Source organism: Solimonas marina, assembly GCF_012241385.1.
Classification (GTDB): Bacteria; Pseudomonadota; Gammaproteobacteria; order Nevskiales; family Nevskiaceae; genus Solimonas; species Solimonas marina.
The window spans coordinates 56424-170976 of the sequence record NZ_JAAVXB010000008.1; the positions used below are offsets into that span (position 1 = coordinate 56424).

Below are 114553 nucleotides of genomic sequence, written 5' to 3' on the forward strand. Positions count from 1 at the left end.
CGGCATCCTCGCGGCCAAGCGCACCGACGAATTGATCCCGCTTTGTCATCCGCTGCCGATCCACCGCGCCGAGGTGACGTACGAGCTCGGCGACGATCGCGTGCGCATCATCGCCGAGGTTGAAACCATCGGTCCGACCGGCGTCGAAATGGAGGCACTAGCGGCGGCCAGCCTCGCGGCGCTGACGATTTACGACATGCTCAAGCCCTACTGCGAACCGGCCGAGATGAGCATCCGTGACTGTCGCCTCGACGAGAAGCGTGGCGGCAAGTCACAGTACAAGCGCAAGCTGCCGGCGCCCGCGGCGGCGGCGGTGCTGGTGCTGTCCGATACCGTGGCGGCCGGGCGCAAGCCCGACACCGCCGGTCGCGCCGTCGAATCCGAGCTGACGGCTGCCGGCTTCGCGCCGATTTACTACGCCGTGTTACCGGATGAACCCGCGGCGCTGCTCGATGCGATCGGTGAACTGCGCGATCGCTATGCGCTGATCATGACGGTCGGCGGCACCGGTATCGGCAAGCGCGACATCACCGTCGACACGCTCAAGCCCCTGATCACACGCGAGCTGCCGGGTTTGATGGAAGCGGCGCGGGCGTTCGGTCAGCGGCGCACGCCGTATGCGGCGATGTCGCGCGGCATCGCTGGCTTCGTCGGCGATTCGGTGCTGGTGACGCTGCCGGGCAGTCGCGGCGGGGCCACGGAATCGCTGACGGCGATCCTGCCGTCGCTGGTCCATATCTTCGAGGTCTGCCGGGATCTGCCGCACCCCGGCGGCTATCAGTGAGCGCCGACGTGGCGGCGGCCGACGACTGCGGTCACCACGGCAGGCTGCTGCCGCTCGACGACGCGCTGGCCTCTTATGGTCGAGAGGTGCGGGTGCTGGCCACCGAAACCGTAGCGCTGACGCAAGCCCTGCATCGCGTGCTCGCGGAACCGGTCACGGCGGCGGTCGATCTGCCGATGTTCACGCAAAGCGCGGTCGACGGCTACGCGCTGCGCGCCGCCGATCTGGCGGCGGCGACGGATGCCGCGCCGCAGCGCCTGCCGCTGAGCGGCGAGGTGCGCGCCGGCGTGGCGCCGACCGCAGCGCTGCCGGCCGGCCAGACCTGGCGCATCTTTACCGGCGGCCGTTTGCCCGACGGCGCCGATACGGTCGCGCGCCAGGAGATTGTCGAGCGCGACGGCGATATCGCGATCCTGCGCGACGCGTTGCCGTGCGGCACCGACGTGCGCGATCGTGGCGAGGAACTGCGCGCCGGCAGTACGCTGGCGACGCCCGGGCAGCGCGTGCATTCCGGCCTGCTCGCGGCGCTGGCGATGGCCGGCGTGGCGTCGGTCGCGGTACGCCGTGCGCCGCGCATTCGCGTGCTGGTGACCGGCGACGAGGTCGCGACGTCCGGCGCGCCCGGCGAGGCCGGCGTGTTCGACGCCAACGGCCCGCTGACACGTGCGTGGTTCAGCGAGCACGGTTATGCGGCGCCGCGCATCGATTACGTCGTCGACGATCGCGCGGCGCTGGAGGCGGCGATGCGTGACGCCCTGGCCGACAGCGACCTGCTGCTGACGACCGGCGGCGTCTCGGTCGGCGATCACGACCTGATTCGCCCGGTTGCCACCGACCTTGGCGTGCGCGAGGTGTTCTGGCAGGTGGCACAGAAGCCCGGCAAACCGCTGTATTTCGGCGTGCGTGACGACGGCGCGCAGCGTCGCCTGCTCATCGGTCTGCCCGGCAACCCCGGCGCGGTGTTGATGGGGCTGCATCTGCATGTCGCGGCGATTCTGTCGCAGCTGCAGGGCGAGGCCGAGCCGGCGCCGCACTGGCGCGACGGTCGTCTGGCCGCTGCGGTACGCGCCGATGCCCGTGAGCAGCTGCTGCGTATGACGCTGCGCATCGATAGCGACGGCCAGGTCTGGCTCGAGCGCCTCGGTCGTCAGGCCTCGCACATGCTGAGCAATCTTTCGGCGGCGACGGCGTTGGTCCGCATCCCCGCGGGCACCGCACTCGATACCGGTGCCCACGTGCGCTGGCTGGGGCTTTGACGATGGTTGGCAAGCGCAAGCCGCCGGCGCTGGCGTTGCGCGCCGACCTGGGCCTGACGTCGTCGTCGGGACTGGCGGCCAGCGCAGCGCGCATTGCGTTGCTCGAACAGGTCGAGCAGACCGGCTCGATCACTGCTGCGGCCAAGGCGGTCGGGCTCAGCTACAAGGCCGCCTGGGATGCGATCGCGGCGATGAACAATCTTGCCGATCAGCCGTTGGTCGAAGGCAGTGTCGGCGGCAAGCACGGCGGCGGCACGCGCCTGACTGCGCGGGGCCGGGAGTTGATCACCAGCTTTCGCGTGCTCGAAGCCGAGCACCGGCGCTTTCTGGAGTCGTTGAATACCGCTTACGCGCAGGCCGGTGGTGATCTGCCGGTTCTCAGGAGGATGGCGATGCGAACCAGTGCCCGTAATCAGTTCAGCGGTCGCATCACGCGCTTGACGCGCGGTGCGGTCAATGACGAGGTCGAGATGCAGCTGTCTGGTGGTGACACGCTGGTGGCGACCGTAACGCATGGCAGCAGCGAATCGCTGCAGCTGGTGGAAGGCGGCGAAGTCGTGGCGCTGATCAAGGCGTCGGCGATCATCGTCGCGGTCGACGACGGTGCGCCGCTGCGCCTGTCGGCGCGCAATCAGCTGCGCGGCACTGTGACCGCCGTACAGCCGGGCGCGGTCAACAGCGAGATCGTCATTGCGCTCGGCGGCGGCAACGTGGTCGTCGCCATCATCACCAACGGCAGCGCAGAAGCCCTGGCGCTGCGCGAGGCTTGCGCGGTATACGCGCTGTTCAAGGCGTCGGCGGTGATCCTGGCGACACCGGCCTGATCAGCGTGCGCGCAACACGCCGTCGTCGATATCGAGGCTGACGCCGCCGAGCGCGTCGATCTCTTCGGGGGCATGCGTGACGTAGATCATCGGAATGCGGGTTTCGTCGCGCACGCGGCGCAGGAACGGCAGGATCTGTGCCTTGAGCCGGCGGTCGAGCGACGATAGTGGCTCGTCGAACAGCAGCAGCCGCGGGGAATAGAGCAGGGCGCGGCCGATCGCCACGCGTTGCCGCTCGCCGCCCGACAGCTGCGACGGCCGACGGTCGAGTAGCTGTCCGATCTCCAGCAAGTCCAGCACCGTTTGCAGCTCGAAGCGGCGCTCCTCGGGGCGCAGGCGCCGTTGACCGTAAACGAGATTGGCGTGCACCGACAGGTGTGGAAACAGCTGTCCGTCCTGAAAGACCAAGCCGAAATGGCGCCGCCAGGCCGGTACAAAGGCGCCGTTTGCGGCATCGAACAAGGGTTCGCCATCGAACGCGATGGTGCCGGTGGACGGCTGCAGCAGGCCGGCGATCAACGATAGCAGCGTGCTCTTGCCGGCACCGGACGGCCCACAGATGCCGGTCACCGGCGCCGTGATCTCGGCCTGCGCGATGAGCTCGAAGCCGTGTCGACGAAAGCGGCAGTCAAGCGTCAGCACGTGCGCGTACTCCGAGTTTGCGTTCACTGCGCCGCGTCAGCACGTGACTCAACAGCATGGCGGCGAATGCCAGGGTGATCGACAAGGCGGCGAGCCGCGCCACGGCATGCTCGCCGCCCGGCTGATTCAGCGCCGAATACATTGCCAGCGGGACGGTGCGCGTCTCGCCGGGAATGTTGCCGACGAAGGCCATGGTCGCGCCGAATTCCCCGAGTGCTCTCGAAAAGCAGAGGATGGAACCGGCGACGATGCCGGGAATCGCCAAGGGCAGGCTGATCGTCACGAATACCCGCCACGGGCTCGCGCCCAAGGTTGCCGCCGCGTGTTCGAGGCGCCGGTCGATCATGCGAAACGCCAGTCGCATTGATTGCACCATCAACGGAAAGGCCATCGTCGCGGCGGCCAATACCGCGCCTTTCCAGTTGAACGCCAGCTGCAGGCCCAGATAGCGGTGCAGCACGCTACCGAAAGGCCCGTTATTGCCGAACAGCACCAGCAGCAGATAACCGGGAACGACCGGCGGCAGCACCATCGGCAGCTGGACGACGGCCTCGACCAGCAGCTTGCCGCGGAATTCGAAGCGCGCCAGCCACCAGGCCACGGCAATACCGGCCGGCAGACAGACCAGCATGCAGCACAGCGCGATCTTGGCCGACAGCCAGAGCGCCGTCAGTTCATTGGGTGTCAGCGACACGGAATTTCGTCGTTCAAGCGGTGGGCGACGGCAGGAGAAAGCCACCGTCGGTCGGTGCCGTCAGGGCATATGACGACGATATGTAGCCTTGTACATAACGAAAGCACTGTCAACGGCTTGCATTCACGGATTGGCTTGAATACTGAGCTATTGCTCAGTACTGTATTTATGAACAGATCATTTCACCGAGGGCCGTGCGCCATGTCGCTGACGATTCGACAGCTGCAGATTCTTGGCTTCATCGAAGACCGTATTCGCGAATCGGGCGATCCGCCGTCAGCTGAGGAACTGGCCCGCCATTTCGGCTATGCGGATGCGATGGCGCGCGACCAGCTGCAGCGCCTCGCGCGCAAGGGGCGACTGGAATTGCCGACGGCGGCGGCGCGCGGCATGCGGTTGCTCGGTGAGGTCGATGGGCCGCGGCAGTTCGAGCTGCCGATGTTCGGCCAGCCGCCGCACTGACGTGCGGCCCGTCACACACCTGCGCTGAAACAAGAAGACCCGCACGAGGCGGGTCTTCGATGCCATCGGCTGTTCGGCTTCAGCGGTCGCGGAACTGCGCTTCGACGCGCTCGTCCTGACCCTTGATGTCGACGCAGACCGTCGCGGTCGGACGCGCCAGCAGGCGCGGAATGCCGATCGGATCGCCGGTCTTCTCGCAATAGCCGTAATCCTTGCCTTCGATGCGACGCAGCGCGTCGTCGATCTTCTTCAGCAGCAACGATTCGCGCTCGCGCAGGCGCAGGTCGAGCCAGTGCTCTTCCTCTGCCGTCGCACGATCGGCGGGGTCGGCGAACACCTCACGCTCGTGCAGGCGCTCCTTGACCTCGAGTTCGCGCTGCAGCACTTCTTCGCGCATTTGCAGCAGGCGCGTGCGGAAAAACTCCAGCTGCGCGTCGTTCATGTAATCGTCTTCCGACATCTCGCGCAGATCGTCCTCCGTCAGCAGCGCGCCGGGCGCGCGGGTCACCTGCTTGACCTTCGAAGCGGCACGCGCGGCCTTGGTCTTGGTGGTCGGAGTGTTCGAAGCTGCTGCGGCCGCCTTCTTCGGCGACTTTCCTTTTTCTTGCACTGTGACGTTTCCCGAGGACTTTTTGACTGTTGGCTGGGTGGAAGACCGAGTGGTCGTCTTGGCTGCTGTTAAGGCGGCGTTGCCGGCCGGTACACGCTGCAGCTTGTCGTGGGTCTGACCGCTATTCGGGGGCGTCGGTTTCTTCGCGGCGGTGTTTTTTTTCACCGCGGTCGATGGTGCTGCCGTCTTCGGCTTCACGCCCTTTTTCGCTGAAGCTGTGCTCGCTTTCATCGTTCCCGATCTGCAACGATCCGACGCAAGGTGGGGCGTTATACACTGGTGCCTGCATGGGGTCAATGTGCCGAAGGCGCGCTGCTGGCGGCAGCTTACAAGCGGTGTCGGGGCGCTTCCGGATGGCGGATGATGCGTGATTTGGACCGGTTGGGTCCTCGAATCCACCACAGACGCGTCAATAAAAAAAGACCGCGCCCGGCAGGGACGCGGTCTAGGGGCGAATGCGCTCAGGCAATGAGCGCGGGCGGTGTCGGGTGACGGCTGAAGAAGACGTCGGCGCGAGCGAGCAATCCTTTGTGCGCTTGCTGCAACGCCGCATTACGGGTCGCGGCCGGCGCGCCGGACCGTTCCTCTTCAGCGAGGAGGGCTTCCAGATGCAGCTTGAGTTCGGCACCGCGCGCGCGATACAGCTTGCTCGCGGGGTCCGTCATCTCGATGGACTCGATCAGGTCGAACAAACGTGCGCGGCGCCGGCGGCCGTTGCCGTCGAGTGCCCGGTCATGCAGCTGCGCATGCGTATCGAACAGGTCGATAGCCAGGCGCAAAGCATCACGCCGGGTGGCTGGCGTCGTGGCCTGTTCGAAATGACGCAGCAGGCGACGCAGGCAGACGAGGTCGCGCTCGGCGGCTGCCTGACGCATGGCAGGGTTTTCAGCGAGCCGAGGAGACATCCAGCATATCCTCCATGGCGTTGAGCAAGCGCTCCTGCGCCGCACAGACCTGGCGAAACTGGGGATTCGAGAGCCCGCGGGCGCCAACCCATTCGAGCTTGTCCCGCTGCAGCAATATCGTTTCGAGGTGCTCGGCAATCAGGCGGCTGCGGTGAACGAACTGGTCGATGGTCACGAACTCTCTCCTGGGCGGATCGGGATGCTGACGTGATCAGCGGCGAACCGGCAGCGGATCGCGCGACGTCACGAACAGAAACGCACTGACGAGCAGGAAGCCGACCCCGAATGTCATCAGCAGGTCGGCGAACCAGCGCCGCGTCGGCGCACTCATGGCTTGAGTAGCATTGATCGCGCCATCATCAGCGGTAACCGCCCGCAGTGGCAGCCCGGACCTGACCAATTGCGGGGTCGAGGTGTTGTCCATGACGGCCGGCTTGGCCGTGGCGCCACTGTGATCTCCGAACGAGATGATGGTGGCGTCATCACAGACCGCGATGCCGCGCGCGCCCTCGGCGTGTACGACGCAGTGGGTGCGGGCGCCGGCAGCCTGAAAGCCGGAGTAGCCCCTCGACGATCCGGAAGCCGCAAATCCGTTTGCGGCATGCTCTGCTGCGGCGGTAGCGACCTGGTAGGCGACTTCCTGGTACGCCGGGTACGCATCGATGGCATAGAACATGTTGAATTCCTTTTCGTTGAAACGGACGTCTAAAGGTTCTGGCTTACAGGCTGCCGGCGCTGCACGCGGCTATGGGCGACGGCGGCCCAAAACGAAAGACACGACTGCGAGTACGAGGCCGGCGATAAACAACACCCACGCGATCTGCTGGGAGAGACCCGCGACACCACCGAGGCCGAACACGGCTGAGACGATGGCAATGACGAGAAACACGGCCGCCCAATAAAACATTCCAATCTCCTAAGGCTTCGTACTGCTTGCCATCTGTAGAGCAGCGCCTGTGCCAGCCCTGCCAGCTTTTGCTGGAATTTATATTTATTTAATAAATTCAATATCTTGATTTGATAATTTCGAAGCCGGCATTTGCGGTTCAGGCTAGGGCCATGTAAAAAGTTCGTGTAATTTTTACCGAGTAGCCGGTCATCATTTCCGGTTCAGGAATGCCATGCTGGATTTGCCGACAGACGCGCTGAGCGTGCTCTGGGTCGACGACGACCACGAACTGACCGATGGCCTGACGGACTATCTGCGCGGCGAGGGCTACGCCGTGGAGTGCGTGCTCGATCTCGCCAGTGCGGCGGCCTGCTTGAAGGCCCGGGCTTACGACTTGGTCCTGGTCGATCTGTCGCTGCCGGATGGCAGCGGCCTGACGCTGATTCGCGATACGCCGCGTGAGCAGGCACGCGAATTCGTGGTGCTGACCGGGCATGGCGACGTGAAGACGGTGCTGCAGGCCCTGCGCCATCAGGTCTTCGATTACCTGATGAAGCCGCTGGAGCTCAGTGAGCTGCGCAATACGCTGGCGCGCGTGCGCAAGGCGCGTGACAGCAGCCGTCCGGCGGCCGCGGTGGAGCCGGCGCCGGCCAGCCGCCCGGCGTCACGTGCCGAGGCGCCCGCCAGCACGGCGGCGACGATGATGGTCGGCCGTTCGCCGGCGATGCAGCGCGCGCAGGGGCTGCTCGATCGTGTTGCCGGCAGCGAAATCACGGTACTGGTGCAGGGCGAAAGCGGTACCGGCAAGGAAGTGGCCGCGCGTTATCTGCACGAGCACTCGGCACGCGCGGCGGCGCCGTTCGTGGCGCTGAACTGCGCGACGGTGTCGCCGAACCTGATTGCCAGCGAGTTGTTCGGGCACGAGAAGGGCAGCTTCACCGGTGCGCACCGCCAGCATCGCGGCATCTTCGAGCGCGCCGAGAACGGCACACTGTTCCTTGATGAAATCACCGAAATGCCGCTTGATCTGCAGGCGACGCTGTTGCGCGCGCTCGAGACCGGCACCATCGTGCGTGTCGGTGGCGATCGCGAGATTCCGGTCAATGCCCGGGTCATCGCTGCGACCAATCGCGATCCCCTGCGTGCGGTGGAAAGCGGCCGCTTCCGCCTGGATCTGTATTACCGTCTGCAAGTGTTCCCGGTCGTGCTGCCGTCGCTGCGCGAGCGCAGCACCGATTTGTTGCTCCTGGCCGAATATTTCCTGGAGACCTTCAGCGGTGGCGCCGCGCCACGTAGCCTGTCGGCCGACGCGCTGGGGGCTTTGCTGCGCCACGACTGGCCGGGCAATGTGCGCGAGTTGCGCAATGTCATCGAGCGCGCCTGTCTGCTCAGCACCGACGTCATCGAGCCCGAACACCTGCTGCTGCCGGAGGCGGGGCCGCAGCAGATCGAGCTGCCGCGGCCGGGGCCCGGCGTCGTGCCGGTGATCGACGATGCGGCGCCAATCGTCCGGCTGCGTGACGCGGAACGGGATCTGATCACGCGCACGCTGGCACGCCACAGTGGCAACAAGACACGCGCCGCCGCCGACCTTGGCATCAGCGTCAAGACGCTTTACAACAAACTCAAGCGTTTTGAAGAGGAGCGTGCATGAATACGACGGCGACACCCTTGTCGCCATGGCCGGCCGGTGGGGCCGCGCCGCTGTCGCACTGGACGCGTGTGGCGATGCCCGGTGCGCCGGTGTACCGCTTCGATGCCGGGGCTCTGTCGCCCTGCGATGACGGTGAAACCCTGGAGCTGGATGCGGCGCTGCAGGCACAACTGACCGCGGCGCCTGACGCCGCGCTGTTGATGGCGATGCGCGGCGACGTGCCGTGGCGCTTGCGGCGCTGTCGTCGCGAGCGCTCGTTGTGGTTCGCACAGCCCTTGGCCGATAGCCGTCAGGCACTGCTGTCGGCGACGCGCAGCTATCTGGCGTCACGGCTGAGTGCGCAGCTATTGCACGATCTGCGCAATCCGATGAATGCGCTATCGCTGCACACCGACCTGATGTCGCGCCTGGTCGCCAGTGCCGAAACCGCCGGCCGCGCGAGCGGGAGCCTGCAGGTCGTGCGTGAGCGGCTCAACGATCTGTCGGCGCGACAGAACGCGATGGTCGAGTTATGGCTGGCGCCGGTCGCCGACGATGTTCGCGCGCCGGGACTGCAGATTCTGATCGAGCGCGTTCTGCGCATGATCCGTAGCCACTATGCCCTGCATGAAATTCGCGGGCGCGCGGCGGGGCTGGAACGGCTGGCGGCATGCGAGGCGGTGACCCTCGACGCCCGCCTCGAAATCGTCCTGATCGGCCTGTTGCTGCTGGCCTGCGACAACCTCGTCATGCTTGGAAGCGGGGTCGGCGAAATTGTCATCGAAGCCCTCGATGCGGCCGATGGCGCGGCAATGCCCGATTTATGGATACGTGCGCCGATGGCGAAAACCACCGCGACGGCCGGCTTTGGCGGCGCGTCGGCGCAGACCGTCGCCGACGTTGTCGACGGCTTCGCGCTGCTGCTCGATGGTTCCGGTGTCAGCCTGCAGCTGGCCAATGACGGCCAGGCGCTGCGCTTCGTCTTCGCGGCCTGAGGGGCTGGACGCCCAGTACGCCCAGTACGCTTAGCTTCTTTCGAGTGGCTGGTCTGGCGCCGCAGCGCAGGCACGGATCACCGCAATCAGCCGCTCGACATCGACCGGCTTGCCGATATGCGCGTCGAAGCCGCTGTCGATCGCACGGCGCTCGTCCTCGGCGCGCGAGAACGCGGTGAGCGCAATCATCGGCGTATCGGCCGGCGATGCGCTTTCGCCCAGACTCAGGGCGCGCACTGCGCGGGCGAGGGCGTAGCCGTCAACGTCCGGCATGCCGACATCGGACAGCACGATGTCGATGCGGCTGCCACGCAGCGCATCGAGCGCTTCGGCGGCGGACGCTGCCGCACGCACCTGGGCGCCTTCGACAGCCAGCAGCATCTCCAGCACCGCGCGGACATCGGCATCGTCGTCGACCACCAGCATGCGCAAGCCATGCAGGCGTTCCAACTGAGCGGCTGGCGACGGCTCGGTGTTGAGCGGCTGCGACAGTTCCGTCGGCGCTACGGGTGGCGGCGCGGTGTCGGCTGCCGGTGACTGCGTCGGCAGACGCACGACGAACTGCGCGCCGTGGCCGAGGCCGGCACTGCTGGCCTCGATCTGCCCGCCGTGCATCTCGACCAGATGCTTGACGATGGCCAGGCCCAGGCCGAGCCCGCCATGCTGGCGTGTGGTCGGCTCACTACCTTGCACATAGCGTTGGAAGACCAGCGGCAGCAGATCTCGGCGGATGCCGATGCCGGTGTCGCCGACACTGAATTCGAGTTGCGCATCGGCTCTGCCGGCGCGAACCGTGACCTGACCGCCGCTGGGTGTGAACTTGACGGCATTGCCGACCAGATTGATGACGATCTGCCGCAGGCGCTGTGCATCGCCGATCAGCGGCAGCGGCTGCGGGCCGATCAGCAGATCGAGACCGACGCGTTTGGCGCGTGCCGCGGGCTGCATCAAATCGATGGCCGCGCGCAGGATTTCGCCGAGATCGACGGCGTCGGCCTGCAGTTCGATGCGGCCACTGAGCGCCAGCGAGGCATCGAGCAGGCCGTCGACCATCGAGCTGAGCTGACGGGCATTGCGTTCGACCGAAATCAGCGCCGAATCGAGTGACGCCGCCGGCGTATCGTCGCCGCTGGCGGAAACGCGACGCATGAACTGTGACCAGCCGAGGATCGCCTGCAGGGGCGTGCGCAACTCATGTGAGACGGCGGCAACGAAATCGTCGCGGGCCTGACTGGCGGCCTCGGCTTCGGCGCGCGCGCGGCGTTCCTGTTCGAGCAGCCGCCGACGTTCGCGATTGAGGATTTCCTTCTGGCGCAGATCGCGCACCGCCAGTGTCCACAACAAGCCCGCCATCAGAATCGAAATGACGCTGGGGACGACGATCGCGATCAGCGTATCGCGGCGCGATTGCTGCAAGGTCTGCTCGAGCCCGAGGTTGATCTTCGACTGCAGCTCCCGCAGCGCCACCGCGTTGTTGCGCAGTTGTTCGATGCGCTGCGTCTCCAAGGCCAGTTGCGGTTCGATCTGCCGAACCGAAGGGTTATTGCCCATCGCCGAGCGCGCGGTGATCGCGGTTTGCGTCTGGTCGATCAACGCATAGATCGAGCGATACAGTGCCCGCGCACTGTTGGCGTTGTCCGGAAAGCGCTGCAGCTCGTTGGCGAGCAGCGACATTTCAGTGTTCAGGCGCGTTGCCGCCTCACGATAGGGCTGCAGGTATTCGACACTGCCACTGAGCAGATAGCCGCGCGTGCTGTTGTCGATGTCCTTGGCCAGCGACTGCACGGTATTGATTCGCGCCTCGACGCGCAGACCGAAGCGCGACTGTGCCTGCTGATCGAAGAGCCGATGCGCCGAGAGGATGGCGAGCCAGGCGTTGAACGTCAGTACCGCAACCAAGGTCAGGCCCAGTACCGACCAGCGATACGAAGCCGGAATGCGACGCAGTGTGCGTTGCAGCTTGCGGACGATCCGATTCACGCGTGTTGCGCCCCCAAGCCGCACAGCCGCGGTGCACCGCTGTCTGGGTGGAACTCGAAGGTGAATGGCTTGTGCGCCGGTCGTAACCGCGTCATACGTCCCGCTCTGGTCGATGGGCGCATTTTTCGCCGCCTCAGCCAGCCGGCGGCTGAATATCGACGGTGCGAGCTCATGGCGTGGCGGCCATCGGCAGCTCGACGGTGAACACCACCTGCTCGTCGCGATGCGCGTAGCGAATCTGGCCGCCATGTCCGCGGACGATTTCGGCGGCGATGTACAGGCCCAGGCCGAGACCGATGCGGTTGCGCACCGCATCGGCGCCGCTGCCCTTGAACGGCTGGAACAGACTGGCGGCCGCGCCTGCGGGGATCGGCGGCGCCTGGTTGCCAACTTCGAGCTGTACCCGCTGCGGCCCGGCGGTGCTGAGGCGGATGCTGATCGGACGGCCGAGTGTGCCGTGATGGCGGGCGTTCGACAGCAGATTGGAGATGACCTGGGCAATGCGGTCAGCATCGAGCAGGACGGTGCCGACCGGGGCGATCTGCGTGCGGATGTCCTGACCGGGAAAGGCGGCGCGCGTTTCGACGACGAGCTGCAGCAGCAACTCGGCCAGATCGACGGGACGCGGCTGCAGTCCGAGACCCAAACCACGCTGCAGGCGGCTCAGATCGAGCAGGTCGTCGACCAGACGCTGAATGCGGTGGCTGGACGACGCAATGCGCTTGCCGATCATGGCCGAAGACTGGCCGTCGTCGCGCGACAACAGCTGCGCCGACATCGAGATCGCGTTCAGCGGGTTACGCAGATCGTGCCCGAGCGTGGCGATGAACAGCTCGCGGGCACGCTCGATGTCGGTGATCTTGCCGAGCATGATTTCCTGCAGGTCGCGGCGCAGGCGGGCCGCCACTTCGAGTTCGCCGCTGCTCCACGGCACGGCCTGACCGCGGACGGTCTGCCGCCACTCGGCGAACGAGCCGCGCGGCGTCAGGCGTGGCCCGTTCGGGCCGATCGAATAGTGTTTCTGCGGATTGCCGGCCCAGCGCGCCGTTTCCACTTCTTCGCCACGGAACCACAACAGATAGCCGTCCTGCTCACGGTAGTAGCGGATCGCCAGCATGCCGCAGACGCCGGGCAGCATGGCCGCCAGGGCCGGCGGCAAGGATTCGCTGAGCCGGTGGCTGACGAAGAGATCGTCGGGGCGATCGTGCAGCCAGCCGACCAGTGCCGCCACGGCCTCGCGCGGCGGCGCATCGCCGAGGGTTTGCACGCGGCGTTCGAGCGTGACCGCGGCACTGTCGCCGGCCAGTAGATCGACAACGCTGGATTCGTGGTCGCAGAGCGCGCGCAGGATGTCGTCGGCGCCGCGGCAGTGCTCGACCAGCCGATGCTGAAGCTCGGTTGCGTGGGCGATGATGCGCTGCATCTCGCCGGCGTCGGCACGCTCGACGAGCACGCTGACCACCTGCGACAGCAGCTGGCAGGCCATGCGCACCGCGTGCGGAACATGCCGCGCCGACATGTGGTGGCAGGCGAACAACCCCCAGAGCCGCTCACCGACGATGATCGAAATGCTCATCGACGCGGCGACGCCCATGTTGCACAGGTACTCGACATGAATCGGCGAAACGCTGCGCAGCACGCTGTGGCTGAGATCGATCGGTACCGAGTCGACCATCGCCGGTGCGATCGGCACCGGCACATAGCGCAGGTCGGCGATCAGCCGCAGTGGATTGATCGTGTACAGGCGCCGCGCCTGCGCCGGGATGTCGCTGGCCGGGTAGCGCATGCCGAGAAACGGTTCGAGATCGTCGCGCCGCGCTTCGGCCACGACGTCGCCGGCATCATCGTGGCGGAAGCGGTAGGCCATGACCCGATCGAAACCGGTCAGGGTGCGGATTTCCTGTACGGCCGTGGCCAGCAGCGCGTCCAGGCCGCGTTGTCGCTGCAGACGTTGCAAGGCTTGTTGCGCCTTGACCGCGAAGCGCTCCAGGGCCGGCGCGTCGTCGCAGCGCGGCTCGAACTCGGCGATCGTCAGCGCGCCGGCACGGTGCAGGATCAGATCGACGCCGCTGCCGTTCAGGCTCAGCTCGATCGCCTCCGGGGACGGGTCGACGGTCGCGACCGCGGCGCTGATCATCGTTCGCGCCAGCTCGTCCAGATGTGCCGTCGTCAGAACGGCGCCAACCGCCGGCAGTGCGCCGAGCAACTGCTCGGCATTCTGGCTGCACGCTGCGAGACGTCCGTCATCAGTAAATGCGAGCAGCGCACCGTGCGGCTGAATCGCGCCGGGGATGTGGATCGGTTCGCGGTCGCAGTTGCTGAGGTCGATCGGCGGCGTCGCCGGTACGCTGTCGCTCATGCGATGCCCCGTGCCGCAAACCAGCTGGAGAGCGTGTCGAAGGCCAGGCAGGCACCATGCGCTGCCGCTTCGATTTGCAATGGAGTGCTGACGTCGCGCTGTAGATGTTCGAGAAACGCGCGCCAGTTAGCGCCGGTGGCGTCGCCATACCCGCGCAGCCAGCGCATCGGCCACGGTGCGAGCCGCGATTCGAGCCGCCGCGCCAGCACCGAGCCGCCGAGCTGCGCGCCTTCGATGACGTAGGCGACCCCGTAGCGATGAGCGACGGTATCGAGCGGCAGCGTCGACTGCCAGCGCGGCAGGTCGGCGGGATCAAGGCCAGCCGCCTGCAGGTCGGCTTCGAGCCAGCACCGCTTGCCGTCACGTGCCGTCGCGTCGATCGTCGCCGGCCAGTCCTGCTGCCAGAGGTGCTGCTCGAACCCCGACAGCCAGCCCCACATCGCTGCGACATACGGTGCGTATTCGGCCTTGCCCGCATCTTCGGCGGCGATCGGCAGCGTCGCATCGAGCGCGGCGTGGCGCTGACGGGTTGCGGCACGCAGAGCCTGCAGCGCCGGGGAGTGGTGAGCAGTGTTCACGAATGGATCAATGGCAACCGGCGCCGGGCATCCAATTGCGGTGCCGGCCCGGCGTTCGTCGGGATGTGGCCGGCACTATACGGCTTCGCGGGGCCGCGAGGTGGGCAAGGTATCGATCGTCGTGGTGGCGACCAGCAGGGGCCAGCTCTGCAGCGCCTGCGAGAGGTCGAGCCCGGTCGTTGCATCGAGCGCTTTGCCGTCGAGCACGCTACGCCAGCGGCGGCGCAGCGCCTGTGGCAATTCGATGCGCGTACCGCGTTGCTCGCTGGCGACCGTGCGTAGCGATGAGCGGCCTGCGTAGAGGGTGTATGGATGCAAAGGGACGACGACCAGTACCGCGGTGTCCTGCCACTCGCGCGAAAACGCGAGCAGTTGCCCGGCGTGGCGGCCACGCAGCATCAACGGCCGATAACGGCCGGTGGCGAAGCAGTCGGCATATTGCTGGCGGGCGCCGAGCAGGCGGGCGATCAGGCGCTGCTTGATGTGGCCATCGCGCCAGTCGTCCAGCAGGTCGTCGTCGCTGCGCGGATCGTCCAGCGCCCGCTGACGCGCGCTGTAGTCGACCGCACGGCGGTTGTCCGGGTCGACGAGGCTGAAGTCCCAGAAATCGCAGCCCTGATAGGTGTCCGGCACGCCCGGTGTCGTCAGTCGCAAGGCGGTCTGCACCAGGCCGTTGACGGCCCCCGCGCCGGCAATGCGGTCGACGAAGCCGGCCAGTTCGGCGACGAACACGGTGTCGGCGCACAACGCTTCGAGGAATCGCCGGCAGGCCGTCTCGTAGTCGAGATTGGGCTCGACCCAGGCCGAGTGTCGTTTGGCTTCGCGTACGGCCTTTTCCTGCCAGGCTGACAGTCGCCCGCAGTAGTCGGCCAGACCGTCGCGGTCGGTGGCGCGCAAACCTGGCGGCCAGGCGCCGACCAGCATTTGATAGAGGATGTATTCGTCGGTCGCATCGGGCCCCGTCATGCCGTCGCGCGTCGCTTTGAGCGCGGCGTTGCGTTGCCGCCAGTGCAGGACCTGCTGCTGCCATTGTTCGGGCATCTCGCTGAGCACTGCCAGTCGCGCGCGCACGTCTTCGCCTCGCTTGTGGTCGTGCGTGGCGGTTGCCAGCATTGTTTTCGGGTATCGCTGTGCGCGGTGCAGGCACTGACGGTGAAAGGTGGCGACGTCGATCGCGAATTGCGCCGGGTCGGCGCCGACCTCATTACGCGACACGAGCACGCCGTAGCGGTAGAACGCGGTGTCTTCGATCGACTTGGCGGCGACCGGTGAGGTCAGCTGCTGGAAGCGGGCAATCGCGCGCAGGCGCAGTGCGCGTGCGCTGCCGCTGGCCAGCGACTGCGGCGCCTCACAGCCCAGCCAGCGGTCGAGTTGATCGACCAGTGCCTGCTCGCCGCGCGGGACGCTGCGGCGCGCCGCTTCGCACACCGTCTGCATGACGGCGGCGTCGGCGGCCGAGCGGCCGCGGGCATCGGCGTAGGTGCGGTAAAGCGGGAAGTGCACAAGCAGTTCGGTGAGCACGCGGCGGATCGCCGCCAGCGACCAGTCGCGCTGTCGTGGATCGGCACGGGCGATACGGTGCAGGGTGCGCGCGCAGGCCTCGAAGTCGGCCGTGAACAAGGCCTGTGGAATGCGCCGCCGGGCGGCCATCGCTTCGCGCTCGAAATCGCCGCTGTGGCCGCTGAGGCGGGTCCACAGGGCCGACAGCGCCGGCGTTCCGCTGGCCGCATGCAGGACGGCGCCGACGTCGTTCATGAAGTCATAGCCCGAGCTGCCGTCGCAGCGCCAGTCGCGTGGCAGGGTTTCGTCGGGCGCCAGGATCTTTTCGACAACCAGATAAGCCGGATCGCGCGGCAGCTCCGGCGGTCGCTGCGATGCGAGCTTGAGCAGACGTGTGCGCAATTTGCGGCAGTACGCGCGTGGGTCGGCGAGGCCATCGACATGATCGATGCGCACGCCATCGATCAGACCTTGCGCATAGAGGCGGAAGATCAAGGCGTGGGTCGCCTCGAAGACCGCAGGCTCTTCGGCGCGCAGGCCGGCGAGCTCGATCACGTCGAAGAAGCGCCGCCAATTGATTTCGTCAGCGGCTGTCCGCCACCACGCCAGCCGCCAGTGCTGTCGTTCGAGCAAGGCATGCAAGAGCCGCCGATCGCCCTGGTTGTAGTGGCCCAGCAGGGCCTTGATGGCGTCGTGCTGCGGAGCCGACGTGCGCAGAGCTTCGGCAAGCTCACGCCTGGCGGTCTCAAACCCATGCCAGCGCGCGCCGCGGCTGCGGGTCGCCAGGGCATCGGTGAAGCGTTGAGCGTGCGCGGCCAACGCGTCGCCGGCGCTGCGCAGCAAGGCGGCATAGGACGTCGGCGCCAGTGGGAAACAATGCTCGTAGTAGCGCACGCTCAGCCGGCCATCGTCCTCGAGGTTGAGGCGAAGCTCGCCGTCGGCCAGCGCGTCGCCGTAGGGCTTGCCGAGAAACGGCGCATCGACACGGCCGCGCAGCGCGAGGTCGGGGACATCCCAGTCGATGTCGAAGAAGCGCGCGTAGCGGCTGTCCGGCCCCCATTCGAGGACATCGAGCCACCATGCGTTGTCGTCGCGACCGACCGCCATGTGGTTGGGCACGATGTCGACGATCACGCCCATCCCACGCGCCCGCAGTCGTGCCACCAGATTGCGCAGGCCGTCTTCGCCGCCCAGCTCCGGATTGATGACGGTCGGGTCGACGACGTCATAGCCATGCATCGAGCCCGAGCGGGCGCCGAGAATGGGCGAGAGGTAGAAGTGGCTGATGCCGAGGCGAGCGGCATAGTCGATTTGTGCCGCGGCATCGGCGAAGCCGAAGTCGCGATGCAGTTGCAGGCGCATCGTGGCGCGAATCGCGACGGCTTCCGCTGGCATGGACGCCCCTTGGCGTGTGGTTGAGCCCCGAGGCGTGGTCTCGTGGCAGGACCGCGTGTCGCCACGCAGCAGCGTGATTCTTGAAGGCGCCATCTGAAGAGTGGATGAACCGCGACGTCGCCGGGTGCGCCGCTGCCGTCCGTGCCGCGATCCTCGGCCTGCCTGAGCGCCAGATGAACGGAATTGACGCAGGTCTATGATTCAGCTTGGGATTTGCCCTTGAGCTTTGGGTTTTGCTTGCGGCATAGTGCAGGTGGGGCGGCGCTGCAGCTTGCGTGGACGGAGGGTTCCGGTCGGGCGGCATGCATCAGGTGGTAACGGGGGTTCGAGCAGCCAGGGCGTGCGTCAGGAGACCCGATCATGGATTCGCAGGAGCCGCCGCTGGCGGACGACGCGGACACACAGCGTTCAGTTCAGCGTGGAGGCCGTGCCGGCACCGCGTCCAACCGCCTGCCGTTTCGCTTGATTACCGGGGGGCTGCTGCTGCTGTTGGCTGCCGCCGCGTTGTTCTCATACGAGCATGCCAAGCGTCTTGATGCCCGCATCGCGCAGTTCGATGCGACGCGCGGTGCAGTCGAGCGCGGCCGCGCGCTGCTGGCAACCGCGCGCGAGATCGAATGGCGGCGCGGCATCCTCAGCGTCGACACAGCGCGCGACGATCTCAAGGCGTATGCGCAAACCCTCGACGATCTGCGCCCACAGGTTGCCGGCCTGCGCGGTAGTGGCGATGACGACGCACTGCTGACCGAGCTGGGGGCAATTCTCGACCAGCAACAGACCGGTATTGCCGACGTACTCGATGGGTCGGCGTCGCGTAGCGCGATGCCGGTGGTGCTGCCGCGTGCGCCAACCACGGCGTTGCGCCGCGATGCCGAGCAGCTGGTGCGCCGCCTGAGCGAGGTCAACGACGCCCAGCGCGTGGCGATGACGACCATGATTCACGAACGCACGGTCGCAACCTATGTGACGCTGGCGCTGCTCGGTTCGCTGTGTGTGCTGGCCATGGTCCTGGGCTCGCGGCATTTCGATGCGCTGCGCCTGCACGAGGCCTTGCGCACCGAGGTTCGCGAGACGCGTCGCGAGCGCGACGAGAAGAGTTCGTTCCTGGCGCTCGTCAGTCACGAGATTCGCACGCCGATGAATGCGATCTTCGGCTTCGCCGGGTTGCTGCGCGACCGCCTGCGTGACCCGGCTGACCGCCGCTACGTCGATGCCATTACCGATGGTGCCCGCGCGCTGCTGACCCTGATCAACGATTTGCTCGACCTGTCGCGCATCGAAGCCGGCCAGCTCAAGCTGCAGGCGGCGCCGACGCAGCTGGGCGACGTGGTCGACAGTGTCGTGGCGCTGTTCACGCGGCAGGCGCAGGACAAGCAGTTGCCGTTGGTGGCGGAAGTCCCGGCGCAGCTGCCGATGCTGCAGGTCGATGCCGACCGCGTACGGCAGATGTTGATCAATCTGCTCAGCAATGCCCTGAAGCACACGCAGCGCGGTGAAGTGCGGATCGTGCTCGCGCTGCGCCGCAGTGACGGCGACGCGCGCGCGCGTGATGTGCAGCTGTCGGTGACCGACACCGGCGTCGGCATTGCCGCGGATGAATTGCGGACGATTTTCGAGCCGTTCGTGCAAGGCCAGCGCAGCGCCGCCGGGCGTCGTGCCGGCGGTAGCGGCCTGGGTCTGTCGATCACACGTCAATTGGCGCAGATGATGGGCGGCGACATCAGCGTTCGCAGCGAGCCTGGTGTCGGCTCGTGCTTCACCATCGATCTACCGGCGCTGGCGCTCGCCGGCCAGGACGGCGAGCGTGCGCTGCGCGCGGTCGACGATGCGGCAATCGCCGTGCCGCCGTCGGATCGCGCGTCTGCCGGCGAAGACGAAGACACGCCGCCACGCAGTGTCCCGGCAGGCTTGCTTGCCGAGCTGGAGCTGCTGCAGCGCGAGCAATGGCCGGCGCTCAATGAGACGCTGACGATGAGTGAGGTTCGCGCGTTTGCCGCCGAGCTGGAGCGGCTGGCTGCGCAGGGGGCTTGGCCATCGCTGGCGCGTTATGCCACCGACCTCGGTCGCGGCGCTGCGGACTTCGATGTGGCTGCGGTCGAGACGCTGCTGGCCGACTTCCCGGTCCGCATTGCGGCACTGCGCCGCGGTGCGGGATCGCTTGCGCGGGGAGAATTGATCCATGTCGCTTGACCGCCGCGGCGGGGGTGAACCACCGCTGGTTCTGGTGGCCGACGATCAACCCGCCAACATCCAGCTGATCGGCCAGGTGCTCGATCAGGCCGGCTATGGCGTGATGCCGGCACGTTCCGGTGAGCAGGCACTGGCGCGTGCCCGCGCGCGGCGGCCGGACTTGGTGCTGCTCGACATGCTGATGCCGGGCATGGACGGCAGCGCGACCTGTCGTGCCTTGCGCGAGGCGGGCTTTGCCGATGTGCCGGTGATCTTCGTCACCGGCGCCGCCGATCGTGACTCCCTGGTCACCGCGTTCGCTGCCGGCGCCGTCGATTACATCACCAAGCCGTTCGTCGTCGAGGAACTGCTGGCACGCGTGCGCACGCATCTGGAGTTGAAGATCGCGCGCGACCGCTTGTCCGACATGCTGCGCGAGCGTGACGACGTGATGCACGTTGTTGCGCACGATCTCAAGAATCCGCTCAGCGCCAGCCTGTTCGCGGCACGCATGCTGCGTCGCGCGCCGGAAGCGGAGCGCGATGAACTGCTCGATGACATCGTGCGCGGCTGCGAAGAAGCGCTGCAGTTCATTCAGCGCTTTCTGGCGCGTGGCGCCGAAGGGCAGCGTCTTCGGCAGTTTCGCGCCGAGTCGCTGGAGTTGCGCGAGGTTGTCATGCGCGCGGTCAGGGCGCAGCGTCCGGCCGCGCAGGCGCGGCAAATGGAGATGCGCGTGCGGGGTGGCGCGCGCGCGTTCGCTGACCCGGTGGTGATCCGCAACGTCGTGCAGAACCTGCTGTCGAATGCGATTCGTTACGCCCCGGAGGGCTCGTCGATCGATATCGAGATCGGCGATTCGCGGACCGGCCACGCGCTGCTGCTGGTGATGGATCGCGGCCCTGGTATTCCCGAGTCACTGCGCGGTCAGTTGTTCCGCAGCTACGCGCGGCTGGCCAGCGCCCGCGACGGCGCGGCACAGCAGGCTTATTCGAGCGGCCTGGGCCTGGCGATCGCCAAGCATGACGTCACGCAAATGGGCGGCCATCTCTGGTACGAGCCGCGCAATGGCGGCGGCTCGGTGTTCGGGGTGGAGCTGCCGCAGCAGCGCGACCAGTCCGGCGCGCTGGAAGTCGTTGCCTGAGCGCACTGTCGGCGCGGTCTGCAATGTGCATGAGTTCGATCTTTTTGATCGTGCCAAATGCACGAAATACGTCGCCAATCAAATTCCCTTGGGCTGGCGTTCAGCTGGGTTTTCGCATGATTTCATAGGCTTCCAGCGGCATCCTCAGATGGCATGAGGCGTGCCTCGAAGCGTGAAAAAACCATGAAGCGGCGGAGCGAATATTGGCTATGGCAGATGGCATCAGCGAGCGGCACGAAATCTCATCCCGAATTCCGGCGGACGCGCAGGCGCGCAGCCAGGTCCTGCTGGTCGACGACGATCCCGCCATCCTGCGGCTATTCCGACGCTGCCTGGAAATGGAGGGCTATGCGGTGACCGCCGCGCCGTCGGTGCGCGATGCCGAGGTGGCGCTGACGCGTGGCGTCTACGACGTTTGCGTACTCGACCTCGACCTCGGCGGTGGCGATTCCGGCCTGGAGCTGTTGCCGCGCCTGCGTGAGCGCGCGCCGTGGCTGCGCGTGCTGATGGCCACGGCGACCGACGATGTCGGTACCGCGCTGCAGTCCATCCGTGCCGGCGCCAATGATTATCTGGTCAAGCCCTGCGATCCCGAGCAGTTGGTGCACGCGGTTGGCCAGCAGGCCGAAGCGCGTCGGCTGGAACGACGGATCGAGGCGCTGGAAGATCGCGAGGAGGGCGAGCGCCCCGACTTGCAGACCGAGAACCCGGCGCTGCAGGGCGTGCTTGAACTGGCGCGGCGTGTCGCCACGACCGATGCGACGATGCTGATCCTCGGCGAGAACGGCACCGGCAAGACCATGCTCGCCCGTGCGATCCACGAGTGGAGCCGCCGCGCGCGGGCGCCGTTCGCGACGGTCAGCTGTCCGTCGCTGTCGCCGGAGCTGCTCAACAGCGAATTGTTCGGCCATGTGCGCGGCGCGTTCACTGGCGCGACCGACAACCGGCCGGGACGCATCCAGGTGGCCGAGGGCGGTACCCTGTTTCTCGATGAGATCGGCGATCTGCCGATGAGCCTGCAGCCCAAGCTGCTGCGCTTCCTGCAGGATCGCGAGTACGAGCGGGTCGGCGATCCGCATACGCGCACGGCGAATGTGCGCGTGATCGCCGCGACCAATCAGAATCTTCAGCAGATGGTTGCCGACGGCAAGTTCCGCGAAGACCTGTACTACCGCCTCAACGTCGTCGGCGTGACCTTGCCGCCGCTGCGCGAACGGCGCGAGGACATCCCGCGCCTGGCGGAGAATCTGGCGCTGCAGCTGGCGCACCGCTACGACCGACCCGCACGGCAATTCTCGGCCGACGCACGCGCGCAGCTGGCCACGCATGGTTGGTCCGGCAACCTGCGCGAACTGCGCAATGCGATCGAGCGTGCCGTGATCATCTGTGAAGGCGAGACGATACGCTCGGAGCATTTGCCGTTCGTGACGTCGACGCCGCTGTCCGGTGGACCGCGTGCCGGCGATCCGATCAGTCTCGAAGAGCTCGAGCGCGCGCACATTGAGGCCATCGTCGCCAGCGCGCCGTCGCTTGAAGCGGCCGCCCGCCAGCTGAAGATCGACAGCTCCACGCTCTATCGCAAGCGCCGTCTTTACAACGGTCGCTGATCCCGCGTCACTCCTTAGGCGCCGGCCTCGTGCCGGCGTTTTTTTTTTGCGTGGCTTCACGCTTTTGAAGCGCGCTCGCGTGACTGGCACGACCGTTGCCCCTTATCAGGAATGGACCCGTCCGGGTGGGGGCGGGAAACGGTCGATTCGAGCCGGAGTCACGACAATGAGCAATGTGCTGTTTTCCCTTACCACTCAAGCGTCGATCGGCCTTTCGCCGCGTTTGCAGCACGCCATCCAGCTGCTGCAACTGTCGTCGATCGAGTTTGAACAGGCGCTGCAGAATGCACTGACCAGCAATCCGTTTCTGGAGGAAAGCGAGGCCGATGAGGCCGATGAGGGCGAGGCGGCGCTGCCGACCGATGCGAACGATGCGACCTGCTCGTATGAAGCCCCGTATCCCGATCGTGACGGTCGCGTGATCGAACGCGGCACGCGCGACATCGCCGACTGGCTCGCCGAGCCCGAGGATTTTCGCGCTCATCTGCACGCGCAGCTTGATGCCGCGCCATTGCACCCGCGCGATCGTGCGATCGCCGGGCTCGTCATCGAAACGCTCGATGACGACGGCTATTTGCGTGACGACGTGATGGCGGTCGCGCAGCAGCTGCATTTCGACCCGCCGCTGGACGCAGCCGAACTCGACGTGGCGATCGCGCTTGTACAGAAGCTCGATCCGGTCGGCGTCGGCGCGCGGGACGTTTGCGAATGCCTGCAGTTGCAGTTGCGTGTCAGCGACGCACCGACTTCAGACCGTGAACTGGCCTCGACGATACTGGACCATTATCTGGAATTGCTCGGGCGTCGCGACTTTGCGGCGATCGGGCGACGTACCGATCGCGACGAGTTCGCCGTCGCCCGTGCCTGCAAGCTGTTGCGTCGCCTCGACCCGCGGCCAGGCCACCGGCATTCCGCAGCGACGGCGCAGTACGTGGTGCCTGATGTGATCGTCGTCAATCGCGACGGACGCCTGCAGGCGCTGAGCAATCCCGCGCTGCGGCCTCGCGCGCAGCTCAATCGGCATTACATCGAGTTGTTTCGCGGGCAACGGCGCAGTGCGCGGCACCCGGCGATGACGCAGCAACTCCAGGAGGCGCGCTGGCTGCTGAAGAACGCCGAGCAACGCTTCGCCACGATCGAACGAGTTGCCAACGAAGTGCTGCGTCGGCAGGCGGCGTTTTTTGTGCACGGTGATCTGGCCATGCGGCCGATGACCTTGCGTGAGATTGCCGACGAATTGTCGCTGCACGAATCGACGATCTCGCGGGCGACGTCGAACAAATACATCGCCACGCCGGCGGGCTTGTTCGAACTGAAGTATTTCTTCTCGCGCGAGCTGCCGTCACGCAGCGGCAGCTGTTCGCCGGCGTCCATCCGCGCCGTGCTGCGCGAAATCATCGACGCCGAGGACCAGACGCAGCCTCTCTCCGATGTGCGCCTGGCGGATCTGTTGCGTCAGCAGGGCATTCGCGTCGCGCGTCGCACGGTGTCGAAGTACCGCAGCATGATGCGGGTGCCGCCGGCCGATCTGCGTCGCGCGCAGTAGCGTGCAAGGGGAGGGGACGAGTTCAGTAGGCGTCGCCGGCGCGCATCAACGCGCGCGCCGCGCGCAGCAGCAGGTCGACGCGGGCTTCGACCCATGGATGCGGGCGCGTGGCAAAGAAGCCGGTGGCCGGAACCGCATAACCGTCGACGATCAGGCTGGGCGTCTGCACCGTCGCGGCGATGCGCGTGGCGCCCGGACCATCGCTGATCAGCAGACGCGCGCGCGAGACGAGGTCGGTCAGCGTGCCGAGCGATGTGCGGCCAACGAAATCGGCGAGCAGGATGCCGGCCTCGACGCGCAGTTGCGTGCGAAATTCTGCCGCGAACGCGAGCTGGCCGGCGGGCCCGGTCAGCGCGACGGCGATACCGTCGTCGAGCAGACGCTGCACGAGGCCGCGGAAGCACGCTAGCCGTGCGCTGGGCGCCAGCGTCAGCACACCGGTGTGGACGCAGACGTAGCCGCGATCCTGAAGGCCGGCCTGTGACAGCAGCAAGGCGCTGGTCCCCGGTGGGGCGACGTTGCGACTGGCAGCAACGGCGGTGCCCCGCGTTTCATAAAGCTCGTTCATGTGCGCGCTCCGATCTGAGTCTGAGCAAAGCGGCGCAAGCGCCGTTCCCGACACCTGGCGGTCGGTGCGCTAGTTGGGGCCCCAGAGTTTGCGATCCGATGAGAAGGCCGGCGGGTCGCTGGCATCCATCGATTCGGCGGACGCTTCGTCGATACGATCGGATGTGGTCTGCTGCTGAGAGTGACGCAGCAGCGTTTCAGCCTGACGGCCGCTGCGTGCGGAATCCGGCCGCACGATACGGTCGCGGCGCGGGGGAGCTGGATGTTGCGGATGTGGACTGGACATGTGCGGCCTCCGTCTGAAGCAGTGACTCGATGCTTGACGGTAAAGCCGTGGCGCTGACGTCGCTCTGAACGGGGCGTTGTGGTGCGGGTTGGCGCCGGCGTCGCGCGTCGTCGTCAGCGCGGGACGAGTAATTGCACGCTGAAGCGCTGCTGCGCGTCGGTCCAGATGCGCTGGACATGCAGACCCGCCTGCGCCGCCAGATGAGCGAAGCCGGGCGGCGAATACTTGTAGCTGTACTCGACGAGCATCGCCTCGTCGGCGTCGAAGTGAATGAACGTATCGGCGACGCGTATGCGCTGCTGCCGGTGGCTGACGATGTGGGTTTCGATACGCCCCAGCGCGACGTTGTAACGCGCGCGATGCGCAAAGTGGGCGAGTTCGAAGTCCGCCTGCAGTTCGCGGTTGAAGCGGGCCAGCATATTCAATGTGAAAGCCGCGGTGACGCCGGCCGCGTCGTTGTAGGCAGACTCGATCGTCGCCTTGTCCTTGCGCAGGTCGATGCCGATCAGCGCCGCCCCATTCGCGCCGATCTGTCGCCGCATCTGCTTGAGCAGCGCGACCGCGTCGGCGGTTTCGAAATTGCCGAGCGTCGATCCGGGGAAGTAGACGACGCGACGTGCATGTGCCGGCAAATCGTGCGATTCGAGCTGAAAGCTCGTGAAGTCGGCACAGATCGGCGCGACATCCAGTGCCGGGAACAGCGCCCGCAGATCGTCGACACTCTGGTCCAGCGCCGTCGCGGAAATCTCGACCGGCACATAGCGCGCCTCGCCCTGCATCGCCTCGATCAGTCGTGCGGTTTTGCGCGCGCTGCCGCTGCCGTACTCGATCAGCAGCACGTCTTCGCCGAGCGCGGCGGCGATGTCGTCGGCGTGTGCATCGAGCAGTTCGAGTTCGGCACGTGTCAGGTAGTACTCGGGTTGATCGCAGATCTGCTCGAACAGCGCCGAGCCGCGCGCGTCGTAGAAGAACTTCGGTGACAGCCGTTTCGGCGAGCGGCGCAGACCCCCAAGAACCTCGTCGCGCAGCGTCGGCATCGCCGCGTCCTGTGCGAGTCGCTGTTCCAGCCACGATGTTCTTGCATTCATGCGTCTTGCCCCAGGCGAAAGCCCGCGAACTGCCAACGATCCGCGGGATAGAAGAAATTGCGGTAGCTGGCGCGAACGTGAGCGGCCGGCGTGATGCAAGCGCCGCCGCGCAGGACCAACTGTCCGCTCATGAACTTGCCGTTGTATTCACCGATGGCGCCGTCATCCGGCCGGTAGCCCGGATACGCGCTGTAGGCACTGCTGGTCCACTCCCAGGCATCGCCATACATCTGTTGCGGCAGGTCGCTGGTGCCGATGTCGGCGGCGAGTGGACGCAAGGCCCCGGACTCGACGAAATTGCCATGGCGATCAGGCAGGCGTGCCGCCATGTCTTCCCACTCGGCCTCGGTCGGCAGTCGTGCGCCCGCCCAGCGTGCGTAGGCGTCGGCTTCGAAGTAACTGATCGGACAGACCGGGGCGGCGGGGTCGAGGGCGACTCGGCCCGCCAGCGTGAATTCGCTGTCGAGATCATCCGACCAATACGGCGGGTGCTGCCAGGCTTCGGCGCATGCCTTGGCCCAGCCGTCAGACAGCCACAGCGTCGGACGTCGATATCCGCCATCGCGAATGAACTCGCGAAACTCGCCGTTGGTGACCATGCGGTTGGCGATGCGGTGCGGCTGCAGCAGGACACGATGGCGTGGGCTTTCGTTGTCGAACGCGAAGCCTTCACCGTCGTGGCCGATCATGACGATGCCTTCACGGCCACGATGCCAGCCGGGTGTGCGAGCCGGCTGCGGTGTGCGCGCGGTGGCCGGGCGATATGCCGGCTCCAGTGGGTTGAGCGAAAACAGGTGCAGCAGGTCCATCAGCATCAGTTCCTGATGCTGTTGTTCGTGCTCGAGTCCGAGCCGCACGAGTGCGGCAAGCTCGACACTGACGCCACGTTCGAGCCGCTCACGCATCGCCGCGTCGACATCGCGGCGATAGTCGAGTACGTCAGCCACGGTCGGCCGTGACAGCAAGCCGCGCGCCGCTCGCGCGTGCATCGGCCCGACGCTCTGGTAATACGAATTGAACAGAAAATTCCAGCCGTCACGCAGCGGACGATGCTGCGCGTCTGTCGCCAGAATGAAGTTTTCGAAGAACCAGCTGGTATGCGCCAGATGCCATTTGAGCGGGCTGGCGCTGGGCATCGACTGCAACACCATGTCCTCCGGCGCCAGTCCATCGCAAAGCGCAAGGCTGGCCTGCCGGATGCGCGCGTAAGCCCCGGCGAGTGATGATGTTGGAGCGAGTTGCGATGCGAGCGCCGACGACGTGACGCTCATGAGCCATTCGCCGGCAGCTTGCGCCGTCGCCCGGACTGCTTCGTCGCGGTCTTCTTGAGCGCCTTCTTCGCAGCACGTGGTGTGGTCTGCCGTTTGCGCTGTGGCGTCGCCGTGTGCTGTGTTGCAGGCGGTTTTTCACCCGGCATGGGGCGGCCGGTGGCCGCGGCTTCCAGGCGTTCGAGGCGTTGTTCGAGTTCGGCGACGATATGGGTGATGCCGTCGAGCGCGACGTGCAATTCGCGGACCGCCTGACGCAGAAAACGCCATCCTTCGGCGGGACGCTTGGATGCCTCGGCAACAGCGGAAAGCACTTTCTTGAACGACGGCATTCTGGTTTCTCCCAATTTGAAGACCATCACGTTCCGGCACTGAACTGTGTGTGAATGTCGTTTTGATGAAAGCCGGTGCCGGTCCACCGGCTGCGGATGGCAATACGTTCAGATCAGCGCCAGCCGCCATCGGCAGTATGAACCGCTTCGTCGTGCCGGTGCGCGGCGATGACAACCGGAGCGATGGTCGTTCATGAGTGCAGGACGAAGCCGCGACGCGGCATCGAAAAAGGTGATCTATGTCGCGCTGGCCGGCAATCTGGCCATTGCGATTACCAAGTTCGTGGCCGCTTCGCTCAGTGGCAGTGCCGCGATGCTCAGCGAAGGCGTGCATTCGCTGGTCGATACCGGCAACGAGGTCCTGCTGCTCTACGGCATGCACCGCGCGCGCCTGCCGCCGACCGCGCAACACCCGCTCGGACATGCGCGCGAGCTGTACTTCTGGACGTTCATCGTCGCGCTTCTGGTCTTCGCGGTCGGCGCCGGCGTGTCGTGCTACGAAGGCGTGTCGCACCTGCTGCATCCCGAACCGCTGGTCGATGCGCGCGTTGCGTATGTCGTGCTCGGGGTCTCAGCGATATTCGAAGGGATTTCCTGGCGCCTGGCGCTCAAGGAATTCCGCGGGACCAAGGGACGGCGCAGCTATCTGCGCGCGGCCGAGGAGAGCAAGGACCCGCGTACGTTCACGGTGCTGTTCGAGGACAGTGCGGCCCTGCTCGGGCTGATCATCGCATTCCTCGGCGTGTTTCTCGCGCACCGCTACGACATGCCGGCGCTCGACGGTATCGCATCCTTGTGTATCGGGGTGCTGCTGGCGGTCGCCGCCGCGTTTCTGGCGCGCGAGAGCAAGGCATTGCTGGTCGGCGAGGGTGCGCATCCGCAGGTCGAGCGCCGCGTCGCCACGTTGGCGGCGGCGGCGCCGGAGATTCGTCGTGTCAACCGGGTTCTGACCACGCAGCTCGGCCCCGAGCAGGTCGTTGTCGCGATCAGTGCGGAATTCGAGGACGAGCTGCGCACTCCGCAGATCGAAGCTTGCGTCGAGCGCCTCGAATCCGATATCCGCCGCCGCGATCCGCAGGTGATGCTGTTATTCATCAAGCCGCAGTCGCCGGACGTCTGGCAGCGACGTCACGGTCGGCGCAATGACGATCCGCTCGGTGTGCCGCCCGTCGACCGCGCCGAGCATTGACACATCATCGGTTCGTGCGGTGCTGCCCGGCTTCAGCGCGACGGCACGTGACTGGTGGTGACGTCGGCGATCAACCGCTCATCGGCGCCGCTGACGGTGGTGCGCACCACGGTCAGCTGACGCCCGCGTTTGACGAAGGTCGAACGCGCGCGGAACACGCCGTCCTTCTGGTTGCCGAGCAGCGCGGCGTTGAGGCTGATGGCCAGCGGGAAGCCGCTGGCGCCGGGCGTGAACTCGGTATCGCCAAAGGCCAGTACGGTGGCGCAGACATCGGCGAACCACAGAATGGCCCCGGCATGCGCAACGCCGAACGGGTTGAGGATGCCGCTCTGCACCGGCATCTCGCCGATCACCGTGTCGGTACTGCGCTCGACGATTTCGAATTCGATCTTGCCGCTGACCTGCATGTCGGGCACTCCTTTCGGGTCTGGTCGGCATTATGGCCGCACAAAGAAAAACGGCGCGGGCAGAGCGCCCGCGCCGTTGTTCATCCACAACGGATCAGCTGATGTGCTTGCTGACCAGCTTGGTCATTTCGAACATGTTGACCACGCCTTTGCCACCGAACAGCTTCTTGAGCTTGTCGTCGGCGTTGATCTGACGCTTGTTGGTCTTGTCCTGCAGGCCATGCTTCTTGATGTACGCCCAGAGATTCTTCGTGATCTGACCGCGCGGCTGAGCCTTGGCGCCGACGACTTCGGCGAGCACGGGGCTCGGCGTCATCGGTTTCATCAGCGCAGCGCTCGGCTTACGGGCGCTCTTCTTCTTGACGGCCTTCTTGGCCACAGCCTTCTTTACCGGAGCGGCCTTCTTGGCCACAGCCTTCTTTGCCGGAGCGGCCTTCTTGGCCACAGCCTTCTTTGCAGGCGCCTTCTTGGCAGCCTTTTTTGCACTCGCCTTCGCCATTAAACGATCTCCACACTGAACGCCCAAGCTGGGCGGGCTAATCGTAGCGACATATCCAGCCCGTTTGCCAACACTTTTTGCAAAAAATCCTCCCTAGGGACTCCCTAGGGAGCGCAATTGGTCAAAAAACGCTCAAAACGGGCGGAAAACCCCCAATTTCCCGGGGTCGGCCGCTTCATCCGTTCGGATGAACGAGCGTTTCAGGCGAAGCGATCGGGGCGGAAGGTCTCGAGCAGGTCGACGCGGATCCCGTCGAGCACCTCCATCGCCACCAGTTCGCCGACCAGGGGCGCCAGCGTCATGCCGCTGTGCATGGCCGCTACATAGGCGTTCGGTACAGTCTTCGACGCACCGATGATCGGGTAGCCATCGGCCGGCATCACGCGGTAGCCGAGCGTGATGTTGTCGAGCGGCACGCCGGCCAGGGCGGGCAGATAGCGTTGTGCATTGCGCAACAGCGACTCGCCGATCTCGCGCGTCGCCTCGACGCCGGGCGTGCCACCGAAGCTGGCGCCGGTGACGATGCTGCCGTCCGGGTTCTGCTTGATGTTGGCGCCAGGACCGAAGGCCAGGCGTTCGAGCACGATCGGCCGCGGCGCGGTGTGTGCGAGCAGGCCCGGCGAGTTCTTCAGTGCCACGGTCAGGCCCAGCGGTCTGGCCAGTTCCGGGCTGGCGTTGCCGGCGGCGATGACGATGCTGTCGGCGTCGATCGCCCCGCCGTTGGTGCGCACCTTGGTGACGCGAGACTTCGACAGCTCGAAGCCTTCGACCTCGACCGGAAACTCGACTTGCGCACCGAGCCGCTGTGCCCCCTGCAACAGTGCATTGGCGGCAACGCTGGGGTTGACCGTGCCTTCGATGTCATTGAATGCGGCGCCCCGCATCGTACCCGGCGTGACATCGGGCAGCAGCCGCGGCACGCGTGCCGGATCGATCATCTGTGACGGATAGCCCCAAGACTCGTGCTGACGCACCGCATCACGGACGCGGGCGACGCTCTGATCGTCGTCGAACCACTGCACGCAGCCGCCCCACTGCAGCGGCAGCATGCCGTCGCTCAGCTCCTGTTGGACGCGATGCCAGCCGGCGATGCCGCGGTGATTCATCTCGTAGTACGGATGCGGCTTCTTCGAGAACGCATTCAACCAGGCGAATGATTTTTCGGTGGTGCCGGCGGCCGGGCGTATCTTTTCGAGCACGGTGACCGACGCGCCGCGCTTGGCGAGGTGGTAGGCGATCGATGCGCCGATGATGCCGGCCCCGATGACGACGACTTTGCGCGATTCGGCGGCGCGCGCGGCGGGTAGAGCGAGGCTGTAGAGAGCGGCGGCGCTGGCCGCGAGGAAGGTTCGTCTTTGCATCGTGGGTCCTGAGGCGTTGGCCGGCCAGCGTCAGGCTCCCGCAGCACCACACGCCGCAACCGAAGGGAACGCCGTTTATATCGGCAATTCCCGGGTTATGGTCGATGCTGTCAAAAAAGATATCGCCCCGGGGCCACAACTGCGGCCCCGGGGCCCGGCATCACCGGCTTCAGAAGCGATAGCCGACGTTCAGCCCGTAACCGAACGGATCGATCTCGACCGTGCCGATCGAGCTGCCGTCGACCTTGGCCTTGGTGTCGATGTCGAACCAGCGTACGTCGGCGCCGATCTGCCAGTGATCGCTGAGGTCGAAGGCGATGCCACCGACCGCGGCGAAGCCGAAGGAGTCGTCGAGCGACAGCTTGGTGCCGGCCAGCGCGCCCTTGGTTTTTTCGTCGAAGAAGGTCGTGTAGTTGAGGCCAGCGCCGATGTACGGATGCACGGTGGTCGAGACGTTCGGATACCAGACCAGCGACAGCGTCGGCGGCAGATCGCGGGTGCTGGCGACCTTGTCGCCGCCGTCGGCGAGCTTGATGTCGTGCTTGAAAGGCACCGCCAGCAACACGTCGACGGCGAACTGCGGCGCGACGAAGTATTCGATGCTGCCGGTCAGGCCGAAGGCGCCGTCGACGTCGACGATGTCGCTGTTGTTGCTCTTCGGGTCGACATAGTGCGAGCCGCCGCGGACGATCCAGTCGCCGGTCTGATAGGCCGGAGCGGCGGCGGCGTAGGTGAGGGCGGTGGCGGCTGCCAGGGCGAGGAGGGTCTTGTTCATGGTGTGCGCTCCGGTCTTGTGGTTAGGGCGGAGCGCAGTGTTGGGCGTGACCGACCGTCGAACATTGATGACAGTCAGTGCATTTCGCCGCGGCTGTCAGGCCGCACATGTGGCCATGACCGGCGTCAAGGTCTTGGCACCGGCCGATCCCGAGAATCTGCATGCCCTCCATTGCCCGGGACGCGCAGATGAACGATGAGCCGATCCTCGATGCCGATCTGATTCGCCGCTACGGCGGCTCGGTGCCGCGCTACACCTCGTACCCGACCGCGCTGCAGTTCACGCCGCACTTCGGTCATGACGCGCTCTTGACGGCGCTGGCACGCTGCAACGAAGTGGCGGCACCGTCGCTCTATCTGCACGTACCGTTCTGCGCCAATCCGTGTTTCTACTGCGCGTGCACACGCATCATCACGCGCCAAGCGGCGGTCATCGAGTGCTATGTCGACCACTTGCTGGCCGAGATCGCCCTGTGGGCCAGCCACTGGCGCGGTGCACGCGGCGTACGCCAGCTGCATTTCGGCGGCGGTACGCCGACCACACTCGACGACACGCAGTTCGGTGCACTGATGACCGCGCTCGATCAGGGCTTCGGCTTCATCGATGATCCGGCGCGTGAATATTCGCTGGAAATCGATCCACGCACCGTCGATGCGGCGCGACTGAAGACGCTGGCGGCGCTCGGGTTCAATCGTGTCAGCTTCGGCGTCCAGGACCTCGATCCGGCGGTACAGCAAGCGGTCAATCGCGAGCAGTCGAAGGATCTGGTGGTGGCGGCCATCGATGGTGCGCGCGCCGCCGGTTTTCGTTCAGTCGCCGTCGATCTGATCTACGGCTTGCCGCGGCAGACCCCCGAGTCGTTTGCCGAAACGCTGCGCCAGGTTGCGGCGCTGCGCCCGGACCGTGTCGCCGTCTATGCCTATGCGCACATGCCCCAGCAGTTCGCCGCGCAACGGCAGATTCGTCTCGACGAGTTGCCGGACGGCGCGACCCGGCTGCAACTGCTGGAGCGGGCGCGCGCCACCTACGCCGCCGCCGGCTATCGCATGATCGGCATGGACCATTTCGCATTGCCGGAAGACGATCTGGCGCGTGCGCTCGACGCCGGCACCCTGCAGCGCAATTTCCAGGGCTATTCGACGCAGGCCGGTACCGACCTGATCGGCATCGGCGTCAGTGCCATCTCGCGCATTGCCGACTGCTATGCGCAAAACAGCAAGACGCTGGCGCTGCACGCCGCGGCGCTCGACGCCGGTCGCCTGCCGGTCGAACGCGGGCTGCACCTCGACGCCGACGACCTGCTGCGCCGCGAGCTGATCGAATCGGTGATGTGCCGAGGCGAGATCGACTACGACGCGCTCAGCGAGCGCTACGGCATCGACGTCGCCGACTACTTCGGTCACTGTGCCACGGCGTTGCAGGCGCTGGCCGACGACGGCCTGGTCGAGCTGTCTGCCGACCGCCTGCGGGTAACCCGTCGTGGCCGGCCGCTGGTGCGCAACGTGGCGCGCATCTTCGACCGCTACGCCGATCAGGCGCTCACGGGCCGCCACTCGTCGGCGATCTAGGCCGACCATGACGGTTATCAATGCTGCGGCCGCAGGCGCTCATCACAATGGCGCCCGACAGCCGGCCCGCCGGCGCAGGAAGGAGAAGGCGATGAAGCACGAAGCATCGGCCCGTTTCGGGCTCGAAATCCTGATGGTGGTCGTGGTGCCGCTGGTCGTCCTGATCGGCGGTGCGTTGGCGGCATCGTCGATGTACCGCGCCAATGCGGCGCTGTTGCCGTCCGTCCATACGCTCGCGCCGTCGCACTGAAACGTCGGGTGTGCGCGTCGTCATGCTCTCATGCACCCATGCGCCGGATGCGGCAGCGTCAAGGCCGGATGTCCCGGGACCGATCATGCCCAAAGCCCTCGATAATGGCTGCTGCGCGCGCTGTGGCGCCGCGCTGCCCGGCGGCGCGTTCGATTGCCTGCAGTGCGGCGCATCGTCGCAACGCCTGCCGCGCGAGCTGGACGTCGATGCGTTTCACGCTGTGCGCATGTCGGGCGAGCGGCCGCTGGTCGTGCATTTCCGGGCGCAGAGTTGCGCGCCCTGCCTGACACTCGATCCGGTTTTCGCGCAGGCGGCGCTGCTGCGCGCCGGCCTGTGCTTCGCGTCCTGTGACATCGATACCTATCCGTCGCTGCGGCAGGACTGCAACGTTCGCAATGCGCCGACGCTGGCGATCTATCTCGCAGGGCGGGAGCTGGGGCGCATCAGCGGCACGATGCGCTTGCAGACCCTGCTGGACTGGATCGACCGCCTGATACAAAGTGCTGCCTCGGGGGGCGCTTCGAAGCCGTAGTTTCACGGAGCTACGCGCAACGCGCCGAGGAGGCTAAGATTGCCGCACTCTCGCTGCCGTTTCCGCGTCGCCATGCCCGACAGCAAGCCCTTTGCCGTTGCCCACGATCCGCTGCGAGCGCTGCTCGAGGCGGCCGTCGACGCCATCGTACTGATCGACGCCGACGGGCGCATCGCCGCGTTCAGCCGCTCGGCCGAGGCGCTGTTCGGTTATCGCGCCGCACAGGTGCTTGGCGAAAACGTCTCGATGCTGATGCCGGAGCCGTATCGCGGCGAGCACGATCACTACATCGGCAACTACAAGGACACGGGCCGGCGCCGCATCATCGGCATCGGTCGTGAAGTCGTTGCCCGCCGTCGTGACGGTTCGACGTTTCCGATCGATCTGTCGGTCGGCGAGTACGCCGACGGCGAGGTGCGAGGCTTCGTTGGCATTCTGCGCGACATTTCCGAGCGCAAGCGCCAGGAGGCGCAGTTGCAGCGCAGCGCCGAGGAGCTGCGCCGTATCTTTGAATTCGCGCCGACGGCGATGACCACGACCGACCTGAGCGGAGGTATCGTGCGCGTCAACCGCGAATTTGCCGATCTGCTCGGTCGCGAGGTGCAAGGGCTGCTGAATGTCGGTCTTGCCGAACTGCTGCATCCGGCCGATCGCGTCGCGGCCATCGAGGTGCTGCAGGCGCTGGCCCGAGATGGTGGCGAGCGGCGCCTGGAACTGCGCTATCTGCGTGGCGACGGCTCGGAAATGACGGCGCTGCATTACAGTGCCGCGGTCACCGATGCTGAGGGGCGGCCGCAGATGATCATCACCGAGCTGGTCGACCGCAGTGCGATGCTGGAAATCACCCGCGAGGCCGACCAGCTGCGCGAACGTCTGATGCATGCCAGCCGTCTTGGCCAGTTGGGCGAGATGGTCAGCGGTATCGCCCACGAGGTGAACCAGCCGCTGACGGCGATCGCCAACTATGCGAGCGCCTGTCGCCGACTCCTGCAGAGCGGTGCGGCCAAGGCGGAAGACTTGATCGGTCCGCTCGACAAGATCGCCACGCAGGCCGAGCGCGCCGGCCAGGTGATTCGCGGCCTGCGCACGCTGGCCAGGCGCCAGGAAAGTCAGCGCCGCGAGCTGGCGGTCAACGATCTGGTGCGTGAGGTCCTGCCGCTGGTCGAGTTCGACGCGCGGCAGTCCGGCGTTCGCCTGCGCACGCTGTTTGCCGAAGGTCTGCCGACGGTGCGTGCCGACGGCGTACAGATTCAGCAGGTGCTGTTGAATCTGATCCGCAATGCCGTGGAGGCGGTGGCCGGCAGCGAGCACGGCGATGTCGTCGATGTGGTCACCAGCCTCGTCGACCCGACGCGGGTCGAAATCCACGTCGCCGATCGCGGACCGGGCATTCCGGCCGAGGCAGCGGCGCGCCTGTTCGAGCCGTTTTATACGACCAAGCCGCACGGCATGGGCCTGGGCCTGTCGATCTGCGAATCGATTGCGTCCGCCCACGGCGGTGAGTTGAGCTATTACCGCAACGAATACGGCGGCGCGACCTTCGCCCTGCGCCTGCCATGCCAGGCTTGTGCGCAGGAGGCGCCATGAGCATGCGACACGGTGCTTTGCGCGCAGCGCAAACGGGTGCGGGAGCCTGCTCTCTCATGCGAGTTGCGGCACTTGAGGCCAGCGAGAGGGGCTGCGCATGAACGAACCGCTGGTTTATATCGTCGACGACGAGCAGGCGATCTGCGACAGCATCGATCTGCTGTTGCGCAGCGTGCGGCTGCAGTCCCGCAGCTTTCATGATCCCGGCGAGTTTCTCGCCGCCTGGCGTCCGGAGTGGCGCGGTTGCGTGCTGCTCGACGTTCGCATGCCGCGCATGAGTGGGCTTGAGGTGCATCGCGTGCTCAACGACCGCGGCAGCCGTTTGCCCGTGGTGTTCATGACCGGCCATGGCGATGTGCCGATGGCGGTCGAGGCGATGCGCGCCGGCGCGCAGGACTTTCTGCAGAAGCCGTTCAACGACGACGACATGATCTCGCGCGTACAGCGTGCGCTGGCCGCCGACGCCGTGCACGCCGATGCCGCGCGCGAGCGCGCCGAAATCGAGCGCCGCTATGCGAGCCTGACGCCGCGTGAGCGCGAGATTGCGCAATGCCTGATCGACGGTGCGGCGAACAAGGCCATTGCCATCGATCTCGGCCTTTCCGAACGCACGGTCGAACTGCATCGTTCGCACATCATGCAGAAGATGGACGTGCGCGGCCTGGCGCAGCTGGTGCAGGCCTTGATGAGCGTTCAGGCCGCTCGCCGCTGACGTCAGGCCGCCTGCGGCAGGGCGCCGTTCAGCTCGCTCTGGGAGCGGCGTTGCAGGGCCGCGTCGTCGCGAATCTCGATCCGGTTGCCGTCACAGGCGATGACACCGTCGGCCTGCAGGCGGGTAAACATGCGCGACACCGTCTCAGTGGCCAGGCCGAGGAAGCGGCCGAGGTCGACGCGCGTCATCGGCAGCGTGAAGTGGTCGATCTGCGCACCGAACATGCGGCGGCGGCGCTGCAGCTGCGACAGCAGGAACGCGGCGATACGGGCCTGTGCCGGCAAACGGTCGTTCTGCAGGCGGTCCTGCAGCAGTTCGATTTCGCCGCCCAGGTCGGCGAGCAGAGCGTCGGCGACCGGCGCGCTCTCATGCATTTCGCGGCGCAAGGTGTCGAGCGGCACGCGGCAGACGCGGGTCGTGCAAAGCGCCACCGCTTCGGTGCCGTGGCGGCTGGCCTTGATCGCATCGAGGCCGGCAGTGTCGCCGGGCAGGCGGAACGCGACGATTTCCTCGTCACCCTGAACGGACGTGCGTCGCGACTTCAGTGCGCCGCTTTGCACCACGTAGACCGCATTGACCGCATCGCCGTTGCGATACAGGGTCTGCCCACGCTGCAGCTGCGTGACGGTGACGCAGCTGCCCTCGTCATCACGCACCGCATTCTGCACGCTGGCGCCGAGGCATTGGCCGTGGCGCAGACAGTTGCTGCAGGGGTCCTGGGATTGCGGGGCGGCGGGGGTGTGCAGGTTCAACATGGTCGGCTCCTTCTGACGTGCCGCCACTGTAGGCCGACGCCGCGTCGCGACCCATTCGGGATTTCGCGTAGTCGGGCTGCGGAAAGTACGTATTGCGTTGCACCCGCCGGCGTGTGGTCGCTACCCTGCGCGGCGCCGGACACGTGTTTGACGCCGGTCATTGGCCGCTCTCATCGAAACTGCCAAGCTGCACATACGGCGCACCGCTAGAATCGATCACATGCTGAATTGGCGCAAACCCAAGCCCGTCGCATTGCCGAATGTCTGGATCTCGCACGCCAGCAGCCGCCGGCATCGCATGGAAGACGGCCATCCGGAGTGTCCGGAGCGGCTCGCCGTCGTCGAGGACCGCCTGGTGTCGAGCGGGCTGGAGCTGTTTCTCGAGCGCCGCGAGGCCCCGGCGGCGCCACTCGAAGCGCTGCTGCGCGTGCACGAGGCTGACCACGTCGAGTCGGTGCTGCGCACGCATCCGGAACAAGGGCTGGTGCACATCGATCCCGATACGTCGATGAATGCGTATACCGCTGACGCCGCCTTGCATGCCGCCGGTGCCGGTGTACTCGGCGTCGAGCTGGCGATGAACAAACACGCCGGCTTCGTCTTCTGCGGCGTCCGCCCTCCGGGCCATCACGCCGAACGCCATCGTGCGATGGGTTTCTGCTTCTTCAACAATGTCGCGGTTGCCGCCGCCGAAGCGTTGGCGCGCGGTCTGCGGCGTGTCGCGATCCTCGATTTCGACGTGCATTACGGCAACGGTACGGCCGACATCTTTCGTGACGATCCGCGCGTGCTGCTGTGCTCGACCTATCAATATCCGCTCTATCCGGATTGGCACGGCGAGCCGGACGCGCCGGGGCGGGTCGATGTGCCGCTGTCGCCCGGCGACGGTAGCGACTGCTACCGCACGGCCGTACAGCAGCGCTGGCTGCCGGCGCTGGAGAAGTTCGCGCCGGAGATGCTGTTGGTGTCGGCCGGCTTCGATGCGCACGTTCGCGATCCGCTCAGCGATCTGCGCCTGGTCGAAGACGATTTCTACTGGACCGGTACGCAGATCCGGGACTTCGCCGCCAAGCGCTGTGAGGGACGGGTGGTCGCCACGCTCGAGGGCGGCTACGACCCGTATGCACTGGCCGTCTGTGTCGAATCGTTCGTGCGTCCGTTCATTGGTGCCTGAGTCCGGCGATGAGTGCGCAGAATCTCGAACGCCTGCTGCTCAGTCGCCATGCGCTGGTGATCGGCGCACCCTCGACGCCGCTCGACGAGGCCTTGCTGTCGGCACTCGGCACGCCGACACATCACGTGCACAGCGCTCGGCAGCTGGGCGCGGCGCTCGCGGAGCAGGCCGCCGCTGACGCCGTGGCGATCGTTTTCGATGCGTCGCTCGTCAATCCATCCGTGGTCGAAGCGCTGGTGGCGCAGCAATGTCGCGGCGTGGTCTGGGTTTGCGCCGAGCCGATCGATGAGCGCGTCCTGCAGGCGGCGCGACCGGGGCGCCTGCGCTTTCTCGGTCCGCGGACCGCCGGCTTCTGGCATCGCAATGGACTGGCGGCCGGGGCCTTCGCGGGCGAGCTGGTGCAAACACCGTCGCGCGGCATCGCCCTGATCGCGCAATCCGGCTCGATTGCCTCGGCGGCGATCGACTGGGCGGCGGGGCGCCGCATCGGCTTTTCGTGGGCAGTGACGACCGGCGCCGAGGACGATGCCGACGTTGCCGACTTTCTCGATGTCGCCGCGCTGGATCCGTCGACTCGCGGCGTCATCCTGCAGCTGGGCAGCATTCGTGGCGGGCGCAAGTTCATGTCGGCGGCGCGCGCCTGTGCGCGCGTCAAACCGGTCGTCGTCCTGCAAAGCCGCGCCAGTAGCGAGGAAGGCCGGACCACCGCCGATCCGGTTCGCAGTGCCGCCTTTGCGCGCGCCGGCCTGGTCGAGAGCGAGACCTTGGATGGCGTGTTCGACGCGCTGTCGGCACTGGCGCGAATACCGGCGCGCAGCCAGACCCGGGTGTTGGCGCTCGGCAATGGCGCCGGCGTCTGCGCGCTGGGCCTCGACGCCGTGCTGCGCTATGGCTTGACGCCGTCATCGTGCAGTGACGAAAGCCTGGCCTATGTGCAGACGCAGGCGCCGCGCGCGCGCCGCCTCGACCGCGCACTCGACCTCGGTCCGACCGAACCGCAGGCCTTGGCGCGTATCTGTCAGCGGCTGCTGGATGACGACAGCATCGACTACCTGTTGCTGGTTCACAGCCCGTCGGTCGATTCGCCGCACGAGCCCTGTGTCGCAGCGCTGCGCGATGCGCACCTCGACCCACGCCTGGTGACCGTCTGGCTGGGGCTGAAGACCGCATCGACCGCACGCACGCAATCCGTGGAGGCGGGGCTGTCGACCTTCGTCACTGCCGGCCAGGCGGCGCGCGCGCTGCGCTATCGCTGGCTGCACGGCCGCACCCGCGAGTTGCTGATGCAGACGCCGCCGACGCGGGCGCAAAGTGCCCGCGACCGCAATGCCGCGCACCGCATCGTTGCCGCGGCGATCGCCGCCGGTCATGTGCAACTCGATGGCGAAACGGCGCAGCGTTTCGTCGCCTGCTATGGCATGCGCGCATCGTCGGCCGCGGGCGCTGGCGACGCCTTCGATCTGGAGCTTTGCCGACACCCGGAGCTTGGCGAACACCTGACGATCACCGCGGTCGGCGGCGTGCTGCGATCGACGACGGCACGCGGTTTCGCACCGCTCGATGTCTTGCTGGCGCGACGCATGATCGAAGACATGCAGCTGACTCTCGATGGCGCGCAGCTTGGTGCACTGGCAACGCGTTTGCACGGCGCCTTGCTGAATCTGTCGGATATCGCGCTCGAGCATCCGTCGGTGCGGACGCTGCGTGTGCGCTGCACGATCAGCGCCGAGATGCCGGCACCCGTCTACGGTGATGCCACCGTGGACCTCGATCCGGTCTCACAGGACGAACGCCGGCGGCTGGTGCTGGCGCCGTATCCGGAGGTGCTGTCGCGAACACTGACGACGCGCGACGAACGTCGCTACCACATGCGAGCCGTGCGTCCCGAGGATGAGCCGGCGTTGATCCAGCTGCTCGAGCGGATGCGCCCCGAGGATGTTCGCCTGCGTTTTTTTGCGACCATTCGGCGCTTCTCGCACGAAATGGTCGCGCGCATGACGCAGGTCGATTACGACCGCGAGCTGGTGCTGGTCACCGAGCCCGAAGGGATGCCCGGCGCCCTATGCTCGGTCGCGCAGCTGATCCTCGATCCCTACGGCGAGGCCGGCGAGTTCTCGATTCTTGTCGAACACGCGCACGCTGGGCGGGGGCTGGGCCGCATGTTGATGGAGGAACTGCTGGCGCACGGGCGGCGCTGCGCATTGACGCTGATCTACGGCGACATCCTGCGGCAGAACACGCCGATGCTGACGTTGGCCGAGCACCTGGGGTTTGAATTCCGGCCGCACGAAGACCCGGATTGCCGGCGCGTCGAGTTGGCGCTGCCTCCGCGTGACGAGGCGGCCCCGGTCGATCGCCGCCACCGCTGGGTCTGGTCGCGCAGCGGGTCCTGATCCCGCTGTTGTTTGCTGCGCCGCCCCAGCGCCAGGCGCTAGCTCTGTAGCGCGAGCTGCTGCAAGGCGCTGGCCGGCATCAGCCCCGGCTGCTGGCGTATCAGCTGGCCGCTGCGGAACACGGCAAAGTTCGGAATGCTGCGCACGGCGTAACGCGCCGACAGCGCCGGCTGCGCTTCGGTGTCGACCTTCAGCACGATGGCGCGACCGGCCAATGCCTGCGCGGCGCGTGCCACCTCCGGTGCCGCGCGCTTGCACGGACCACACCATTCGGCCCAGAAGTCGACGAGTACCGGCACCGTCGCCTGCGCGACGATGGCGTCGAACTGTGCGGCGTCGACATTGACCGGTACGGCCAGCGGCGGCAACTCGGCCTTGCAGGCGCCGCAGCGTCCGCTGTCGGCCAGGTGGGCAGCGGGAACGCGGTTGCCGCGACCGCACGCGGGACATTGTCGAATCAGACTCATCTCGAACTCCGGGCGCCCAAGGTGGCGCCTCCTGCAGATGGGGACGCGCCCGTGCCAATCAATAGTTGCCGCCGACCTTGATGCCCGTCATGTCGCGATCGCGCGGATAGCACGACGCTAGCGCCCTCAGACCTTTATCAGGAGATTCGACATGAGCGATTCCGAAAAGCTGGCGCTGAACGATGAGCTGGCCGCGCTGCGCGCCACCCGCGACGAGCTCAAGCTGCAGGCACATCTGCTGCGGGCCGAGGTGCGCGATCGCTGGAATGAACTCGAAGCGCACCTCGATGCCCTGAACGAGCATCTGGGGCGCGCCGAGGTCGCAGCGCAGACGGCGCGCGGCGAGGTCGATGTCGCGGCACAGCTGATGCTCGATGTGCTGAAGAACGGCTACGCGCAGATACGCGGTGCGCTGCGCGGCTGAACGTGGCACGCACAACGCATGGCGTGCAAGCCGCCGCCATGCGCGATGCAGGGCCGAAGCGGACGCTCGCCATGACTTGAGCCGGGCACGCCGCTTGCGCGCCACCTCAACAGAGTCCGGTCATCCCCCCTGGCCGGATCCTCTATCGACTCGCGCCATAACCCCCCGTGGCGCGACCGTGCGCAGCGGTCCGCCGGCAACGGTGCGGCGCTGCGGTTGAACCGGTGGCCAGGAGGCCGCTGATTCGATGAGGACTGCGGCGGATGTCGGCGTCCGCCGCAGCTCTTTTTATGTTTGGTTAGACCGGCATGCACTCGCTCAACTAGTCGGTCGCCGTGAACCGCTTGAGTTCTGCAACAGCCTGTTCCGGGCTTGTCGCCGCTGGTGCGGTGGCGAGTTCCAACTGCGCGCGCAGACATCGGTCGGATGCGGTCCACAAGGCGAGATACAGATTCCGGCACAGTTCATAGGCCTGCTGGCCAGCCCAGTCGGCGTCGAGCATCGCCAGTGGCAGGCGCGGGTCGTGCAGGCTGGCGCGCCGGAAGTGATGAATCAGCAGGGTTCTGGCGATGAAGGCCTGCTCATCGCTCAGCTTCAGCGCCGGCAGTACATTTTTCGCGAGCGCAGTGAAGTCGGCGATAAAAGCGCGATAGCGCGCGGCGATCTGCTCCAGAGGCCACGCTTGCCGAGCCAGTGGCGTCAGTGAGGTGCCGACGACGCCGGGCAAATCGGTTGCACTCAGCAGCAACAGCGAATCGCCGAGGTCCAGACGTTCGATCAGCGTACGCAAGGCTTGGCGATCGGCATTCGGGTGCACGTAAAGGCCGTTGGCAAGTGCGGCAAAGCCCTCCCATTCGAGTTCGCGGCGCAGCTCGCTGCGATCGGTCCCGTCGCCGCCGCGCAGCGGCAGCGCCAGCGTCCACTGGCCGCCCCAGTCCTTGGGCGCCGGCGCGTAGATGCGGTGGTCGGCCTGTGCGATGCGCGCGAGACCTGTGCGGGTGATGGCATAGCGGCTGCGCCGGCCATCACGCTCCGCTTCGAGCCAGCCTTCGTCGGTGAGGCGGAAAATCGTGGTCCGTACCAGGCGCTCGTTGAGTCCGAACGGCGCGGCGAGGGTGATCAGCTCGCCGAGCCAGAAATCGCTTTGCAGCGGTGCCAGCGCATCGCCAAGCAGCGTCACGAGCAGCGACTTTCCCTTGGGCGCGTCTTTGGTCAGCAGCGATTGCAGCCAGGCGTTGAATTTCATGCGATGCGGCGCGCAGTGGTGTCGATAGGCTGCGCACGATAACGGACGGCGAGGCTCAGCTCAAAACGATACATAAAATAAAAGTGATACATAAAAAATGTAGACAATAAAAAGTTAGTGTCATATAGTCCTCTTATCAAGCGGCGTGAAGCGCGCCACAGAAACGGAGGACGAGCATGTATGCGCAGCTAGTGGAAACCGGCGCCCAGCGCGTTCGCGGCACCGATGAACTTGAGGGCCAGGAACGGGTCTTCCAGGAGCGCATCGATGCCGGCGTGAAGATCGAGCCGAAAGACTGGATGCCGGAGGGCTATCGCAAAACGCTGGTTCGACAGATCAGCCAGCACGCGCACTCCGAGATCGTCGGTCAGTTGCCGGAAGGCAACTGGATCACGCGCGCGCCGACGCTCAAGCGCAAGGCCATCCTGCTCGCCAAAGTCCAGGACGAGGCCGGTCACGGCCTGTACCTATACAGCGCGGCAGAGACGCTGGGTGTTTCGCGTGATGCTCTGATCGCGCAACTGCACGCCGGCAAGGCCAAGTATTCGAGCATCTTCAACTATCCGACGCTGACCTGGGCCGACATTGGTGCGATCGGCTGGCTGGTCGACGGGTCGGCGATCATCAACCAGATTCCGCTGTGTCGGTGTTCGTACGGTCCTTATGCACGGGCCATGGTGCGCGTCTGTAAGGAGGAGTCGTTCCATCAGCGGCAGGGCTACGACCTGTTGTTGGCATTGTGCAACGGCACGCCCGAGCAAAAGGCGATGGCCCAGGATGCGCTGAATCGCTGGTGGTGGCCGGCGCTGATGATGTTCGGCCCCAGCGATGCCGATTCGGTCAACAGCGCGCAGTCGACACAATGGGGCATCAAGCTGTTCAGCAACGACGCGCTGCGTCAGAAGATGGTCGACCAGACCGTGCCGCAGGCCGAGTACCTGGGCCTGACGATCCCCGACCCCGATCTGAAATGGAACGAGGAGCGCGGCCATTACGATTTCGGCGCCATCGACTGGGACGAGTTTTTCAACGTCATCAAGGGCAACGGTCCGTGCAATCGCGAGCGCCTGGCGACGCGCGTGCAGGCGTACGAGGACGGCGAGTGGTTCCGTGAGGGCCTGAACGCTCACGCCGACAAGCAGGCGGCGCGTGGCGCCGCTGCCGCCTGATCGTCAAGCCGCTTTCGAGGAGAGCGAAATGAAAAAAGAATGGCCATTGTGGGAAATCTTCATCCGCAGTCAGCACGGCCTGGCGCACAAGCACGTCGGCAGCCTGCATGCGCCCGACGCGGAGATGGCGGTCAACAATGCGCGCGACGTCTACACGCGACGCAATGAGGGCGTGAGCATCTGGGTTGTGCGTTCGGCCGACATTGTCGCCAGCAGCCCGGACGACAAGGAGCCGTTGTTCGAGCCGTCGAACAGCAAGGTCTATCGGCATCCGACGTTCTTCCCGATGCCGGAAGCCGTCAAGCACATCTAGTCGCTCGCGACGCGGCGGCCCAGGCGGCCGCCGATCCCAGGAGATTTCACATGTCGCAGACCGATGCTGCGCAAAAGCTGGCGTATGCGCTGCGTTTTGGCGATACCGCTCTGGTTCTCAGCCATCGCCTGTCCGAGTGGTGCGGCAAAGGCCCTGCGCTCGAAGAGGACATGGCGCTGGCCAATACCGCCCTCGACCTGCTTGGGCAGGCGCGGCACTGGTTGACGTATGCCGGTGAGCTCGAAGCTCAGGGGCGCGACGAGGATGCGCTGGCGTATCACCGTAACGACCGCGAATTCTTCAATCTGTTATTGGTCGAACAGCCGAACGGCAACTATGCCGATTCGATGGTGCGGCAATTCTATTTCGATGCCTGGCATGCGCTGGCGCTGCGCCGCCTGCTGGCGTCGAACGACGCGCAGATGGCAGCGATCGCCGAAAAGGCGCTCAAGGAAGTCAGTTATCACTTGCGCCGCAGCAGCGATCTGGTGGTCCGTCTTGGCGACGGCAGCGAGCGCAGCCACGCGATGATGCAGGCCGCCGCCGACGCGTTGTGGGCGTATACCGGCGAGATGTTCATGGGCGACGCGGTCGACGCCGATGCCGCGGCGCAGGGCTACGGGTTCGATCCGGCGTCGCTGCGCGCGCCGTGGCTGGACTATGTACGCGAGGTGTTCGACGAGGCGACGCTGACGTTGCCGAATCCGGATGCGTGGATGCATCAGGGCGGCAAGCAGGGCCGTCACGGTGAGGCGCTGAGCTATTTGCTCGGCGAAATGCAGGTGCTGCAGCGCAGCTATCCCGGGGCGCAGTGGTAAGACCGTGAACACCGTTGCCGCCACACAGATCGACACCACCCGTATATGGGACTGGCTGACAGCCGTTCCGGACCCGGAGATTCCGGTGATATCGATCGTCGATCTGGGCATTGTCCGCGACCTGCGCTGGAATGCGCAGGCACAGACCTGTCACGTCACGGTGACGCCGACGTATTCCGGCTGCCCGGCCACCGAGGTCATCAATCGCGACATTCGCAGTGCGCTGCAGGCGCAAGGCATCGAGCGGGTCGAGATCGAGATCCGCCTGTCGCCGGCGTGGACCACCGACTGGCTGGCCCCGGCGGCGCGCGAAAAGCTGCGCGCCTACGGTATCGCGCCGCCGGTTGGGCGCAGCACCGACGGTCGAACCGAGCACGTCGTCGACCTGCGCCAGCTGCGGCGGGCGCCGCCGGCACCGGACGTCGTTTGTCCGCATTGCGGTTCCCCCCACACCGAAATCACCAGTGTGTTCGGCTCGACGCCGTGCAAGTCGCTGTATCGTTGCCGCGACTGCCGCGAGCCGTTCGACTACTTCAAGTGCCACTGAACGGCACGAGGTTAGAATCGATGAGCAAATTCCACGGACTGCGGGTTGCCAGCCTGACGCCGGAAACGCGTGACGCGGTGGTCGTGACCTTCGACGTGCCGGACACCGCACGCGAGGCATTCCGCTTCACGCAAGGTCAGCATCTGACGCTGCGCGGCCAGTTCGACGGCGAGGAAGTGCGCCGCTCGTATTCGATCTGCGCGGCACCGGACGAGGGCGCGCTGCGCATCGCCATCAAACGTGTGCAGGACGGCTTGTTCTCGACCTGGGCGAATCGCGAGCTGCAGCCGGGGCACGTCATCGAGTGCATGGAGCCATCCGGGCATTTCCACGTGCCGCTCGAACCGGCGCTGGAGCGCCATCACGTCGCCTTCGCGTCCGGCAGCGGCATCACCCCGGTGCTGTCGATCATCAAGACCACGCTGGCCGCCGAGCCGCAAAGCCGCTTCACGCTGTTCTACGGCAATCGGGGCTCATCGTCGGTCATCTTCAAGGAAGAGCTTGAAAACCTGAAGGACCGCTACCTGACGCGGTTCAACCTCGTGTTCGTATTAAGCCGAGAACCGCAGGACATCGAGCTGTTCAATGGGCGGATCGATCGCGACAAGTGCGATCAGCTGCTGGAGCGTTGGCTTGACCCGACCGACATTGATGTTGCCTATATCTGCGGCCCGCAAAGCATGATGGAAGCGGTATCCACCAGCCTGCAGGCGCACGGCGTCGATAAATCGCGAATCAAGATGGAGTTGTTCGCGAGCGGCTTGCCGCGCGTGCCGCGGGCGCGGCCGGCGGCCAGCGCCGAGGCGCAGGCGGACTGCAAGCTGACGCTGATCCAGGACGGCCGTTCGCGCGAGATTTTCATCGCGCGCAACAAGGAAACCATTCTCGACGCGGCGCTGGAGCAGGGCATCGAGCTGCCGTACTCGTGCAAGGGCGGCGTCTGCTCGACCTGCCGCTGCAAGATGACCAAGGGCGAGGTCGAGATGGACGCCAATTTCGCGCTCGAGGACTACGAGGTCGCGCGCGGCTTCATTCTGACCTGCCAGAGCTATCCGCTGACCGACGAGCTGGTGCTCGATTTCGATCAGGAAAGCTGAGCGCGCGATGGCCTACGAGCTGCTGATCGTCGAACGCCGCGACCGTGTCGGGCTCATTCGTCTGAATCGCCCCGAGGCGCTGAACGCCTTGTCCTTGCCGCTGCGCGACGAGCTGAAGACAGCGCTGGCGGCGTTCGATGCCGACGCCGGCATCGGCGCCATCGTCATCACCGGCGACGGCAAGGCCTTTGCCGCAGGCGCGGACGTGCGCACGCTCAGCGGCTGGACGAGCGAAGACGCGCGGCAGTCGACGTCGCTGCGTGGCGCCTGGGACCAGCTCGAACGCGGCCAGACACCGGTGATCGCCGCCGTCGCCGGCTTTGCGCTCGGCGCCGGCTGCGAGCTGGCGATGATGTGTGACTTCATCCTTGCCGCCGACAACGCCCGCTTCGGCCAGCCGGAGATCAAGCTCGGCACCATCCCCGGCGCCGGCGGTACCCAGCGTCTGGTGCGCTTGGTCGGCAAGAGCAAGGCGATGGAGATGGTGCTGACCGGACGCATGATCGACGCCGCCGAGGCCGAGCGTTGCGGACTGGTTTCACGTGTCGTGCCGCAGGCCGGGTTGCTCGACGAGGCACTGAAGGTTGCAACGGCGATCGCCGCGCTGTCGGCGCCGGCCGTGCGCATCGCACGCGCAGCCGTCAATCAGGCGCTGGAAACGACGCTGGCCGATGGCCTGGCCTGCGAGCGCCGTCTTTTCGAATCCACTTTTTCGCTCGCCGATCGGCGTGAAGGCATGAGTGCCTTCATCGAGAAGCGCAAGCCGGTGTTCAGTCACGGCTGAGCGAATGTCACGATCCAGGAGGCTTCCATGAAGATCGAAAGCTATGCGCAGGGACGCTGGTTCGCCGGTGAAGGCGGCGACACGGTCCGCAACGCGATCACCGGCGAGCCGGTGGCGACGATATCGAGCAAGGGGCTCGACTTCGCCGGCATGCTCGAATACGGCCGCACGGTCGGCGGCCCGGCATTGCGCCGGCTGACCTTTCACGAGCGTGCGCTCAAGCTCAAGGCGCTGGCGCAGTACCTCATGGAGCGCAAAGAGGATTACTACGCGCTGTCGCATGCGACCGGCGCGACGCGTACCGACTCGTGGGTCGATATCGAGGGCGGCATCGGCACCTTGTTCGCGTTTTCAAGCAAGGGTCGCCGCGAGCTGCCGAACGCCTGCTTCGTGATCGACGGGGTGCCGGAAGGCCTGTCGCGCAAGGGCAGTTTCGTCGGCCAACACATCCGTGTGCCGCTGGAAGGCGTTGCGGTGCACATCAACGCGTACAACTTCCCGTGCTGGGGCATGCTCGAAAAGCTGTCCGCGAATCTGCTCGCGGGCATGCCGGCGATCGTCAAGCCGGCCAGCCAGACGGCCTATCTGACCGAGCGCATGTTCCGCGACATGATCGCCTCCGGCATCTTCCCGGACGGAGCGCTGCAGCTGATCTGCGGCAGCACCGGCGATCTGCTCGATCACCTGCAGTGTCAGGACGTCGTCACCTTCACCGGCTCGGCCGGGACCGGACGCAAGCTCAAGCAGCATCCGGCGGTGGTGCGCAATTCGGTGCGCTTCACGATGGAAGCGGACTCGCTGAATTTCTCGATGCTCGGCCCGGACGCGACGCCGGACACGCCGGAGTTCGATCTGTTCGTCAAGGAAGTCGTGCGCGAGATGACGACCAAGGCCGGCCAGAAGTGCACGGCGATCCGTCGCGCCTTTGTGCCGCGCGCGCAACTCGACGCCGTGACCGAGGCGCTGAAGCAGCGTTTGGCCAAGGTCGTGGTCGGCGACCCGGCCGTCGAAGGCGTGACGATGGGCGCGCTCGCCAGCATCGGCCAGCGCGACGAGGTGCTGAGCCGCGTGCAGGAGCTGCAGCAGGCGGCGACGCTGGTCTGCGGCGATCCGGCGCAGTTCACCGTCACCGGTGCCGATGCGCAGGCCGGTGCCTTCCTGCCGCCGCTGCTGCTGCGCTGCGATCAACCGCATGCGCACGCGGTGGTGCATGAAGTCGAGGCCTTCGGGCCGGTGTCGACGCTGATGCCGTACGACTCGGTCGATGATGCGATCGCGCTGGCGCGCCGCGGTGAGGGCAGCCTGGTGGGCTCGGTGTTCACCTACGACAACGGCTTCGCGCGGGCCATGGTGCTCGGTGTGGCCTGCTTCCACGGCCGTCTGCTGCTGGCCAACCGGGATTGCGCCAAGGAATCGACCGGACACGGTTCGCCGATGCCGGGGCTGGTGCACGGCGGTCCGGGTCGCGCCGGCGGCGGCGAAGAGCTCGGCGGCATGCGCAGCGTCATGCACTATCTGCAGCGCACCGCACTGCAGGGCTCGCCGCAGATGCTGGCGGCGGTCACCGACCGCTGGATCGCCGGTGGTGATCGCCAGCCGGGCGTGCACCCGTTCCGCAAGAACCTCGAAGAATTGCAGCTCGGCGACTGCGTGATGTCCGACGAGCGTGAAGTGACACTGGCCGACATCGAGCACTTCGCGAATTTCACCGGCGATACCTTCTACGCGCACATGGACGAGGAGGCCGCCAAGGTCAACCCGTTCTTTGGCGGTCGTGTCGCGCATGGCTATTTCATCGTCTCCATCGCCGCCGGCCTGTTCGTCGAACCGAACCCGGGGCCGGTGCTCGCCAACTACGGCGTCGACAACCTGCGCTTCATGACGCCGGTGTTTCCGGGTGACCGGCTCAAGGTCGTACTGACCTGCAAGCAGAAGAATCCGCGCATCACCGAAAACTACGGCGAAGTGCGCTGGGACGCGGTGGTGACGAATCAGGACGACAAGCTGGTCGCCCAGTACGACGTGCTGACCATGGTCGAGAAAGCCGGCGCGGCGCAAAAGGCGCAGCTCGGAGCGGCGGCGTGAGCTTCGACACCATCGACTTCACGATCGACGCCGGCATTGCGCGCCTGACCCTGAATCGGCCGGACAAGCTCAACAGCTTCACGGTCGCGATGCACCGCGAGATTCAGCAGGCATTGGCGCAGCTGCAGGCCGACGCGTCGGTCCGCGTGTTGCTGTTGACCGGTGCCGGACGTGCGTTCTGTGCGGGGCAGGATCTCGGCGATCGTGCGGTGTCGCCGGGTGGCGCCGCGGTCGATCTTGGCGAGTCCGTCGAGCGCTACTACGCGCCGCTGGTGCGCGCGCTGCGGGCCCTGCCGCTGCCGGTGGTCTGCGCCGTCAACGGTGTCGCCGCCGGTGCCGGTGCCAATCTGGCGCTGGCCTGCGATCTGGTGATCGCGCGGCGCTCGGCGAGCTTTCTGCAGCCGTTCTGCAAGCTGGGCCTGCTGCCGGATACCGGCGGCACGTATTTCCTGCCGCGCCTGGTCGGTACCGCGCGCGCCATGGGGCTGGCAATGCTCGGCGACAAGCTCGGCGCACAACAGGCTGCCGACTGGGGCCTGATCTGGAAGTGCGTCGACGACGAGGCGTTCGACGCCGAGATCGAAGCCTTGCTTGCGCATCTGGCGCAGGCGCCGACGCTGGGTCTGGCACGGACCAAGCAGGCGATCCACGCCAGCGCGGCGAACACGCTCGATGCGCAGCTCGATCACGAGCGCGACGGTATGCGCGAACTTGGCTTCAGCGCCGACTATCGCGAGGGCGTCGATGCGTTTCTCGCCAAGCGCGCGCCGCAGTTCAAAGGGCGCTGAGATGCTGGCGACGCAGATCGATGTGGCGGTGGTCGGAGCCGGCGCGATGGGCGCCGGCATCGCGCAGGTCGTCGCCGGCGCCGGCCATCGCGTCCGTCTGTTCGATGCGCGTGACGGCGCCGCGCAGGCTGCTGTCGACGGTATCGCCGCCGGTCTGCACAAGCGCGTCGCGCGGCAGAAGCTGACCGCCGCGCAGGCCGAGGCCATCGTGGTGCGTCTGAGCGCAGTCGATACGCTCGACGCGCTGGCCGGCTGCGGGCTGGCGATCGAGGCCATCGTCGAACAGCTGGACGCCAAGCGCAGCCTGTTCGCGGCGCTCGAAACGCAGCTCGGCGACGCCGCGATCCTGGCGACCAATACGTCGTCGATTTCGGTGACGGCGATCGGTGCCGCGCTGCAGCGTCCGGAGCGCCTGGTGGGCCTGCATTTCTTCAATCCGGCGCCGGTGATGCCGCTGGTCGAAGTGATACGCGGCGCGGCCACCGACGCGACGATCGCACAGTCGCTCTACGAGACCGCCAGCGCCTGGGGCAAGACACCGGTGCACGCGCGATCGACGCCGGGGTTCATCGTCAACCGCGTCGCGCGACCGTTTTATGCCGAGGGTTTGCGCCTGCTGCAGGAGGGTGCGGCCGATTGCGCGACGATCGACGCGGTAATGCGCGAGGCTGGCGGATTCCGCATGGGGCCGTTCGAACTGATGGACCTGATCGGTCACGACGTGAACTATGCCGTGACCTGCTCGGTGTTCGACGCCTATTACGGCGACCCGCGGTTCACGCCGTCGCTGTTGCAGAAGGACCTGGTCGACGCCGGGTTTCTCGGCCGCAAGCGGGACCGCGGCTTCTACGACTATCGTGATGGCGCGGCACCGGTCATGGCCGCCACTGCCGAACCGGCTGCCGAACCGGCGGCGATCCGCGTGTTCGGCGACGGTGTGCATGCGCTGGCGCTGAGCGCGCGCCTGCGTGCTGCCGGCGTGCGCTTTACGCATGCCCCATCGAGCGACGATGGACGTTATGCCGAGGCCGGCGAGGCCGCGCTGTTCGTCACCGACGGCCGCAGTGCAACGGCGCGTGCTGCGGCGCTGCAGCTGCCGAATCTGATCGTTGTCGACGCCATGCTCGACGCCGCCAGCGCGACGCGCGTGGCGATGGCGGCTGCCGATCAGGCAGCGCCTGCGGCGGTTCGCGCCGCGACCGGCCTGCTGCAGCTCGCCGGTTATGCGGTGTCGCGACTCGACGATGTGCCGGGTCTGGCGGTCGCGCGTACGGTCGCGATGCTCGCCAACGAAGCGGCCGATGCCGTCAATCAGGGCGTCTGCAGCGTTGCCGATGCGGACCTGGCGATGCGCAAGGGCGTGAACTATCCGCGCGGGCCACTGGCCTGGGCGGACGCACTCGGCATCGACACGGTGCTGACGTTGCTCGATCACCTGGCCGCCATCTATGGCGAGGATCGCTATCGCGCGTCGCCACGCCTGCGGCGCATGGCCGCTTCCGGCAGCCGCTTCTTCGGCGCGCCGGCACCGGCTGCGCAGGTGTGCGCATGAGCGACATCGAATCGCCGACGCTGGCACAACGCGTGGTCCGGCGCATGCTCGAGGGTGACACCGCCACGGCCATGCTCGGCATGGAAGTGGAGTCGGTCGCCAGTGGTCGCGCCGTGGTCGCGATGACGGTGCGCGGCGACATGCTCAACGGCCACGCCAGCTGCCACGGCGGGCTGATTTTCTCGCTCGCCGACAGCGCGTTCGCGTTTGCCTGCAACAGCGGCAATCAGCGCACGGTGGCGGCCGGTTGCCAGATCGATTTCGTCAAGGCAACCCGGCTCGGCGATCGGTTGCGCGCCGAAGCGGTCGAACGCAATGCCGGTTCGCGACTCGGCGTTTACGACATCACGGTCAGCAATCAGCACGGCGAACTGGTCGCGCTGTTTCGCGGCAAGTCCTGCCGCATCGGTGGCCATGTCATCGACCCTGACGAACCTGCGGCCTGAGCCGCGACGAATGCATCGGCGTCGCAGTGGCGGCGTCTTCATGGAGGAGTGTTATGACGGTACGAATTCCCAGCGCCGCGGACCTTGATCCGATCGAGTGCGCCAGCCGCGATGAACTGCAGGCCTTGCAGCTGCAGCGCCTGCAGCAGACCCTGCGCCATGCATACGAGAACGTGCCGCATTACCGCAACAGCTTCGATACGGCAGGCGTGCATCCGGACGATTGCCGTCAGTTGTCGGATCTGGCGCGCTTTCCATTCACCAAGAAGCAGGATCTGCGCGACAACTATCCGTTCGGCCTGTTTGCCGTGCCGCGCGAAAAGGTGGCGCGCATTCATGCGTCGAGCGGCACGACCGGCAAGCCGACCGTGGTGGGCTATACGGCGCGCGACATCGACACCTGGGCCGATCTTGTCGCGCGCAGCATCCGCGCGGCCGGTGGGCGTGCCGGCGACATCATTCACATCGCCTACGGCTACGGCCTTTTCACCGGCGGCCTCGGTGCGCACTACGGTGCCGAGCGCGCCGGCTGCACGGTCATTCCGATGTCGGGCGGTCAGACCGAAAAGCAGGTCCAGCTGATTCGCGACTTCCAACCGGACATCATCATGGTCACGCCGTCGTACATGCTCAATATCGTCGACGAATTCGTGCGCCAGGGGCTGGACCCGGCCGCCTCGTCGTTGAAGGTGGGCATCTTCGGCGCCGAGCCGTGGACCAATGCGATGCGCCGCGACATCGAACAGCGCGCCGGTATCGATGCCGTCGATATTTACGGCCTGTCCGAAGTGATGGGGCCCGGCGTCGCCAGTGAGTGCGTCGAGAGCAAGGACGGTCCGGTGATCTGGGAGGATCATTTCTACCCGGAAATCATCGATCCGATCACCGGCGAGGTGCTGCCGGACGGTAGCGAAGGCGAACTGGTGTTCACGTCGCTGAGCAAGGAGGCGCTGCCGATCATCCGCTATCGCACCCGCGACTTGACGCGCCTGCTGCCGCCGACTTCGCGATCGATGCGGCGCATGGACAAGATCACCGGTCGCTCCGACGACATGCTGATCATTCGCGGTGTCAACATGTTCCCGACGCAGATCGAAGAGCTGATTCTCAAGTTCCCGGAGCTGTCGCCGCATTATCTGATCGAGGTCACACGGCAGGGCAATCTCGATCACGTCGCGGTGACCATCGAACTGAAGGATGAGGCGACGTATCTCGGCGCCGATGCTCGCGAGCAACTGGCCAGGCGTCTGCAGCAGCAGGTCAAGACGCATGTCGGCATTACGCTCAAGGCCTTGCTTGTCGAGCCGCGCGTGATCGAGCGACCGACCGGCAAGGCGCGCCATGTCATCGATCACCGACCGCGCATCGAGCGCGTCGACACGCTGACGAGCGCCGCATGAACGACGCTTATCTCTGCGATGCGATTCGCACGCCGTTCGGGCGCTACGGTGGCGTGCTGTCGTCGATCCGTGCCGACGATCTGGCGGCGGTGCCGATCAAGGCGCTGATGGCGCGTCATGCGGACGTCGACTGGGCACAACTCGAAGACGTGATCTATGGCTGCGCCAACCAGGCCGGCGAGGACAATCGCAACGTCGCCCGCATGGCGGTGCTGCTGGCAGGGCTGCCGGTCGAGGTGGCGGCGACCACGGTCAATCGCCTCTGCGGCTCCAGTCTCGACGCGCTGGCGATGGCCGCGCGCGCGATCCGAGCCGGCGAGGGCGATCTGCTGATGGCCGGCGGCGTCGAGAGCATGTCGCGCGCGCCGTTCGTGATGGGCAAGGCCGACAGCGCGTTTTCGCGCGCGGCGAAGATCGAGGACACCACCATCGGCTGGCGCTTCGTCAATCCGGCGATCAAGGCGCAGTACGGCATCGACTCGATGCCGGAGACCGCCGAGAACGTCGCCGCCGAGTTCAAGGTGATGCGCGCTGACCAGGATGCGTTCGCGCTGCGTAGCCAGCAACGCTGCGCAGCGGCAGTCGCGCGCGGATTCTTCGAATCGCAGCTGACGCCGGTTACGGTCCCGCAGAAAAAGGGTGATCCGCTGGTGGTGAGTGCCGACGAGCCGCCCCGGCCGGGGACCACACTCGAAGCGCTGGCGCGGCTCAAGGGTGTGGTGCGCGCCGACGGCAGCGTCACCGCCGGCAATGCGTCGCCGGTCAACGACGGCGCCTGCGCGGTCCTGCTCGCATCCGAGTCGGGTATGCGCGCCCACGGTCTGAAGCCGCGGGCGCGAGTGGTCGCCGCAGCGGTGGCGGGCGTTGCGCCGCGCATCATGGGCTTTGCCCCGGCGCCGGCCACTCGCCGGGTGCTGGCGCGTGCCGGCCTGAGCCTGGCGCAGATGGATGTCATCGAACTCAACGAGGCCTTCGCGGCGCAAGGCCTGGCGGTGACCCGCGATCTGGGGCTCGACGACGACGATCCACGCGTCAATCCGAATGGCGGGGCGATCGCGATCGGTCACCCGCTGGGTGCGTCCGGTGCCCGGCTGGCGACGACCGCGTTGCATCAGCTTGAAGCCATTGGCGGACGTTATGCGCTGTGCACGATGTGCATCGGCGTGGGCCAGGGTATTGCCGTCATCATCGAGCGCGTCTGAGGACGCGCCGCTTACCTCTCTCATCGGCGGAGTCCGATCATGCTCAAGGTCCTCTCCCACGTCCGCGCCAAGCCGGAATCGGCGGCCACGCTGCGCGAGCTGTTTCGCGCATCGCTGCCGGCCACCCGCGCCGAGCCAGGCTGTATCCGCTATGTGATGCTGGAGCATCGCCGCGATCCGGCACTGCTGGCGTTCGTCGAGGAATGGGCCGACGACGCGGCGTTCAAGCAGCACTTCACGACGCCGCATATGATCGCGCTGGCGGCGCAGCTCGACACGTTGGTGGCCGAGCCGCCGCAGATGCACAAGTATGAGGAAATCGATCCGGTCTAGGCCGGCGACAGCAGCACCGTCCGGAACGGACGGTGACGACAGACCGGAATACCGGCAGACGTGGAGGATGTGACATGCAGACATTCGCGGTGGCGTCGGTGGCACCTGCCGGCCGGCTCGAGCGCTGGAACGAGCAGCTTTCGGCGTTGTTCAGCAATCTGACCGCCGAGCCCGAGGAGCCGACCGATTTCGACGGTCGGCTCGCCTGGGGGCGTGTCGAGTCGGTGATGTGCGCAACCGCCTGGGCGCGCTCCTGTCGTATGCATCATGGCGCCGAATCGATCGCCGACGGCAGCCTGTTGATCAAGTTCCAACGCAGCGGTCGCGCGCATGTGTCGTATCGCGGACAGCAGTCGCTGCTCGATCCGGGCGATCTGGTCATTTTCGATACCGAGCGGCCGCACGAGCTGCAACTGCTCGGTGATGCGGAAATGCTGGCGGTGACATTGCCGCGCGCCGTGCTAGGCGAGCGTATGCGCGATCTCGATCGCGTCGCCGGCCAGCGTCTGCCGGGTAGCGACCCCGCCGTGCAGCTATGTGCGCGCTACGCGGAAAGTCTCTGGCATCTGTGTGGCAGTCGCAGCGGTGGCGAGGTATCGATCGGCGCTGCGAGCGTGCTCTCGGGGCTGCTCGAATTCTGTGTGCCAGATCCTCAGGCGCACGGAGCCGGGCGTATCGGCTGGGAGGCACTGCAGGCGTACCTGCAGGAGCGCCTGTTCGATGCGGAGCTGTCGATTGCGCGCATTTCGGCCGAGCTCGGCGTCAGCGCCCGCTGGCTGCAGAAGCTCTTCGCGCAAAAGGGCACGACACCGGCGCGCTTCATTCTCGAGGCGAGGCTGACTGAAGCGGGCCGGCGTCTGGCGGATTCGACGTACCGCGAGCAGTCGATCACCGTGATTGCCTACGATCTGGGCTTCGGCGATCTGACCTATTTCGGCCGTGCGTTCCAGGCGCGCTACGGCATGACGGCATCGGAATTCCGGCGGCGACAGTCGCTCAATTGAGTGAATCGACGCGGACGCGAATGTAGTTCGCACCAAGCCGAGTGATACACGCTGTCGTTGCGCATGCTCTGTCTACCGATAACGATAAATTCGGAGAGAGAGATGCAGGATTCACATATTCGTCGTGCAGCGCTGTCGATCGCGGTTGCTGTACTTTTGACTGCGCTCGGTGCATGCAAATCGGCTCAAGCCCCGGAGCCGGCGAAGTCCGCGGCAGCAGCATCGACGCCGGCCGACACCGGCGAGCGCATCGTTCATGCCGACGCTGAGCCGGGCAACTGGCTGAGCTATGGTCGCGACTATCAGGAGCAGCGCAACAGCCCGCTGACCCAGATCAATACCGGCAATGTGTCGCAGCTCGGCTTGGCCTGGTCCTACGATCTGGATACGCACCGCGGCCAGGAGGCGACGCCACTGGTCGTCGACGGGGTGATGTACACGACCAGTGCCTGGTCGAAGGTGCAGGCCTTCGATGCCGTCAGCGGCAAGCTGCTCTGGCAGTTCGACCCCAAGGTGCCGGGCGCGACGGCCGCCAAGGCCTGTTGCGACGTCGTCAACCGTGGCGTTGCGTACTGGGACGGCAAGGTCTTCGTCGGCACGCTGGACGGGCGTTTGATCGGTATCGACGCCGAGACCGGCCAGCAGCTGTGGTCGGTGGTGACGGTCGATCAGTCCAAGGACTACACCATCACCGGCGCACCGCGCGTCATCAAGGGTCGCGTCATCATCGGCAACGGCGGCGCCGAGTTCGGCGTGCGCGGTTACATCACCGCCTACGACGCCGACACCGGCAAGCTGGCGTGGCGCTTCTACACCGTGCCGGGCAAGCCAGGCGAGAAAGACGGTGCGGCGTCCGACGACATCCTTGCCAAGGTCACCGATACCTGGAATGGCGAGTGGTGGAAGAACGGCGGCGGTGGCGGCACGGTCTGGGACTCGATGTCGTACGACCCCGAACTCGACCTGCTCTACATCGGCGTCGGTAACGGCTCCTACTGGCGGCGCACGCTGCGCAGCCCGGGCGGCGGCGACAATCTGTTCGTGGCATCGATCGTCGCGATCAAGCCGGAGACCGGCGAGTACGTCTGGCATTACCAGGAAACGCCGGGCGACGAGTGGGATTACACGGCGACCAACCACATGGTGTTGGCCGATCTGACGATCGATGGGCAGCCGCGCAAAGTGCTGATGCAGGCGCCGAAGAACGGGTTCTTCTATGTGCTCGACCGCACTAACGGCAAGCTGATTTCGGCCAAGCCCTACGTGACGGTCAACTGGGCGTCGGGCATCGATCTGAAGACCGGCAAGCCGAACTTCAATCCGGACGCCGACTATGCCAAGACCGGCAAGACCTGGCTGGCGATGCCGGGCGCGCTCGGCGCGCACGACTGGATGCCGATGGCCTACAACCCCGGCACCGGCTATGTCTACATTCCGATGTTCGAGCTTGGCTTTCCGTATCTGACCGACCGTAACTTCGAGCCGAAGAAGAAGGGTGTCAATCTCGGCGTCGATCTCAGCGCGCTGAACCTGCCGGATGATCCCAAGGTCAAGGCGGCGGTGAAGAAGACGGTCAAGGGTTATCTGATCGCCTGGGATCCGAAGACGCAGAAGGAAGTGTGGCGTGCGCCGAACCCGGTGGCGTGGAACGGCGGTGTGTTGTCGACGTCGGGCGGTCTGGTGTTCCAGGGCGATGGCGGCGGTCACTTCAATGCCTACGACGCCAAGACCGGCAAGAAGCTGTGGTCGTATGACGTGCAGACCGGCGTCGTCGCGCCGCCGATCGCTTGGTCGAAGGACGGCAAGGAGTACATCACGCTGGTTGCGGGTTGGGGCGGCGCGTTTCCGCTGCTGACCGGCGAGCTGTCGTGGGGCGAGAACGGTCCGATTCCGAATCGCAGCCGCGTGCTGACGTTCGCGCTCGGCGCCAAGGGTTCGTTGCCGCCGCCGCCGGAAGCCGTCAAGCGCGTGTTGCAGTCGCCGAAGCAGTTCGCCGACGCGCAGACCATCGCGACCGGGCAGAAAGCCTACGACCGCACCTGCATTGTCTGTCACGGTGCGGGGGCCATCAGCGGCGGTATCGCGCCCGATCTTCGCTACTCGGCAGCGATCGGCAACAAGGAGTTCTGGGACCAAGTGGTCGTCAACGGCGTGTTCGCGTCGCAAGGCATGGTCAGCTTCAAGGAGAACTTCACGCCGCAGGAGATCGAGGCGATCCGCGCCTACGTGATCGACCGCGCACACGTTGCCACGCAGGCCGAGGACGACAGCGCCGCTGCGCGCTGATCGTCCCGTCTCGCCGCCACACAGGCTTGCATGCAAGCCTCGAACAGGAGAATCACATGGGCTATGACGGTCCGTATCCGGTCGACGCACGCGTCACCGAATTTCTGGCGCTCGACCCGGCGCTGTTCATTGACGGCCTGCGTGTCGCGCCGGGGTCGGCGTCGACTCTGCCGGTCTTCGATCCGTCGAGCGGCGCGCAGATCGCCGTAGCGGTCGACGCTTCGGCCGCCGACGTCGATCGTGCGGTGCGTTCGGCGCATGCGGCGTTCGCCGACGGTCGCTGGCGTCAGCTGCGGCCGGCGGATCGTGAGCGCGTGCTGTTGCGCTTCGCCGATCTGGTTACCGAGCGCGGCGAAGCGTTCGCGCAGCTGGAGACGCTGGAGCAGGGCAAGTCGATCAATATCTCGCGCATGTTCGAGGTCGGCGCGTCGTCGGAATGGATGCGCTATGTCGCCGGTCTGACGACCAAGATCGGCGGGCGCACCTTCGACACCTCATTGCCCGGTGGTCCGCAGCACTGGACGACGTACACGCGCCGTGAACCGGTCGGCGTGGTCGCCGGTATCGCGCCGTGGAATTTCCCGATGATGATCGCGCTGTGGAAGGTCATGCCGGCGCTGGCCGCTGGCTGCAGCGTGGTGTTGAAGCCGTCCGAAGTCACGCCGCTGACGGCGCTGATGCTGGCGCAGACCGCGATCGATGCCGGCCTGCCGCCGGGTGTCTTCAATGTCGTGACCGGTTCTGGCGCCGGCTGCGGCGCAGCGCTGACCGAGCACCCGCTGATCGCGAAAATCACGTTCACGGGCTCGACGCCGACCGGCAAGGCGATCGGCCGTACCGCGGCCGGCAACATGACGCGCTTCACACTGGAACTCGGCGGCAAGAATCCGGCGATCATCCTGCGTGATGCCGACCTGGACGCCGTCATTCCGGGGCTGCTCGCCGGCGCGTTTCTCAATGGCGGTCAGGTCTGCGCGGCTGCATCACGTGTCTATGTCGAAGCGCCACTGTATGACGCATTGGTCAGTCAGCTTGAAGCGGCGATCGGCGCCATGAGCGTCGGCGCCGGCCTCGATCCGAACGCGCAGGTCAATCCGCTGGTGTCGAAGGCGCAGCAGATGAAGGTACAGGCTTATCTCGAAGATGCGCGCGCGCAGGGGGGCGATCTGCTGGTCGGCGCCAAGGTGCCGGACGCCGGCTACTTCGTGTCGCCGACGCTGGTGCTCAACCCCGCAGAGAACCTGAAGCTGACGCGCGAGGAAGTGTTCGGGCCGGTGCTCGGCGTGACCCGTGTCGACAGTGCCGAGCAGGGTCTGGCGCTGGCCAACGACAGCAACATGGGACTCGGCGCCAGCCTGTGGACGCGTGACCTGAAGTCAGCGATGGACCTGACGCCGCGCATCGAAGCCGGCACGGTCTGGGTCAACAGTCACGTGTTCATCGACCCCAACATGCCGTTCGGTGGCTACAAGCAATCGGGCATCGGCCGCGATTTCGGCGTCGACTGGCTCGATGCGTACACGGAGCTCAAATCGGTCTGCATCAGCCATTGACCGTCGCGGGCGCCGGAGGGCGGCGCTCCGCGTTTCATCAATCGAAGAGGAGAGTGAAATGCGTTTGATCAAACGTGTTGTGGGCGCCGCTCTGGCGCCGGTTCTGATGAGTGTGGCGGCACCGGCGCTGGCCGTCGATGTCGATCCGGGTGATTACACCGCGTTGCCGGCCGGCACCAACCTGGGCCTGGTCTATCTGCAGCAGGTTCACCGCGACGAGCTGTCGACGCCGGCCGGCACCATCGACGACGCGCGTCTCGATTCGAGCGTGATGCTGGCGCGCTATGTTCATTTCACCAAGATCGGTCCGTTCACCGTCGATCCACAGGTGATCGTGCCGTTCGGCAAGCTCTACAACGGGCAGGTGGCGGGTAGCGACCTCGATGAATCGTCGGGGCTGGGCGACATCGTCACGTTTGCGACGGTTTGGCTCGTCAACAAGCCGGACCCGAAGCACGAGACTTACTTTGGTGTCTCGCCGATCCTGACGATTCCGACCGGTGCCTACGGGCACGACAAATCAGTCAATCTGGGTGGCAACCGTTTCGTTTACACCGCGCAAGCCGGTCTGATTCAGGGGCTCGCGCAAAACCTCAAGGTCGACCTGATCGGCGAACTGACCTGGTACCAGGACAACGACAAATATGGCGCGGCCGAGCAGACGCTGTCGCAGGCGCATTCGGGCGAGTTCCAAGCCTGGCTGCGTTACGGCTTGCCGGATGGCAAGACCACAGTATCGGCAGGCTATGCCAATTACTGGGGTGGCAAACAGAAGGTTGACGGTGTCTATAACGGCAGCAAGACCGAGCATCAGCAGGTGCGCCTGGCGATCCAGAGCTTCGTGACGCCGACCGTGCAGCTCGAAGCCATCGTCGGCCGCGATACGGAAGTGCAGGATGGCTTCCGTCAGGATGCGATCGTCCAGCTGCGCGCACTCAAGCTGTTCTGAGTGCTCAAAACCGGTCGGCGCCGCCGATCCCGGTCTCCTCCGGAAGCGTCCGAACGCTTCCCTTCGGCGCCCCGGTGCTCCCCGGGGCGCCGTTCTTTATCGCTCGAATCGATAGCCGACGCCGTAGACCGAGCGTATCCAGTCTTCGCCCCCCACATCAGCGAGCTTGCGCCGCAAGTTCTTGATGTGACTGTCGACGGTACGGTCGGTGACGACCCGGTGGTCGGCGTAGGCGTGGTCCATCAGCTGATCGCGCGAATAGACGTGGCCCGGTCGTGCGGCGAGCGTGCGCAGCAGGCGGAACTCGACGTGCGTGAGGTTGAGATCGAGCCCGTCGACACTGGCGCGCAGCGCTTGGTCGTTGATCGTCAGGCCTGGGCCACTCGGCGACTGCGGCAGATGTTGATGGCGACGCAACACGGCGCGCACGCGGGCGACAACCTCGCGCGGGCTGAACGGTTTGCAGATGTAGTCGTCGGCGCCGACTTCCAGGCCTAGCAGGCGGTCGACTTCTTCGATGCGCGCAGTGACCATGATGATCGGCACGTCGCTGCGCTCGCGTAGCTCACGGCAGATCTCGATGCCGCTGCGATTCGGCAGCATCAGGTCGAGTAACACGAGACTCGCCGGCCGCGCCTCGAATGCCGGGACGGCGCGCGCGCCGTCGTCGATCTGCTCGCAGCTGTAGCCGGCGGCGAGCAGATAGTCGCGCAGCACCGACGACAGACGCGGCTCGTCTTCGACGATCAGGATATGGCCGTTGCTGCTGTCGCTCATGCGACCTCCGGCAGCCGGATGACAATACGCAGGCCGCCGAGCGCCGACGTGTCGGCGCTGATCGTGCCGTCATGCGCCTCGACGATGTTGCGGCAGATCGCCAGACCGAGGCCGCTGCCGCCGCTGGCGCGGTTGCGCGAGCTGTCGGTGCGATAGAAGCGCTCGAAGATGCGAGCTCGCCCGGCGTCGTCGACACCAGGGGCACTGTCATCGATGCTGACCACCAGCTCGTCGCCCTGGCGCTCGGCATAGACGTCGACCGTGCCGCCGCGATCGGTATAGCGCAGCGTGTTTTCGAACAGGTTGGCGAACAGTTGCTGCAAGCGCCGCTCGTCGCCGTTGATGACGAAGCGGCCGGCCGGCAGACGATCGTGCAGCGTCAGGCCGGCATCGGCGAAGCGGCCATGCATCGATGCCAGCATCGAGCGCAGCAGCGTCGCGATGTCGATCGGCTCCTGGCGATAGGCCATGGAGCCGACATCGGTCAGCGACAGATCGTGCAGGTCGTCGACCAGCTTGCTCAACTGCTGGACTTGTCCGAGCAGCGGTGTGATCGAGGCGGTGTCGGGTTTGCGGATGCCGTCGACAATGGCGTCCAGTTCGGCCTGCATGACGGCCAGTGGTGTGCGCAACTCGTGTGAGATGTCGGCCATGAAGTTGCGGCGCGCGCGCTCGTTGTGTTCGAGCGCTTGCGCAAGATGGTTGAAATCACGTGCCAGGCCGCCCAGCTCGTCGTGGCTGTCGGCCTTGACGCGTGCGTCGTAGCGTCCGGCGGCGAGCTGTCGCGTACCGCGGGTCAGCGTCTGCAACCGGTGCCGAGTGATGCGCGCCAGCCACCATGACAGCAGCGCCGCGACCAGCACCGAGAACGTGCCGATGACCCACCAGGTCTTCAGCTGCGTGCGGTAGAAGCGCACATCACCGGCGGCGATCGCCTGCTGGAACGGCAGCATCGCCAGCCAACCGACGGTGTCGCCATTGACGGTGATCGGCCGGATGATCGACTCGCGCGTGACTTGTGGATTGCCGGTGATCCAGGCGTAGTCGCGGTCGAGCAGGCCGAAGCGCGGTACCGCGCCGGTCTGGTCCGACACTGGCGGTCCGAGGTTCGTCCGTCTGCTGTCGGGGCTGGGCCGCATCAGCGCGAACCAGGCGCCGATGTCGCCGCGCAGGAAATTCCAGTTGCCGTGTTGTTGATAGGCCGCCTCCAGTTGCGGCACGACCTCCTGCATGCGTTCGACGCCTTGCTCGTTGAGATAGCCGAGAAAGCCGAGACGAAAGGCGATGCGGCCGGCGATGGCGTTGACGAACAGGACAATCGCACAGGCCGCGAGCACGGCGCAGAACAGCTTGGCGGCGATCCCCAGCTTCATGACCGCGAGCTCCGGCGGGCGTCAGATGATGCGGCCACTAAGCCACGGCGCGCAGGGGGAATCAAGCGATCCGCGCAATCTCCAAATTTGCTCCACATTGTTCGCCTACCGTGCGCAGCTTCCGGAAAACCGTGAGTGTGTTCGTCCATGCCCGTTTACCTTCGTCCGTTCCCGTGTTCCGTCCTGCGCGCTTCGGTGATGGCGCTCGCCGTTGCCGTGCTTGCCGCCTGCTCGTCGGAGCAGGCGCCGCAGTCACACAAGGCGGTGGTCGGCGTGCAGACGATCAAGACACAGTCGATGTCGATGGACGAGACGATGCCCGGACGTACCGTCGCCTATCAGGTTTCGGACGTGCGCCCGCAGGTCAGCGGCATCATCCAGAAGCGGCTGTTCACCGAAGGCCAGGACGTCAAGGCCGGACAGGTGCTGTATCAGATCGACCCGGCAACGTATCGCGCCGCTTACGATTCGGCGCGCGGCGATCTGGCGCAGGCGCAAGCCGCGGTGCTGGCGGCCAAGCCCAAGGCCGAGCGTTACGAAAATCTCGCCAAGCTCGACGCGATCAGCCAGCAAGACAAGGACGATGCGCTGGCGACGCTCAAGCAGGACGAGGCGGCAGTGATCGCCGCCCAGGCGGCGTTGGAGACGGCGAAGATCAATCTGGACTACACCCAGGTCAAGGCGCCGATCAACGGGCGCATCGGCACGTCGACTTACACGCCGGGCGCGTTGGTCACCGCCGACCAGGACACGGCGCTGACGACCATCCAGCAGCTCGATCCGATTTACGTCGACGTCACACAGTCCAGCGCGCAGTTGTTGAAGCTGCGCAAGCAGCTTGCGGCCGGCCAACTGCAGGCGGTCAACGGCAAGGCCAAGGTCACGCTCGAACTGGAAGACGGCAGCACCTATGCGCACGACGGCACGCTGGAGTTCATCGGTACCGCCGTCGATACCGGCACCGGCAACGTCACTTTGCGTGCGGTGATTCCGAATCCGGACAAGCTGCTGCTGCCGGGCATGTACGTGCGCGCCGTGCTGCCGATGGCCGTCAACAACGCGGCGATCGTCGTGCCGCAGACCGCGGTGTCACGCAACACCAAGGGCCAGGCGACGGTGCTGGTGGTCGGCAGCGACGGCAAGGTTGAGCAGCGCGTCATCGACGCCGATCGCGCGATCAAGGACCAGTGGCTGGTCGATTCGGGGCTCAAGGCCGGCGACAAGCTGATCGTGCGCGGCGGCAGCAAGGTGACGGTCGGCGAGGCGGTCAGCGCCGAGGAAGTCGACGCCGGCGCGACACCGGCCGCCGCGTCCGCCAAGGCTGCGGCCAAGGCCGATTAAGGAACCGCCATGCCTCGTTTCTTTATCGACCGGCCGATCTTCGCCTGGGTCATCGCGATCATCATCACGCTGGCCGGCGCGCTGTCGATCTTCACGCTGCCGATCGAGCAATACCCGAGCATCGCGCCGCCGACGGTGTCGATCAACGCGACCTATACCGGTGCCTCGGCGGAGACCGTCGAGAACTCGGTGACGCAGGTCATCGAGCAGGGCATGACCGGCCTCGACAACCTGATGTACATGTCGTCGACGAGCACGTCGTCGGGCTCGGCGAGTGTGCGCCTGACCTTCAAGTCGGGCACCGATCCGGACATTGCCCAGGTTCAGGTGCAGAACAAGCTGCAGCAGGTGCAGTCGAAGTTGCCGGAAACCGTGCAGAGCACCGGGGTCACCGTCACCAAGTCGTCGGGCAGCATGTCGATGGTGCTGGCGTTCACGTCCGACGACGGCAGCATGCAGAAGACCGACATCGCCGACTACATGGCGTCGACGCTGGAAGACCCGATCAGTCGCGTCAACGGCGTCGGCAACGTGCGCGTGATGGGCTCGCAGTATTCGATGCGCATCTGGCTCGATCCGGAGAAGCTGCGGACCTATGACCTGATGCCATCGGATGTCGACTCGGCGATCACCGCGCAGAACAACGATGTGTCGTCGGGCTCGCTCGGCGCGCTGCCGGCGGTGCCGGGGCAGGCGCTGACGGCGACGGTGACCTCGCGCAGCCGCCTGCAGACGGCGAAGCAGTTCGAGAACATCATCGTCAAGACCGAGACCGGCGGTTCGGTCGTGCGCCTGTCCGATGTCGCCACGGTCGAACTCGGCAGTGAGAATTACGCGGTCAACAGCTATTTCAACGGCAAGCCGGCGTCCGGCATGGCCATTGAACTGGCCAGCGGCGCCAATGCGCTCGACGTGTCCGAGGCCGTGCTGGCCAAGCTCAAGCAACTGCAGCCGTTCTTTCCGCACGGTTTGAGCTATCACACGGCGTTCAGTACCACGCCGTTCGTCAAGATTTCGATCGAGGAAGTGGTCAAGACCCTGTTCGAGGCGATCGTCATGGTCGTCGCGATCATGTATCTGTTCCTGCAGAACTGGCGCGTCACACTGATCCCGGCGATCGCCGTGCCGGTGGTCCTGATGGGCACGTTCGGCGTGCTGTCCATTCTCGGCTTTTCGATCAACACGCTGACGATGTTCGGCATGGTGCTGGCGATCGGCCTGCTGGTCGACGACGCCATCGTCGTCGTCGAGAACGTCGAACGCGTGATGAGCGAGGAAGGCTTGTCGCCACGCGCAGCGACGCGCAAGTCGATGGGCCAGATCACCGGCGCGCTGCTCGGTATTGCGCTGGTGCTGACCGCGGTATTCCTGCCGATGGCGTTCTTCGGCGGCTCGACCGGCGCGATCTATCGGCAGTTCTCGGTGACCATCGCCTCGGCGATGATCCTGTCGGTGTTCGTCGCGATGACGCTGACGCCGGCACTGTGCGCGACGCTGCTGACGCCGGTCGAAAAAGGCGGTCATGTGACGCGGCGCGGGCCTTTAGGACGTTTCTTCGCATGGTTCAACGCGCGCTTCGATCGCAGCGCCGACGGTTATTCGCGCGGCGTCGGCCGGGTGCTCGCGCACCGTCGGCTGGGGGTCATCGTCTACGTCGTATTGATTGCCGCGATGGCGCTGCTGTTCTGGCGCCTGCCCAGCTCGTTTCTGCCGCAGGAAGACCAGGGCATGCTGATGGTGCAGGTCAAGCTGCCGTCGGGTGCGACCCAGGAGCGCACGCAGAAGGTGATGGATCAGGTCGCCGAGTATGCGCAGCAGCAGCCCGAGGTCGCGTCGATGATGGCGGTGACCGGCTTCAGCTTCAGCGGCACCGGCCAGAACGCCGGCATGGGCTTCATTCGTCTCAAGGACTGGGGCGAGCGCGACGCCAGTGCGTCGCAGGTGGCGATGCGCGTGATGATGGCGATGTCGAAGATTCCCGACGCGCAGATTTTCGTGATCGCGCCGTCCGGCATTCCCGGTCTCGGCCAGGGCGCCGGCTTCACGCTGGAACTGCAGGATCTCGGCGGCGCCGGTCACGATGCCTTGGTTGCCGCGCGCGACAAGTTGTTGGCGCTGGCCGCCAAGGACCCGAAGCTGAACTCGGTGCGCTACAGCAACCTCGAGGACGCGCCGACCTTCGACGTCAAGATCGACGACGCCAAGGCCGGCGCGCTGGGATTGTCGACCAGCGATATCAATTCGACGCTGGCAACCGCGCTCGGTGCGACCTATGTCGACGACTTCATCGATCGCGGTCGCGTCAAGAAGGTCTACGTCCAGGGTGAGGCGAGCGCGCGCATGCTGCCGCAGGACATCGGCCGCTGGGCGGTACGCAACAGCGACGACCAGATGGTGCCGTTCTCGTCGTTCTCGACGACCGGCTGGAGTTTTGCGCCGGCGTCGCTGGCCCGCTTCAACGGTGTATCGTCGATGGAAATCAGCGGTCAGGCGGCATCCGGCGTCAGCTCCGGCGACGCCATGGACGAGATCGCCAAGCTGGTCGGTGAGCTCGGCAACGGCATGGGCTATGCCTGGTCTGATCTGTCGTATCAGGAACAGCTGTCGGGCAATCAGGCGCCGCTGCTGTACGCAATCTCGCTGGTCTTCGTCTTCCTGTGCCTGGCTGCGCTGTACGAGAGCTGGTCGGTGCCGTTCTCGGTGATGCTGGCGGTGCCGATCGGCATCGTCGGTGCCTTGCTGCTGACCTATGTGCGCGGTCTCAGCAACGACGTCTATTTCCAGGTCGGACTGCTCGCCACCATCGGTCTTGCGGCAAAGAACGGCATTCTGATCGTCGAGTTCGCCAAGGAGCTTGAAGAAGGCGGCGAAGAACTGATGGCGGCGGTTCAGCATGCCGCGCGCCTGCGGTTGCGGCCGATCCTGATGACCTCGTTCGCATTTACGCTCGGCGTGCTGCCGCTGGCGATCAGCACCGGCGCCGGCTCCGGCGCACGGCACGCGCTGGGCACCGGTGTGCTCGGTGGCACGCTGGCGTCGACCTTCCTCGGCATCTTCTTCGTGCCGATGTTCTACGTGATCGTGCGCAAGCTGTTTCCGCGGCGCTTTGTGAAACCGGCCGATCTCGACGCGGCCGAGCAGGAGCAACTGTCATGAAGGGGCTTACGTGCCTGACGGCCATCGCCGCGGTGACGCTCAGTGGCTGCGCGAGCATGGCGCCGGACTATCAGCGTCCGGCCAGCCCGGTCGCCGCGCAGTTCCAGGATCACGCGGCGATCGCAGGCGCCAGCGCCAAGAGTGCTCAGGTCGCCGATCTGGCGTGGAAGGACTTGATGCGCGATTCACGCCTGCAGCAAGTGGTGGCGATGGCGCTGAACAACAATCGCGACCTGCGCGTGGCGGTACTCGACATCGCCAAGGCGCGTGCCGAGTACCGGATTCAGGGCGCCGATCTGTTTCCGACGATCAGCGCCGATGGCGCTGAAAACGTGGCCAAGACCTCGGCGGCGCTCAGCAGCACCGGCAAGTCGTCGATTAGTCGCGAGTTCACCGCGTCGGTTGGGTTCAGCAGCTACGAGCTCGATCTGTTCGGTCGTGTCCGTAGTCTGAAGAATGAGGCGCTGGAAACCTATCTGGCGACCGCCGAGACCGAACGCAGCACGCGCATCAGTCTGGTGGCCGAAGTCGCTGCCGACTGGCTGACGCTGGCGGCCGACTATCAGCATCTGGCACTGGCGCAGAAGACGCTCGACAGTCAACGCGAGACGCTGAAGCTGACCGAATATCAGCATGAGCAGGGTGTCGCGTCGGCACTCGATGTCGCTAGTATCCAGACCAGCGTCGAGACGGCGCGTGCCGACGTTGCCACCTACAAGGCGCAGGGCCTGCAGGATCGCAACGCGCTGGAACTGGTGGTCGGCCATGCGATTCCGGAAGCCTTGCTGCCCAAGAACCTCGGCGAGACGCCGGTCGCGCTGGCGGCGGTGCCGGCCGACCTCGATTCACGCGTTCTGCTGTTGCGGCCGGACGTGATGTCCGCCGAACACACGCTCAAGGCCGCCAACGCCGATATCGGGGCCGCACGCGCTGCGTTCTTTCCCACCATCTCACTGACCGCCAGCGCCGGCCGCGGCAGTAACGAATTATCGAACCTGTTCGACAGTGGCAACGGGACCTGGTCGTTCGCGCCGAGCATCAGCGTGCCCTTGTTCAGCGCCGGCGGACTCAAGGCCAGCCTGCAGGAATCGAAGATCGAGCGTGACATCGCCGTCGCCGACTACGAGAAGGCGATTCAGACCGCCTTCGGCGAGGTTGCCGACGCGCTTGCCGTGCGCTCGACGATCGACGAGCGTCTCGACGCGCAGCAGGCGTTGGTGAAGGTGGCGTCGCGTGCCTACGAGCTGGCCGATGCGCGCTACCGCAGTGGCGTCGACAGCTACCTCGACGCGCTCGACGCGCAGCGCACGCTCTACAGCGCGCAGCAGGACCTGATCACCCTGCAACTGACCGAGCAGAGCAATCGCATCACGCTCTACAAGGTCCTGGGCGGCGGCGCCGATGCACGTGCCGAAGATCTGAGCACGGCCCAGGCGTCGGCCGCGACCCCGACAAGCGATGCCGGCGAGTAACGGCGGCGGGTAGGGGCGGAAACGTCTGCCCGCCGCTCGCCTTGTCGTTCATGGCGCGTCGACTGTCAGGTCGCGGCGTGGCGTGGTGTCGTGATGCCGCGCCTCGGCGGTAACGACCAGCAGGTCGCAGCTGGCTTCACCGATCAGTGCTTCGGCGGTGCTGCCGAGCAACAGCCGCTCGAAACGGTGGCGGTCGTTGCTGCCGAGGACGATGGCGTCGGCATGCAGGGTTTCAGCGCAGTCGACGATCGCGCTGGCGGTCGGGCCGATGCGGAAGTGACGGCGTGCCGGTGCAATGCCGTGCGCGTCGGCGAACGATTTGAAGCGGTCTTGGTGGACCTGGCAGAGCGTTTCGTAAATTTCCGCGGTCATCGATGGGACCACCGCACCGCTGGCATCGAGCGCACTCATCGGTAGCGCGGCGTAGGCCAGATGTAGTTCGGCGTCAGCCGCATAGGCCAGGGCGAGTGCCTGACGCATGGTCTGCGCCGCGGCATCGGGCGCCATGACGTCAACGGCAACGACGATACGGCGCGGCGTCATGCGGCCAGAGTGGACCAGCAATACCGGCACCGGACAGCTACGCAGCAGCTCGCGGTCCAGTGGCGTGGTCAAGATGCGCCGTAGCCCATGCGGAAGCTCGACATCTTTGACGACCAGATCGCTGTGCGACTCGATGACGTGCGTGCGAATCTCCTCACCCGGCACATCGGTCCAGATGACTTCCACGGTGGTCGCCACCTGGAGTTCGGCGTATCCGGACAGCGCAGTGCGCAGCGCGTCGCGGTGCTCGCGAAGCAAGCCGTCGCGCACGGTGCCCGAACCCGCCTGACGCAGACGATCGACGACGTCGAGCGCCATGCTGTGCAGCGGCAGCAAGACGTGCAGGGCGGCGCCGCTGCGATGCGCCAGCCACATGGCCTGCCGCATCGCCGGTGATGCGCCGCCGCCGGCACGGGCGATCAGCAGGATACGTTCATACGATTTCATCGCAGTCTCCACTCGGTCTGAGCGCAGACTGCGACCGGGACGACGTCGTGGCATTGATCGGCATCAATGCCACGGCGCGGCGGCCGAAACGCTCAGAGCCCGAAGCGCTTGCTCATGATTCGATCCAGGCTGCGTGCCGGCAGCAGGGTCTTGAGGATCGGCAGCGAGCGGCTCATCGGTCCGAGCCGGATCACCGGCTGCGGCTGGCCGGACAGCAGCTGCAGATTCAGGCAGTCGGCGAATACGCCGGCGTCGAGTGACTTGCCTTGCGACGCTTGCGCACGGGCACGGATGGCGTCGTACTGGCGCAGGTACCAGGAATCCTTGCTCAGCGGTGGCACGCGCGATGCGGCGGCATCGCCGAAGCCGGAGCGCACGGCGCCGGCCTGCACGGTGACGACCCGGATGCCGAACGGGGCGAGCTCGACACGCAGCACGTCGGACATCACCGTCACCGCGGCCTTCGACGCGCAATACGCGCCCGCGAACGGCGTGCCGACGATGCCGGACACGCTGGCGATGGTGGCGATGACGCCGCCACCCTGATTGCGCATGATCGGTGCCACGGCGCGCGCCAGCAGCAGCGGTGCGACGGTATTGGTCATCAGCTGTGACTGCAGCATTGCCGCGTCGACTTCCATCAACGGCGCCATCAAGCCGTAGCCGGCGTTGTTGATCAGAATGTCGATGCGGCCGAACGCCTCATGTGTCTGACGAACGGCCGCTTCGATCTGCGCCGGATCATCGACGTCCAATGCAATGCGCGCCAGCCGCGTCGCATCGCCGTCGAGCCCGGCGAGTGTTTCCGGGCGCCGCGCCGTGGCGGCGACGCGACAGCCCTTGCGCAACAGATCCTCGGCCAGTGCGCGACCGATGCCGGACGAGCAACCGGTGATGAGGATGACCTTGTCGTTCGATGTCGATGCGGCTTGCACGATGATTTCCTGTTGCGCTTACAGTGGGTGGTGTCGTTACCAGGTCTTGATCAGGCGTAGCGAGACTGCGCGTGCGACCTGTGCGTTGCGGGCGCCGAAGGTATCGGCATAGTTCAGGTTTAGCCCGATATTACGTTGGCTGAGCTTGAACGCGATGAATGGGCCGGCACCGTACGCGCGATAGCGAAATGGCGTCGTGGGTGCGCCGGCACCGCTGTCGTCAGTCGTTTGGATCAGTGCGTAGGCGTTAATGCCGAATGCGAAGTTGCCATTAACCTTTTCTGCAGCAAACTCGGCATTAAAGAACTGCCCAGTCTTGTAGTCGCTGTCCTTGTTCTTCGAGTTCCAGCCGTAGGCAACACGGCCACCGATGGTGAGGCCAGAGAAGACATCGCCACGCTGATTCCCGAAAGAGTAAGTCGACAGGGCTTCGAGACGCGTGGTGTAGTAGTTGAAGCCAGGGTTGGGGCCACGGTCGCTTTTGTACTCCCCATCCGGGACCGAGACTGAGACGCCGCCGGCCAGCTTCAGGCGGTTGTCCAGCAGGTTTTGTGCGTAGACGACTGCGAGCAATGAATCGCCGAAGCCATTGGCGTCGCGATTCTGGTAATCGAGCTGCTGTTGCTGTGAGTCTGAGACTTGATTGGCGACTGAATTGACGATGTTGTTGAGCGCATTGCTTAGCGCTGGCGGCAGGCTTGCGGGTGGCGTCGGGGTGATCGCGACGGCTTGCGGCGATATTGAAACATCACGACTGCTGCGCTGATACGGCTGGTTGAGTGTTAGTGCGACGCGCCCCCCTTCGATGCCAGTCTGGAACAGATAGCCGACGATCAGGTTCATCTGCAGTGTGTGCTGGCTGTAGTCAATATCCGCGGGTTCGACAGCCACGTTGTAAGTGCCGTCTGGAATCGCGCCGCCCGTCAGTGCTGAGGTTGGCAGCGATATCGTCTGTCCGGGGCTGGAGATGCGGTGGCCGTCATTGCCGACCACCTTGTACGAGTTGCCGTAGCTGGTGGCTGCGGTGCCAAAGAATCCAAGATGTTCGGTCGTCGACGCCATTTCACCACCCATGAGGGGGAAAGCGGGTTGGTGTAGTCGGTAACCCTCGGCGGCCAGCGCGGCCGGCGCGTGTAGCGCCGCGCCACCGGCCGATACGAGTGTAATGGCCATTGCTGTTGCGGCAGTATTGCCTTTGATGCGCATGTGTTGCTCCTCCGAATACAAATTGTGCAGTCTTGTTTTTGTGGAACTTCAGTCCATTCTTCTGACCGGCGGCAGATGCCAGCTACCGTTCAGTGCCGATGCCTTCGGCCAGTACAAGCGTGCGTTGAGCAGGAAGTGCTCGCCACGCTTGACCGGAAGCCAGTTGCTTTCGGGGGCGCCGGTCGGCAGCGTGGGCCCGAAATACAGATCGAGAGAGCCGTCCGCGTTGAAGCTCAGGGCATCACGGTCGCGGATGGCATAACGGTGTTCGTCGTTCGGAATCAGAAAGTCGTCCGGGCCGTAGGCCGTAATCGACCAGAACGCGTCGACCGGCGGTAGTGCACCCGCGGCAAAGTGCATGTGGTAGCTGTGACTGCCGTCAAGCTTTTGACCGTCTAGGTCCTCGTCGGTGTTCGGGTACATGGCATCGGCCGGCTGATTGGCGCCTAGACCGACCATCGCCACGACGGCGCGCATCGGATAGTCCGTGCCATAGACGCCGAGAGACGCTGGCGGTGTCCACCATCCATCGACAGTCGCACGCGGTTGACGCTGCGCCACGGCAACTTTGTGATCGGCAAGCTTGCGTCCGAGGTTCGCGCACAGGCGATCGATCAGCCCCCACTGCGGTGCTTGTCCCGGCGCGATTCCGATGCCGGCGAGCCGAGCCATCATGGGGGCGTCGATCGCAGCCGGGGGATTGTCGACCATCAGTGCCGCTAAGCGCGTAAAGAACACTTCGGCCGACATCTGCCGCACTTGCTCGATCGGCGGCGTCGGCAGTTTCGCGCCGGGGCGCGTTTCGGGATCGGTGTCGTCGCTGCGCGGCTCGGCCGCAGTGGGGTCGTCGGGATGGGCCAGCCAGTCGCTCAACTTGACCAGGTGGATGCCATCCTGAATTTTGTGTACCAGCGGATAGTCGTCCTTGCCGTTGGTCTGCGTGCGGCCGATCAGCCACACGATACGGGTTGGCGACTGCACCAGCTTCATGCCATCCGGAACCTGGCCATGCCATTTGGGACCGGCGATCAGATAGGTCGCGGCGGCGGTGCCGTAGGTCCGCGTGCCGAGGCTGGCGAAGACGTTCGTCCAGCCGTCGAGCAGCGGCATCAGGTTGTAGCGCTCGGTGTTCTGCGCCATCGAGAACACGAACGGACCATCGTTCATGTCGATGAACGCATTGGTGTAGAGCGTGTCGACATTCGGACGTGCGACGCCGTGAAACTTCGGATCGGGAAAGCGGCGCTTGCGAAACAATACGTTTTCAGGTTCGACGAACGCATCGGAGGCGACACGCGTCACATCGGTGATCACCAGCGGATAACCGAAAAGATAGGCTTCGGCAGCGGTCTTGATGAAGGACGCCTTGATTGCCAATGTGGCGCCGATCGCCACAACGATCGCTGCGGCTACGGCGAATGCGAACTTTAGCGGGCGGGTCTTGCTGGACTTCGGTTGCGTCATGATGAATCTCGATGTCAAAAGCGGAGAGACGTGCTCAGTCCAGCCGCACGATCGGCGGCGGGTGCCACTGGCCGTTCAGGACGGCCGGCTTCGGCCAGTACAGCCGTGCCGTCAGTTCGAAGTCCTGGCCGCGCTGTACCGGCAGCCAGTTCGCTGCTGGCGTCGTGTCGTCGCGTGCGGCGCTGATGTACAGATCGAGCGAACCGTCGGCGTTGTAGACCAGCGGGTCGTGATCGTGGATGGCGAAGCGCGGCTGATTCGCGATCAGGTAGGCGCCGGTGGTGTAGGCGGTGACCGACCAGAAGGCGTGCACCGGCGGCAACTGATCGGCGCTGAAGTGCAGGCGATAGCGGTGATCGCCGTTGAGCGTGCGGCCATCGGCATCTTCCCGCGCATTGGGATAGACCGCGTCTTCGGGAATATTGGCGCCGAAGCCGAGCATCGCCACCACCGCACGCAGCGGATAGTCGGTGCCGTAGCGGCCGAGCGTCATCGGCGGCGTCCACCAGCCGCCGACGGTGTCGCGCGACGAGTGGCGCTTGATCGCGATGCCGACGCGCGCCAGCAGGCTGCCGAGCCGCGCGCAATTGCGATCGAGCCAGCCCCAGTGCGGCGCCTGCCCGGGCACGATGCCGATCGATGCGAGCTGTTTCACCATCGGCGCGTCGTCCGGTGCCGGCGGGTTGTCGGCCAACAGCCGCGCGAAGCGTGCGAAGTAGGCCATGCTGTCGAGTTGCTGGACCTGCACGAACGGCGGCGGCTTGGCGTTATCGCCGGACAGCAATTGCATGTCGATATCGCGCCCCGGGGCCAGCCCGGCGCCGGGCAGTTCGGGGTGTGCGGCCCATTGCTGCAGCGTGACCAGGTGCAACTGGTCTTGAATATCGTGCACTCGCGGATAGTCCGTGGTGCCGTTGGTCTGGATGCGGTTGAGCAGCCAGACGATGCGGGTCGGCGTGTGGATCGGCGTCATGCCGTCCGGTACCGTGCCGTGCCAGTCCGGCCCTACGATCAGGTAGCGCGCTGCTTCAGGTCCGGGCGTGCGTGTGCCGACACTGGCGATGACATTGGTCCACGCATCGAGCAGCTGCGTGAGTTCGTAGCGTTCGCGGTTCTCGCCGGTTTCGAACACGAATGGACCGTCGCGCATGTCGAGAAAGGCGAAGGCGTACAAGGTGTCGACGTTCGGCCGCACAATGGCGCGAAATGCCGCATCCGGAAGGGTCCGCGCGCGGTGCAGGCGATTCCCGGCATCGGCGCCGGTCTCGCGCGTGACGTCCATCGTCACCAGTGGGTAGGCGAACAGATACGCCTTGGCCGCGTCGCGAATGAAGCGGCCTTTGACTGCCATCAATGCAGCAACGAAGACGACGATGACGACGAGCGTCAGCAGTGCAAACTTGAGCGGCTTGAAAACTCGGGGGCTGGAGGCAGGCATGCGATGCGTCCTGAGCAATGCGGGCTACGCGCGCCAGATGGCGCTGGGTCCGGGCATGTAGCGCCCGTCATCAATGCCGATCTCGCTGGCGATCAGGCGATTGAGCTTGGCGTTCATCCGCATCACCAGATCGCGCACGGCGGCCGGGTCACGCGCGAGGTTGTGGTTCTCGCCCGGGTCGGTCTGGGTGTCGTAGAGCTCGATGTCATTGAGCGCCATCAGCTGTTCCCAGCTTTGCGGCGTGTTGTGCTCGGTCGGCGCGAAGAAGCGCGAGAACTTGTAGCGGCCGTCGAACACGCCGCGCATCTGTCCGCGCTTTTTGATCACGCCGCGAAACTGCGGTTTGAGCAGCGCCAGCGGATTGCCGCCACCGCCGTTCTTGCGTTCGGCGTCGAAGCCCAATGCCGCGACGTGGTCCTGATAGGCGAGGCTGGTCCAGTGCAGCAGCAGGCCGTCGCCACCGTCGCGCGGCCCGGCCGCACCGGGTTCGGTGATGACCTGCGTCAGGTCGCGCCCGATCAGCTCCGGAACCTCGCGGGCCACGGTTGCCGCCGGTACACCGGCGAGACCGAGCAGGGTCGGTGCGATGTCGATATGGCTGACCAGCGTTGCGGTATCGCGAGACTGCCGGTATTGCGGGTGCCGGACCAGCAGCGGCACCTGCACCGCTTCCCGGTACGGCAGCACACCCTTGGTGCGCAGACCGTGCACACCCAGCATTTCACCGTGATCGGACGTGAAGATGACGATGGTGTTGTCGGCCTGGCCGCTGGCGTCGAGCGCATCGAGCAGGCGCACGATCTGCTCGTCGCTCTCGCGGATGCAGTTGTAGTAGTAGTTGACGAAATCGTCGCAGGCGGCGGCGTCGTCATAAGGAAAGGCCCCGAGCGCGATGTCCGTGCACTTTGCGAATTCGGTGGCCGCCGGCACGCTACCGGACAAGGTGCCGGGGCCGAAGTTGGCCGGTAGTGGGTAGCCGAGCCGCTGCTCGTACAACGGAGTTTCCGGGGGGCGACTCAACGCGTCGGGATAGGTGATCTTGCGCGTCGCCGTCATCGCCGGCCCCGACGTGTAAAACATGATGTCGTGCGGGTTGACCAGATTCACGGCGGCGAACCACGGCTGCGCATCGTCGGCACGCGACTTGACGAAGGCGACGGCCTTGTCCCCGGTGTCGGGATCGTCGCGATGGCCGTTGAGCATGCCGTCGTGCTCGCGATCGGTTCCGGTTTCGTCAAAGCCGTAGCTGACGATCTCCTCGTGAACCTGGTCGGCTGGCCACGGCTGATGATCCTTGGTCGCAAGATGGCTGAGATGCCACTTGCCGAAATAGCCGGTGCGATAACCGGCCGCGCTCATCAGCGTGCCTAGCGTCGGCGCGGTGCGCTTCATCGGTGGCGCATACGGCAGCGGAATGTTTTCCCACAGACCATTGTTCTGCGAATGCTGCCCGGAGTAGAGGCAGCCCCGCGCAGTCGAGCAGATCGGGGTTGGCGTGAACGCGCGTGTGAAGCTCAACGCTTCCTGACGAATGCGGGCGCGGCCGGGGCAATAGCGCTCGATGAGGTCGGCCGGCAGCAGTGACCAGGTCTGCTCCTCGTCGCTGCTGATCAGCAGGATGTTGTACGGCTTGGCGCCGGCGTTTGGCGGCAGCTTGAGCCGCGGCTGATTGCCGCGACGACGATGCGCCCAGATGCCGGCCGCGCCGGCCAGTGTCAGGGCCCCGATGCCGCCGATTACGGCGCGACGCGAGACGGTCACGGCTGCGCTCCCGGCGGCAGGCGCTTCCATTCGATGGTGCGTCCGAGCATAGGCGTGCCCCGATAACCGCGTAGCTCCAGCGTGTTGCCATCGGCTTCGACACGCATCCGCAGCTTGAAGACCTTGCCGCTGTCGGGGTCGAGAATCTCGCCGAACCACTGTTGCTGATCGCCGTCGTCCTGCTCGCGGGCGTCGCGGATCACGTCCATACCCAGCAACGGCTTGTCCTTGCGATCGTCGGTACATTTCGAACATGTTTTTTCAGCCTGCTCGAAGTGGCCGATGCCGCGAACAATACGGCCTACCAATATGTCGCCATCTTTTTCGATACGCACGACCGACCGAGGCTTGCCGGTTTCACGGTCCGGCGTGACCCAGTCGCCGAGCGGCGACACCGTCGCTGCATGTGCAATCGATATCTGTGCCAATAGCGCGATGGTGGAGACGGGCAACAGCCGCGCACGCGCTCCAATACGGTCTGAACGTTTCAACAAGCGGATTCTCCTCGCACGTCAAATATTCGCCACCTTCTCAAGGGGGTGGCATCATCACCAACGTTTTGTCCGGTTGGTTTCTTGTAATCTGGTTTATTTGTCATACAATATACGGAAATTCGAAATGCGCAAGTCGAACGTGACACGGACTTCGTCACTACTGTCTGGTGGGGCTCAAACAAAGAACGTCGCGGTTGCCGGCGTTGATCGCATCACGCCTGTGGTGCGCGTGAAACTGTCCAATGCGGTGTTCGAGGATCTCGGCCAGGCCATCATCAATGGTGACTATCCGACGGGCAGCTCACTGCCCGGCGAACTCGATCTGGCCAGCGCGTACGGCGTCAGCCGCACGGTCGTGCGCGAGGCGCTCTATCAGCTGACGGCCAGCGGGCTGGTGTTGTCGCGTCCGAAAGTCGGCGCGCAGGTGTTGCCGCGCGAGAGCTGGGAATACGGCAGTGCCGCGGTGATTCGCTGGGTCGCCAATTCACCGGCGCGCGCCGAATTCCTGCATCACGTGACGGAAATGCGCCGCGTCGTCGAGCCGGAAGCCGCGGCACTGGCGGCGTTGCGGGCCGATGACGGGCAGCGTGCGCGCGTCGCCGAGGCGATGGCCGACATGCGCCTGGCGGTCGAGCGTGAGGACGTCGATCTGTTCAAGGCGGCCGACGAGAATTTTCACTTGTCGATTGCGCATGCCTGCGGCAACCCCTTGCTGATGGAGTTCGCCGCCAAGCTGCGTCGGGCAGTGACCCTAAGCCGCGAAACGTCTACGCAGGCGATCGACGACCCGAAGATCGTTGAGCAGATGAAGAAAGCCAATGTCTACGAACTCGCGCAGCTGGCGATCGATGCGCATGCCAAGGTCGCCGATGCCATCCTGCTCGGTAACGACAAGGGCGCGCGCAAGGCAATGACGGCGCTGCTCAAGGAGGTCGACCACGCGTTGACATTGGTGCTGGGCGTCTGATCTGACGCATGTGCCGCTCTGCCCTGAGGCCTTGATGGCCGGCGGGTTACAGGCGCTCCGCCACTCGATCCGTCGCCAGCCGTGAACGGCTGCGCTGCCCCTTTGCCGGGCGGCAAGTGCTACGGATAACCGCGATCAGTCGCGGCGTCGTCGACACGAAGACGTGCGGCGACGAAATACGGATGATGAGAGGAGAGCGGCATCTTGATTACGGTATTTGGTGCCACGGGCACTATTGGGCAGCGGCTGTGCGCTGAACTCTCGGCAGCGGATGCGCCCTATCGGTGTGCGGTTCGAGATCCGGCCCGGGCGCTTGCGGTATTGCCGGCCGGTGCGCGCTGCGTTCAAGCCGATATGCAGGTACCGGCAAGCTTGATGGCGACGTTGCAAGGTGTGCAAGCCCTGTTTCTGCTGTCGTCGCATGACGCGAAGATGGCGAAAAACCAGATCGCCGTGATTGATGCCGCCGTGACGATATCGCGTTCGCGGACGCCGCTGCATATCGTCAAACTATCCGGCGGGCCTTACATGCGTCCGGAGTTGCCGCTGCAGGTGTCGCGCCAGCATCTGGCGATCGAAGACGCACTACAGCGCTCCGGCCTGCCGTACACGATTCTGCGGCCGGCCTTTCTTCATCAGAACCTGCTGAGATTCGCCAGCCGCATTGCACAGCATCGCGAACTGACGGCGCCGTTCGGCGAGCAGTCGATCGCGATGGTCGATGCCGACGATGTGGCCGCCGCCGCGGCCCGGATTCTGTTGGCGCCGGGCGGGCACGATCGCCGCACGTACTCGCTGACCGGCGAACGGGCTTGGCGCATGCAGGAGATTGCCCAAACCCTGTCAGCGGTCGTCGGTCACCGCGTGCGGTATCGGTCGCCGCCGGTCTGGTTGGCCGGCGTTGCGCAGCGACTGGCCGGAGTCGACGCGGAGGAGGTCAAGCACAATCTCGAGATGGTGCGCTGTGTCTATCGCGCCGGCCTTGGTGCCTATACCTCGACTGATTTGTCGCGCTTGCTCGGTCGTGCGCCGCGGACGATGCAAACGTTTCTGGAGCGGCACCGCGCCGCATTCGTTCCCTCATGAAGCGCCTGCTGCTGCTGGCGGCATTGCTGCTGACCTTCGCGTTATTGCTGCTCGCGGCGCGGATTGCGCGCTGGTTTTGGGTCCAGGCACAACGAGAGCCGGCTGGGACCGCCGAATATGTCGCGCTGGGCAGCTCGTTCGCATCCGGGCCCGGTGTCGAGCCACAGGATCCGCGCAGCGCCTGGCTCTGCTACCGGTCGCTCAACGACTATCCGCACCTGCTCGCGGCGCGTCGCGGCTTGCAGTTGCTCGATCGCAGCTGCAGCGGTGCAACCACGGCGCACATCCTGGATCGTCGCCAATATCCGTTCATGACGCGTCAGATCGACGCCGTGACGGCGCAGACCCGACTGGTCACCGTGACCATCGGCGGCAACGATGTCGACTACATCCGCAATCTGGTCGCGTGGTCGTGGCGCAACGCGCCCGGCGGCGTGCCGTGGTTCTGGAAGTTCGGTACCCGTCGACCGACGCCGGATGCAGCCGTCGACGCCAAACTCGAAGCCCTGGCCATAAATTTGCGGCGGCTTGCCGACACGATCCGGCAGCGCGCGCCGGCAGCGACGCTGGTGTTCGTCGACTACGCGACGGTTTTGCCAGACGGCGCGGGCTGTCCGGAGCGCTTGCCGCTGAGCAATGCGCAGTTGGCGCGTGGTCGTCACGTCGCGCGGCGCATGAGCGAGATCACGGCCAAGGCCGCGGCCGACAGCGGCGCGCTGCTGGTTCAGGCTTCAGTACTGAGCCGCGAGCACGACGTCTGTGCGAATGAGCCCTGGGTGTTCGGCTGGACGCTACCCGGGGATCCGCTGCGTACCTATGGACCAGTGGCCTATCACCCGACCATCGCCGCGATGCGGGCGATCGCGACGGCGATCGACGCGCAACTGAGTGGGCCTCGAAAGGATGGCGGCGCCGACCCCGCTGCCGATGCGCCCCCGAAAACAACAAAACCTGGATTGTGAAAATCATGAGGTTCACATTGAAATTTGGTGCGGTCCTGCTGTTATGCGTGATCGTCGCGGGTGTGGTGGTTGCGATCTTTCCGATGCAGGCGTCGTTGTTGTTCGTACGTCTGACCAAGGCGCATGTCGAGCCGAATCACGCCGTGGCATGGGAGCAGGGGCCAAAAGAAGCAGCGCCTAACGTCGCTGATCGGCGCCCGAACGTGATCGTGGTGCTGGCCGATGACCTGGGCTACAACGGCATTTCCTTGCATGATCGCGGACTCGCCGACGGTACGGTGAAGACGCCGAACATCGACGCGATTGCCGAGCAGGGCGTCGAGTTCCTCAATGGATATGCGGGCAATGCCACCTGCGCACCGTCGCGCGCTTCAATTCTGACCGGTCAGTACGCGACGCGCTTTGGCTTCGAATTCACGCCGACCCCGGCGATCTACGGCAAGCTGATCAAGAAGCTCGGTGCGGGCAAGAAGACGACCGAGCTGCATCCGGTCATCGTCGACGACGCGGCGCTCAAGAAACTGCCGCCGATGGACGATGAGGCCATGCCGCGCGACGAAGTCACCGTTGCCGATGTGATGCGCGACGCCGGCTATCACACCATTCAGATCGGCAAGTGGCATCTGGGTGGGGCGCCCGGGGCGCGCCCGGAAGACAAGGGGTTCGACGAAGCACTCGGCTTCATTCCTGGTGCGTCGATGTATCTCAAGGAGGACGACCCGGATGCCGTCAACGCGATGGTTTCGTTTTCGCCGACAGAGAAGTATTTGTGGGCCGGCGCATCGTGGTCGGTTCAGTACAACGGCTCGCCGCGTTTCGCGCCGACGAGGTACATGACCGATTACCTGACGGACGAGGCGATCAATGCGATACACGCGAATCGCAACCGGCCGTTCTTCATGTACTTCGCCCCGAACGCAGTGCACGCGCCGCTGCAAGCGACGCGCGAGGACTATGACGCACTGCCGCAGATCAAGGATCACACGCTGCGTGTCCACGCGGCGATGACGGTCAACCTCGATCGCAACGTCGGCCGCCTGATGGCCGAACTGAAGAAGGAAGGCCTTGACGACAACACCATTGTCATCTTCACCAGCGACAACGGTGGGACGCATGTGATCGGCTTGCCCGACATCAACAAGCCCTACCGCGGTTGGAAGGCGACCTTCTTCGAAGGTGGCCTGCACGTGCCGTTCTTCATGCGCTGGCCGGGACATATCAAGCCGGGCTCGCAGTTCGCGCCGCCGGTGGCGCATGTCGACATCGCTGCGATCGCCGCCGCTGCGGCCGGTACACAGCTACCGCCGAATCGCGTCAACGATGGGGTCGATATTCTCCCGTATCTCACGGGCGAGAAGAGCGGAACTCCACACCACAATCTTTTCTGGCGCTCCGGCGGTGACGCGGTACTGATCCAGGACGGCTGGAAGCTACAGCGTACGGAACGGCCGAAGAAGGACTGGCTCTATGATCTCGATACCGACCCCACCGAGCGACACAATCTTGCCGATGCGCAGCCGCAACGCCTTGCGCAGATGACGGCGATCCTCGAATCGATCAGTCGGCAGCAGGCCAAGCCGTTGTGGCCCTCGACTTTCGCGGTACCCGTGTCGATCGATCAGCCTCTGGGCGTGCCGATGAAGCCCGGTGATGCCTACGCTTATTGGTACAACTAAAAAGGCATGCGATCGGTGACGCGCATCAGGACCTGGGTGGCCGGCATCGTGCTCGCGGCGCTGGGCGCGGCCGGCTACGCATCGGCGCATCGACTCCAGTCGCAGCCGCGTTCTGAGCCGCGGTGCGGGATCGCCGTATCGGACGCGCCCGACGACGGGATGGTGCTGATTCATGGTGGCCGTTTCGAGATGGGCGCCGGCGGTGTCTATCCTGAGGAAGGTCCGCCGGTCGAGATCTCGGTCGGCGATTTCTGGATCTCCCGTCATGACGTGACGAATGCGCAGTTCGCGCGCTTCGTGCGCGAGACGGGCTATCGCACGGTGGGGGAGCGCGGCGGACAGACCGTCAGCGGCAAGGTCGAGCCTGCCGGCGGTGCGGTGTTCGAAATGCCGAGTGCGGTGGACGATGGTCGCCCGGTGCGCTGGTGGCACTTCGTTGCGGGCGCCGACTGGCGGCATCCGCAAGGGCCGGGCAGCGATTTGCGAGGCAAGGCCGACCACCCCGTCGTGCAGATCGCGTATGCGGACGCGCAGGCTTACGCCACCTGGGCCGGGTTGCAGTTGCCGAGCGAGGCGCAGTGGGAATATGCGGCGCGAGGTGGCGGTGCATCTGGCACGGCGACAGCGCAAGCGGCCGTCGCGCATGGCGTCCCGCGCGCGAACGTCTGGCAGGGCGTGTTCCCGTTTTTCAACAGCGATGCCGATGGCTTCATCGGTACGTCGCCGGTTGGGTGCTTCCCGGCCAACGGCTATGGCCTCTACGACATGGTCGGCAACGTCTGGCAATGGACGACGGATTTGTACTTTCCCAGCCATCGTTATCCGGTCGGCCTACGCAGTTTCGACCCGAATAATCCGAATGTGCCGTCACGTGTGATCAAGGGTGGATCGTTCCTGTGTGCGGCCAATTTCTGCATGCGCTACCGGCCTGCGGCAAGACAGCCGCATGACGAGGGTCTGGGCACCAGCCATATCGGATTTCGTCTCGTGCGTCTCGCAACACCAAACGGCGCGCCGCGAGCCGGTTAGCGGCATCGGCATGTCGTTTTCATTGCCCATCACGATGAAAGGGGAGTTTTCGACTTGAAAGGATTGTTGATCCGTGGGGCGACGATGGTCGTGATTCTGCTGGCCTTGGCGGCTGTCTGGTTTTTGGGTCCGCCCGCGCTGGTCAAGGTTCGTGTCGAGCAGGTGCCGATGCGCGACGGCGTTCGGCTCTACACGCGCGTCTACCTGCCGCGCTTCGGGCGCCTGCCGTTGCCGGTGATCATGATGCGCAATCCCTATCACTTTCTTGGCGATATGCCGTTTGCGATTGCCGCTCGGATGATGGCTGCGCACGGCTATGCAGTTGTCAGTCAGGATGTGCGTGGCACCGGCTTGTCGCACGGTACGTTCAATCCGTTCTTTCAGGAGCGCAACGACGGTTACGACGCGGTCGAGTGGGCGGCGGCCCAACCGTGGTCGGATGGCAAGGTCGGACTGTGGGGCGTCTCGTACCTCGGGGTGACGGCGCTGCAGGCAGCGGCGGCGGAACCGCCGCATCTGGTGGCAGTGATGACGACGGCCACCGGCGCCGACTATCACAACGGCTGGGTCTATACGAACGGCGTCTTCGAGCAACACTTCATCGAGAGCTGGGCTGGCGTCGCGTTGGCGGCCGACGCCTACCACCGGCAACTGCTGGCCAACGGCTTGCCGCCATCCAAAGCCGACCGTCAGGCCAAGGCGTGGATGAAGGCGCGGGCCGCCACCTTGAAACCGGATCAGGTATCCGGTGCCGGCGTCGATGCCCGGATCCGCTTCGCCCCGGACGCGCTACCGCCGTATGTGCGGGACTGGCTGAACCATCCGCAGTATGACGATTACTGGGCGAAGATCGACCTGCATCGCGCGTACTCGTCGATTCAGGTGCCGGTGTTGTCGCGCGGTGGCTGGTACGACATCTTTGCCGGCGGGGTGATCGACAACTTCGAGGGACTGCAGGCGCATGCCGCGACGGCGACTGCACGCAACGGCAGCCGTCTGGTGATGGTGCCGTTCTGCCATACGCGCTGCGGGCCGGGCAATGCCGTGCATTACCGGTTCGGGCCGCTGTGGTTTGCCTCGCCTGAGCTGAAGTGGTGGGACTACTGGCTGAAAGGCGTGGGTGACGGCTACAGCAAACGTCCGGCCGTGCAACTGTACGTGATGCAGCCCGGGGATCGCGGCACCAAGGGTAGCGGCTACTGGATTGGCGCCGCGCAGTATCCCTTGCCGGGCACACAATGGCAGCCGTATTACCTGCGACGCGACGCGGATGCGGGCACCTTGTCGCGCGATGCGCCGACCGGGGACGAAGTGGCTGATCGCTACCGCTACGATCCCGAACACCCAGTGCCGACGCAGGGCGGGGCACTGTGCTGCGGCACGGACGTGCCGTCAGGGATCTACGATCAATCGGCAGTCGAGCGGCGTGCCGACGTGCTGAGTTACAGCAGCGCGCCATTCGCGAAGGCAGAGGCTTTCGTCGGCCCTGCACGCGCTCGGCTCTGGGTATCGACACACACCAGCGACAGTACGTTTACGGTCAAGCTCGTCGATGTGCGGCCCGACGGTACGGCGTTGAATCTGGTTGACAGCGCGGTCGATTCACGGCACTGCCTCGGCGATTCGTCGACGGCCGAACCCGTCGCCGCGGGGCAGCCGTTTGCTTGCGAGCTGCCGCTCGGCAACCTTGGCGTGGAAATCGCCGCCGGGCATCGGCTACGGGTGGAAATCTCGTCGTCGAACTTTCCGCGCTTCGCACGAGGAGTTGGCCGGACACCGTTGCTGCCATCCGAACAGGTGCTCTATCACGATCGCGAGCACCCTTCTCGGATCGAATTGCCGAGGGTCGATGCCGCACCGTTGAAAATAACGGGGGCGCCGCTATGAGGCGGCGAATGCGCGCGACATCGTTGGCGGTTTCAATCGTCGACCGGCAACGGTCGATGGGCGATGCGACGCGCGGTTTCGTACGTCAAGCCGAGGGTTTGCAGCGCCGCCGTCGCGGTGCGTTCCGGCAGTGTTGCAACGTCAACGTCGAACGGCAGGCGAGCTTCAGGCTGCGGGACCGACAGCTGAGAGGTCGCGGAGATGGCGGCGAGTACCGTGCCGCCAACGCCGATCACGCTCAGCAGCGGGTCTGGTGTCTTGAAGCGGCGCAGCTTCGAGCCATGCTCGATGTCGCGCAACAGACGCGCGCCGAGCCCTTTGCTGAAGGCGTTCGAGGTATGACTTTCGCGGACCAGGAAGCGTCCCCACAGTGGCTCACGTTGCGCACGACGCATGGTGTGCCGTATCGACACCGCAATGATTTCGGCGGGATCGCTGAGTTCACTCGCCAGCGCGTCGAGCGCGTCGCCGAACTGTTCGAAGACGGCGTCGCAGACCGCGGCGTAGAGCAGTTCCTTGGTCTCGAAGTGGTTGTAGAAAGAACCGATGCCAACGTCGGCCGCTTCGGTGATTTCGTTGATCTTGATCGCCGCGAAGTCGCGTTCGGCCATCAACCGGAACGCGGCATCCATCAGTTTGATGCGCGTTTCACGTCTGCGCCGCGCGCCGCGCTGTTCGCGCTCTGGCGCGGCGGCCGGCTGAGTCGCGGGCATTGCTTTCGAATTCTTTTTGGGGCTCGTCACGGGTCGGCTCCCGGGGTGAGGGCCAGATTATATGCCGGCGATTCATATTTGAATATTTATTCAAATATGCACAATAATTCAGAAAAGGTTCGCGCCAGAAAGCGGCGCCCGATACCGGCTTGCGAGTCGCGAGCCGATCGCCATTGCATGGAGGTCTCGACATGACACAGCTCACGACGGCGCAACCCGCTCGCCATCCGGCGCCAACCGCCAAGGCGACGGCGCTGCTCTATCTGATTTTTGAGCGGCCGGATCCGGAGCGCGCCGAGAAGTTTCTGACCGACTTTGGCTTGTTGCCGGTCGAGCACCGTGACGATGTGCGCTACCTGCGCGGCACGGCCGGCATTCCGTATTGCTATCGCATCGAGCGCGGGCGCAGTGCTCGTTTTGTCGGCGCAGGCTTCAGTGTCGCTTCGAAGGCCGAATTGGAGGCACTGGCGCGACTCCCCGGTGCCGGCCCGATCAAAACGGTCGACGCGCCGGGCGGCGGTGCGGCGGTGACGCTGACCGATCCTGCGGGCTTTCGTATCGAGATCGTGCATGGCCAGCAAACGGTGGCGTCGCTGCCACATCGCCCGCCAATGACCTTCAACACGCCGGACGAAGATGTCCGCGTCAATGGCACGCAGCGGCCGCCAGCGAATCCGCCGGAGGTGATCCGTCTCGGTCACATGGTGCTCGAGGTGGCCAACTATCAGCAGACCTGCGCGTGGTACACGCAACACCTGGGGCTGATTCCCAGCGATGTGCAGGTGCTCGACGACGGCTCGCCGGCGGTGACCTTCCTGCGTCTGGATCTGGGCGATACGCCGGCCGACCATCACACCGTGGCGCTCGCGCAGGGCTTCATGGCCACCTACAGCCACAGCGCCTACGAGGTCGTCGACGTGGACGCGGTCAGCATGGGCCAGCGCGTGCTGCGCGAGCGCGGCTGGACGCATGCCTGGGGCATGGGGCGGCACATTCTCGGCAGCCAGATTTTCGACTACTGGCAGGACCCCTGGGGCGACAAACACGAGCATTACTGCGATGGCGACAAGTTCACCGCCGAGCGGCCGACCGGCATCCACGAGGTCAGCCGTGAAGCCATGTCGCAATGGGGGCCCATCATGCCCAAGAGTTTCACCAAGCCGCGCATGACGCCCGCGGCGGTGACGGCCTTGGTGCGCAACCTGCGCAGCACCCCGGACCTTTCGCTGAAAAAGCTCGCAACGCTGGCCCGCCTCTTTTCATGACCCGAGACCACCGTTTGCCGCAACGCGGACTGACGGCCGCAAACCAACAGGAGAATCATCGATGTCCGTGAACGTCATTCGCTACGAATTTGAGGGCGCGATCCGCTGGGGCGTGGCGAAAGCCGGCTTGGTGACGCCGATCGACGGTGAGTACGCGACTACCGCGGATTTCCTCAAGGTTCATTCGGCTCAGACCCTGGCGGGCGTCGGCGGCGGCACGCTGGCCGAATCGTCGGTGCGCTGTCTGTCGCCGGTGACGCGCAATCAGCAGTTCGTCTGCCAGGGCGCGAACTATCGGCAGCACATGATCGAGTCCGGTCTGAATCCGGACGAGAAGACCTACAACATGATTTTCACCAAGGCGACCAGCTGCATGACCGGCGCCTATGAGCCGGTGATCCGGCCGGCGGCGGTGAAACTGCTCGACTACGAGGTTGAACTCGGGCTGGTGTTCTCGCGTGACATCACCAGCAAGGTGCGGGTGACCGATGCCAATCTGCACGAGTTCATCGCCGGCATCGTCATCGTCAACGACTACTCGGCGCGTGACGTGCAGATTCCGCAGATGCAGTTCTACAAGGGCAAGAGCTTCCGCAGCTTCGGACCGGTCGGGCCGTATCTGTGCCTGCTCGATGCGTCCGAGATCGGCGTGCTCGGCGAGCTTGATCTGCAACTGAGCGTCAACGGCGAGATTCGCCAGAAGGACAATACCCGTAATCTGGTGTATGGGCCGGCCGAGACCTTGACCGAGCTGTCCGGCGTCCAGGACTTCCACGTCGGCGATCTGCTAGCGACCGGCACCCCGTCCGGATGCGCGTTGTCGGTGCCGTCGCCGGGTAAACAGAAGATCGCGGCGCTGTTGCCGGAACACAAGAAGTGGGCGATGTTCCACAAGATCCAGCTCAAGCGCACCCAATATCTGAAGCCGGGTGATGTCGTCGAGACGAGCATCCGCTGCGCCGAGGCCGGGATCGATCTCGGTGTCCAGCGCAACGCTGTCGTACAGGGCGTGTGATCGGGTGGGTGGCATGAATCCTGAGCCGTCACCAGCGCTCGCCGACAGCCAGGCGGTCCGCGAGATCGAGGTCGATGTCACCATCGTCGGCTACGGCCCGGTGGGCGCCGCCTGCGCCGCGTTCCTCGGCCGCTACGGCATTCGGACCCTGGTGGTCGATCGCGCGCCGGACGTGCTGATGGCGCCGCGCGCGATCGCGCTCGACAACGAGGCGCTGCGCATCCTGCAGATGGCCGGGCTCGCCGAGGATGACTTCGACAAGGTCGTGATTCCGCATGTGCGGATGCACTGTCCTTACGTCGGCGAATTCTCGCGGATCGAGACGACCGGCAGCATCGACGGTCACCCCAAGCTCGTCACGTTCTACCAGCCGGACCTCGAGCGCGCGCTGCGGCGACATGCCGAAGCGTCGGCGCAGGTGCAGGCCATGACGCAAATCGAAATGCTGTCGTTCGACGCCGACGAGCATGGCGTTCGCACGCAGCTGCGGCGCGCCGATGGCACGCCATTCACGGCGCGCTCGCGCTATCTGATCGGCGCCGATGGTGCGGCATCGAATGTGCGTCGCAGCATCGGCCAGGAATTCACCGGACGCACCTATGCCGAGGACTGGCTGGTCATCGACGCATTCGATGTGCCAGGGTCATTCGATCACGTCGAGTTCATCTGTGACCATCGGCGGCCGGTGCCGCATATGGTGGCGCCGGGCGGCCGTACCCGTTGGGAGTTCATGCTGCGAGCTGGCGAGACGCGCGAACAGATGGAGAGCGACGAGACGATCAAGCGCCTGCTCGCGCCGTGGGTGCCCAACGGCGAAGCGCGCATCGAGCGCAAGGCGGTCTATCGCTTTCACGCGCGTTCTTGCGAACGCTACAGCGTCGGTCGTGTCTTCCTCGCCGGCGACGCCGCCCACATCACACCTCCGTTCGTTGGCCAGGGCCTGGTGTCCGGGCTGCGTGATGCGGCGAATCTGAGCTGGAAATTGGCCTGGGTGCTCAAAGGCTATGCGTCGCCACGCATTCTCGACAGCTACGACGAGGAGCGCCGCCCGCACGCGACCAAGATGATCAATCTGGCGCGGCAGATGGGGCAGCTGGTGATGCCGCGCAATGCGCCGCTGGCGATGTTCGTGCATGGCACGATGGCCTTGCTGCGCCGCGTGCCGCCCCTGCGGACTTTTCTCGACAATGCCGGCGTCAAGCCGAAGAACGTTTTTCCTCGCGGTCTGTTCGTCCGCGGGCGCGGCAGGCTGCGTCGCGGCGCGCAGATTCCGCAGGCTCACGTCCGCGCTCAGGACGGCAGGGTCCTGCTCAGCGACGACGCCTTCGGGCCTTCGCTGACGCTGGTCGGTTTCGGCCGTGATCCACTGAACGTGCTCGACGCGCCGGCGCAGGCGCGCTGGCGTGCGCACGGCGGCGCGATCGTGCAGATCGTGCAGCGCGGTGCGGGCAGGACGGACCCGCATGTCTTCGAGGATCTGCACGATGCCTTGCTGCCTGGCGCCGCGCCGTATGGCTGGTGCGCGGTGCTGCGGCCCGACCGCACGGTCGTGATCGATGGTCCAGTCGAGTCGGCGGCACAGCTGGTCGAAGCGGCACTCGCACTGATCGACGCCACGGCTTGAGATGCCGGGCGCGCCCGCACTGACGCGCGCGACAGCGGCTGGCAGGCCCAAAGTCGGCATCGAGCCGCACGGCGCGAACACGGTGCATGGCCCTGTCGCGCAGGCGCAGCGCGACAGGCGGCGTGCGACGCAGGACGGGCGTGTCCGATAAGGTCGCGTTGCAAGGGTCTGGAAGGCTATAGTCGGGCATGAAGATGGCATCGGGGGATGTCGTTTTGCATGTCGGCCCGGGCGCCGGCTGCTCACGGTCTGTCGAGGGGGGAACATGGACCGCGTTGTGCTGTGTCTGTTGTCGTGGGTGCCGTTCGCTGTCCTTGCTCATTTCGCGTCGGCCATCGCGGCCGACGCCCAAGCCCCGGCTACGGGGCCGCAGGTCGAAACGCCGTCGCCTTCGTCCGCCAAGCCTGTCGCGCCGATCATCGAACTGAGCGCCGGGCAGGCCATCGAGGGCGCCATCGGTGACGATGATCCGACCTTCATGGCGTATCCATACGATCGTTATCGCCTGCGCGGCAAAAAGGGCGATCGTGTATCGCTATTGATCCGGCCTCAACTGGATGTCATCGCGCGCCTACAGCGCGCGGGTGGCGACCCAGCCGCTGCCATCGTGTTCTCGACCAACGCCGGAACCGGTTCGGCCGGAACCAGCAGCGGTGTGTTGCCGGCCGACGGTGACTATGACGTGATGGTCTACGCGTGGCAGCCGGATGCGCGGGGTCGCTACGCCTTGACCGTCGATGTCGAGCCCGTGGCGGGTGTCGCCATCGCGTCCGCTTTCACACCATTTCCGACCATTCCCGACATGCCGGGCATGCCGCAGTTCGCGGCGGCGCGCGAGCTGTATGCCTCGCTGGTCACGCCGTCGTGGACGCCGGCCGTGGTCGCCAGCGGTTCAGGCGTCATCGTGCACCCCGATAGCGACGGGCCGAAGATTCCGGGCGCGGCGTTCTGCGCGGGTCACAACGGCCCGGTGGAGGTGCGCTACGACGCACCGGCGGATACGCCACAGGCACTGTCGGTGTTTCGCGGCCGCGACGCGGGGTGCAACGGTTACGGCAGTGCGTTGACGGAAGGCGTCTACCGTCTCGCGAGCGGACGCACCATCGTCGGTCACGTGCGCCTCAGTCGCGACGACCTGCTGATCGAGCCGGTCGGCCCGCTGGTAGCCTGGGACGATCAGGGCGTCTATACCGGCGTTGCCGACGACCACGGCCGGATCACCTGGCGCGCAAGCTGGAATCCGCGTACGCAGGCACTGCTGTGGTCGGAGTCCGGCGATTTGTATGGCGCGCAAGCGAGCGCAGCACGCGTGGTCTACCCCGGAATCGGCTACATCGAAGGCGAGGTGCGCGGCGGGCATTTCATCGCGCCGCTCGATGCCAGTTTCGTTGCGACTGACGAAAGCTATCGAGCCAGCGGCGCCGTCATCGAGTCGACGGACGTCCCGGCCGGCGCCGTGCGTCGCGGCACGGCGCGCAGCGGTGGCTTGTACCTGAGCGGGCCGATCCGCATCGAGACGCGCAGCATGACGTCGCTCGGGCCACCGGGCGCCTATCTCTACGACGGCACACTGGAGCCCGGCGCCCTGCCGGACCTTGCGCGGCCGGAGCCGGGCACGCTGGCCAACTACGCGCCACTCGCCGCTGCCTGCTCGCTGCATCCGGAGCTGCCGGTCGGCTGGCTGGCTTGGGGGCCGGACTGTCGACAGCACGCCGATCGCCTCTACGCATGGTCGGTCGACGGCCGCTATCGCCTGCAGTACGGCGAAGGAACGAAGACGGTCATGCAGTCCTTCGATCCCGCACGTCCGGGCCATGTCGACGACGAATGGCGCGCTGCGCAGTTTTCGAGCGATCGCGTGCCGGCGATCGTGGGGCGTGGCGAACTCTGGCACGAGGGGCAGCTGGTGTTTCGTGGCGAATTCGCCGGACTGAAGCCGCAGGGCGATGGCCAGTGCCCGAATGAAACCGACGGCATGATCGAGGCATGCAGCTATGCCGACGGCGAGCGGGTCGATGCGATCTATCTGGCGCGCGTCGAGCAGCGCAAGCTCGATGCGCGACGCGATGCGGTTTCGCAATTGCGTATGCAGGCCGCCGCTGAGGAACAGGCACGCCGCGATCCGGAAATGGACACCGGGGGTGATCAGCTGGTACCACGGCTTGCGCCGACTGTCGAGCCGCGGGTCGCGCCTGGTGCGATCCCGCTAGTCGAGGACTCCGCGCACAGCGCAGCGGAGGCCGCGCCCGCCACCGCGCCCACGGCAACGCCGGACGTGGCGAGCCTCGCCCCGGTATCACGGCCAGCGCCCACGAACGCGGGTGACAGTGTGCAAGCGAGCGTACCCGCAGCTGAGGCCCCGCCGGCAGCCGCCGCAGCCGCGCAAGCTGCGGCCGAAGCGCCGGTCGCCAAGGGGCAAACCGGGGCGGCGCTGCAGGCTGACGCGGCGCCACCGGCTACAGGGAAAAAGAAGAAGGGCGGTGGGCATTTCTGGGGCAAGCTGGCGTCGGTCGCCGCCGGTTCGTTGCTGACCGGCAAGGCGCCGGACATGGGCGACAAGGCCAGCCTGCTGTTCAACGCCGCGCGCGACGGCTGGGATGCGACGAGCCAGGATGGCGCCGCCGAGACCGGCGCCGCGGCGCCGAACGCTGCCTTGAACGCTGAGCCTGCTGAATCGGCCGGCAGCGCGGCGACGGCGCAGGCCGCGGTCGAGACCGATGTTGCGCCAGCCGCCACGGCGGAACCGCTTGCGCCAGCCACGGTCGCGGGCTACACGCCGCGGCCGAACACACTCGACGGCCAGCCCGCCTGCGACGGTTATACCGTCGACAACTATCAGCAATTCTTCGCCGCCCACCAGAGCGGTCCGGACGTGCAGCTGCATGCGATGTGCGCGGCCGCTTACAACTACTACGCGATGTATCTCAACGCGATCCGTCAGGGCTATAGCCAGCAGGATTCCGACCGCAGCTACGCGGCATTCTCCAGCGCTGCGAAAGTCGCGACCGACTTCTACGCAACGGCGCAGTAGCTGATGCTGGCCTACAGCGCTTGAAACGCGCTGTAGGCCAGCATGAGCACTTAGAACCACATCAGCTTGAACTTGAGTTCATACGTGCGCAGGGGCATGACCCCGGCATAATGCGATTGGCTGAAAGTGGCGATCGCCGTTGACGCTGCAGGCATCGCGCGATTTGCGATGTTGTCGACGAAGAATGTCAGTGCGTAGCGACGCTCAGCGTCGGCCAAGCCGAGCCCTGCGCGCAGCATAAACCCGGCCGGCCGGCGATCGACTGGGTCAAGATTGGTTTGCGTGTACTGGCTCGTCGAATAGACCGCAGTGAAGACGCCCTCCAGCGAGTAGTCGCCAAACACCGGGACGTGCGTCACCACATTCTGCGTCCATGACCAGCGTGGGACATAGGGCATAGTACGACCGGTCAAGTCGCAGATCGAGCCGTTCGGCATCGTTGTCGGGCATGGGCCGCTTTTGAAGTCATCGTAGGCGGCGACTGTGTAGGCGCCAGTGCCATTGAGAATCAGCCAGCGTGATAGTGCGAGGCCGGCATCGAGTTCGACCCCGCTGGTATGTGCCTTTGGGACGTTGCCGACGGTGAAGCCGACACCGGTCGGTGATGAAATCTGCAGATTTCGATAGTCCGTGTAGAAACCGCTGAGGTTGAAGCGCAACGCACCGCCCAGTACTTTGCTGCGCAGTCCGGCTTCGTACGTCAACGAACTCTCGGGGCCGTATTCGAGCTGCTGGGCATTGAGCGCCTGTGCGTTGTAGCCGCCAGACTTGAAGCCCTTGGCGAAGGTCGCATAGACGTTGACGTGATCAGTGAAGTAGTACTGCGCTGAGAACTTCGGTGAGAAATCCGTTTCGCGTCGACTCGCCGTCTGCGAGAAGTCCTCGGCTCCTTGCTGGATCACCGGGATGATGACGGCTCCGGTCGGATTTCCGGCGCTGACAACGCCGGTTCCGCCGGTCGTGTCGTTATAGATTTCGTTGCTGAAATCGAGCTTCTTGATCTCGACCGTGTAGCGTGCGCCGGCGGTCAGTGCGACCTTCTTCGTCACATGCCATGTGAACTGTCCGAATCCGGCATAGCTGTTCGAGCTTTGGTCGAAGAGGTGGGTATCGTGCTCAAGCAACGGTGTGCCAGTGGCCTGTTGGCGCGCCCGAGCCTCGGTGGCTGCGGCTGTCGAGACAGCGGTCTGATCGGTCCAACATGGCAGTAAAGGGTTGCTGCAATTGAAGTCCAGCGACGATTCGACAGCACCGGTGATGCCGATGATTTCCGGCAACTGTAGATAGTCGTAGAGGATGAACGGCGAGACGACGTGTGTCCGATAGTAGAACAAGCCGGCCACCCATTCGAGTGGGCCGCGGTCGGTTGACGAGAAGCGCAGTTCGTTGCTGATCTGGTGATAGTCCTCGTTATTGTCGACTTTCAGAAAAGCGATGGGCGAGAAGTCCGGGTCGAAAGTGGTCGTTTCTCGCATGTAGGCAGCATTGAAGATATTGCGAATCTCGAAGTTGTGGCGGCTGTCCCAACTCGCGTTGAGCGTGCCGTCGAGCGAGCGGCGGCGTACCTCGCCACGGATGTCCTCGTGGTTGCGTTGGTCAGAGATGTCGGCTGTCGTTTCTGGGTCGTAGACCTGCATCGCTGCTAGCGCGCGGGGGGTGACTCTGTACAGTTGCAGGCCCGGCCCGTGTTGCGCGGCGTGCATGTAGTCGAACGACGCGAGGACGCGAAAGTTGCCTGGCTGTGACAGAAGCTTGAGTCGCGCGTCGGTATTATCGAGGTCGTCGACGCGACGCTGTTGCGTGGTGTTGTAGATATCGCCGATGCGGGATTCGCGCAGGAAGGCGAGGCGACCGTCCAGCAGGCGGTCGCCGATGATCGGGCCGTTTAAAACGCTCTCGATCCGATGCAGGTGATCGTTGTTGGTCGCCAGTTCCGTGTCGAGTTCCGGCGTGTCGTTCGGGTCTGCCGTGTGGAAATGCACGACGCCGGCCGGCGCGTTCTTGCCGAACAAGGTGCCCTGAGGGCCGCGCAGTACTTCGACGCTAGAGAGGTCGAGGTACCCCATGTTCAGATAGCTCGGCCGGCCGTAGCTGACGTCGTCGATGACAATGCCCACCGACTGCTCGACGCCGCGGTTGTACTCGGAGCCGACGCCACGCATGCGAATGAAGTTGAAGCCGGGCGACGACGTGATCTGCAGATTGGGTGCGTAGTCGGCGAGCTGTCGTGAGTCGGTGATGTTCTGTTGTCGCAGGTCTTTCGCGCTAATGGCGGTGACCGACAGCGGTACATCCTGAAGGTTCTGGCTGCGTTTCTGCGCGGTCACGATGACTTCGCTGAGTTGGCCGCCCGACGTGCTGGATGCGTCGATAGGTGGCGGCGATTCCGCCGGCACGGCGATCGTACTGAGCGTGGCTGCGGGTTCGGAGGTGGCGGTGCCGCCGCCCTCGGTCCCTGCGCTCGTCTGTGCGACTGACAGCGGTATCGTGCCGAGTGTGCCGAGCGCAACCGCGTATCCCAGGCCAGCGGCCCAGCGCATCTGTTTCATGTGATTCCCCCATATGCACCGGATGCCCTCCGGCGTTTTGTGATGACGGTCGCCCCTGACCGCATGGGCGCCTTGCTCTGTGTCGATTCCGCAGCCGATCGGTCCCCTGGCACCGGCTGAGCCGGCACCCGACGATGCTTGGTGTTGAAGGTGTGGCCGGCGTGTCGCGCTTTGCGTCGATGGCCGGCGGCAGGCTCAGACGCGTGCGGTCCGATGTCGCTCGCCGGTCACCGCGCGTTGAGTGCGGACACAGGAGCGGTACTGAAAGGTCTGTAAGCGCATCGCGTTCTCCTCAGGACGTCGCCTTCTTTCAGGCGATTTGTTTGACGGCCGGGGTAATATTTCCCTGCTCGTCGTATTGTTGATTTGTATTACAATATATTCAGCTTTCAAAAAAGCAATACCGTTGGTCGGGCGTGACCGCTCGCCACGGAGAAAGGCGACGGCCGCATCGATGCGAGCCGTTGATCGACAAAAAAGGGAGAAGTTCTCGGGGGCAGCGGTGGTCTGGCGGCACGTCGCTGCGCTGGGAGCAGGGGAGAAAAGATGTCGGTATTCGCGATTGGGTTGCCAGATGGGGGGCGGCTGAGTCACATGCCGCAGTGGGCCATTGCGTTGCTGGCTTTGCTGCTGCCGTGGCCGTGCCTGGCTTTCAATTTCGACATCGGCGATGCGCAGGTCGATCTCAATACGCGATTGACGGTCGGCGCCGGCTGGCGCGTCGAGAAGCGCGACGACGATCTGATCGGCAAGCTCAACGTGCCGGGGCAGCAGACGCTGTGTCAGGCCGACGACTGTATGTCGCTGTCCGGCGATCCGGCACCGAACCAGCGTCTGATCGATGCGCGCGGCGACTATGCGGCGCATGCCTTCGACGATGGCGATCTCAATTACGACCGCGGCGATCTGTATTCGGCGCTGGTCAAGATCGACCAGAGCGTGGCGCTGCAGTGGGACGATCTGACGCTGCGCGCGAGCTATGTCGGCTTCTACGACGCCATCAACACCAACTTCGACGAAACGCACCCCAACACCCTGCTGCAGCCGGCGCATACCAAGCGCTCCGGCGACGTCGAGCATCGCATCGGCCTGCGCGGCGAGTTTCGCGATGCCTTTGTGCAGTACACGTCGAATATCTGGGACGACGATCATCCGATCACCTTGTCGGTCGGCGCACAGCGCGTGCGTTGGGGAGAGTCCGATCTGCACACGCTCAATACGCTGGATGTGATCAACCCGCAGGATGCGGTGCTGCCGCGTCAGCCGGGTTCGGCGATCAACGAGCTGAGTATCCCGACGCCGCTGGTGCTGCTCGACATGCGCCTCAGCGATTCGATCAACGCGCAGGCCTTCTATCAGTACAAGTGGAATGGTGCGCGCCCCGAACCCGACGGCACTTACTTTTCGTCGAACGACATCATCGGCGGAACCTACATCGAAGCGGCGCCAGGCCAGTTCGCCGAAGACCCGAATGCCTTGTATCAGCCGCCGGCGCCGACCTCGCTGCTCAGCTCGTCGACCCGGCGCGTGCTGGTCGGCGAAACGCAGCCGCGCGATCAGGGGCAGTATGGCCTGCGCCTGACCTGGTACGCCGACAACATCAACAACGGCACCGAGTTCTCGTTGTACTACGCGAACTATCACAGCCGGCTGCCGTACTTCTCGGTGATCGAATCCGAAGCCTCGTGCATGCGCCGCGCGGCGATCGCCGGCAACTTCGCGTCGGCGCTGGTGGCGTGCAGCAATGCGAGCGGTGTCTTCAACGGCACGCTGCAGACGAACAAGAGCGTGGCGACCGAGCCGATTCCGGTCGATACCGAGCGCGGTGTGCTGAGCTACCCCGAGAACATTCACATGTTCGGCTTCAGCTTCAACACCACGGTGATGGGCTGGGCGATCTGCGGCGAATATTCGTTCCGGCCGAACCTGCCGGTACAGCTGGCGATCAGCGATGTGCTCTATGCCGGCGCGCAACAGGCGTTCCCGACCGAGGACACGCCCTTGCTCGGCGCGTCGCTGCCCGGCGTGCTCGGTACGACGATCCCCGGCGCGCGCACGTTCCTGCCGGACTACATCACGCCTTATCGCGGCCGCGCCGTCGGCAGCGGCAACGAGTACCAGCCGGGCGACTTCGTGCGTGGCTGGGAGCGGCTCAAGGTCGGCCAGTTCGTGATCAACGCGCTGCAGGTGTTTCCGGGCCGTGCGATCGGCGCCGACGACATCACCTTTCTTGCCGAGGGCGGCTTCACGCACATCGTCGACCGCCCACGTGCCGTCTATTTCCAGGGCCAGGCGATGGGCTCGCATCCGGGGCCGGGCGCCGACGGTTCCGGCCCCGGACCGCAGACCACGCTGCGCCTGAATCCCACGCAGCAACACGGCGGCTTCGCGTCGAGCTTCGCCTGGGGTTTGCGCAGCCTGGTCCAGGTCAGTTACAGCCGTGTCTTCGATCTCGACCTGACCTTGAAGCCGACGCTGATCTGGTTCGAGGACGTCGATGGCATCGCGCCGTTCCCGATGCAGAACTACGTCAAGGGCAATCGCTGGGTGACCGGCGGCATGCAGTTCCGCATCGGCCAGAACCTCGAAGGCTCGCTGATGTACCTGTACTTCGACGGCTCACGCAATCCACTGCGTGATCGCGACAACGTGCAGGTCAGTCTGTCGTACACCTACTGAGCCGGCAGCGGTCCGCGGCTCAGCCGGGCAACACGTCCGTCGCCGGCAGATCGCGATAGACCTCGGCGACGATGGCCTTGATCAGCTCGATCAGGTCCGAGTCGTCGTTGCGGCGGTAGCTCATGATGATCGGCGAGGTGGCGTGGACCTCGTCGAGCACGCGATAGCGCAGGTCGGCGCGCAGGGTGGTGGCCGATGCCGGCACGATGCAGACGCCGGCTTCGGCGGCGACCAGGCCCAGCGCGGTCTGCAATTCGCGCACTTCCTGGATCTGCGGATGCAGGCCGTGATCCTGCAGCAGCGCCAGGACATGGTCGGCAAAGCTCGGCCGCGGCGCGTTCGGGTAGACGATCAGCGCCGAATCCTGCAGTGCCTCGAGCGGCAGCGGCGCGTCGTCGCCGGCCAGCGGGTGATCGGCCGGCAACGCCAGGACCAGGCGCTCCTCGCGCACGATCAGGCGTTCGATGGCGTTGTCACTGGCGCGGATGCGACCGAAGCCGACGTCGATGCGCCCCGATTTGAGCGCATCGAGCTGGGCCACCGACATCAGTTCGACGAGACGCACGTCGTAGTCCGGACGCCGTTCGCGCAGCCGCCGAACCACCGCCGGCAGCCCGCTGTACAAGGTCGAGGCGACAAAGCCGATCGACACCACGCGCTTCTCGCTGAGGCCGACGCGGCGCGCGGCGACCTTCATATGCTCGACGCGGCCGAGTACCTGCAGCGCTTCTTCGTAGAACAGGCGCCCGGCGTCGGTCAGCCGTGCCGGGCGGCTGCGCGTCAGCAGCGGCACACCCAGTTCTTCTTCGAGCAGCTGGATCTGCTTGCTCAGCGGCGGCTGGGCGATATGCAGGCGCTCGGCGGCACGCGTGAAATGACGTTCCTGGGCGACGGCGACGAAGTAGCGGAGCTGGCGCAAGTCCATGGCGGTTCTGTCCGAGAGCCATATCGACATCGTATGCTGCGCCGCATCATTGGCTGGCACAACCGTGTTTTTTATGGACTATATCTAAAAGATATTGAACGAGACGCCGATCGTGTTGGATTCCCGGCGTGTCGCGGCTCAAGAATGTGGTCATGACGACTGCCGCCACATCGATGACTTCGCCCTGCTTCCCGACGATCGAGCGGGTGGAGACCGTACTCGTCGATCTGCCGACGATCCGGCCGCACCGCCTGTCGGTGGCGACCATGCACGGGCAGACGCTGATGCTGGTGCGCCTGGTTTGCTCGGACGGCGTCGTCGGCATCGGCGAGGGCACGACGATCGCCGGCATGGCCTATGGACCGGAAAGCCCGGAGGGTATGAAGCTGGCGATCGATCGCTACTTCGAGCCGGTCCTGCGGGGTGCCGACGCGACGGCGGTCCAGCGCCTGATGCTGACGGTCGGCAAGATGGTGAAGGGCAATCACTTCGCCAAGTGCGCCGTCGAGACGGCGCTGCTCGATGCGCAGGCGCGCCGTGTCGGTGTGCCGCTGTCGGAACTGCTCGGCGGTCGCGTGCGCGCGGCGCTGCCGGTGGCGTGGACGCTGGCGTCCGGCGATACCGGTCGCGACATCGATGAAGCCGAACAGATGCTGGCGCAGCGCCGGCATCGCATCTTCAAGCTGAAGATCGGCCGCAACGGCGTCGATGCCGATGTGGCTCATGTCGCGGCGATCAAGCGCGCGCTCGGCGATCGCGGCAGCGTGCGCGTCGACGTCAACATGGCCTGGAGCGAGTACGAAGCGGCGCGCGCGCTGCCGGCGCTGGTCGATGCCGGTTGCGAACTGGTCGAACAGCCGGTGGCGTCGGCTGCTGCACTCGCGCGCCTGGTGCGCCGTTACCCGATCGCGCTGATGGCCGATGAAGTGCTGCACGGGCCGGAGTCGGCGTTCGAGCTGGCGCGCGCCGCCGCGGCCGACGTGTTCGCGGTCAAGATCGAACAGTCCGGCGGTCTGCTGGCCGCGCAGCGCGTCGGTGCCATCGCCGATGCCGCCGGCATCGGCCTGTACGGCGGCACCATGCTCGAAGGCGCGGTCGGCACGATCGCCGCCGCGCAGCTGTTCGCGACCTTCCCGAACCTGCAGTGGGGTACCGAGCTGTTCGGACCGCTGCTGTTGACCGAGGAAATCCTCGAAACGCCGCTGGCGTATCGCGATTTCGAACTCGAAGTGCCGACCGGTCCCGGTCTCGGCATCACCCTCGACGAAGCGCGCGTCACGGCCTTCCGCCGCGACCGCCAGCGCACGCTGGTCGCCGTCGACAACGAACGCAAGGTGGTCTGACATGCTGTTTCACGTACGAATGGACGTGCAGTTGCCGCACGACATGCCGGCCGACCGGGCGGCGACGCTCAAGGCCGACGAAAAGGCCCGTTTCCAGGCGCTGCAGCGCAGCGGTCAATGGCGCCATATCTGGCGCATCGTCGGCCAGTACTCGAACGTCAGCGTCTTCGACGTCGACAGCCCGACGCAGCTGCACGACCTGCTGATGTCGCTGCCGCTGTTTCCGTACATGCGCATCGACGTGATGCCGCTGTGCCGCCATCCCTCATCCCTGCACGACGACGACCGCTAGGCCGGCCGTCGCCAAGACAATACCCATCACACCGAGGAGGACCCCCATGAGCACTCAACTGAGCCAGACGCGCGAGATCCAGGATTTCCTGCGCATCGCCAGCGGCCTCAACACCGGTGGCGGCAACCCGCGCACCAAGACCATCGTCCATCGCCTGCTGTCCGATCTGTTCAAGGCGATCGACGATCTGAACATGACGCCCGAGGAATTCTGGGCCGGCGTCAGCTATCTCAACGACCTGGGCGCCGCCGGTGAAGCCGGCCTGCTCGCCGCCGGTCTGGGCCTGGAGCACTACCTCGACGTGCGCATGGACGCCGAGGATGCCGCCGCCGGTCTCGACAACGGCACGCCGCGCACGATCGAAGGGCCGCTGTACGTCGCCGGCGCGCCGCTCGCCGACGGTTTCGCCAAGCTCGACGACGGCAGCGATCCGGGCACGCCGCTGATCATGCACGGCACCGTGCGCGACGCCAACGGCAAGCCGCTGGCCAATGCGATCGTCGACGTCTGGCACGCCAACACCAAGGGCATGTACTCGTTCTTCGACAAGAGCCAGAGCGAATACAACCTGCGCCGCCGCATCCGTACCGACGCGAACGGCCGTTACAAGTTCGAGAGCATCGTGCCGAGCGGCTACGGCTGCCCGCCGGACGGCCCGACGCAGGGTCTGCTCGACACCATCGGTCGTCACGGCCAGCGCCCGGCGCACATCCATTTCTTCGTCAGCGCGCCGGACCACCGCTTCCTGACGACGCAGATCAACATCGTCGGCGACAAGTACCTGTGGGACGACTTTGCGTTCGCGACGCGCGAGGATCTGGTGCCGGCGATGACCGAGCGCAGCGATGCCGAGCGCATGGCCGCGCACGGCATGAAGACGCCGTTTGCCGAGATCGAGTTCGACTTCACGCTGACCGCGGCCAGCGCCGGCGTTGCCGGCGAGATGATCGAACGCCGCCGCGCGCTGGCGGCCTGATCGTCCGGCGGGAGAGGGCCGGCGCATCGCGGCAGCGCGGTGCGTCGGCCCTCGTGTGTTTCTAGAACTGATACTTGATGAAGCTCTGCGCGAAGTCGCGGTCGCGCAAGGTGTTGTAAGCGCCGCCGCCGAAGAACCAGGTGTAGCCGACGTTCAGCGACAGCGCTGCGTCGTAGCGGATCTCCAGCAGGCTGTCGACTTCCTTGCGGTTGCGCACGAAATTGCCGGCCGGTCCCGGCGAGATGCCGCCGACGTCGTGACGCCAGATCAGCGTCGGCTTGAGGCTGATGCGCGGCAGCACGCTTTCGTAACTGGCCTGCGCGATGACGCGATAGCCCCACGAGAACGCGGTCGGAAAGCCGTCCGAACTCTGCTGGTGCGGATTGAAGCGCAGGCCGTCGGGTCCGATCGAGCAATTGCTGGCGCCGCCGCAGGCGCGCTGCGAACCGTCGGCGCCCGAGCCGTCGGCACCGGCGGTCGGACCGTAGACGTCGGCGGCCGGGCCTTGCAGCACCAGGCGGTCGTACGACGGCAGGTCCGGCACCCATTCGGCACCGAGCTCGTAGAGCACGATCAACTGATCGGCGGCGATCCAGTTCTCGGTCGCCGAATAGACCCGCGTCGCGCCCAGATCGACGTTCAGATCGTGGAAGCGCTCGTAGCCGCGGATGTAGCAGGGGCTGTGGCGGTTGTACGCATAGTAGGGATGCGTGAAGCCGTCGAAGCCGTGCGCGGCGTCATCGGCGCTGCCGGGCTGTGGGTAGCACGCCGTATTCTCGCCGGCGACGCCGCCACGATACGGAATCACGTAATTCGGAAACGAGCGTGCCGAGCCGGGCACGTGGCCGATGACCAGATCGACGGTGTCGTTGTAAGCGCGCTGGCCGTCGGCGGCGATGAAGTCGCTGCTGCCGTACAGGCCCAGCGGCGCGTTGTCCTCCGGGTAGCCGATGCCGGCCACCGAGCCGGCGCAGCCGGCCGCGGCACTGTTGCAGTGGGTCAGCGTCGGCCCGAACGCGGCGAACGCCAGGTCGTGCGCGTCGACCTGCATCGGCTTGTTCGGTCGGTAGGCGACTTCGCCCTGCAGCGCGTAGTTGCCGAACGTGGTGTTGAAGCTGAAGCCGAACAGCTCGATGTCCTCGGGGTATTGCAGCGCGAAGCGCGCGCTGTCGAACGGCACCGCGTCGGACGTCGCCGCGGTCGGATCGGACGCAAGGATCGGCAGGTTCGGACAGTCGGCGAGAAACGACAGCAAATCGGTCGCGTCGTTGTGGCGCGAATTGCCGCCGGCGCGCGCGCAGCTCGGATACGACGCGAAGAAACCGAGATACGGCAGCTGCGAGTGGTAGTGCTGGTAGTAAAACGCGAACTGCGTGCCGCCATTGAGGTTCTCGGCGTAGTACTGCAGGCTCAGGCCGAACTGGCCGCTGTTGCGCGCGCGCATGTCCGGCAGGCGGCTGACGGTGACACAGGTCGGCGTGATCTGCGACAGCGGATTGTCGAGCAGCTTGGACAGGCAGCCCGGGTCTTCGGCCGAGCCGCCGAAGCTCAGGTTCAGCGTGTCGCCGGTATTGCTGGTGCCGATGTCCTGCGTCGAGAAATAACTGCCCGGCGCCGGCGCCTGCAGGTGCCGCCACTCCAGCGCGTAATAGCCTTCCAGCGTCAGGTCCGCGGTGGCCGGGACGCTCAGGTACGCCATCGCGACCGGCGTGAACGCTTCCTCGGTCAGCGTGCCGACGCGATAGACGCGATTGGCGTCGACCGGGTTGGCCTGATTGACGCTGTTCAGCGCCAGCAGCGTGCTTTCGCCCCAGTTGACGATCTGCCGGCCGAGCTTGAACGTCAGCTCGTGGCCGCCGACATCGACGTTGCCGAACACATAGCTTTCCATCGCCTCGACGTTGCTGCCGACCTGTCGCAGCACTTCGCCGTCGCGGCGCCGGTTCTTCACCAGCGCGCCGCCCGAGTAGTAGCGGCCGCCGACCACCGGCAGTGCGCCGACGAACTGCTGCAGCGCCGGCGGCAGGGCGCCGATCGTGTTCTGCAGCAGCGGCACCGGCAGGAAGGTGCCGTAGCGGGCCACCGCGTCGGCGTTGTTGGCGCTGATGCGGTCCGGATGGCGCTCGGTGAAGTCGGCGTTGACCGCGTCGTAGTAGCCGATGATGCGGCCGAAGAAACCGAACTCGCCCCAGGTCAGCGTCAGGGCGCTGTCGAGCTTGATCGGTGCCTGGAACAGATCGCCGCGACGGTAGTTCAGATCGCCGTCGTCGCCGTTCATGCCGGGCGCCCCCGGCACCTCGCCGAGTCGTCGCGCCGGCTGCGTCTGATCGCGGAACAGACCCTGACAGCCCTGGTAGACGCCGGCGCAGACGTCGGGCTGCAGATTGCCCTTGCCGATCAGCTTGCTGCTCGGCGACTGCGTGCGCATCGCCGCCCCCGCGGTGAGGATGCTGTCGAGCGTGCCCTCTATCGTCTCACCGCCGAACGTGCCGGCATCGAAATGCAGTGCCGACGCCGGTGCCGCCGTCATCCCCAGGCCGGCGGCGAGCAGGCCACCCAGCAGCCATGCCCGCGACCGGCGTCCGCTGAACGCCATCCTTGCTTTCATCCGTTCTCCTCCTCGCGGTCCGCAGGGTCGTTGCCCTGCGTATCCCGCCATCGTCGATGACGCGACGCCGTTGGCGCTCAGTCCGGTGGATCGGCCCAGATCACCGGTCGCTGCTGAGCACACCAGGCCGCCATGCGGGGCCGATAACGATGTTCGAGTGCGTTGCGCTTGACCTTCATCGTCGGCGTGACGAGCCCGGTCTCGACGGTCCAGGCTTCGTCGGTGACGACCAGGCAGGCCAGGCGTTCGTGGCGGTCGAGCCTGGCGTTGACGCCGGCCAGCAGCGCTTCAAGTTGTGTCTGCGTTTGCGCGCGATAGTCGGCGTCGTCGCGGCAGCGTGCCTGGCGTTCGGCGCCGAGCATCGCCAATGCCAGCGGCGCGGGCAGGGCATCGCCGCCGGTCACACAACAGGCTTCGAGCAGGCCGTCGGCGCAGAGGTGGTTCTCGATCGGCGACGGCACCACGAACTTGCCCTTGGCGGTCTTGAACTGTTCCTTGATGCGCCCGGTGATCTTCAGCAGGCCGTCGGCCGACAGCTCGCCGCAGTCACCGGTACGCAGATAGCCGTCGGCGCTGAACGCTTCGGCCGTCAGTGCCGGCGCCTGGTAATAGCCGGCCATGACGCCGGGCGAGCGCATCTGCAGTTCGCCGGTCTGCGCGTCGATGCGCGCGTCGACGCCGTCCCAGGGGCGGCCGATATAACCGGGCCGGAATTCGCCGATACGGCCGACGTGGGCGATGCCGAAGTTCTCGCTCATGCCGTAGACCTCGAGCAGCTCGACGCCGAGCGCGCGCCAGAACCCGAACAGTTCCGGCGGCGTCGGCGCCGCACCGGAGAACGCCACGCGCAGCGCGTCGAGCCCCAGCGCGCGCAGGATCTTGCGGCGGACATGGCGGCCGACCAGCGGCAGCTTCAGCAGTCGCGCCAGCTTCGCCTGCGGCAGCTGCGCGGTGATGCCTTGCTGGAACTTCGCCCACAGCCGCGGCACCGACAGCAGCATGGTCGGCCGCGCGCGGCGCAGGTCGTCGACGAAGCTGTCGACGCTCCACGCGAAATAAACCCTGCAGCCGAGCTGTATCGACGCCAGTTCGGCGAAGCCGCGGTCGGCGATGTGCGCGAGCGGCAGATAGGAAATCAGCCGGTCATGTTCGCTGGCGCCGAACATGCGCACCGCCAGCGAACTGACCAGACCGAGGGTTGCGAAGCGGTGCATCACACCCTTGGGCGTGCCGGTGGTTCCGGAGGTGTAGACGATGGTCGCGATCTCGTCGGCGTCGCGCAGCGGCTCGCCTTCGATCGGCGCTGCTTCGAGCAGCGTTGGCCAGTCGACGCCGTCGCCGTGCGTGCTCGCCGTATCCGGCAGATGGAGGCGCGGCAGTCCGGCGGGCAGCGCGTCGACGACGCCGGGATCGTCGAGGCGGCCGACGAAGCACGCGCGACAGCCGGCGTGCTCGATGAGGGGCAGGATCGACGCCGCCTGCAGGGTGTGGAACAACGGCACGCTGACGTGGCCGGCCATCCAGATCGCAAAGTCGGCGATGAACCACCACGCGCTGTTCTTCGCGAGTACGGCGATCTTCGAGCCGTGCGGCCAATCCTGCGCGCGCAGCCAGCCGGCGACGTGACGGACCTGACGCATCGTCTCGCCCCAGCTCAGCGTCAGCACCCGGCCGTCGGCCAGCGGCTGGATCAGATACGGCTGCGTCGCGCGCTCACGCTCATGCGCATACAGCCGCTGCAACGGCAGGGCCGCCGCCGGCAGCATTGCCGGCGGCGCGCTCGTGTCGGCCATGTTCTCCTCCAGTCCCGCGGCCGGCGCGCGGCTGCGCCCGGACGGTCTGCTGATTGTTTGCAATGCCGAAAACTCGAAGCCGCGCAGACGCTAACAGGCGGCTGCGGCTAAATCAAACGAAAAGACTGGACATGATGTCCGATTTAGCCGATCGGGACTGGCGCCGGGTGGCTCGGTTGCGGCAAGCTTGCGCCCGGAACCGTCGAAGAGAGCATCCGGTGGCATCGATTACCCGAGCATCGCGGGCGCAGCGCGTCGACAAGCAGCAGCAGGTCGAGCGGACGCTGTTGCGCGCGCTCGAACAACTGATGGACAGTGGCCTGAGCTTCACCGAGGTCAGCGTCGAGCAGCTCGCGCGCCAGGCCGGAATCGCACGCTCGACGTTCTACATCTATTTCGCCGACAAGGGGGCGCTCGTGCACCGCCTGGCGACGCGCATCACCGAGGAGCTGATGCAGGCCTGTGACGGCTGGTGGCGGATCGCCGACACCGCCAAGCAGCAGGATCTGGCCGATGCGATGCTCGACGTGCTCGATGTCTACGACCGGCACCGCAGCGTGATGCGCGCGCTGGTCGAGACCTCGGCGTACGACAGTAGCGCCGAGGCGGCGTTCAAGGAGTTGCTCGGCGGGGTGCTCAAGGGCAGTCGCGTCGCCTACAACCGCATCCACGACGCCGGCCGGCTGCGCGAGGGCGTCGCCAAGGAAGTCGCCGAAGCGCTGACGCTGATGGTCGACGCCACCTGTTATCAGCTCGGTCGCGGCGCGACGCCGCAGCGCCGGCGCGCGCTGGCGCAGGCGCTCGCCCATGTCGTCTGGCATGCGATGTACGAGCCGGAGCGCGTCCGCCGCCGCAACGCCGCCGGCTGAGCCGTCCTGTCCGCGCATTTCGTAGGCGAATGTCGACGTCGTTCAAAAATCGGACACACTGTCTTGACATGATGTAAATCGATCGGAAAAGATGCCGTGGCCGCGGTATCGCGAGCGGCAATGGCAACGGGCCGCAGAGTTCGCCAACGACAAGGAGAGGGCATGCCGAAAACGGCAGACAGGCAGGTCAGAATCGGTTGTGCGTCGGCGTTCTGGGGCGATACCAACACGGCCGCCACACAGCTCATCGAGCATGGCGATCTCGACTATCTGATCTTCGATTATCTGGCCGAGATCACGATGTCGGTGATGGCGGCCAAGCGCATGAGAAGCGCGGACGACGGTTATGCGACCGACTTCGTCGAGCACGTCGTTGCGCCGCATCTGGCGGCGCTGCGCACGCGCGGCATCAAGGTCGTCGCCAATGCCGGCGGCGTCAATCCGCTGGCCTGCAAGCGCGCGCTCGAAGCGGTGGCCGACCAGGCCGGTGTCGACCTGAAGGTCGGCGTCGTGCTCGGCGACGATCTGCTGCCGCGCAAGCGCGAATTTACCGACGTGCGCGAAATCGACCGCGGCACACCGTTGCCGGCCAATCTGGTGTCGATGAACGCCTATCTCGGCGCGTTCCCGATCGCTGCGGCATTGGCGGCCGGCGCCGACATCGTCGTCACCGGCCGCTGCGTCGATTCGGCGCTGGCGCTCGGGCCGCTGATCCATGAATTCGGCTGGGGCGTCGACGACTACCAGCAGCTCGCGGCCGGTTCGCTGGCCGGGCACCTGCTCGAATGCGGCGCGCAGGCCACCGGCGGCAATTTCACCGACTGGCAGACGGTCGCGAGCGGCTACGCGAACATGGGCTTCCCGTTCGCCGACGTGCGCGCCGACGGCCATTTCACGATCGGCAAGCCGGACGGTACCGGTGGCGCGGTGACGCCGCACACGGTGCTTGAACAGATGCTCTACGAAATCGGCGATCCGGCCGCGTACCGGCTGCCCGATGTGGTCTGCGATTTCACGCAGGTGCGCTTGCGCCAGGTCGCGGCCGACCGCGTCGCCGTCGATGGGGCGCGTGGCCGTGCACCGGGCGGTTCGTACAAGGTCTCGGCAACCTATCCGGACGGTCTGCGCTGCGTCGCGCTGTTCATGATCGGTGGCGAGCAGGCGGCGCGCAAAGGTCATGCGTCGGCCGACGCGATTGTGGCCAAGGTCCGGCGTCAGCTCGCCGATGCCGGCTGGGGCGATTTCAGCGGCGTCGATGTGCATTGCATCGGTGCCGAGGAAAGTTACGGACCGCACGCGCGGCCGGCGGCGGCGGCGACGCGTGAAGTCGTCGTCAAGATCGTCGTCCAGCACGCCAATGCCAAGGCGCTGAAGCTGTTCGCGCGCGAGATCGCGCAGGCGGCGACCGGCATGGCGCCGGGCTTTACCGGTTACTTCAGTGCCGGCCGCCCGGAGCCGAGCATGATCCCGCGCCTGTATTCGACGATGGTGCCGAAGGCGGATGTGCCGATCGAGATCGTCGTCGGCGCGCAGCGTCAGGCGGTAACGGTCGATACGCAGGATCATCCGCAGCCGTCGCAGCCGGCGTCGGTTGCGCAGGCCCACCACATCGACGGGCCGACGACGACGGTACCGCTGCGTCGCGTCGCGCTGGCGCGCTCCGGCGACAAGGGCGATCACGCCAACATCGGCGTCATCGCGCGCCACGCCGACTATGTCGCGCCGCTGCGCGCGGCGCTGACCGCGGAGGTGGTGCGCGAGGGGTTCGCGCACGTGCTCGCCGGCGGTCGCGACGGGCGTGTCGAACGTTACGAGTTGCCGGGCTCGCAGAGCTTCAACTTCATGCTGTACCACGCGCTGGGCGGCGGCGGTGCCGGCAGCCTGCGCACCGACCCGCAGGGCAAGGCTTTCGCGCAGATGCTGCTCGATCTGCCCGTGGCGATGCCGACTGCGCTGCTCAAGGATTGACGATGGCGATCATCGAAAGCCGTATCGACACGCGCAGCGAGGCATTCCGTGCCAACCGCGACGCCATGCTGCAGGCGATTGCCGACTGGCGCGCCGTCGAGGCCAAGGGCCGCGCCGAGGAGGAGTCGAAGCGCGAGCGCTTTCATCAGCGTCGTCAGCTGTTGCCGCGCGAGCGCGTGCATCGCCTGCTCGACCGCGGCTCGCCGTGGCTGGAATTGGCGACGCTGGCGGGCTATCGCATGCACGACGACAAGGACGGTTCGCTGGCCGGCGGCAACACGATTGCCGGCATCGGCTACGTGTCCGGCGTGCGCTGCATCGTCACCGCGTCGAACTCGGCGATCAAGGGCGGCACGATGACGCCGTGGGGCGTGCAGAAGGGCCTGCGCATCCAGGAGATCGCGCTGCAGCAGAAGCTGCCGGTGGTGGCGATGGTCGAGTCCGGCGGCGCCAATCTGCTGTATCAGGCCGATGTCTTCATTCCCGGCGGCCGCACCTTCGCCAACCAGGCGCGCTTGTCGGCGGCCGGCATTCCGCAGGTGACGATCGTGCACGGCTCGTCGACCGCCGGCGGCGCCTACATGCCGGGGCTGTCGGATTACGTGGTGATGGTGCGCAAACGCGCCAAGGTGTTTCTCGCCGGCCCGCCGCTGCTCAAGGCGGCAACCGGTGAGGTCGCCGGCGAGGAGGAACTCGGCGGTGCGGAGATGCACAGCCAGGTCGCCGGCACCTCGGAGTTTCTCGCCGAGAACGATGCCGACGCGGTGCGTATCGCGCGCGAGATCGTCGCCAATCTGAACTGGAACGCGCAGCGCCCGCGACTCGAGCTTCTGCCATTGCGCGCACCGGCTTATGACGTCGACGAACTGTGCGGCGTGGTGCCGGTCGACTACCGCAAACCGTTCGACTGTCGCGAAGTCATCGCGCGACTGGTCGACGGTTCGGACTTTCTCGAATTCAAGGCCGAGTACGACAAGCAGACCGTCTGCGGTCGCGCGACCTTGCACGGTCACGCCATCGGCATCATTTCCAACAACGGACCGATCACCACCGCTGGCGCGACCAAGGCCGGGCAGTTCATCCAGCTCTGCTGTCAGGCCGGCACGCCCATCGTCTACCTGATGAACACCACCGGCTACATGGTCGGGACCGAGAGCGAGCAGGGCGGTATCGTCAAGCACGGCTCGAAGATGATCCAGGCAGTCGCCAATGCGACGGTGCCGCAGCTGACGATCGTCATGGGTGCCAGCTTCGGTGCCGGCAACTACGGCATGTGCGGGCGCGGTTTCGGACCGCACTTCATCTTCGCCTGGCCGAATGCGCGCACCGCGGTGATGGGCGGCGAACAAGCCGCCAGCGTGATGGACATCATCACGCGCGAAAAGTGGGCCAAGCAGGGCAAGACCATGACCGAGACCGACGAAAAGATGCTGGCGGCGATCCGCCAGAACATCGTCGGCCAGTTCGACAAGGAGTCGCATGCGTTCGCGGCGACGGCACGTCTGTTCGACGACGGACTGATCGATCCGCGTGACACGCGCCGCGTGCTCGGCCTGTGTCTGTCCATCGTGCGCGAGGCGCGCGCCCGCCAGACCCATGCGACGAGCTACGGCGTCGCCCGTTTCTGATCAATACCGAGTTTCGAGGAGAACCATCATGTTGCTGACGCCGGAACACCGCTCGCTCTACGACACGACCAGGAAGTTCGTGCAGCAGGAGCTGAATCCCAACATCGCCGAGTGGGAGCGCGCCGGCATCTTCCCGGCGCGCGAGGTGTTCGCGAAGATGGGCAAGCTCGGCCTGCTCGGCATCACGCGGCCGGAAGCCTACGGCGGTCTCGGCCTCGACTATTCGTACGAGGTGGTGTTCGCACAGGCGCTCGGCAACTGCATCTGCGGCAGTCTGCCGATGGCGATCGGCGTGCAGACCGACATGGCGACACCGGCGCTGGCGCGCTTCGGTTCCGATGAGCTGCGCCGCGAATTTTTGACGCCGACCATCGCCGGCGAACGCGTCTGCTCGATCGCGGTCAGCGAGGTCGGCTCCGGCTCCGACGTCGCCAGCATCAAGACCGTGGCGCGCAAGGACGGCGGCGACTACGTCATCAACGGCTCGAAGATGTGGATCACCAACGGCACGCAGTCCGACTGGGCCTGCATGTTGGTCAACACCTCGGAAGGCAAGCTGCATTCGAACAAGTCGCTGATCGTCGTGCCGATGGACGCCAAGGGCGTCGATCGCAAGACGCGGCTCGACAAGCTCGGCATGCGCTCGTCGGATACCGCGATGATCTTTCTCGACGAGGTGCGCGTGCCGCAGCGCTATCTGATCGGCCAGGAAGGCCTGGGTTTCATGTACCAGATGCTGCAGTTCCAGGAGGAACGCCTGTTCGGCGCCGCCAGCGGCATCGACAGCCTGTTCAACCTGATCGACGAAACCATCGACTACACGCGCCAGCGCCAGGCTTTCGGCATGCCGCTGATCGACAATCAGTACGTGCACTTCCGGCTCGCCGAGCTGCGCACCGAGGTCGAGTCGCTGAAGGCGCTGGTCTATCAGGCCACCGAGGAATACATCGCCGGCCGCGACGTGCTGATGCTGGCGAGCATGGCCAAGCTCAAGGTCGGCCGCATCAGCCGCGAGGTCACCGACGGCTGCCTGCAGTTCTGGGGCGGCCAGGGCTTCATGTGGGACAACAACATCTCGCGCGCATACCGTGATTCGCGGCTGATCTCGATCGGCGGCGGCGCCGACGAGATCATGCTCGGCATCATCAGCAAGACGCTCGGCATCCTGCCGTCGAAGAAGAAGGCCAAGGCCGGCGATGCGGCCGCGGCGTCGACCGCCGCGGTGGGCTGATGGACGCCGCGACGATCGAACTGCCGGCCTGCACGACGCTGGAGCTGGCGCTGGACGACGGCGTGCTGCGCGTGACGCTGAACCGGCCGGACGCACGCAATGCGATGAACCTGCAGATGGTCGAAGAACTGTGCACGCTGTTCGCCGCGCTGCAGGACGATGCCGCGCTGCGCGGCAGCGTGCGTGTCGTCGTGCTGCGCGGCGCCGGTGGTCATTTCTGCGCCGGCGCCGATCTCAAGTCGCTGGCCGGCGCGGCGCCGGCCGACGGCGGCGATCCGCTGGCCGCGCTCAATCGTCGTTTCGGCACCATGCTGCGCGCGGTCGAGGCGGCGCCGGCCGTGGTCGTCGCGGTCTGCGAGGGCGCCGTGCTCGGCGGCGGCTTCGGCATCGCCTGCGTCGCCGACATCACGCTGGCCGCCAGCGATGCGCGCTTCGGTCTGCCGGAGACCACGCGCGGCCTGCCGCCGGCGCAGATCGCACCGTTCGTCGCGGCGCGCATCGGTACCTCGCAGGCGCGGCGCCTGAGCCTGACCGGCGCGCAGTTCGACGGCCTGGAGGCGCTGCGGCTCGGCGTCGCGCACGGCGCGTATGCATCGGGAGTGCCGCTCGACGCGGCGCTCGGCGACAGCATCGCCGCGATCCTGCGCTGTGCGCCGCAGGCCAATGCGCTGACCAAGCGTCTGCTGCTCAATCCGGACGGACTCGATCTCGACGCGCAGCTCGACGACGCCGCGGCGACGTTCGCGCAGTGCGCGCGCAGCTCCGAAGCGGCCGAAGGCATCGCCGCATTCATGCAGAAGCGCGCGCCGGCATGGGCGCCGCCGCCGCGCCCGAAACAGGTGCAGACATGAGTGCCACCGTCCGGCCGTTCAGCAAGTTGCTGGTCGCCAACCGCGGCGAGATCGCGGTGCGCGTCATTCGCGGTGCGCAGGCACTCGGCTACCGCACCGTTGCCGTCTATTCGGACGCCGACCGCGACGCGCTGCACGTGCGCCTCGCCGATGAGGCGGTGCACATCGGTCCGGCACCGGCTGCCGAATCGTATCTGTCGATCGAGCGTTTGATCGCCGCCGCGCGGGCCAGCGGTGCCGAGGCCATTCATCCCGGCTACGGCTTTTTGTCCGAGCGCGCCGAGTTCGCGCAGGCGGTACAGGATGCCGGGTTGGTCTTCATCGGCCCCGACGCCGAGTCGATCGCGGCGATGGGCAACAAGTCGGCATCGAAGCGACTGATGATCGATGCCGGCGTGCCCTGCGTGCCGGGCTATCAGGGCGACGACCAGCGCGACGAGACGCTGATCGCCGAGGCGCGGCGCATCGGCCTGCCGGTGATGGTCAAGGCGGCGGCCGGCGGCGGCGGCCGCGGCATGCGCATCGTCGACGACGAGTCCGGCCTGGCCGCGGCGATCGCGTCGGCACGCTCGGAAGCGGCCAATGCCTTCGGCAGCGGCGAGCTGCTGATCGAAAAGGCGGTGCTCGATGCGCGGCACGTCGAGATCCAGGTGTTCGGCGATCGCCACGGTCAGGTCGTGCACTTCGGCGAGCGCGACTGCTCGGTGCAGCGCCGCAACCAGAAGGTCGTCGAGGAAGCGCCGTCGCCGGCTGTCGACGACGCGCTGCGCGAACGCATGGGCTCGGCGGCGGTGACGGCGGCGCGTGCCGTGCACTATGTCGGCGCCGGCACCGTCGAGTTCATGCTCGCCGCCGACGGCAGCTTCTATTTTCTGGAGATGAACACGCGGCTGCAGGTCGAGCATCCGGTGACCGAGATGGTCTACGGCGTCGATCTCGTCGAGTGGCAGCTGCGGGTCGCGGCCGGCGCGCCGCTGCCGTTGACGCAGGACGCCATTCTCGCGCGGCGCCGCGGCGCGGCGATCGAGGTGCGCCTGTGCGCCGAGGATGCCGATGCCGACTACCACCCGCAGACCGGCCGCGTGCTCAGTTGGCGCCCGCCGCATGGCGTCGGCGTGCGCGTCGACGCCGGGCTGTTCACGGGCCTCGAGATCGGCCCGTATTACGACTCGATGCAGGCCAAGCTGATCGCGTGGGGCGAGACCCGCGACGCGGCGCGGCTGCGTCTGCTGCAGGCGCTCGACGACACGACGCTGCTGGGCGTGACCAGCAATCGCGATTTTCTGCGCCGCATCGTCGCGCATCCGGCCTTCGCCGCCGGCGAGGTGACGACCGGCTTTCTGGCCCGGCATCTGCCGCCGGATGCGGCGACCGCGCCGGATGCGACGCTGGTCGCGCTCGCTGCCGTGGCGCTGTATCGGCGCGACCAGCGACAACTGGCCGACGCACACGGGCTTGATCACGAACTGCTCGGTTGGCACAGCTCGCACGCGACGCCGACGGCGCTGAATCTGCGCTGGCGCGACCACGATCTCGTCGCGACGATCGCGCTGCAGCCGGGCGGGCGCTACGTGGTCCAGGTTGGCGACGATGTGCGGACGATCACCGTCGTCGACGGCGACGACGCGCATTTCGTTTACGTCCGCGACGGCCTGCGCCGGCGCGCGCAGCTGGCCTTTGACGGCGACGCGGTGTGGATCGATGCCGAGCAGACGACGGCGTGTTTCGACGATCGCAGTCTGGCGCCGGTGCAGGGCGCGGCGCCCGGCTCCGACGGACGGCTGCTCGCGCATTCGGACGGCCGCATCGTCGCCGTTCACGTACAGCCCGGCGCGCACGTCGAGCGTGCTCAGGTGCTGCTGGTGCTCGAAGCGATGAAGATGGAATTCCAGCTGTCGTTGCCGGTTGCCGGCCGCGTCGAGACGGTCGGCGTGCAGGTCGGCGAACAGGTTCGCGCGCGCCAGTTGCTGTTGCAGTTGACGCCCGATGCGAACACCCCGTGAA

Annotated in this window: 96 protein-coding genes (1 of these 96 running past the window's edge); 59 read left to right on the top strand and 37 right to left on the bottom strand. The window is 65.9% G+C overall.

What is annotated here, in order from left to right; all coding sequences use genetic code 11:
- The 3 genes in view from moaCB to G7Y82_RS14140 are tightly spaced (at most 2 nt apart) and all read left to right on the top strand, a layout consistent with a single transcriptional unit that may run on beyond the window.
- Positions 1 to 784, top strand: the 3' portion of a protein-coding gene (gene moaCB / locus G7Y82_RS14130; protein WP_168148782.1) for a bifunctional molybdenum cofactor biosynthesis protein MoaC/MoaB. The gene continues 140 nt to the left of window position 1, outside the view; only the last 784 of its 924 coding nucleotides appear in the window; its start codon lies off the left edge, out of view; it ends in the stop codon at positions 782 to 784.
- On the top strand, positions 781 to 2040 hold the full coding sequence (locus G7Y82_RS14135) for a molybdopterin molybdotransferase MoeA (protein ID WP_206370721.1): 1260 nt from the start codon (positions 781 to 783) through the stop codon (positions 2038 to 2040). Before moaCB ends, G7Y82_RS14135 begins: the two co-directional genes overlap by 4 nt.
- Positions 2041 to 2042: 2 nt before the next feature.
- Positions 2043 to 2864 (top strand): TOBE domain-containing protein, encoded by an 822-nt coding sequence (locus G7Y82_RS14140; protein ID WP_168148783.1) that lies wholly within the window; start codon positions 2043 to 2045, stop codon positions 2862 to 2864.
- Here G7Y82_RS14140 and G7Y82_RS14145 read toward each other — a convergent pair whose 3' ends face one another.
- Positions 2865 to 3506, bottom strand: coding sequence for an ATP-binding cassette domain-containing protein (locus G7Y82_RS14145; RefSeq protein ID WP_168148784.1), 642 nt, complete (start codon positions 3504 to 3506; stop codon positions 2865 to 2867).
- Complete coding sequence (modB, locus tag G7Y82_RS14150; RefSeq protein ID WP_168148785.1) at positions 3493 to 4200, bottom strand: molybdate ABC transporter permease subunit; 708 nt, start codon at positions 4198 to 4200, stop codon at positions 3493 to 3495. The genes G7Y82_RS14145 and modB overlap by 14 nt, the downstream gene beginning before the upstream one ends.
- A gap of 201 nt (positions 4201 to 4401) precedes the next feature.
- Between modB and G7Y82_RS14155 the strand changes: the two genes are divergently transcribed.
- Positions 4402 to 4662: a LexA family protein gene (locus tag G7Y82_RS14155; protein ID WP_168148786.1), complete on the top strand. Its 261-nt coding sequence runs from the start codon at positions 4402 to 4404 to the stop codon at positions 4660 to 4662.
- Between the two features lie 79 nt (positions 4663 to 4741).
- On the opposite strand, the gene dksA is transcribed toward G7Y82_RS14155, so the two are convergent.
- The 5 genes from dksA to G7Y82_RS14180 all read right to left on the bottom strand — a co-directional run bounded on the left by dksA (position 4742) and on the right by G7Y82_RS14180 (position 7084).
- Positions 4742 to 5470, bottom strand: a complete 729-nt coding sequence (gene dksA, locus G7Y82_RS21910) for an RNA polymerase-binding protein DksA (RefSeq protein WP_366515670.1) — start codon at positions 5468 to 5470, stop codon at positions 4742 to 4744.
- A 263-nt stretch (positions 5471 to 5733) separates the two neighbouring features.
- On the bottom strand, positions 5734 to 6147 hold the full coding sequence (locus tag G7Y82_RS14165) for a hypothetical protein (RefSeq protein WP_168148787.1): 414 nt from the start codon (positions 6145 to 6147) through the stop codon (positions 5734 to 5736).
- Between the two features lie 10 nt (positions 6148 to 6157).
- On the bottom strand, positions 6158 to 6352 hold the full coding sequence (locus G7Y82_RS14170; protein ID WP_168148788.1) for a hypothetical protein: 195 nt from the start codon (positions 6350 to 6352) through the stop codon (positions 6158 to 6160).
- Between the two features lie 36 nt (positions 6353 to 6388).
- A complete protein-coding gene (locus G7Y82_RS14175; RefSeq protein WP_168148789.1) occupies positions 6389 to 6853 on the bottom strand; it encodes a hypothetical protein in 465 nt (154 codons plus the stop codon).
- A gap of 69 nt (positions 6854 to 6922) precedes the next feature.
- Positions 6923 to 7084: a DUF1328 domain-containing protein gene (locus G7Y82_RS14180; protein WP_168148790.1), complete on the bottom strand. Its 162-nt coding sequence runs from the start codon at positions 7082 to 7084 to the stop codon at positions 6923 to 6925.
- A 214-nt stretch (positions 7085 to 7298) separates the two neighbouring features.
- Here G7Y82_RS14180 and G7Y82_RS14185 point away from each other — a divergent pair, with 214 nt between their 5' ends.
- Positions 7299 to 8720, top strand: a complete 1422-nt coding sequence (locus tag G7Y82_RS14185) for a sigma-54-dependent transcriptional regulator (protein WP_168148791.1) — start codon at positions 7299 to 7301, stop codon at positions 8718 to 8720.
- The gene (locus G7Y82_RS14190; RefSeq protein ID WP_168148792.1) at positions 8717 to 9694 is read left to right on the top strand and encodes a HAMP domain-containing histidine kinase; all 978 of its coding nucleotides are present in this window, start codon (positions 8717 to 8719) and stop codon (positions 9692 to 9694) included. Before G7Y82_RS14185 ends, G7Y82_RS14190 begins: the two co-directional genes overlap by 4 nt.
- 30 nt (positions 9695 to 9724) lie before the next feature.
- On the opposite strand, the gene G7Y82_RS14195 is transcribed toward G7Y82_RS14190, so the two are convergent.
- From G7Y82_RS14195 to treY, 4 genes are all read right to left on the bottom strand, one after another.
- Positions 9725 to 11674 carry an ATP-binding protein gene (locus G7Y82_RS14195; RefSeq protein WP_168148793.1) on the bottom strand — a complete coding sequence of 650 codons (1950 nt, stop codon included), beginning with the start codon at positions 11672 to 11674 and terminating at the stop codon, positions 9725 to 9727.
- A gap of 169 nt (positions 11675 to 11843) precedes the next feature.
- Positions 11844 to 14033: an ATP-binding protein gene (locus G7Y82_RS14200; protein WP_168148794.1), complete on the bottom strand. Its 2190-nt coding sequence runs from the start codon at positions 14031 to 14033 to the stop codon at positions 11844 to 11846.
- Positions 14030 to 14611 (bottom strand): biliverdin-producing heme oxygenase, encoded by a 582-nt coding sequence (locus G7Y82_RS14205; RefSeq protein ID WP_168148795.1) that lies wholly within the window; start codon positions 14609 to 14611, stop codon positions 14030 to 14032. Before G7Y82_RS14205 ends, G7Y82_RS14200 begins: the two co-directional genes overlap by 4 nt.
- Positions 14612 to 14686: 75 nt before the next feature.
- Positions 14687 to 17506, bottom strand: coding sequence for a malto-oligosyltrehalose synthase (treY, locus tag G7Y82_RS14210; RefSeq protein WP_168148796.1), 2820 nt, complete (start codon positions 17504 to 17506; stop codon positions 14687 to 14689).
- Positions 17507 to 17866: 360 nt separating this feature from the next.
- On the opposite strand from treY, the gene G7Y82_RS14215 reads away from it, so the two are divergent.
- The 4 genes from G7Y82_RS14215 (at position 17867) to rpoN (ending at position 23969) form a co-directional block, all read left to right on the top strand.
- Complete coding sequence (locus G7Y82_RS14215) at positions 17867 to 19696, top strand: sensor histidine kinase (RefSeq protein ID WP_168148797.1); 1830 nt, start codon at positions 17867 to 17869, stop codon at positions 19694 to 19696.
- Positions 19686 to 20816, top strand: a complete 1131-nt coding sequence (locus G7Y82_RS14220) for a hybrid sensor histidine kinase/response regulator (RefSeq protein WP_168148798.1) — start codon at positions 19686 to 19688, stop codon at positions 20814 to 20816. Before G7Y82_RS14215 ends, G7Y82_RS14220 begins: the two co-directional genes overlap by 11 nt.
- A 251-nt stretch (positions 20817 to 21067) precedes the next feature.
- The gene (locus G7Y82_RS14225; protein ID WP_366515672.1) at positions 21068 to 22423 is read left to right on the top strand and encodes a sigma-54-dependent transcriptional regulator; all 1356 of its coding nucleotides are present in this window, start codon (positions 21068 to 21070) and stop codon (positions 22421 to 22423) included.
- A gap of 166 nt (positions 22424 to 22589) precedes the next feature.
- Positions 22590 to 23969, top strand: a complete 1380-nt coding sequence (gene rpoN / locus G7Y82_RS14230; RefSeq protein ID WP_168148800.1) for an RNA polymerase factor sigma-54 — start codon at positions 22590 to 22592, stop codon at positions 23967 to 23969.
- Positions 23970 to 23991: 22 nt separating this feature from the next.
- Here the strand turns inward: rpoN and G7Y82_RS14235 are convergent, their stop codons facing one another.
- From G7Y82_RS14235 to G7Y82_RS14255, 5 genes are all read right to left on the bottom strand, one after another.
- Complete coding sequence (locus tag G7Y82_RS14235) at positions 23992 to 24537, bottom strand: glycosyltransferase family 9 protein (protein WP_168148801.1); 546 nt, start codon at positions 24535 to 24537, stop codon at positions 23992 to 23994.
- Positions 24538 to 24606: 69 nt separating this feature from the next.
- Complete coding sequence (locus G7Y82_RS14240) at positions 24607 to 24822, bottom strand: hypothetical protein (protein ID WP_168148802.1); 216 nt, start codon at positions 24820 to 24822, stop codon at positions 24607 to 24609.
- Between the two features lie 113 nt (positions 24823 to 24935).
- Complete coding sequence (egtD, locus tag G7Y82_RS14245; protein ID WP_168148803.1) at positions 24936 to 25910, bottom strand: L-histidine N(alpha)-methyltransferase; 975 nt, start codon at positions 25908 to 25910, stop codon at positions 24936 to 24938.
- Positions 25907 to 27181: an ergothioneine biosynthesis protein EgtB gene (gene egtB / locus G7Y82_RS14250; protein WP_168148804.1), complete on the bottom strand. Its 1275-nt coding sequence runs from the start codon at positions 27179 to 27181 to the stop codon at positions 25907 to 25909. Before egtB ends, egtD begins: the two co-directional genes overlap by 4 nt.
- Entirely contained in the window at positions 27178 to 27537 is a 360-nt protein-coding gene (locus tag G7Y82_RS14255; RefSeq protein ID WP_168148805.1) for a hypothetical protein, read from the bottom strand. Before G7Y82_RS14255 ends, egtB begins: the two co-directional genes overlap by 4 nt.
- A 166-nt stretch (positions 27538 to 27703) precedes the next feature.
- On the opposite strand from G7Y82_RS14255, the gene G7Y82_RS14260 reads away from it, so the two are divergent.
- On the top strand, positions 27704 to 28699 hold the full coding sequence (locus G7Y82_RS14260) for a cation diffusion facilitator family transporter (protein WP_168148806.1): 996 nt from the start codon (positions 27704 to 27706) through the stop codon (positions 28697 to 28699).
- A 32-nt stretch (positions 28700 to 28731) separates the two neighbouring features.
- Here the strand turns inward: G7Y82_RS14260 and G7Y82_RS14265 are convergent, their stop codons facing one another.
- From G7Y82_RS14265 to G7Y82_RS14280, 4 genes are all read right to left on the bottom strand, one after another.
- Positions 28732 to 29106 carry a PaaI family thioesterase gene (locus G7Y82_RS14265; RefSeq protein ID WP_168148807.1) on the bottom strand — a complete coding sequence of 125 codons (375 nt, stop codon included), beginning with the start codon at positions 29104 to 29106 and terminating at the stop codon, positions 28732 to 28734.
- Between the two features lie 94 nt (positions 29107 to 29200).
- Positions 29201 to 29605 (bottom strand): SWIB/MDM2 domain-containing protein, encoded by a 405-nt coding sequence (locus tag G7Y82_RS14270; protein WP_168148808.1) that lies wholly within the window; start codon positions 29603 to 29605, stop codon positions 29201 to 29203.
- Positions 29606 to 29805: 200 nt separating this feature from the next.
- On the bottom strand, positions 29806 to 30966 hold the full coding sequence (locus tag G7Y82_RS14275) for an NAD(P)/FAD-dependent oxidoreductase (protein ID WP_168148809.1): 1161 nt from the start codon (positions 30964 to 30966) through the stop codon (positions 29806 to 29808).
- 169 nt (positions 30967 to 31135) lie between these two features.
- On the bottom strand, positions 31136 to 31741 hold the full coding sequence (locus tag G7Y82_RS14280; RefSeq protein WP_168148810.1) for an OmpW/AlkL family protein: 606 nt from the start codon (positions 31739 to 31741) through the stop codon (positions 31136 to 31138).
- Positions 31742 to 31902: 161 nt separating this feature from the next.
- Here G7Y82_RS14280 and hemN point away from each other — a divergent pair, with 161 nt between their 5' ends.
- From hemN to G7Y82_RS14305, 5 genes are all read left to right on the top strand, one after another.
- Complete coding sequence (gene hemN, locus G7Y82_RS14285; protein ID WP_240954311.1) at positions 31903 to 33309, top strand: oxygen-independent coproporphyrinogen III oxidase; 1407 nt, start codon at positions 31903 to 31905, stop codon at positions 33307 to 33309.
- A 91-nt stretch (positions 33310 to 33400) separates the two neighbouring features.
- The gene (locus G7Y82_RS14290) at positions 33401 to 33559 is read left to right on the top strand and encodes a hypothetical protein (RefSeq protein ID WP_168148811.1); all 159 of its coding nucleotides are present in this window, start codon (positions 33401 to 33403) and stop codon (positions 33557 to 33559) included.
- An 85-nt stretch (positions 33560 to 33644) separates the two neighbouring features.
- Complete coding sequence (locus G7Y82_RS14295) at positions 33645 to 34091, top strand: thioredoxin family protein (protein ID WP_168148812.1); 447 nt, start codon at positions 33645 to 33647, stop codon at positions 34089 to 34091.
- Positions 34092 to 34163: 72 nt separating this feature from the next.
- The gene (locus tag G7Y82_RS14300) at positions 34164 to 35678 is read left to right on the top strand and encodes a PAS domain-containing sensor histidine kinase (protein WP_168148813.1); all 1515 of its coding nucleotides are present in this window, start codon (positions 34164 to 34166) and stop codon (positions 35676 to 35678) included.
- A gap of 97 nt (positions 35679 to 35775) precedes the next feature.
- On the top strand, positions 35776 to 36390 hold the full coding sequence (locus tag G7Y82_RS14305) for a response regulator transcription factor (protein WP_168148814.1): 615 nt from the start codon (positions 35776 to 35778) through the stop codon (positions 36388 to 36390).
- A 2-nt stretch (positions 36391 to 36392) separates the two neighbouring features.
- Here the strand turns inward: G7Y82_RS14305 and G7Y82_RS14310 are convergent, their stop codons facing one another.
- The gene (locus tag G7Y82_RS14310) at positions 36393 to 37145 is read right to left on the bottom strand and encodes a Crp/Fnr family transcriptional regulator (protein ID WP_168148815.1); all 753 of its coding nucleotides are present in this window, start codon (positions 37143 to 37145) and stop codon (positions 36393 to 36395) included.
- Positions 37146 to 37365: 220 nt separating this feature from the next.
- Here G7Y82_RS14310 and G7Y82_RS14315 point away from each other — a divergent pair, with 220 nt between their 5' ends.
- Both G7Y82_RS14315 and G7Y82_RS14320 read left to right on the top strand, forming a co-directional pair.
- On the top strand, positions 37366 to 38319 hold the full coding sequence (locus G7Y82_RS14315) for a histone deacetylase family protein (protein WP_206370722.1): 954 nt from the start codon (positions 37366 to 37368) through the stop codon (positions 38317 to 38319).
- Positions 38320 to 38327: 8 nt separating this feature from the next.
- Positions 38328 to 40712 carry a bifunctional acetate--CoA ligase family protein/GNAT family N-acetyltransferase gene (locus tag G7Y82_RS14320; protein WP_168148816.1) on the top strand — a complete coding sequence of 795 codons (2385 nt, stop codon included), beginning with the start codon at positions 38328 to 38330 and terminating at the stop codon, positions 40710 to 40712.
- Between the two features lie 38 nt (positions 40713 to 40750).
- Here the strand turns inward: G7Y82_RS14320 and G7Y82_RS14325 are convergent, their stop codons facing one another.
- Positions 40751 to 41179, bottom strand: coding sequence for a thioredoxin family protein (locus G7Y82_RS14325; protein ID WP_168148817.1), 429 nt, complete (start codon positions 41177 to 41179; stop codon positions 40751 to 40753).
- 151 nt (positions 41180 to 41330) lie between these two features.
- On the opposite strand from G7Y82_RS14325, the gene G7Y82_RS14330 reads away from it, so the two are divergent.
- Positions 41331 to 41603, top strand: coding sequence for a hypothetical protein (locus tag G7Y82_RS14330; RefSeq protein ID WP_168148818.1), 273 nt, complete (start codon positions 41331 to 41333; stop codon positions 41601 to 41603).
- A 322-nt stretch (positions 41604 to 41925) separates the two neighbouring features.
- On the opposite strand, the gene G7Y82_RS14335 is transcribed toward G7Y82_RS14330, so the two are convergent.
- Positions 41926 to 42849: a PaaX family transcriptional regulator gene (locus G7Y82_RS14335; protein WP_168148819.1), complete on the bottom strand. Its 924-nt coding sequence runs from the start codon at positions 42847 to 42849 to the stop codon at positions 41926 to 41928.
- Between the two features lie 176 nt (positions 42850 to 43025).
- Between G7Y82_RS14335 and paaA the strand changes: the two genes are divergently transcribed.
- The 17 genes from paaA (at position 43026) to G7Y82_RS14420 (ending at position 61175) form a co-directional block, all read left to right on the top strand.
- The gene (gene paaA, locus G7Y82_RS14340) at positions 43026 to 44018 is read left to right on the top strand and encodes a 1,2-phenylacetyl-CoA epoxidase subunit PaaA (protein WP_168148820.1); all 993 of its coding nucleotides are present in this window, start codon (positions 43026 to 43028) and stop codon (positions 44016 to 44018) included.
- A gap of 28 nt (positions 44019 to 44046) precedes the next feature.
- Positions 44047 to 44331: a 1,2-phenylacetyl-CoA epoxidase subunit PaaB gene (gene paaB / locus G7Y82_RS14345; RefSeq protein WP_168148821.1), complete on the top strand. Its 285-nt coding sequence runs from the start codon at positions 44047 to 44049 to the stop codon at positions 44329 to 44331.
- Positions 44332 to 44381: 50 nt separating this feature from the next.
- The gene (paaC, locus tag G7Y82_RS14350; RefSeq protein ID WP_168148822.1) at positions 44382 to 45149 is read left to right on the top strand and encodes a 1,2-phenylacetyl-CoA epoxidase subunit PaaC; all 768 of its coding nucleotides are present in this window, start codon (positions 44382 to 44384) and stop codon (positions 45147 to 45149) included.
- A 4-nt stretch (positions 45150 to 45153) separates the two neighbouring features.
- Positions 45154 to 45696, top strand: a complete 543-nt coding sequence (gene paaD, locus G7Y82_RS14355) for a 1,2-phenylacetyl-CoA epoxidase subunit PaaD (RefSeq protein WP_168148823.1) — start codon at positions 45154 to 45156, stop codon at positions 45694 to 45696.
- A gap of 20 nt (positions 45697 to 45716) precedes the next feature.
- A complete protein-coding gene (gene paaE, locus G7Y82_RS14360) occupies positions 45717 to 46793 on the top strand; it encodes a 1,2-phenylacetyl-CoA epoxidase subunit PaaE (RefSeq protein WP_168148824.1) in 1077 nt (358 codons plus the stop codon).
- A gap of 7 nt (positions 46794 to 46800) precedes the next feature.
- On the top strand, positions 46801 to 47577 hold the full coding sequence (locus G7Y82_RS14365; protein WP_168148825.1) for an enoyl-CoA hydratase-related protein: 777 nt from the start codon (positions 46801 to 46803) through the stop codon (positions 47575 to 47577).
- Positions 47578 to 47604: 27 nt separating this feature from the next.
- The gene (gene paaZ, locus G7Y82_RS14370; RefSeq protein WP_168148826.1) at positions 47605 to 49662 is read left to right on the top strand and encodes a phenylacetic acid degradation bifunctional protein PaaZ; all 2058 of its coding nucleotides are present in this window, start codon (positions 47605 to 47607) and stop codon (positions 49660 to 49662) included.
- Positions 49659 to 50450, top strand: a complete 792-nt coding sequence (gene paaG, locus G7Y82_RS14375) for a 2-(1,2-epoxy-1,2-dihydrophenyl)acetyl-CoA isomerase PaaG (protein WP_168148827.1) — start codon at positions 49659 to 49661, stop codon at positions 50448 to 50450. Before paaZ ends, paaG begins: the two co-directional genes overlap by 4 nt.
- Before the next feature lies 1 nt (position 50451).
- Entirely contained in the window at positions 50452 to 52002 is a 1551-nt protein-coding gene (gene paaH, locus G7Y82_RS14380) for a 3-hydroxyacyl-CoA dehydrogenase PaaH (RefSeq protein WP_168148828.1), read from the top strand.
- Positions 51999 to 52448 carry a hydroxyphenylacetyl-CoA thioesterase PaaI gene (gene paaI, locus G7Y82_RS14385; protein WP_168148829.1) on the top strand — a complete coding sequence of 150 codons (450 nt, stop codon included), beginning with the start codon at positions 51999 to 52001 and terminating at the stop codon, positions 52446 to 52448. Before paaH ends, paaI begins: the two co-directional genes overlap by 4 nt.
- Positions 52449 to 52501: 53 nt before the next feature.
- Entirely contained in the window at positions 52502 to 53848 is a 1347-nt protein-coding gene (paaK, locus tag G7Y82_RS14390; RefSeq protein ID WP_168148830.1) for a phenylacetate--CoA ligase PaaK, read from the top strand.
- Entirely contained in the window at positions 53845 to 55050 is a 1206-nt protein-coding gene (gene pcaF / locus G7Y82_RS14395) for a 3-oxoadipyl-CoA thiolase (protein WP_168148831.1), read from the top strand. The genes paaK and pcaF overlap by 4 nt, the downstream gene beginning before the upstream one ends.
- A 39-nt stretch (positions 55051 to 55089) precedes the next feature.
- Positions 55090 to 55383, top strand: coding sequence for a putative quinol monooxygenase (locus tag G7Y82_RS14400; RefSeq protein ID WP_168148832.1), 294 nt, complete (start codon positions 55090 to 55092; stop codon positions 55381 to 55383).
- Positions 55384 to 55457: 74 nt separating this feature from the next.
- Entirely contained in the window at positions 55458 to 56387 is a 930-nt protein-coding gene (locus tag G7Y82_RS14405) for a helix-turn-helix domain-containing protein (RefSeq protein ID WP_168148833.1), read from the top strand.
- A gap of 102 nt (positions 56388 to 56489) precedes the next feature.
- Positions 56490 to 58673 carry a PQQ-dependent dehydrogenase, methanol/ethanol family gene (locus G7Y82_RS14410; protein ID WP_168148834.1) on the top strand — a complete coding sequence of 728 codons (2184 nt, stop codon included), beginning with the start codon at positions 56490 to 56492 and terminating at the stop codon, positions 58671 to 58673.
- A gap of 56 nt (positions 58674 to 58729) precedes the next feature.
- Positions 58730 to 60226, top strand: a complete 1497-nt coding sequence (locus G7Y82_RS14415) for an aldehyde dehydrogenase family protein (RefSeq protein WP_168148835.1) — start codon at positions 58730 to 58732, stop codon at positions 60224 to 60226.
- A gap of 58 nt (positions 60227 to 60284) precedes the next feature.
- Positions 60285 to 61175 carry a transporter gene (locus G7Y82_RS14420; RefSeq protein ID WP_168148836.1) on the top strand — a complete coding sequence of 297 codons (891 nt, stop codon included), beginning with the start codon at positions 60285 to 60287 and terminating at the stop codon, positions 61173 to 61175.
- Positions 61176 to 61271: 96 nt separating this feature from the next.
- On the opposite strand, the gene G7Y82_RS14425 is transcribed toward G7Y82_RS14420, so the two are convergent.
- Both G7Y82_RS14425 and baeS read right to left on the bottom strand, forming a co-directional pair.
- Positions 61272 to 61952 (bottom strand): response regulator, encoded by a 681-nt coding sequence (locus G7Y82_RS14425; RefSeq protein WP_168148837.1) that lies wholly within the window; start codon positions 61950 to 61952, stop codon positions 61272 to 61274.
- On the bottom strand, positions 61949 to 63325 hold the full coding sequence (gene baeS / locus G7Y82_RS14430; protein WP_168148838.1) for a sensor histidine kinase efflux regulator BaeS: 1377 nt from the start codon (positions 63323 to 63325) through the stop codon (positions 61949 to 61951). The genes G7Y82_RS14425 and baeS overlap by 4 nt, the downstream gene beginning before the upstream one ends.
- A 147-nt stretch (positions 63326 to 63472) precedes the next feature.
- Here baeS and G7Y82_RS14435 point away from each other — a divergent pair, with 147 nt between their 5' ends.
- Genes G7Y82_RS14435 through G7Y82_RS14445 form a run of 3 tightly spaced genes read left to right on the top strand, consistent with a single transcriptional unit; the run spans position 63473 to position 69294 of the window.
- A complete protein-coding gene (locus G7Y82_RS14435; protein ID WP_277346319.1) occupies positions 63473 to 64666 on the top strand; it encodes an efflux RND transporter periplasmic adaptor subunit in 1194 nt (397 codons plus the stop codon).
- Between the two features lie 9 nt (positions 64667 to 64675).
- On the top strand, positions 64676 to 67822 hold the full coding sequence (locus G7Y82_RS14440; RefSeq protein ID WP_168148839.1) for an efflux RND transporter permease subunit: 3147 nt from the start codon (positions 64676 to 64678) through the stop codon (positions 67820 to 67822).
- Entirely contained in the window at positions 67819 to 69294 is a 1476-nt protein-coding gene (locus G7Y82_RS14445; RefSeq protein ID WP_168148840.1) for an efflux transporter outer membrane subunit, read from the top strand. The genes G7Y82_RS14440 and G7Y82_RS14445 overlap by 4 nt, the downstream gene beginning before the upstream one ends.
- Before the next feature lie 48 nt (positions 69295 to 69342).
- Here G7Y82_RS14445 and G7Y82_RS14450 read toward each other — a convergent pair whose 3' ends face one another.
- The 7 genes from G7Y82_RS14450 to G7Y82_RS14480 form a co-directional block, all read right to left on the bottom strand.
- Positions 69343 to 70284 carry a universal stress protein gene (locus tag G7Y82_RS14450; RefSeq protein WP_168148841.1) on the bottom strand — a complete coding sequence of 314 codons (942 nt, stop codon included), beginning with the start codon at positions 70282 to 70284 and terminating at the stop codon, positions 69343 to 69345.
- 92 nt (positions 70285 to 70376) lie between these two features.
- A complete protein-coding gene (locus tag G7Y82_RS14455) occupies positions 70377 to 71219 on the bottom strand; it encodes an SDR family oxidoreductase (protein WP_168148842.1) in 843 nt (280 codons plus the stop codon).
- 36 nt (positions 71220 to 71255) lie between these two features.
- The gene (locus tag G7Y82_RS14460) at positions 71256 to 72425 is read right to left on the bottom strand and encodes a SphA family protein (RefSeq protein ID WP_168148843.1); all 1170 of its coding nucleotides are present in this window, start codon (positions 72423 to 72425) and stop codon (positions 71256 to 71258) included.
- A 48-nt stretch (positions 72426 to 72473) separates the two neighbouring features.
- Complete coding sequence (locus G7Y82_RS14465) at positions 72474 to 73889, bottom strand: DUF1254 domain-containing protein (protein WP_168148844.1); 1416 nt, start codon at positions 73887 to 73889, stop codon at positions 72474 to 72476.
- Between the two features lie 34 nt (positions 73890 to 73923).
- A complete protein-coding gene (locus G7Y82_RS14470) occupies positions 73924 to 75327 on the bottom strand; it encodes a DUF1254 domain-containing protein (protein ID WP_168148845.1) in 1404 nt (467 codons plus the stop codon).
- A gap of 24 nt (positions 75328 to 75351) precedes the next feature.
- A complete protein-coding gene (locus tag G7Y82_RS14475) occupies positions 75352 to 77088 on the bottom strand; it encodes a sulfatase family protein (RefSeq protein WP_168148846.1) in 1737 nt (578 codons plus the stop codon).
- Positions 77085 to 77582, bottom strand: coding sequence for a DUF2147 domain-containing protein (locus tag G7Y82_RS14480; protein ID WP_168148847.1), 498 nt, complete (start codon positions 77580 to 77582; stop codon positions 77085 to 77087). The genes G7Y82_RS14475 and G7Y82_RS14480 overlap by 4 nt, the downstream gene beginning before the upstream one ends.
- A gap of 229 nt (positions 77583 to 77811) precedes the next feature.
- Between G7Y82_RS14480 and G7Y82_RS14485 the strand changes: the two genes are divergently transcribed.
- From G7Y82_RS14485 to G7Y82_RS14510, 6 genes are all read left to right on the top strand, one after another.
- Positions 77812 to 78549 (top strand): FadR/GntR family transcriptional regulator, encoded by a 738-nt coding sequence (locus tag G7Y82_RS14485; protein WP_168148848.1) that lies wholly within the window; start codon positions 77812 to 77814, stop codon positions 78547 to 78549.
- Between the two features lie 204 nt (positions 78550 to 78753).
- Positions 78754 to 79635: an NmrA family NAD(P)-binding protein gene (locus tag G7Y82_RS14490; RefSeq protein ID WP_168148849.1), complete on the top strand. Its 882-nt coding sequence runs from the start codon at positions 78754 to 78756 to the stop codon at positions 79633 to 79635.
- A complete protein-coding gene (locus G7Y82_RS14495; RefSeq protein WP_168148850.1) occupies positions 79632 to 80597 on the top strand; it encodes an SGNH/GDSL hydrolase family protein in 966 nt (321 codons plus the stop codon). Before G7Y82_RS14490 ends, G7Y82_RS14495 begins: the two co-directional genes overlap by 4 nt.
- 5 nt (positions 80598 to 80602) lie before the next feature.
- The gene (locus tag G7Y82_RS14500) at positions 80603 to 82273 is read left to right on the top strand and encodes a sulfatase-like hydrolase/transferase (RefSeq protein ID WP_168148851.1); all 1671 of its coding nucleotides are present in this window, start codon (positions 80603 to 80605) and stop codon (positions 82271 to 82273) included.
- Positions 82274 to 82279: 6 nt separating this feature from the next.
- Positions 82280 to 83302 (top strand): formylglycine-generating enzyme family protein, encoded by a 1023-nt coding sequence (locus G7Y82_RS14505; RefSeq protein ID WP_436286677.1) that lies wholly within the window; start codon positions 82280 to 82282, stop codon positions 83300 to 83302.
- A gap of 54 nt (positions 83303 to 83356) precedes the next feature.
- Positions 83357 to 85189 (top strand): CocE/NonD family hydrolase, encoded by a 1833-nt coding sequence (locus G7Y82_RS14510; protein WP_168148852.1) that lies wholly within the window; start codon positions 83357 to 83359, stop codon positions 85187 to 85189.
- Positions 85190 to 85221: 32 nt separating this feature from the next.
- On the opposite strand, the gene G7Y82_RS14515 is transcribed toward G7Y82_RS14510, so the two are convergent.
- Positions 85222 to 85902, bottom strand: coding sequence for a TetR/AcrR family transcriptional regulator (locus G7Y82_RS14515; RefSeq protein WP_168148853.1), 681 nt, complete (start codon positions 85900 to 85902; stop codon positions 85222 to 85224).
- A 191-nt stretch (positions 85903 to 86093) separates the two neighbouring features.
- Here G7Y82_RS14515 and G7Y82_RS14520 point away from each other — a divergent pair, with 191 nt between their 5' ends.
- The 4 genes from G7Y82_RS14520 (at position 86094) to G7Y82_RS14535 (ending at position 92837) form a co-directional block, all read left to right on the top strand.
- Positions 86094 to 87167, top strand: a complete 1074-nt coding sequence (locus tag G7Y82_RS14520) for a VOC family protein (protein WP_168148854.1) — start codon at positions 86094 to 86096, stop codon at positions 87165 to 87167.
- Between the two features lie 61 nt (positions 87168 to 87228).
- On the top strand, positions 87229 to 88182 hold the full coding sequence (locus G7Y82_RS14525) for a fumarylacetoacetate hydrolase family protein (RefSeq protein ID WP_168148855.1): 954 nt from the start codon (positions 87229 to 87231) through the stop codon (positions 88180 to 88182).
- A 13-nt stretch (positions 88183 to 88195) separates the two neighbouring features.
- Positions 88196 to 89806: a bifunctional 3-(3-hydroxy-phenyl)propionate/3-hydroxycinnamic acid hydroxylase gene (locus tag G7Y82_RS14530; protein ID WP_168148856.1), complete on the top strand. Its 1611-nt coding sequence runs from the start codon at positions 88196 to 88198 to the stop codon at positions 89804 to 89806.
- Positions 89807 to 90071: 265 nt separating this feature from the next.
- A complete protein-coding gene (locus tag G7Y82_RS14535; protein WP_168148857.1) occupies positions 90072 to 92837 on the top strand; it encodes a hypothetical protein in 2766 nt (921 codons plus the stop codon).
- Positions 92838 to 92887: 50 nt separating this feature from the next.
- Here G7Y82_RS14535 and G7Y82_RS14540 read toward each other — a convergent pair whose 3' ends face one another.
- A complete protein-coding gene (locus tag G7Y82_RS14540; RefSeq protein ID WP_168148858.1) occupies positions 92888 to 95386 on the bottom strand; it encodes a TonB-dependent receptor in 2499 nt (832 codons plus the stop codon).
- Positions 95387 to 95980: 594 nt separating this feature from the next.
- Here G7Y82_RS14540 and G7Y82_RS14545 point away from each other — a divergent pair.
- On the top strand, positions 95981 to 98065 hold the full coding sequence (locus G7Y82_RS14545; protein WP_168148859.1) for a DUF1302 domain-containing protein: 2085 nt from the start codon (positions 95981 to 95983) through the stop codon (positions 98063 to 98065).
- Positions 98066 to 98084: 19 nt separating this feature from the next.
- Here the strand turns inward: G7Y82_RS14545 and G7Y82_RS14550 are convergent, their stop codons facing one another.
- Entirely contained in the window at positions 98085 to 98990 is a 906-nt protein-coding gene (locus G7Y82_RS14550; protein WP_168148860.1) for a LysR family transcriptional regulator, read from the bottom strand.
- Positions 98991 to 99142: 152 nt separating this feature from the next.
- On the opposite strand from G7Y82_RS14550, the gene G7Y82_RS14555 reads away from it, so the two are divergent.
- The 3 genes from G7Y82_RS14555 to catA are packed head-to-tail and all read left to right on the top strand — an operon-like array spanning position 99143 to position 101601.
- Positions 99143 to 100333, top strand: a complete 1191-nt coding sequence (locus G7Y82_RS14555; protein ID WP_168148861.1) for a muconate/chloromuconate family cycloisomerase — start codon at positions 99143 to 99145, stop codon at positions 100331 to 100333.
- Position 100334: 1 nt separating this feature from the next.
- Positions 100335 to 100625: a muconolactone Delta-isomerase gene (catC, locus tag G7Y82_RS14560; protein ID WP_168148862.1), complete on the top strand. Its 291-nt coding sequence runs from the start codon at positions 100335 to 100337 to the stop codon at positions 100623 to 100625.
- Positions 100626 to 100671: 46 nt separating this feature from the next.
- Positions 100672 to 101601, top strand: a complete 930-nt coding sequence (gene catA / locus G7Y82_RS14565) for a catechol 1,2-dioxygenase (RefSeq protein ID WP_168148863.1) — start codon at positions 100672 to 100674, stop codon at positions 101599 to 101601.
- A 61-nt stretch (positions 101602 to 101662) separates the two neighbouring features.
- On the opposite strand, the gene G7Y82_RS14570 is transcribed toward catA, so the two are convergent.
- Both G7Y82_RS14570 and G7Y82_RS14575 read right to left on the bottom strand, forming a co-directional pair.
- Positions 101663 to 104209 carry a DUF1302 domain-containing protein gene (locus G7Y82_RS14570; RefSeq protein WP_240954313.1) on the bottom strand — a complete coding sequence of 849 codons (2547 nt, stop codon included), beginning with the start codon at positions 104207 to 104209 and terminating at the stop codon, positions 101663 to 101665.
- A 77-nt stretch (positions 104210 to 104286) separates the two neighbouring features.
- Positions 104287 to 106002, bottom strand: a complete 1716-nt coding sequence (locus G7Y82_RS14575) for an AMP-binding protein (RefSeq protein WP_240954314.1) — start codon at positions 106000 to 106002, stop codon at positions 104287 to 104289.
- Between the two features lie 218 nt (positions 106003 to 106220).
- Between G7Y82_RS14575 and G7Y82_RS14580 the strand changes: the two genes are divergently transcribed.
- The 6 genes from G7Y82_RS14580 to G7Y82_RS14605 all read left to right on the top strand — a co-directional run bounded on the left by G7Y82_RS14580 (position 106221) and on the right by G7Y82_RS14605 (position 114552).
- Complete coding sequence (locus tag G7Y82_RS14580; protein ID WP_168148864.1) at positions 106221 to 106871, top strand: TetR/AcrR family transcriptional regulator; 651 nt, start codon at positions 106221 to 106223, stop codon at positions 106869 to 106871.
- Between the two features lie 162 nt (positions 106872 to 107033).
- Positions 107034 to 108839 (top strand): acyclic terpene utilization AtuA family protein, encoded by a 1806-nt coding sequence (locus G7Y82_RS14585; RefSeq protein WP_168148865.1) that lies wholly within the window; start codon positions 107034 to 107036, stop codon positions 108837 to 108839.
- Positions 108840 to 108841: 2 nt separating this feature from the next.
- Positions 108842 to 110467: an acyl-CoA carboxylase subunit beta gene (locus tag G7Y82_RS14590; protein WP_168148866.1), complete on the top strand. Its 1626-nt coding sequence runs from the start codon at positions 108842 to 108844 to the stop codon at positions 110465 to 110467.
- Positions 110468 to 110495: 28 nt separating this feature from the next.
- A complete protein-coding gene (locus G7Y82_RS14595) occupies positions 110496 to 111698 on the top strand; it encodes an acyl-CoA dehydrogenase family protein (RefSeq protein WP_168148867.1) in 1203 nt (400 codons plus the stop codon).
- Positions 111698 to 112549, top strand: coding sequence for an enoyl-CoA hydratase/isomerase family protein (locus tag G7Y82_RS14600; protein WP_168148868.1), 852 nt, complete (start codon positions 111698 to 111700; stop codon positions 112547 to 112549). Before G7Y82_RS14595 ends, G7Y82_RS14600 begins: the two co-directional genes overlap by 1 nt.
- Positions 112546 to 114552 (top strand): acetyl/propionyl/methylcrotonyl-CoA carboxylase subunit alpha, encoded by a 2007-nt coding sequence (locus G7Y82_RS14605; RefSeq protein WP_168148869.1) that lies wholly within the window; start codon positions 112546 to 112548, stop codon positions 114550 to 114552. Before G7Y82_RS14600 ends, G7Y82_RS14605 begins: the two co-directional genes overlap by 4 nt.
- Position 114553 lies beyond the last annotated feature (1 nt).

What these genes read in the sequence shown, in the direction of transcription:
- G7Y82_RS14140 (WP_168148783.1), top strand. Translation starts at nt 2,043, where the DNA reads ATGGTTGGCAAGCGCAAGCCGCCGGCGCTGGCGTTGCGCGCCGACCTG.
- G7Y82_RS14155 (WP_168148786.1), top strand. Translation starts at nt 4,402, where the DNA reads ATGTCGCTGACGATTCGACAGCTGCAGATTCTTGGCTTCATCGAAGAC.
- G7Y82_RS14165 (WP_168148787.1), bottom strand. Translation starts at nt 6,147, where the DNA reads ATGCGTCAGGCAGCCGCCGAGCGCGACCTCGTCTGCCTGCGTCGCCTG.
- G7Y82_RS14175 (WP_168148789.1), bottom strand. Translation starts at nt 6,853, where the DNA reads ATGTTCTATGCCATCGATGCGTACCCGGCGTACCAGGAAGTCGCCTAC.
- G7Y82_RS14180 (WP_168148790.1), bottom strand. Translation starts at nt 7,084, where the DNA reads ATGTTTTATTGGGCGGCCGTGTTTCTCGTCATTGCCATCGTCTCAGCC.
- G7Y82_RS14185 (WP_168148791.1), top strand. Translation starts at nt 7,299, where the DNA reads ATGCTGGATTTGCCGACAGACGCGCTGAGCGTGCTCTGGGTCGACGAC.
- G7Y82_RS14190 (WP_168148792.1), top strand. Translation starts at nt 8,717, where the DNA reads ATGAATACGACGGCGACACCCTTGTCGCCATGGCCGGCCGGTGGGGCC.
- G7Y82_RS14200 (WP_168148794.1), bottom strand. Translation starts at nt 14,033, where the DNA reads ATGAGCGACAGCGTACCGGCGACGCCGCCGATCGACCTCAGCAACTGC.
- treY (WP_168148796.1), bottom strand. Translation starts at nt 17,506, where the DNA reads ATGCCAGCGGAAGCCGTCGCGATTCGCGCCACGATGCGCCTGCAACTG.
- G7Y82_RS14215 (WP_168148797.1), top strand. Translation starts at nt 17,867, where the DNA reads ATGGATTCGCAGGAGCCGCCGCTGGCGGACGACGCGGACACACAGCGT.
- G7Y82_RS14220 (WP_168148798.1), top strand. Translation starts at nt 19,686, where the DNA reads ATGTCGCTTGACCGCCGCGGCGGGGGTGAACCACCGCTGGTTCTGGTG.
- rpoN (WP_168148800.1), top strand. Translation starts at nt 22,590, where the DNA reads ATGAGCAATGTGCTGTTTTCCCTTACCACTCAAGCGTCGATCGGCCTT.
- G7Y82_RS14235 (WP_168148801.1), bottom strand. Translation starts at nt 24,537, where the DNA reads ATGAACGAGCTTTATGAAACGCGGGGCACCGCCGTTGCTGCCAGTCGC.
- G7Y82_RS14240 (WP_168148802.1), bottom strand. Translation starts at nt 24,822, where the DNA reads ATGTCCAGTCCACATCCGCAACATCCAGCTCCCCCGCGCCGCGACCGT.
- egtD (WP_168148803.1), bottom strand. Translation starts at nt 25,910, where the DNA reads ATGAATGCAAGAACATCGTGGCTGGAACAGCGACTCGCACAGGACGCG.
- egtB (WP_168148804.1), bottom strand. Translation starts at nt 27,181, where the DNA reads ATGAGCGTCACGTCGTCGGCGCTCGCATCGCAACTCGCTCCAACATCA.
- G7Y82_RS14255 (WP_168148805.1), bottom strand. Translation starts at nt 27,537, where the DNA reads ATGGTCTTCAAATTGGGAGAAACCAGAATGCCGTCGTTCAAGAAAGTG.
- G7Y82_RS14260 (WP_168148806.1), top strand. Translation starts at nt 27,704, where the DNA reads ATGAGTGCAGGACGAAGCCGCGACGCGGCATCGAAAAAGGTGATCTAT.
- G7Y82_RS14265 (WP_168148807.1), bottom strand. Translation starts at nt 29,106, where the DNA reads ATGCAGGTCAGCGGCAAGATCGAATTCGAAATCGTCGAGCGCAGTACC.
- G7Y82_RS14270 (WP_168148808.1), bottom strand. Translation starts at nt 29,605, where the DNA reads ATGGCGAAGGCGAGTGCAAAAAAGGCTGCCAAGAAGGCGCCTGCAAAG.
- G7Y82_RS14275 (WP_168148809.1), bottom strand. Translation starts at nt 30,966, where the DNA reads ATGCAAAGACGAACCTTCCTCGCGGCCAGCGCCGCCGCTCTCTACAGC.
- G7Y82_RS14280 (WP_168148810.1), bottom strand. Translation starts at nt 31,741, where the DNA reads ATGAACAAGACCCTCCTCGCCCTGGCAGCCGCCACCGCCCTCACCTAC.
- hemN (WP_240954311.1), top strand. Translation starts at nt 31,903, where the DNA reads ATGCCCTCCATTGCCCGGGACGCGCAGATGAACGATGAGCCGATCCTC.
- G7Y82_RS14290 (WP_168148811.1), top strand. Translation starts at nt 33,401, where the DNA reads ATGAAGCACGAAGCATCGGCCCGTTTCGGGCTCGAAATCCTGATGGTG.
- G7Y82_RS14295 (WP_168148812.1), top strand. Translation starts at nt 33,645, where the DNA reads ATGCCCAAAGCCCTCGATAATGGCTGCTGCGCGCGCTGTGGCGCCGCG.
- G7Y82_RS14300 (WP_168148813.1), top strand. Translation starts at nt 34,164, where the DNA reads ATGCCCGACAGCAAGCCCTTTGCCGTTGCCCACGATCCGCTGCGAGCG.
- G7Y82_RS14305 (WP_168148814.1), top strand. Translation starts at nt 35,776, where the DNA reads ATGAACGAACCGCTGGTTTATATCGTCGACGACGAGCAGGCGATCTGC.
- G7Y82_RS14310 (WP_168148815.1), bottom strand. Translation starts at nt 37,145, where the DNA reads ATGTTGAACCTGCACACCCCCGCCGCCCCGCAATCCCAGGACCCCTGC.
- G7Y82_RS14315 (WP_206370722.1), top strand. Translation starts at nt 37,366, where the DNA reads ATGCTGAATTGGCGCAAACCCAAGCCCGTCGCATTGCCGAATGTCTGG.
- G7Y82_RS14320 (WP_168148816.1), top strand. Translation starts at nt 38,328, where the DNA reads ATGAGTGCGCAGAATCTCGAACGCCTGCTGCTCAGTCGCCATGCGCTG.
- G7Y82_RS14325 (WP_168148817.1), bottom strand. Translation starts at nt 41,179, where the DNA reads ATGAGTCTGATTCGACAATGTCCCGCGTGCGGTCGCGGCAACCGCGTT.
- G7Y82_RS14330 (WP_168148818.1), top strand. Translation starts at nt 41,331, where the DNA reads ATGAGCGATTCCGAAAAGCTGGCGCTGAACGATGAGCTGGCCGCGCTG.
- G7Y82_RS14335 (WP_168148819.1), bottom strand. Translation starts at nt 42,849, where the DNA reads ATGAAATTCAACGCCTGGCTGCAATCGCTGCTGACCAAAGACGCGCCC.
- paaA (WP_168148820.1), top strand. Translation starts at nt 43,026, where the DNA reads ATGTATGCGCAGCTAGTGGAAACCGGCGCCCAGCGCGTTCGCGGCACC.
- paaB (WP_168148821.1), top strand. Translation starts at nt 44,047, where the DNA reads ATGAAAAAAGAATGGCCATTGTGGGAAATCTTCATCCGCAGTCAGCAC.
- paaC (WP_168148822.1), top strand. Translation starts at nt 44,382, where the DNA reads ATGTCGCAGACCGATGCTGCGCAAAAGCTGGCGTATGCGCTGCGTTTT.
- paaE (WP_168148824.1), top strand. Translation starts at nt 45,717, where the DNA reads ATGAGCAAATTCCACGGACTGCGGGTTGCCAGCCTGACGCCGGAAACG.
- G7Y82_RS14365 (WP_168148825.1), top strand. Translation starts at nt 46,801, where the DNA reads ATGGCCTACGAGCTGCTGATCGTCGAACGCCGCGACCGTGTCGGGCTC.
- paaZ (WP_168148826.1), top strand. Translation starts at nt 47,605, where the DNA reads ATGAAGATCGAAAGCTATGCGCAGGGACGCTGGTTCGCCGGTGAAGGC.
- paaH (WP_168148828.1), top strand. Translation starts at nt 50,452, where the DNA reads ATGCTGGCGACGCAGATCGATGTGGCGGTGGTCGGAGCCGGCGCGATG.
- paaI (WP_168148829.1), top strand. Translation starts at nt 51,999, where the DNA reads ATGAGCGACATCGAATCGCCGACGCTGGCACAACGCGTGGTCCGGCGC.
- paaK (WP_168148830.1), top strand. Translation starts at nt 52,502, where the DNA reads ATGACGGTACGAATTCCCAGCGCCGCGGACCTTGATCCGATCGAGTGC.
- pcaF (WP_168148831.1), top strand. Translation starts at nt 53,845, where the DNA reads ATGAACGACGCTTATCTCTGCGATGCGATTCGCACGCCGTTCGGGCGC.
- G7Y82_RS14400 (WP_168148832.1), top strand. Translation starts at nt 55,090, where the DNA reads ATGCTCAAGGTCCTCTCCCACGTCCGCGCCAAGCCGGAATCGGCGGCC.
- G7Y82_RS14405 (WP_168148833.1), top strand. Translation starts at nt 55,458, where the DNA reads ATGCAGACATTCGCGGTGGCGTCGGTGGCACCTGCCGGCCGGCTCGAG.
- G7Y82_RS14410 (WP_168148834.1), top strand. Translation starts at nt 56,490, where the DNA reads ATGCAGGATTCACATATTCGTCGTGCAGCGCTGTCGATCGCGGTTGCT.
- G7Y82_RS14415 (WP_168148835.1), top strand. Translation starts at nt 58,730, where the DNA reads ATGGGCTATGACGGTCCGTATCCGGTCGACGCACGCGTCACCGAATTT.
- G7Y82_RS14420 (WP_168148836.1), top strand. Translation starts at nt 60,285, where the DNA reads ATGCGTTTGATCAAACGTGTTGTGGGCGCCGCTCTGGCGCCGGTTCTG.
- G7Y82_RS14425 (WP_168148837.1), bottom strand. Translation starts at nt 61,952, where the DNA reads ATGAGCGACAGCAGCAACGGCCATATCCTGATCGTCGAAGACGAGCCG.
- baeS (WP_168148838.1), bottom strand. Translation starts at nt 63,325, where the DNA reads ATGAAGCTGGGGATCGCCGCCAAGCTGTTCTGCGCCGTGCTCGCGGCC.
- G7Y82_RS14435 (WP_277346319.1), top strand. Translation starts at nt 63,473, where the DNA reads ATGCCCGTTTACCTTCGTCCGTTCCCGTGTTCCGTCCTGCGCGCTTCG.
- G7Y82_RS14440 (WP_168148839.1), top strand. Translation starts at nt 64,676, where the DNA reads ATGCCTCGTTTCTTTATCGACCGGCCGATCTTCGCCTGGGTCATCGCG.
- G7Y82_RS14445 (WP_168148840.1), top strand. Translation starts at nt 67,819, where the DNA reads ATGAAGGGGCTTACGTGCCTGACGGCCATCGCCGCGGTGACGCTCAGT.
- G7Y82_RS14450 (WP_168148841.1), bottom strand. Translation starts at nt 70,284, where the DNA reads ATGAAATCGTATGAACGTATCCTGCTGATCGCCCGTGCCGGCGGCGGC.
- G7Y82_RS14460 (WP_168148843.1), bottom strand. Translation starts at nt 72,425, where the DNA reads ATGCGCATCAAAGGCAATACTGCCGCAACAGCAATGGCCATTACACTC.
- G7Y82_RS14465 (WP_168148844.1), bottom strand. Translation starts at nt 73,889, where the DNA reads ATGACGCAACCGAAGTCCAGCAAGACCCGCCCGCTAAAGTTCGCATTC.
- G7Y82_RS14470 (WP_168148845.1), bottom strand. Translation starts at nt 75,327, where the DNA reads ATGCCTGCCTCCAGCCCCCGAGTTTTCAAGCCGCTCAAGTTTGCACTG.
- G7Y82_RS14495 (WP_168148850.1), top strand. Translation starts at nt 79,632, where the DNA reads ATGAAGCGCCTGCTGCTGCTGGCGGCATTGCTGCTGACCTTCGCGTTA.
- G7Y82_RS14500 (WP_168148851.1), top strand. Translation starts at nt 80,603, where the DNA reads ATGAGGTTCACATTGAAATTTGGTGCGGTCCTGCTGTTATGCGTGATC.
- G7Y82_RS14505 (WP_436286677.1), top strand. Translation starts at nt 82,280, where the DNA reads ATGCGATCGGTGACGCGCATCAGGACCTGGGTGGCCGGCATCGTGCTC.
- G7Y82_RS14515 (WP_168148853.1), bottom strand. Translation starts at nt 85,902, where the DNA reads ATGCCCGCGACTCAGCCGGCCGCCGCGCCAGAGCGCGAACAGCGCGGC.
- G7Y82_RS14520 (WP_168148854.1), top strand. Translation starts at nt 86,094, where the DNA reads ATGACACAGCTCACGACGGCGCAACCCGCTCGCCATCCGGCGCCAACC.
- G7Y82_RS14525 (WP_168148855.1), top strand. Translation starts at nt 87,229, where the DNA reads ATGTCCGTGAACGTCATTCGCTACGAATTTGAGGGCGCGATCCGCTGG.
- G7Y82_RS14530 (WP_168148856.1), top strand. Translation starts at nt 88,196, where the DNA reads ATGAATCCTGAGCCGTCACCAGCGCTCGCCGACAGCCAGGCGGTCCGC.
- G7Y82_RS14535 (WP_168148857.1), top strand. Translation starts at nt 90,072, where the DNA reads ATGGACCGCGTTGTGCTGTGTCTGTTGTCGTGGGTGCCGTTCGCTGTC.
- G7Y82_RS14540 (WP_168148858.1), bottom strand. Translation starts at nt 95,386, where the DNA reads ATGAAACAGATGCGCTGGGCCGCTGGCCTGGGATACGCGGTTGCGCTC.
- G7Y82_RS14545 (WP_168148859.1), top strand. Translation starts at nt 95,981, where the DNA reads ATGCCGCAGTGGGCCATTGCGTTGCTGGCTTTGCTGCTGCCGTGGCCG.
- G7Y82_RS14550 (WP_168148860.1), bottom strand. Translation starts at nt 98,990, where the DNA reads ATGGACTTGCGCCAGCTCCGCTACTTCGTCGCCGTCGCCCAGGAACGT.
- G7Y82_RS14555 (WP_168148861.1), top strand. Translation starts at nt 99,143, where the DNA reads ATGACGACTGCCGCCACATCGATGACTTCGCCCTGCTTCCCGACGATC.
- catC (WP_168148862.1), top strand. Translation starts at nt 100,335, where the DNA reads ATGCTGTTTCACGTACGAATGGACGTGCAGTTGCCGCACGACATGCCG.
- catA (WP_168148863.1), top strand. Translation starts at nt 100,672, where the DNA reads ATGAGCACTCAACTGAGCCAGACGCGCGAGATCCAGGATTTCCTGCGC.
- G7Y82_RS14570 (WP_240954313.1), bottom strand. Translation starts at nt 104,209, where the DNA reads ATGAAAGCAAGGATGGCGTTCAGCGGACGCCGGTCGCGGGCATGGCTG.
- G7Y82_RS14575 (WP_240954314.1), bottom strand. Translation starts at nt 106,002, where the DNA reads ATGGCCGACACGAGCGCGCCGCCGGCAATGCTGCCGGCGGCGGCCCTG.
- G7Y82_RS14585 (WP_168148865.1), top strand. Translation starts at nt 107,034, where the DNA reads ATGCCGAAAACGGCAGACAGGCAGGTCAGAATCGGTTGTGCGTCGGCG.
- G7Y82_RS14590 (WP_168148866.1), top strand. Translation starts at nt 108,842, where the DNA reads ATGGCGATCATCGAAAGCCGTATCGACACGCGCAGCGAGGCATTCCGT.
- G7Y82_RS14595 (WP_168148867.1), top strand. Translation starts at nt 110,496, where the DNA reads ATGTTGCTGACGCCGGAACACCGCTCGCTCTACGACACGACCAGGAAG.
- G7Y82_RS14600 (WP_168148868.1), top strand. Translation starts at nt 111,698, where the DNA reads ATGGACGCCGCGACGATCGAACTGCCGGCCTGCACGACGCTGGAGCTG.
- G7Y82_RS14605 (WP_168148869.1), top strand. Translation starts at nt 112,546, where the DNA reads ATGAGTGCCACCGTCCGGCCGTTCAGCAAGTTGCTGGTCGCCAACCGC.